Source organism: Catalinimonas locisalis, assembly GCF_038039535.1.
Lineage (GTDB): Bacteria > Bacteroidota > Bacteroidia > Cytophagales > Cyclobacteriaceae > Catalinimonas.
The window spans coordinates 57,672-173,014 of the sequence record NZ_JBBPHP010000007.1 but is presented as its reverse complement, the minus strand read 5'-3'; the positions used below and the strand labels follow the sequence as shown (position 1 = coordinate 173,014).

The 115,343-nt window shown below is 42.7% G+C and carries 107 protein-coding genes (2 of these 107 cut by a window edge); 53 read left to right on the top strand and 54 right to left on the bottom strand.

Annotated elements, in window-relative coordinates; translation table 11 throughout:
* Nucleotides 1-596, top strand: partial view of a prolipoprotein diacylglyceryl transferase gene (locus WJR50_RS11885; RefSeq protein WP_341293496.1) — the 3' portion only. The gene continues 559 nt to the left of window position 1, outside the view; the window shows 596 of its 1,155 coding nt (coding positions 560-1,155); its start codon lies off the left edge, out of view; its stop codon occupies nucleotides 594-596.
* A gap of 3 nt (nucleotides 597-599) precedes the next feature.
* Here WJR50_RS11885 and WJR50_RS11880 read toward each other — a convergent pair whose 3' ends face one another.
* From WJR50_RS11880 to WJR50_RS11870, 3 genes are all read right to left on the bottom strand, one after another.
* The gene (locus tag WJR50_RS11880; protein ID WP_341293495.1) at nucleotides 600-1,991 is read right to left on the bottom strand and encodes a lytic transglycosylase domain-containing protein; all 1,392 of its coding nucleotides are present in this window, start codon (nucleotides 1,989-1,991) and stop codon (nucleotides 600-602) included.
* Nucleotides 1,992-2,090: 99 nt separating this feature from the next.
* The gene (locus WJR50_RS11875) at nucleotides 2,091-2,501 is read right to left on the bottom strand and encodes a hypothetical protein (protein WP_341293494.1); all 411 of its coding nucleotides are present in this window, start codon (nucleotides 2,499-2,501) and stop codon (nucleotides 2,091-2,093) included.
* An 11-nt stretch (nucleotides 2,502-2,512) separates the two neighbouring features.
* Nucleotides 2,513-3,832, bottom strand: a complete 1,320-nt coding sequence (locus tag WJR50_RS11870) for a sulfite oxidase (protein ID WP_341293493.1) — start codon at nucleotides 3,830-3,832, stop codon at nucleotides 2,513-2,515.
* A 120-nt stretch (nucleotides 3,833-3,952) separates the two neighbouring features.
* On the opposite strand from WJR50_RS11870, the gene WJR50_RS11865 reads away from it, so the two are divergent.
* From WJR50_RS11865 to WJR50_RS11840, 6 genes are all read left to right on the top strand, one after another.
* Complete coding sequence (locus WJR50_RS11865; protein ID WP_341293492.1) at nucleotides 3,953-4,939, top strand: carbohydrate-binding domain-containing protein; 987 nt, start codon at nucleotides 3,953-3,955, stop codon at nucleotides 4,937-4,939.
* 83 nt (nucleotides 4,940-5,022) lie between these two features.
* The gene (locus WJR50_RS11860) at nucleotides 5,023-5,724 is read left to right on the top strand and encodes an outer membrane beta-barrel protein (RefSeq protein WP_341293491.1); all 702 of its coding nucleotides are present in this window, start codon (nucleotides 5,023-5,025) and stop codon (nucleotides 5,722-5,724) included.
* A gap of 33 nt (nucleotides 5,725-5,757) precedes the next feature.
* Nucleotides 5,758-6,843 (top strand): N-acetylmuramoyl-L-alanine amidase, encoded by a 1,086-nt coding sequence (locus tag WJR50_RS11855; RefSeq protein ID WP_341293490.1) that lies wholly within the window; start codon nucleotides 5,758-5,760, stop codon nucleotides 6,841-6,843.
* A gap of 197 nt (nucleotides 6,844-7,040) precedes the next feature.
* Entirely contained in the window at nucleotides 7,041-7,583 is a 543-nt protein-coding gene (locus WJR50_RS11850) for an RNA polymerase sigma factor (RefSeq protein ID WP_341293489.1), read from the top strand.
* 1 nt (nucleotide 7,584) lies between these two features.
* Complete coding sequence (locus tag WJR50_RS11845) at nucleotides 7,585-9,093, top strand: hypothetical protein (RefSeq protein ID WP_341293488.1); 1,509 nt, start codon at nucleotides 7,585-7,587, stop codon at nucleotides 9,091-9,093.
* 219 nt (nucleotides 9,094-9,312) lie between these two features.
* Complete coding sequence (locus WJR50_RS11840; protein WP_341293487.1) at nucleotides 9,313-10,311, top strand: glycosyltransferase family 2 protein; 999 nt, start codon at nucleotides 9,313-9,315, stop codon at nucleotides 10,309-10,311.
* A gap of 2 nt (nucleotides 10,312-10,313) precedes the next feature.
* Here WJR50_RS11840 and WJR50_RS11835 read toward each other — a convergent pair whose 3' ends face one another.
* Complete coding sequence (locus WJR50_RS11835; protein WP_341293486.1) at nucleotides 10,314-11,144, bottom strand: ZIP family metal transporter; 831 nt, start codon at nucleotides 11,142-11,144, stop codon at nucleotides 10,314-10,316.
* 279 nt (nucleotides 11,145-11,423) lie between these two features.
* Here WJR50_RS11835 and WJR50_RS11830 point away from each other — a divergent pair, with 279 nt between their 5' ends.
* Nucleotides 11,424-11,891, top strand: a complete 468-nt coding sequence (locus WJR50_RS11830) for a LytR/AlgR family response regulator transcription factor (RefSeq protein WP_341293485.1) — start codon at nucleotides 11,424-11,426, stop codon at nucleotides 11,889-11,891.
* Nucleotides 11,892-11,951: 60 nt separating this feature from the next.
* Nucleotides 11,952-12,944 carry an aldo/keto reductase gene (locus tag WJR50_RS11825; protein ID WP_341293484.1) on the top strand — a complete coding sequence of 331 codons (993 nt, stop codon included), beginning with the start codon at nucleotides 11,952-11,954 and terminating at the stop codon, nucleotides 12,942-12,944.
* A gap of 81 nt (nucleotides 12,945-13,025) precedes the next feature.
* Here the strand turns inward: WJR50_RS11825 and hemG are convergent, their stop codons facing one another.
* Nucleotides 13,026-14,420 (bottom strand): protoporphyrinogen oxidase, encoded by a 1,395-nt coding sequence (gene hemG, locus WJR50_RS11820; protein WP_341293483.1) that lies wholly within the window; start codon nucleotides 14,418-14,420, stop codon nucleotides 13,026-13,028.
* Between the two features lie 286 nt (nucleotides 14,421-14,706).
* On the opposite strand from hemG, the gene WJR50_RS11815 reads away from it, so the two are divergent.
* From WJR50_RS11815 to WJR50_RS11795, 5 genes are all read left to right on the top strand, one after another.
* Complete coding sequence (locus WJR50_RS11815; RefSeq protein WP_341293482.1) at nucleotides 14,707-15,795, top strand: hypothetical protein; 1,089 nt, start codon at nucleotides 14,707-14,709, stop codon at nucleotides 15,793-15,795.
* 87 nt (nucleotides 15,796-15,882) lie between these two features.
* Complete coding sequence (locus tag WJR50_RS11810; RefSeq protein ID WP_341293481.1) at nucleotides 15,883-16,515, top strand: ABC transporter ATP-binding protein; 633 nt, start codon at nucleotides 15,883-15,885, stop codon at nucleotides 16,513-16,515.
* A gap of 1 nt (nucleotide 16,516) precedes the next feature.
* Complete coding sequence (locus WJR50_RS11805) at nucleotides 16,517-17,812, top strand: ABC transporter permease (RefSeq protein ID WP_341293480.1); 1,296 nt, start codon at nucleotides 16,517-16,519, stop codon at nucleotides 17,810-17,812.
* Nucleotides 17,813-18,138: 326 nt separating this feature from the next.
* Entirely contained in the window at nucleotides 18,139-18,477 is a 339-nt protein-coding gene (locus WJR50_RS11800) for a P-II family nitrogen regulator (RefSeq protein ID WP_341293479.1), read from the top strand.
* 33 nt (nucleotides 18,478-18,510) lie between these two features.
* Nucleotides 18,511-19,758, top strand: a complete 1,248-nt coding sequence (locus WJR50_RS11795; protein ID WP_341293580.1) for an ammonium transporter — start codon at nucleotides 18,511-18,513, stop codon at nucleotides 19,756-19,758.
* Nucleotides 19,759-19,813: 55 nt separating this feature from the next.
* Here WJR50_RS11795 and WJR50_RS11790 read toward each other — a convergent pair whose 3' ends face one another.
* Nucleotides 19,814-20,029, bottom strand: coding sequence for a hypothetical protein (locus tag WJR50_RS11790; RefSeq protein ID WP_341293478.1), 216 nt, complete (start codon nucleotides 20,027-20,029; stop codon nucleotides 19,814-19,816).
* A gap of 332 nt (nucleotides 20,030-20,361) precedes the next feature.
* On the opposite strand from WJR50_RS11790, the gene WJR50_RS11785 reads away from it, so the two are divergent.
* The 21 genes from WJR50_RS11785 (at nucleotide 20,362) to WJR50_RS11685 (ending at nucleotide 41,104) form a co-directional block, all read left to right on the top strand.
* A complete protein-coding gene (locus WJR50_RS11785) occupies nucleotides 20,362-20,733 on the top strand; it encodes a DUF3127 domain-containing protein (RefSeq protein ID WP_341293477.1) in 372 nt (123 codons plus the stop codon).
* 87 nt (nucleotides 20,734-20,820) lie between these two features.
* Nucleotides 20,821-21,165, top strand: coding sequence for a hypothetical protein (locus WJR50_RS11780; RefSeq protein WP_341293476.1), 345 nt, complete (start codon nucleotides 20,821-20,823; stop codon nucleotides 21,163-21,165).
* Between the two features lie 106 nt (nucleotides 21,166-21,271).
* Nucleotides 21,272-21,796, top strand: a complete 525-nt coding sequence (locus WJR50_RS11775; protein WP_341293475.1) for a ferritin — start codon at nucleotides 21,272-21,274, stop codon at nucleotides 21,794-21,796.
* A gap of 66 nt (nucleotides 21,797-21,862) precedes the next feature.
* Nucleotides 21,863-22,795 carry a M20/M25/M40 family metallo-hydrolase gene (locus WJR50_RS11770; RefSeq protein WP_341293474.1) on the top strand — a complete coding sequence of 311 codons (933 nt, stop codon included), beginning with the start codon at nucleotides 21,863-21,865 and terminating at the stop codon, nucleotides 22,793-22,795.
* Between the two features lies 1 nt (nucleotide 22,796).
* Nucleotides 22,797-23,324, top strand: a complete 528-nt coding sequence (hpt, locus tag WJR50_RS11765) for a hypoxanthine phosphoribosyltransferase (RefSeq protein WP_341293473.1) — start codon at nucleotides 22,797-22,799, stop codon at nucleotides 23,322-23,324.
* Between the two features lie 107 nt (nucleotides 23,325-23,431).
* Entirely contained in the window at nucleotides 23,432-24,010 is a 579-nt protein-coding gene (locus WJR50_RS11760; RefSeq protein WP_341293472.1) for an adenylate kinase, read from the top strand.
* Between the two features lie 77 nt (nucleotides 24,011-24,087).
* Nucleotides 24,088-25,077: a GTPase ObgE gene (gene obgE / locus WJR50_RS11755; RefSeq protein ID WP_341293471.1), complete on the top strand. Its 990-nt coding sequence runs from the start codon at nucleotides 24,088-24,090 to the stop codon at nucleotides 25,075-25,077.
* 93 nt (nucleotides 25,078-25,170) lie between these two features.
* Entirely contained in the window at nucleotides 25,171-25,791 is a 621-nt protein-coding gene (locus WJR50_RS11750; protein ID WP_341293470.1) for a nucleotide exchange factor GrpE, read from the top strand.
* A gap of 6 nt (nucleotides 25,792-25,797) precedes the next feature.
* Nucleotides 25,798-26,943: a molecular chaperone DnaJ gene (dnaJ, locus tag WJR50_RS11745; protein WP_341293469.1), complete on the top strand. Its 1,146-nt coding sequence runs from the start codon at nucleotides 25,798-25,800 to the stop codon at nucleotides 26,941-26,943.
* 111 nt (nucleotides 26,944-27,054) lie between these two features.
* Nucleotides 27,055-27,945 (top strand): toast rack family protein, encoded by an 891-nt coding sequence (locus tag WJR50_RS11740; RefSeq protein WP_341293468.1) that lies wholly within the window; start codon nucleotides 27,055-27,057, stop codon nucleotides 27,943-27,945.
* 121 nt (nucleotides 27,946-28,066) lie between these two features.
* Nucleotides 28,067-28,972, top strand: coding sequence for an ABC transporter ATP-binding protein (locus WJR50_RS11735; protein WP_341293467.1), 906 nt, complete (start codon nucleotides 28,067-28,069; stop codon nucleotides 28,970-28,972).
* 1 nt (nucleotide 28,973) lies between these two features.
* The gene (locus WJR50_RS11730) at nucleotides 28,974-30,293 is read left to right on the top strand and encodes an ABC transporter permease (protein WP_341293466.1); all 1,320 of its coding nucleotides are present in this window, start codon (nucleotides 28,974-28,976) and stop codon (nucleotides 30,291-30,293) included.
* Between the two features lie 129 nt (nucleotides 30,294-30,422).
* Nucleotides 30,423-31,697: a sensor histidine kinase gene (locus WJR50_RS11725; protein ID WP_341293465.1), complete on the top strand. Its 1,275-nt coding sequence runs from the start codon at nucleotides 30,423-30,425 to the stop codon at nucleotides 31,695-31,697.
* A gap of 171 nt (nucleotides 31,698-31,868) precedes the next feature.
* A complete protein-coding gene (locus WJR50_RS11720; RefSeq protein ID WP_341293464.1) occupies nucleotides 31,869-32,507 on the top strand; it encodes a hypothetical protein in 639 nt (212 codons plus the stop codon).
* Entirely contained in the window at nucleotides 32,507-33,568 is a 1,062-nt protein-coding gene (locus WJR50_RS11715) for a sensor histidine kinase (RefSeq protein WP_341293463.1), read from the top strand. The genes WJR50_RS11720 and WJR50_RS11715 overlap by 1 nt, the downstream gene beginning before the upstream one ends.
* A gap of 1 nt (nucleotide 33,569) precedes the next feature.
* Entirely contained in the window at nucleotides 33,570-34,340 is a 771-nt protein-coding gene (locus WJR50_RS11710) for a LytR/AlgR family response regulator transcription factor (protein WP_341293462.1), read from the top strand.
* 29 nt (nucleotides 34,341-34,369) lie between these two features.
* Entirely contained in the window at nucleotides 34,370-34,675 is a 306-nt protein-coding gene (gene nuoK / locus WJR50_RS11705; protein ID WP_341293461.1) for an NADH-quinone oxidoreductase subunit NuoK, read from the top strand.
* Nucleotides 34,676-34,735: 60 nt separating this feature from the next.
* Nucleotides 34,736-35,185, top strand: coding sequence for a MarR family winged helix-turn-helix transcriptional regulator (locus WJR50_RS11700; RefSeq protein ID WP_341293460.1), 450 nt, complete (start codon nucleotides 34,736-34,738; stop codon nucleotides 35,183-35,185).
* 436 nt (nucleotides 35,186-35,621) lie between these two features.
* Nucleotides 35,622-38,894, top strand: a complete 3,273-nt coding sequence (locus tag WJR50_RS11695; protein ID WP_341293459.1) for a SusC/RagA family TonB-linked outer membrane protein — start codon at nucleotides 35,622-35,624, stop codon at nucleotides 38,892-38,894.
* Between the two features lie 13 nt (nucleotides 38,895-38,907).
* Nucleotides 38,908-40,518 carry a SusD/RagB family nutrient-binding outer membrane lipoprotein gene (locus WJR50_RS11690; RefSeq protein ID WP_341293458.1) on the top strand — a complete coding sequence of 537 codons (1,611 nt, stop codon included), beginning with the start codon at nucleotides 38,908-38,910 and terminating at the stop codon, nucleotides 40,516-40,518.
* Between the two features lie 19 nt (nucleotides 40,519-40,537).
* The gene (locus tag WJR50_RS11685; RefSeq protein WP_341293457.1) at nucleotides 40,538-41,104 is read left to right on the top strand and encodes a hypothetical protein; all 567 of its coding nucleotides are present in this window, start codon (nucleotides 40,538-40,540) and stop codon (nucleotides 41,102-41,104) included.
* 111 nt (nucleotides 41,105-41,215) lie between these two features.
* On the opposite strand, the gene WJR50_RS11680 is transcribed toward WJR50_RS11685, so the two are convergent.
* Complete coding sequence (locus WJR50_RS11680) at nucleotides 41,216-41,929, bottom strand: MarC family protein (RefSeq protein ID WP_341293456.1); 714 nt, start codon at nucleotides 41,927-41,929, stop codon at nucleotides 41,216-41,218.
* 161 nt (nucleotides 41,930-42,090) lie between these two features.
* Between WJR50_RS11680 and WJR50_RS11675 the strand changes: the two genes are divergently transcribed.
* A complete protein-coding gene (locus tag WJR50_RS11675; RefSeq protein ID WP_341293455.1) occupies nucleotides 42,091-42,975 on the top strand; it encodes a sugar phosphate isomerase/epimerase family protein in 885 nt (294 codons plus the stop codon).
* Nucleotides 42,976-43,011: 36 nt separating this feature from the next.
* Here WJR50_RS11675 and WJR50_RS11670 read toward each other — a convergent pair whose 3' ends face one another.
* The 9 genes from WJR50_RS11670 to ggt all read right to left on the bottom strand — a co-directional run bounded on the left by WJR50_RS11670 (nucleotide 43,012) and on the right by ggt (nucleotide 52,505).
* Entirely contained in the window at nucleotides 43,012-44,289 is a 1,278-nt protein-coding gene (locus tag WJR50_RS11670; protein ID WP_341293454.1) for a 3-keto-disaccharide hydrolase, read from the bottom strand.
* A gap of 106 nt (nucleotides 44,290-44,395) precedes the next feature.
* Entirely contained in the window at nucleotides 44,396-44,947 is a 552-nt protein-coding gene (locus WJR50_RS11665) for a glycosyl-4,4'-diaponeurosporenoate acyltransferase CrtO family protein (protein WP_341293453.1), read from the bottom strand.
* A 97-nt stretch (nucleotides 44,948-45,044) separates the two neighbouring features.
* Nucleotides 45,045-45,629, bottom strand: coding sequence for a DUF7010 family protein (locus tag WJR50_RS11660; RefSeq protein WP_341293452.1), 585 nt, complete (start codon nucleotides 45,627-45,629; stop codon nucleotides 45,045-45,047).
* Between the two features lie 35 nt (nucleotides 45,630-45,664).
* Nucleotides 45,665-46,111, bottom strand: a complete 447-nt coding sequence (locus WJR50_RS11655) for a YybH family protein (protein ID WP_341293451.1) — start codon at nucleotides 46,109-46,111, stop codon at nucleotides 45,665-45,667.
* 281 nt (nucleotides 46,112-46,392) lie between these two features.
* Nucleotides 46,393-47,373: a hypothetical protein gene (locus WJR50_RS11650; RefSeq protein WP_341293450.1), complete on the bottom strand. Its 981-nt coding sequence runs from the start codon at nucleotides 47,371-47,373 to the stop codon at nucleotides 46,393-46,395.
* Between the two features lie 958 nt (nucleotides 47,374-48,331).
* The gene (locus tag WJR50_RS11645) at nucleotides 48,332-48,481 is read right to left on the bottom strand and encodes a glycine zipper domain-containing protein (RefSeq protein WP_341293449.1); all 150 of its coding nucleotides are present in this window, start codon (nucleotides 48,479-48,481) and stop codon (nucleotides 48,332-48,334) included.
* A 35-nt stretch (nucleotides 48,482-48,516) separates the two neighbouring features.
* Complete coding sequence (locus WJR50_RS11640; protein ID WP_341293448.1) at nucleotides 48,517-49,605, bottom strand: endonuclease/exonuclease/phosphatase family protein; 1,089 nt, start codon at nucleotides 49,603-49,605, stop codon at nucleotides 48,517-48,519.
* A gap of 181 nt (nucleotides 49,606-49,786) precedes the next feature.
* A complete protein-coding gene (locus WJR50_RS11635) occupies nucleotides 49,787-50,785 on the bottom strand; it encodes a nucleoside hydrolase (protein ID WP_341293447.1) in 999 nt (332 codons plus the stop codon).
* A gap of 31 nt (nucleotides 50,786-50,816) precedes the next feature.
* A complete protein-coding gene (gene ggt / locus WJR50_RS11630) occupies nucleotides 50,817-52,505 on the bottom strand; it encodes a gamma-glutamyltransferase (RefSeq protein ID WP_341293446.1) in 1,689 nt (562 codons plus the stop codon).
* 440 nt (nucleotides 52,506-52,945) lie between these two features.
* Between ggt and WJR50_RS11625 the strand changes: the two genes are divergently transcribed.
* The 6 genes from WJR50_RS11625 to WJR50_RS11600 all read left to right on the top strand — a co-directional run bounded on the left by WJR50_RS11625 (nucleotide 52,946) and on the right by WJR50_RS11600 (nucleotide 60,948).
* Nucleotides 52,946-54,058: a nickel-binding protein gene (locus tag WJR50_RS11625; protein ID WP_341293445.1), complete on the top strand. Its 1,113-nt coding sequence runs from the start codon at nucleotides 52,946-52,948 to the stop codon at nucleotides 54,056-54,058.
* A gap of 290 nt (nucleotides 54,059-54,348) precedes the next feature.
* On the top strand, nucleotides 54,349-55,788 hold the full coding sequence (locus tag WJR50_RS11620) for an FAD-binding oxidoreductase (protein ID WP_341293444.1): 1,440 nt from the start codon (nucleotides 54,349-54,351) through the stop codon (nucleotides 55,786-55,788).
* A gap of 104 nt (nucleotides 55,789-55,892) precedes the next feature.
* Nucleotides 55,893-58,313 (top strand): TonB-dependent receptor, encoded by a 2,421-nt coding sequence (locus tag WJR50_RS11615; protein WP_341293443.1) that lies wholly within the window; start codon nucleotides 55,893-55,895, stop codon nucleotides 58,311-58,313.
* Between the two features lie 90 nt (nucleotides 58,314-58,403).
* On the top strand, nucleotides 58,404-59,147 hold the full coding sequence (locus WJR50_RS11610; RefSeq protein ID WP_341293442.1) for a DUF1326 domain-containing protein: 744 nt from the start codon (nucleotides 58,404-58,406) through the stop codon (nucleotides 59,145-59,147).
* Between the two features lie 187 nt (nucleotides 59,148-59,334).
* Nucleotides 59,335-59,958 carry a DinB family protein gene (locus WJR50_RS11605; protein WP_341293441.1) on the top strand — a complete coding sequence of 208 codons (624 nt, stop codon included), beginning with the start codon at nucleotides 59,335-59,337 and terminating at the stop codon, nucleotides 59,956-59,958.
* 78 nt (nucleotides 59,959-60,036) lie between these two features.
* Nucleotides 60,037-60,948: an SMP-30/gluconolactonase/LRE family protein gene (locus WJR50_RS11600; RefSeq protein WP_341293440.1), complete on the top strand. Its 912-nt coding sequence runs from the start codon at nucleotides 60,037-60,039 to the stop codon at nucleotides 60,946-60,948.
* Nucleotides 60,949-60,991: 43 nt separating this feature from the next.
* Here the strand turns inward: WJR50_RS11600 and WJR50_RS11595 are convergent, their stop codons facing one another.
* From WJR50_RS11595 to WJR50_RS11570, 6 genes are all read right to left on the bottom strand, one after another.
* Nucleotides 60,992-62,407 (bottom strand): amidohydrolase family protein, encoded by a 1,416-nt coding sequence (locus tag WJR50_RS11595; protein WP_341293439.1) that lies wholly within the window; start codon nucleotides 62,405-62,407, stop codon nucleotides 60,992-60,994.
* A gap of 93 nt (nucleotides 62,408-62,500) precedes the next feature.
* Nucleotides 62,501-63,370 carry a carboxypeptidase-like regulatory domain-containing protein gene (locus WJR50_RS11590; RefSeq protein WP_341293438.1) on the bottom strand — a complete coding sequence of 290 codons (870 nt, stop codon included), beginning with the start codon at nucleotides 63,368-63,370 and terminating at the stop codon, nucleotides 62,501-62,503.
* A 129-nt stretch (nucleotides 63,371-63,499) separates the two neighbouring features.
* Nucleotides 63,500-64,969: a sulfatase gene (locus WJR50_RS11585; RefSeq protein ID WP_341293437.1), complete on the bottom strand. Its 1,470-nt coding sequence runs from the start codon at nucleotides 64,967-64,969 to the stop codon at nucleotides 63,500-63,502.
* Nucleotides 64,970-65,011: 42 nt separating this feature from the next.
* Nucleotides 65,012-65,464 (bottom strand): DinB family protein, encoded by a 453-nt coding sequence (locus WJR50_RS11580; RefSeq protein ID WP_341293436.1) that lies wholly within the window; start codon nucleotides 65,462-65,464, stop codon nucleotides 65,012-65,014.
* A 78-nt stretch (nucleotides 65,465-65,542) separates the two neighbouring features.
* A complete protein-coding gene (locus WJR50_RS11575; protein ID WP_341293435.1) occupies nucleotides 65,543-66,181 on the bottom strand; it encodes a CPBP family intramembrane glutamic endopeptidase in 639 nt (212 codons plus the stop codon).
* 194 nt (nucleotides 66,182-66,375) lie between these two features.
* Nucleotides 66,376-67,155, bottom strand: coding sequence for a phytanoyl-CoA dioxygenase family protein (locus WJR50_RS11570; protein ID WP_341293434.1), 780 nt, complete (start codon nucleotides 67,153-67,155; stop codon nucleotides 66,376-66,378).
* A gap of 125 nt (nucleotides 67,156-67,280) precedes the next feature.
* Here WJR50_RS11570 and WJR50_RS11565 point away from each other — a divergent pair, with 125 nt between their 5' ends.
* Complete coding sequence (locus tag WJR50_RS11565; protein WP_341293433.1) at nucleotides 67,281-68,528, top strand: M14-type cytosolic carboxypeptidase; 1,248 nt, start codon at nucleotides 67,281-67,283, stop codon at nucleotides 68,526-68,528.
* A gap of 51 nt (nucleotides 68,529-68,579) precedes the next feature.
* Here the strand turns inward: WJR50_RS11565 and WJR50_RS11560 are convergent, their stop codons facing one another.
* The 3 genes from WJR50_RS11560 to WJR50_RS11550 all read right to left on the bottom strand — a co-directional run bounded on the left by WJR50_RS11560 (nucleotide 68,580) and on the right by WJR50_RS11550 (nucleotide 71,342).
* Nucleotides 68,580-70,001, bottom strand: a complete 1,422-nt coding sequence (locus tag WJR50_RS11560) for a Gfo/Idh/MocA family protein (protein ID WP_341293432.1) — start codon at nucleotides 69,999-70,001, stop codon at nucleotides 68,580-68,582.
* Nucleotides 70,002-70,130: 129 nt separating this feature from the next.
* The gene (locus WJR50_RS11555) at nucleotides 70,131-71,159 is read right to left on the bottom strand and encodes a synaptic vesicle VAT-1 family membrane protein (RefSeq protein WP_341293431.1); all 1,029 of its coding nucleotides are present in this window, start codon (nucleotides 71,157-71,159) and stop codon (nucleotides 70,131-70,133) included.
* A 60-nt stretch (nucleotides 71,160-71,219) separates the two neighbouring features.
* Entirely contained in the window at nucleotides 71,220-71,342 is a 123-nt protein-coding gene (locus WJR50_RS11550; protein ID WP_341293430.1) for a hypothetical protein, read from the bottom strand.
* A 429-nt stretch (nucleotides 71,343-71,771) separates the two neighbouring features.
* Between WJR50_RS11550 and WJR50_RS11545 the strand changes: the two genes are divergently transcribed.
* The 3 genes from WJR50_RS11545 (at nucleotide 71,772) to WJR50_RS11535 (ending at nucleotide 79,908) form a co-directional block, all read left to right on the top strand.
* Complete coding sequence (locus WJR50_RS11545) at nucleotides 71,772-72,188, top strand: hypothetical protein (RefSeq protein WP_341293429.1); 417 nt, start codon at nucleotides 71,772-71,774, stop codon at nucleotides 72,186-72,188.
* Nucleotides 72,189-72,479: 291 nt separating this feature from the next.
* Nucleotides 72,480-75,884, top strand: coding sequence for a leucine-rich repeat domain-containing protein (locus tag WJR50_RS11540; protein WP_341293428.1), 3,405 nt, complete (start codon nucleotides 72,480-72,482; stop codon nucleotides 75,882-75,884).
* Between the two features lie 598 nt (nucleotides 75,885-76,482).
* Nucleotides 76,483-79,908: a ThuA domain-containing protein gene (locus WJR50_RS11535; protein ID WP_341293427.1), complete on the top strand. Its 3,426-nt coding sequence runs from the start codon at nucleotides 76,483-76,485 to the stop codon at nucleotides 79,906-79,908.
* A 206-nt stretch (nucleotides 79,909-80,114) separates the two neighbouring features.
* Here WJR50_RS11535 and WJR50_RS11530 read toward each other — a convergent pair whose 3' ends face one another.
* From WJR50_RS11530 to WJR50_RS11520, 3 genes are all read right to left on the bottom strand, one after another.
* A complete protein-coding gene (locus WJR50_RS11530; protein ID WP_341293426.1) occupies nucleotides 80,115-82,343 on the bottom strand; it encodes a xanthine dehydrogenase family protein molybdopterin-binding subunit in 2,229 nt (742 codons plus the stop codon).
* A gap of 81 nt (nucleotides 82,344-82,424) precedes the next feature.
* A complete protein-coding gene (locus WJR50_RS11525) occupies nucleotides 82,425-83,420 on the bottom strand; it encodes an FAD binding domain-containing protein (RefSeq protein ID WP_341293425.1) in 996 nt (331 codons plus the stop codon).
* On the bottom strand, nucleotides 83,417-83,932 hold the full coding sequence (locus tag WJR50_RS11520) for a (2Fe-2S)-binding protein (protein WP_341293424.1): 516 nt from the start codon (nucleotides 83,930-83,932) through the stop codon (nucleotides 83,417-83,419). Before WJR50_RS11520 ends, WJR50_RS11525 begins: the two co-directional genes overlap by 4 nt.
* A gap of 14 nt (nucleotides 83,933-83,946) precedes the next feature.
* On the opposite strand from WJR50_RS11520, the gene WJR50_RS11515 reads away from it, so the two are divergent.
* Complete coding sequence (locus WJR50_RS11515; protein WP_341293423.1) at nucleotides 83,947-84,075, top strand: hypothetical protein; 129 nt, start codon at nucleotides 83,947-83,949, stop codon at nucleotides 84,073-84,075.
* Nucleotides 84,076-84,221: 146 nt separating this feature from the next.
* Here WJR50_RS11515 and WJR50_RS11510 read toward each other — a convergent pair whose 3' ends face one another.
* The 19 genes from WJR50_RS11510 to WJR50_RS11420 all read right to left on the bottom strand — a co-directional run bounded on the left by WJR50_RS11510 (nucleotide 84,222) and on the right by WJR50_RS11420 (nucleotide 100,289).
* Nucleotides 84,222-85,532, bottom strand: coding sequence for a paraquat-inducible protein A (locus tag WJR50_RS11510; protein ID WP_341293422.1), 1,311 nt, complete (start codon nucleotides 85,530-85,532; stop codon nucleotides 84,222-84,224).
* A gap of 101 nt (nucleotides 85,533-85,633) precedes the next feature.
* Nucleotides 85,634-86,104: a discoidin domain-containing protein gene (locus WJR50_RS11505; protein WP_341293421.1), complete on the bottom strand. Its 471-nt coding sequence runs from the start codon at nucleotides 86,102-86,104 to the stop codon at nucleotides 85,634-85,636.
* 562 nt (nucleotides 86,105-86,666) lie between these two features.
* Entirely contained in the window at nucleotides 86,667-88,466 is a 1,800-nt protein-coding gene (locus WJR50_RS11500) for a lysozyme family protein (protein WP_341293420.1), read from the bottom strand.
* Nucleotides 88,467-88,569: 103 nt separating this feature from the next.
* Entirely contained in the window at nucleotides 88,570-89,793 is a 1,224-nt protein-coding gene (locus WJR50_RS11495) for a phage portal protein (RefSeq protein ID WP_341293419.1), read from the bottom strand.
* 79 nt (nucleotides 89,794-89,872) lie between these two features.
* On the bottom strand, nucleotides 89,873-91,126 hold the full coding sequence (locus WJR50_RS11490; protein WP_341293418.1) for a phage major capsid protein: 1,254 nt from the start codon (nucleotides 91,124-91,126) through the stop codon (nucleotides 89,873-89,875).
* 1 nt (nucleotide 91,127) lies between these two features.
* Nucleotides 91,128-91,625: a hypothetical protein gene (locus tag WJR50_RS11485; RefSeq protein ID WP_341293417.1), complete on the bottom strand. Its 498-nt coding sequence runs from the start codon at nucleotides 91,623-91,625 to the stop codon at nucleotides 91,128-91,130.
* A 51-nt stretch (nucleotides 91,626-91,676) separates the two neighbouring features.
* A complete protein-coding gene (locus tag WJR50_RS11480) occupies nucleotides 91,677-91,904 on the bottom strand; it encodes a hypothetical protein (RefSeq protein ID WP_341293416.1) in 228 nt (75 codons plus the stop codon).
* Nucleotides 91,905-92,092: 188 nt separating this feature from the next.
* Nucleotides 92,093-92,392, bottom strand: coding sequence for a hypothetical protein (locus tag WJR50_RS11475; RefSeq protein ID WP_341293415.1), 300 nt, complete (start codon nucleotides 92,390-92,392; stop codon nucleotides 92,093-92,095).
* Nucleotides 92,393-92,427: 35 nt separating this feature from the next.
* A complete protein-coding gene (locus WJR50_RS11470; protein WP_341293414.1) occupies nucleotides 92,428-92,835 on the bottom strand; it encodes a hypothetical protein in 408 nt (135 codons plus the stop codon).
* A 114-nt stretch (nucleotides 92,836-92,949) separates the two neighbouring features.
* Nucleotides 92,950-93,999, bottom strand: a complete 1,050-nt coding sequence (locus WJR50_RS11465; RefSeq protein WP_341293413.1) for an AAA family ATPase — start codon at nucleotides 93,997-93,999, stop codon at nucleotides 92,950-92,952.
* Between the two features lie 2 nt (nucleotides 94,000-94,001).
* On the bottom strand, nucleotides 94,002-94,337 hold the full coding sequence (locus WJR50_RS11460) for a hypothetical protein (protein WP_341293412.1): 336 nt from the start codon (nucleotides 94,335-94,337) through the stop codon (nucleotides 94,002-94,004).
* Nucleotides 94,338-94,392: 55 nt separating this feature from the next.
* Entirely contained in the window at nucleotides 94,393-94,689 is a 297-nt protein-coding gene (locus tag WJR50_RS11455; RefSeq protein ID WP_341293411.1) for a helix-turn-helix domain-containing protein, read from the bottom strand.
* 122 nt (nucleotides 94,690-94,811) lie between these two features.
* Nucleotides 94,812-95,390 (bottom strand): hypothetical protein, encoded by a 579-nt coding sequence (locus WJR50_RS11450; RefSeq protein ID WP_341293410.1) that lies wholly within the window; start codon nucleotides 95,388-95,390, stop codon nucleotides 94,812-94,814.
* Nucleotides 95,391-95,415: 25 nt separating this feature from the next.
* Nucleotides 95,416-96,543, bottom strand: coding sequence for a tyrosine-type recombinase/integrase (locus WJR50_RS11445; protein ID WP_341293409.1), 1,128 nt, complete (start codon nucleotides 96,541-96,543; stop codon nucleotides 95,416-95,418).
* 145 nt (nucleotides 96,544-96,688) lie between these two features.
* Nucleotides 96,689-98,059 (bottom strand): tRNA uridine-5-carboxymethylaminomethyl(34) synthesis GTPase MnmE, encoded by a 1,371-nt coding sequence (gene mnmE, locus WJR50_RS11440; RefSeq protein WP_341293408.1) that lies wholly within the window; start codon nucleotides 98,057-98,059, stop codon nucleotides 96,689-96,691.
* Nucleotides 98,060-98,132: 73 nt separating this feature from the next.
* Entirely contained in the window at nucleotides 98,133-98,612 is a 480-nt protein-coding gene (locus WJR50_RS11435) for a thioredoxin family protein (protein WP_341293407.1), read from the bottom strand.
* A gap of 109 nt (nucleotides 98,613-98,721) precedes the next feature.
* Complete coding sequence (locus WJR50_RS11430; RefSeq protein WP_341293406.1) at nucleotides 98,722-99,153, bottom strand: nucleoside deaminase; 432 nt, start codon at nucleotides 99,151-99,153, stop codon at nucleotides 98,722-98,724.
* Nucleotides 99,154-99,201: 48 nt separating this feature from the next.
* Nucleotides 99,202-99,558: a gliding motility protein GldC gene (gene gldC / locus WJR50_RS11425; protein ID WP_341293405.1), complete on the bottom strand. Its 357-nt coding sequence runs from the start codon at nucleotides 99,556-99,558 to the stop codon at nucleotides 99,202-99,204.
* Nucleotides 99,559-99,662: 104 nt separating this feature from the next.
* Nucleotides 99,663-100,289, bottom strand: coding sequence for a helix-turn-helix domain-containing protein (locus tag WJR50_RS11420; RefSeq protein ID WP_341293404.1), 627 nt, complete (start codon nucleotides 100,287-100,289; stop codon nucleotides 99,663-99,665).
* 433 nt (nucleotides 100,290-100,722) lie between these two features.
* Between WJR50_RS11420 and WJR50_RS11415 the strand changes: the two genes are divergently transcribed.
* The 4 genes from WJR50_RS11415 to WJR50_RS11400 all read left to right on the top strand — a co-directional run bounded on the left by WJR50_RS11415 (nucleotide 100,723) and on the right by WJR50_RS11400 (nucleotide 107,865).
* On the top strand, nucleotides 100,723-103,944 hold the full coding sequence (locus tag WJR50_RS11415; protein WP_341293403.1) for a SusC/RagA family TonB-linked outer membrane protein: 3,222 nt from the start codon (nucleotides 100,723-100,725) through the stop codon (nucleotides 103,942-103,944).
* 32 nt (nucleotides 103,945-103,976) lie between these two features.
* A complete protein-coding gene (locus WJR50_RS11410; protein WP_341293402.1) occupies nucleotides 103,977-105,494 on the top strand; it encodes a SusD/RagB family nutrient-binding outer membrane lipoprotein in 1,518 nt (505 codons plus the stop codon).
* Between the two features lie 18 nt (nucleotides 105,495-105,512).
* Entirely contained in the window at nucleotides 105,513-105,884 is a 372-nt protein-coding gene (locus WJR50_RS11405) for a hypothetical protein (RefSeq protein WP_341293401.1), read from the top strand.
* Nucleotides 105,885-106,020: 136 nt separating this feature from the next.
* Complete coding sequence (locus WJR50_RS11400) at nucleotides 106,021-107,865, top strand: metallophosphoesterase (RefSeq protein WP_341293400.1); 1,845 nt, start codon at nucleotides 106,021-106,023, stop codon at nucleotides 107,863-107,865.
* A gap of 15 nt (nucleotides 107,866-107,880) precedes the next feature.
* On the opposite strand, the gene WJR50_RS11395 is transcribed toward WJR50_RS11400, so the two are convergent.
* The 3 genes from WJR50_RS11395 to WJR50_RS11385 all read right to left on the bottom strand — a co-directional run bounded on the left by WJR50_RS11395 (nucleotide 107,881) and on the right by WJR50_RS11385 (nucleotide 110,539).
* Nucleotides 107,881-108,699 (bottom strand): thioredoxin family protein, encoded by an 819-nt coding sequence (locus WJR50_RS11395; RefSeq protein WP_341293399.1) that lies wholly within the window; start codon nucleotides 108,697-108,699, stop codon nucleotides 107,881-107,883.
* Nucleotides 108,700-108,909: 210 nt separating this feature from the next.
* Complete coding sequence (locus WJR50_RS11390) at nucleotides 108,910-109,305, bottom strand: hypothetical protein (protein ID WP_341293398.1); 396 nt, start codon at nucleotides 109,303-109,305, stop codon at nucleotides 108,910-108,912.
* Nucleotides 109,306-109,576: 271 nt separating this feature from the next.
* Complete coding sequence (locus tag WJR50_RS11385; protein ID WP_341293397.1) at nucleotides 109,577-110,539, bottom strand: sugar phosphate isomerase/epimerase family protein; 963 nt, start codon at nucleotides 110,537-110,539, stop codon at nucleotides 109,577-109,579.
* Nucleotides 110,540-110,736: 197 nt separating this feature from the next.
* Between WJR50_RS11385 and WJR50_RS11380 the strand changes: the two genes are divergently transcribed.
* Nucleotides 110,737-111,336, top strand: coding sequence for a hypothetical protein (locus WJR50_RS11380; protein ID WP_341293396.1), 600 nt, complete (start codon nucleotides 110,737-110,739; stop codon nucleotides 111,334-111,336).
* 107 nt (nucleotides 111,337-111,443) lie between these two features.
* Here WJR50_RS11380 and WJR50_RS11375 read toward each other — a convergent pair whose 3' ends face one another.
* The 4 genes from WJR50_RS11375 to WJR50_RS11360 all read right to left on the bottom strand — a co-directional run bounded on the left by WJR50_RS11375 (nucleotide 111,444) and on the right by WJR50_RS11360 (nucleotide 114,854).
* The gene (locus WJR50_RS11375) at nucleotides 111,444-111,809 is read right to left on the bottom strand and encodes a hypothetical protein (protein WP_341293395.1); all 366 of its coding nucleotides are present in this window, start codon (nucleotides 111,807-111,809) and stop codon (nucleotides 111,444-111,446) included.
* A gap of 105 nt (nucleotides 111,810-111,914) precedes the next feature.
* Nucleotides 111,915-113,054, bottom strand: coding sequence for a carboxynorspermidine decarboxylase (nspC, locus tag WJR50_RS11370; RefSeq protein ID WP_341293394.1), 1,140 nt, complete (start codon nucleotides 113,052-113,054; stop codon nucleotides 111,915-111,917).
* Nucleotides 113,055-113,100: 46 nt separating this feature from the next.
* On the bottom strand, nucleotides 113,101-114,327 hold the full coding sequence (locus WJR50_RS11365; RefSeq protein ID WP_341293393.1) for a saccharopine dehydrogenase family protein: 1,227 nt from the start codon (nucleotides 114,325-114,327) through the stop codon (nucleotides 113,101-113,103).
* A gap of 170 nt (nucleotides 114,328-114,497) precedes the next feature.
* The gene (locus tag WJR50_RS11360) at nucleotides 114,498-114,854 is read right to left on the bottom strand and encodes a Dps family protein (RefSeq protein ID WP_341293579.1); all 357 of its coding nucleotides are present in this window, start codon (nucleotides 114,852-114,854) and stop codon (nucleotides 114,498-114,500) included.
* 211 nt (nucleotides 114,855-115,065) lie between these two features.
* On the opposite strand from WJR50_RS11360, the gene WJR50_RS11355 reads away from it, so the two are divergent.
* Nucleotides 115,066-115,343: the 5' portion of a hydrogen peroxide-inducible genes activator gene (locus WJR50_RS11355; protein ID WP_341293392.1), read on the top strand. The gene runs 667 nt beyond the window's last position; only the first 278 of its 945 coding nucleotides appear in the window; the start codon lies at nucleotides 115,066-115,068; the stop codon falls past the right edge of the window.

Sequence of the window (115,343 nt, the reverse complement as noted above, 5' to 3'; positions counted from 1 at the left end):
AGGATGCCATTCTCAGTAGCAGTCCGGCAGTAGATGAGGTAGAAGTTTCAGAAGATGAAGACAGGGTAATTGCAGAACCGGTTGGCGAGGAATATCGCCCGATCGTCTTTACCATTAAATTCAGAAACGCTGATTACCCTGAAGAGGAAATCCGTTCTTATCTGGATAGCAGAGTCAAAAGTCTTTTCACCAATTACCAAAGCATTCGTCGGCACATCTACGAACCGGCGGGCACCATGCTTCATTATACGCTCTCTCAGGATCGGGGAGCCTATGTAGCTGAAGTGCATACCTATGGCATACCTCGTCATCCCGCCCAGTTGTATGAGGCAGGCACATCGTTCTTACTGTTTTTATTTCTGCTCTTCCTGTGGAGTAGAATGAGAGAGAAAACCCCGGAAGGCTTACTACTGGGACTTTTTCTGGTAATACTGTTTGGTTTACGCTTCGTACATGAGTACTTCAAAGAGAACCAGGTAGATTTTGAAGATGCCATTCCCCTCAACATGGGGCAGTGGCTCAGCATACCTCTGATTCTGGCAGGTATTATCCTGCTGATCCGTGTGTATAGCCGATCAAAAAAACGGGTGCACTAGCTTCTAATTACGGGAAACTTGTGATTCAGGAAGATAAAGCTTAAGGGTTTGTCCGCTGCGAATGATATTGTCTTTCATAGCGTTCCACTCTCTGATCTCACTAAGACTCACGCCGTAGCGTTTAGATATGCCGTTCATGGTCTGTCCGCGGACCACTTTATGTTCATGCAGCTTTAAATCTGATGACTTGGGTACGACTTCCCTTAAAACCTGGGCTGTTCTTTTTACTTCATCCTCTACCGGATAGCTGGCAGTCAGGCTTTCGTTCTTCTCTTCAAAGATCGCCATCTTGTGCATGGGCAGCACCAGCGGCCACCCTTCCCGGGAAGAAGGAATTCTATTCTTGATAAGTGCGGGGTTCAGAAATTCAATCTCTTCCTCCTGCATTTCCAGGTCGTCGGCAAGCTCATCAAAACTAACTTCATGATACACTCTGACTGTATCCACAGCCTGGAAAGGAAGGTTGGGAAACACCGGCCTGATATTATGCTCCTGCGGATAACGGTTTAGATATACCAAAGCCATGAAAGCGGGTACATAACTACGCGTTTCTGCCGGAAGATATTTATTGATTCTCCAGAAATTACGGCTCCCTCCTGCCCTGACGATCGCTTTGTTTACATTACCAGGGCCACTATTGTAGGCGGCAAGCGCCATCGGCCAGCTTCCATAGATACCTTGCAGCCGATCAAGATAGTTGAGCGCGGCGCGGGTAGAGGCATAAGGGTCTCTCCTTTCGTCCAGATAATCGTTGATCTCTAACCCTAACCACTTACCGGTACGATAACGAATCTGCCATAAGCCTACCGCTTCCATATTAGAACGTGCGTCAGCGTGCAAGGCAGATTCTACCATCGTCAGATACTTCAACTCCTGGGGAAGGCCTTCTTCCATTAAAGCCTGTTCTATAAAGGGAAAGTAGAGCATGCTTTTTCCGATCATACGTTCCGTGAGATCTTTCTTTCGGATGCCGTAAAGATCTATGAAGTTTTCTACCTGCTCATTAAATACCAGATCAACTTCAGAAGTCATGTTTGCAAACCGCTGCCTGTATACGGAGTCTGGATAACTTACCAGCTCATCATCGGCAAAACCATAGGGGTTTTGGTGCAGCGTATCAATCTGGGCATAAAAAAGATTATTGGTAGCGCTATCCAGATAGCTTGCGGTAAGCTTGGGTAAGGGTTTCTGGTTACTTTCTACATCACCAAACATGGAGATGATGGTATCAAAAGTACTGAGTTCTTCTCCAGCGGATGCCGATCGTCTTTCCGGAGGCAATGTATCTTTGTTAATGTCTGCTGAAGAAATACTTTGATTTACTTCCGAACAGGCACTAAAAAAAATAAAAAACAGGCTTAAGCTAAAAAAATAACATGTTCCTTTCTTTTCCATATCATATATATAAAGAGGTACTCTTTAAAAATGTTATGGATGACTTGCAGTAATTCTGATTAAAACCCGGCTTAAGCTCATTTGCAAAATAATCTGCTGCTATTTCAGGTCATACCATTGAATATTTTGCAGGTTTTCACGACGTCCCTGCTGCTCGGGGGCATAGTGTTCAGCCAGGTAATCCAGAATTTCGTCTTCGTTTTCACCCAAATCCCATAGTTTCTGGGTCTCCTGCATCCATACTATCATGCTTTTCCAGCCTTCCCGGCTCGCTCTGTTTTGCGTGATAAGTTTAGCCGAATGACAGCCGGTACAGTTGCCCACCACCAGCGGCAGGGATTCATCCACTACCAGGCCGGTAGCCTGGTCAATACTATCTGCCTGATTGAGTTGTAGTGTGTCTGACTGGGGTACCTCTGCATTGCCCCGCTCCGGTGACTGGCAAAAGCTGAGCATTGCGGATAAAGCAAAGAAAATAAATGCGGAATATACGTTTAATACTTTAAGCATAACTTCTTTTTTTATACCACCATTACAGCAATGCGGTGGCATGCATTGTTCAGATACCCTTTAGGATTCCAGCCGGGCACCAGCATAGGCTGCATGTTTCCTTCACTATCCTTCGCTCTGGCCCATACCTCATAGTATCCTTTTTCGGGAAAATCAATATTTGCCTGCCAATGCTGCCAGGCCAGGCGGTTTTTAGGCGCCTGCAGATTACAGGACTGCCAGGTAGAACCAAAATCAATAGAATAGTCTACCGCTTCTACTGAAAGATCTCCTGCCCAGGCATGCCCCCGAATAGCTAGCTGCCGCCCTTCATTGATACGGGCACCTGACTTGGGATACGTAATCAGCGATTTGACCGGCATGGATTCAATAATACACATTTCTTCATCAGGCACTTTTGTACCCGGTGCTACCGGCTTGCAAGGTACTCTGTAGGAATCTCCTCCCATCTTGGGTCCATCATGCACCTGATTGCGGATCACAATCCTGCTGAGCCACTTACCCGAAGTAGAAGCAGGCCAGCCTCCGAAGACCAGACGTAGGGGATAGCCGTTCATGAGGGGTAAATCTTCACCGTTCAAAGCCCAGGAGATTAGAGACTCATCTTCCAGCGCTTTGTGCATGGGTACTCCCCGGGAGATCACTACTTTCTCAGGATCATTGCTGAGGTGGGTATCCTGCCCATAGTAGCCTATATATACTGCATCATCTTTGATTCCCACATCATTCAACACATCTTTGAGCCTTACCCCTGTCCATTCTGGGCAGCCCACTGCTCCGGTAGTCCACTGATTTCCTTTAGCGGAAGGGTTAAACTCACTGCGACCATTACCTCCACACTCAATGGTAAGTTGGTAAGTATAGTTTTTAAATTTGCTCTTTAACTCTTCTAAAGTATAGACCTTTTTCTGCTGGGCTGACTCTCCTTCAATGGTCAATGTCCATTGACTCAGATCAATGTTTTGGGGTGGAATACCATTGTTACGGATAAATAATGTTTCAGCGGTTGTAACAGCATCATCCAGCAGGTGCGGCGGGGTCTCTACATTCCAGGGGCGATCATTCAGGACCACCAGGTCAGGATGTTTTCCTTCTAAAGTAAAAGGGTCAGCACGATCTGCGAGTGCTGCCGGAATAAGGCCGGCTGGCATATGATGGGCATATACTACTTTCGCTCCCAACACAGCACTCATGGCTGCCAACGCACTTTTTTTCAGAAAACCTCTTCTACTCTGAGGGTCGCTCTCTCTCCCCCATAGCAATCTATCGGCCGCAAGTGGATCTTTACTGTATAGCGCATGCAAACCGATACGCTCTTTGTTATTTTTCATGTATATATCTTTCTAGACCCTTAATTTATTAATAATTGTTTTTTTTGCAGGAAAAGGCAGTAATTATCTTTAATACGAATTGCTCAGTCACTATAGTATGCTTTTTGATTTCAGATTCATATGGTAAAAAGAGTTTTTTTTATAAGCATTTTTCTACTCACTCTTATCTTTCTGGGCAGATTACTTGCTCCCTCCTGGTATCGTTTTTTGGCAGTAGATCAGCCGGTGCAGGATGCACAAGTATTGTTGGTAGAAGGGTGGGTATCGGAGTCGACACTGAAAAAAGCCGCGCAAACTTTTTTAGAAGGTAATTACTCAAAAGTAATCGTAGCCAGCATCCTGTTTCCCAATGAATATGGCCTGAATTCTACAGGTACCTTGGTATTTAACATCCATCAAAAGGCAAAGTATGATTCGCTGTTTATCAAGGCCCATAGCGAAAAAGTAGGAGGAGCGTATGCCCACATGATGGTTATGGTAAATGATGACACGGTGGGTGAAACTTCAACTACGGAACAAGTGCAAAAATATGCATTACCAATCCCTGGCCATTTGGATTCCATACAGCAAATCAAAATAACTTTTACCAATGACTTTTTTGACTTTGCACAGCATGCAGATCGCAACCTTACGCTTGACAGCTTGTTTTTGGATAACAACTTTATCCCTAACCGTACAGAAGAAGTCTATTTTGACAGAGGCAAAATTGATGGTATAAGTACCGAAAAAGCTTATAAAAGTCGTGCTGGATCATCTGCTGATTACCTGATTGAATTGGGAGTACCTACAGATGCTATTTATATCATCAATGCCCCCCGGGTAGAGTATAATAAAACCTACACTACAGCCAAAGCAGTAGCTGCCTGGATGCAAGAGAATAACTTCCAGGAAAGGCGCATGAACCTTATATCAGAAAATGTACACTCCCGGCGCAGTTGGATGCTTTTCAAAAAGGCTATGCCAGACAAAACTGAGCTTGGTATCATCTCTTCTTCCAGATTTAAAAATGACGACACAAATTGGTGGAAAAATCGGGGCAGAAGAGCCTACGTGATTAGTCAGACGATAAAGTTTTGGTATGCAGTTTTATCCTACTTATTTATATAAACATTATTTATCAATAAGCAGTAAGAGTTTTTTAAAAAAATGGTATCTTAAGGTATCTACTTTTTTACCTCAACTTTTCGTCTATGAAAAAACTTATACTGTTTGTTCTTATTTCATTTCTTAACATATCGGTCTGGGCGCAGGGGTTTAACTGGGGGCTCAATGTAGCTCCCGGCATCTCATATCGTATTGGGCAGACCCATGATATTACGGATTATGCCCAGTCTGTACAAATCGGTGAAGAACCTATGTACGTATTTGATTTTGGGATGGATATGCGAAAAAGCATCACAAAAAGGCTAAGCATAGGTACTGGTATTTTTTATTCTCAAAAAGGTTTTTCTAACACCCACGTGGCAGCTGCCTATGACGATCCACACCTGAGCAGAAGGTACATTCTGGATTTTGTTCAGAATTACCTGGAAGTGCCTTTTTACTTCACCTATAGTGTTTACCAGAATGAGCAGTTTGAGTTTTATCCCATGCTTGGAATAAATAATAGTATGCTTTTATCTGAAAAAAATAGTATTTCCACAACCAGTGGAGAGATAAGCGAGGAAACAATGAAAACACTTTCCAAACCCTACCTCAGCAGTGCCAAGCTTCATAACCTGGGTGTGCTGGGAGGCGTGGGCATTATGGGTGCGGTAGATAGTAAAACTGCAATTGGGTTAGAAGCTATTGGAAAAGTTATGCTTACCCCCCTGGAGGATCACTTTACTGCTACACGTCGGTACTTATATTCCTTCAACCTTAATTTCAAATTTGTCAGGAAAATTCGCTAATTGGTGATTCAAATTAGTTTAGCGAAACACATTATGCGTATCTCTCATTTTCTGGTAATTATTTTGTCTCTCTGGAGTTACTCCTGTGCCAGCAGTCAATCCTTAGAGATAGTAGACAAACCCATTATCTTTGACGAAGAGAGAAAAGACTTGTCGCTGGAATATATGAAATCCCACTACGGGATTGAGGCAGAAGAACCTACCATTGAGCCCAGCATGATCGTCGTTCACTGGACAGCCATACCAACTTTTGAAGGTTCTTACAATGCATTTTACAATACAAAACTTCCCTCTTCTCGTACAGGAATCAAGGGCGGAGGTGCTTTAAATGTCTCAGTACCCTACCTGATTGACAGAGATGGCACCATTTACCAACTCATGCCTGATACTGTATTTGCCCGACATGTGATTGGCCTTAATCATACTGCTATAGGTATTGAAAATGTGGGCGATGGCGATCAGCATCCTTTGACTGAAGCCCAGTATGAAGCTAACAAAAACCTTATCCGACATCTCGCAAAAAAATATGATATTGACTATGTGATTGGGCATCATGAATACCAGCGATTTAAAAACCATCCATTATGGCTGGAAAAAGATCCAGATTATCTAACTGAGAAAGATGATCCGGGAGATGAATTTATGAACCGACTGCGTAGTGATTTGAACAACCTCAACCTCAAGCCCTTGCCTGAGGTGAGTCCTAAAAACCAGCATACGCCTCAAAACCTCCAAGAGGGTATTCAAGGCCAAGTCATCTGGCTGGAAGGAAATTTAATGCCTACTATTCAGGAAGAAGCAACTGATTCCTCTAAACCTCAGGGCGAGGGCGTAGTAAGAACCGTCTATATTTATGAACTTACTCATCGTGATGAAGCTAAGTTTCAGGATGGCTTTTTTACTGAAGTGAATGAGGAGTTAATAAAAAAGGTAGAAAGCAATGAGCAGGGCTATTTTTCCGTATCTCTTGCTCCCGGAAAATACTCTGTACTGATACAGGAGGAAAAGGGCTTATACGCTAACTTATTTGATGGTGAGGGCAATATTCATCCGGTACAGGTGTATCCGGACAGTGTCAGTCACATTGAAGTAAAAGTTGACTACAAAGCTGTGTACTAATCTGCAAAGAATTCTAGCCATTTTACCTTTCTAAACTCAGCTTATCGCAATTTTGTCGCGGCAAAGAAGTTAATAGAATACCATATGCTCATAAAAATTTGAGCCTGCTTTCCAACCCTCTTTACACTTCTGGTGTCTAAAGAACAGATAAGCAACAAAGAATAAGTATCAACCTAAGCCTGGAACTATAGTTTAGCATGCATGATGAAAAAGCGCTTGTCTCCGGATGCATTAAAGGAGAACGGGCAATGCAGAAAGAATTGTATAATCAATTTTCCGGACGGATGCTCGCCGTATGCATGCGCTATTGCAAAAGCCGTGAAGATGCAGAAGATATTTTGCAGGAAGCTTTTGTTAAAGTTTTTAATAACATTGAGTCTTTCCGAAAAGAGTCTTCTCTGGGCTATTGGATCAAGCGCATCGTCATCAACACAGCTTTAAACTACCATCGTAAAAGCGTTTATCTTTATCCACATTTTGATATTGAAGATATGCATGATATCGGTGATGATGACTTAACAATATCTAACCATAATTATAAAGACTTATTAAAGATATTACAGTCATTACCTCAGGGCTGCCAGGTTATATTTAACCTATATGCTGTGGAGGGTTACAAACACAAGGAAATTGCTGATATGCTAAACATCAGTGAGGGCACATCCAAATCACAATATGCTCGTGCCAAGGCATTGATCAAAGACATGATTACGGAAACAGGGGAGGTGAAACATGGCTAATATGGAAAAGAGGTCAGACTTTGAAGATCAGTGGAAGGAAGCATTTGAAGATGCAGAAATTACACCTTCTGCTAACCTATGGAAGAATATAGATAACCAGCTTACCATGCAGGAAAATGGTAAGTATAGAAAGGGATTTATTTTTTATCGTGCGGTAGCTGCGGCCTGTACGCTCTGTCTACTCGCACTGGGATATTATGTGCTGCAAAATAATATGAACAGCAGCAATCGTGAGCTTGCCAATCAGCCCGCTGTACAAAAAACAGCGCCACAGCAGGAAACAAATGATAATCTTGCATTGGAAGACAGCAACGAACAGACTGAGCAAGACAAGCTTAATCAACAGCAGGAAGCTGCTCAGGAAATTATGCCCAAGGATGCTCAATCAAATAGCAATGATACCAATGCCGATAATGCTTCAAAAAGTACAGAAGAGGGTTTCAGCGCAACAACTTTGGCAGACAATGAACAAATCAAACGAAAAAGAACTTTAACAAGCACTTCTTCTGGTCAGTATAATGCCTATGGTGTGGCAGAAGGTGATGGGCTTGAAAACGCGCAGAACAATATCCAGTCGGAAAAGACAATCAGTTTAATAGCCCTGGACTATGTACCCTCCAAGGGACCTAAACTGACTGAGGCTATAATCAATGACTGGACCAAAGACATTGACCGGCTTTACAGAGTGCCTCAGGTAGTAGTTGATGATAAAGCATCTGAACAAAAACCGGAGTTCTTTGCTGGCGTAAATCTGGCTACTAATTACTTTGATCCTAATTTCAGCGCTGGAAGTAATAATACTTTTGCTAATGCCCTAAGACCCTCTGCTGATGAAAGCTCTCAGCCAAATAACCTGGACCAGAGTTTTAGCACATTGTCTTCTCGTAATTCTCCTGCCAACAGTGGCCTGGAAAACAAGCCACAACTTTCTCTATCCTACGGAGTAGATGTCGGGGTGATGCTTACCAAACATATAAGTCTGGAAAGCGGACTGGATTACGGACGTATGAATGCCAGCACACAAACCAGTTGGGTGGCTGAAGATTATGCACAGGGACAACGTATCCCTTTGCTTGCCAGTAATACCCGGGCTGGTGCTGAATTTAGTAACCAGACTCAGTTTACTCCGCAGGAGCTTCAGCTTACAAATTCCTTCGCTTTCTTAGCCATACCATTGAAGCTGGGCTATAACCTTGGGTTTGAACGTATAAATTTTAACCTAAGCTCAGGAGTAGCCGCCAATTTCTTTCTTAACAACCGGCTTTCCGATGAGAGCGGACAACTTAACACGGTAAATATCAGTGCCAGCAGTGATAGTCCTTACCGCCCTGTTTACTATAGTGGAGTGGTTAGTAGCGGGGTCAACTATCTGATTGCCAGCAACTATGCTGTTTCAGTGTCGCCCAACTACAACTTTTCCCTCAGTGCACTTACTGAAGATGGAAACAACTTCAGTAGTCAGCCCAACGCTTTTGGAGTAGACTTTGGAATACGCTATAATTTCCGATAACCACCAAGAAAGACCGAAGTGAAGTACTTCGGTCTCATTAAAAAGCTAAAACCTGTCAAGCTTCTTTTTTTCTTAGAAATTAAGACACTGCATTGTGGTAGAAAGTAGCTTCGTTTGGAAGTAAAAATAACAGGTAGTTCATCAATCTCATACCCAGTCAGTTACTTCTTTGGAAGTAGTATTCACGGAGCTTAATTTAGCCGGATACGCAAGCTTGTGATGAATTCAGTCTCCGTAATATTACCCTTCAGAAATGCTGAACAAACCTTAGCGGATGCTATCAAAAGTATCTTAGATCAATCATTGAATGACTTTGAATTACTACTGGTGGATAATGCTTCTACCGATGGCAGTTCAGCCATTGCCCGGTCATTTGCCCATACACATGATTGTATTCACATCATTGAGGAGGCTGAGTCAGGCCTGGTTAGAGCTTTAAATACCGGTCTGGCTCACGCAAAAGGTAAGTACATTGCTCGTATGGATGCTGACGATATTGCCTATCCAGACAGGCTCAGGCTTCAGTACCAGTACCTTGAACAAAACCTTTCGGTAGATGTGATAGCCTGCAAGGTGGTCTTTGATAAGGATAATTACTCCAAAGGAATACAAGCCTATGTACGATGGTCTAATGCTATCATAACGCACGAAGAAATATTGCTCAACCGCTTTGTGGATTCCCCCGTTATTCATCCCAGTATCATGTTCAGGAGGTCATTGCTCTTCCGCTTTGGGAGCTACCTTGAAGGTGATTTTCCTGAGGACTTTGAGTTGTGGCTTCGCTGGATGGATCAGGGCGTACGTTTTTATAAGCTTCCTGAGGTATTACTCTACTGGCGTGATAGCGAGGAAAGGCTCACGCGTAACAACCAACGCTACCGCTCAGAAGCATTTTATCGTACCAAAACAGAATACCTGTTCAAGTGGCTCCAAAAAAATAATCCATTTCATCCCCAAGTTGTGATTTGGGGTGGCGGACGAAAAAGCAGGCAAAGAGCCAGATTGTTGGAAGATAAAGGTATAGAAGTCTCCGCTTACATTGATATCGTCCCAAATAAAACCACTTCAAAACCTTGTATCCATTACCTGGATATAGAAAATCCCGGAAAATATTTCATCTTATCCTACGTGAGCAACCGCGGACAAAGAGAGAAAATCAGAAGTTACCTCCTCCAAAAAGATTATCAGGAAGGCATACATTTTTTACTTATCGGCTAGCCTTAGCCTAAGGCCACATCCAGCACCATCATAATGGTAAAGCCCAGCATGGCCCCAACCGTAGCAATGTCAGTATTTTTATTGTACTGTGACTCAGGAATCAGTTCTTCTATCACTACAAATATCATTGCCCCTGCGGCGAAAGAAAGAGCATAAGGTAATATCGGACGAAACACAAGTACAGCAGCAGCTCCTATTACACCAGCAATCGGTTCTACCAGCCCCGAAAGCTGACCGTACCAAAAGCTCTTTCTCCTGCTCAAACCCTCTCTTCGGAGTGGTACCGATACCGAAAGTCCTTCAGGAAAATTCTGGATGCCAATACCTAAAGCCAGTACCATAGCAGTAGCTAAAGTGGATGTGGAGGATACATCAGCAGCAATTGCTCCAAAGGCCACACCTACAGCTAGTCCTTCCGGTATATTATGTAAAGTGATGGCCAGTACCAACAAAATACTACGGTGCCATTGGGTATGTACGCCTTCAGCTTCTGAGGTAGGAAACCCAAGATGAAGGTGAGGCAATACTTTATCTATTCCGAAAAGGAATGCGCCTCCCAGCAAAAAACCTCCGGCAGCAGGTATCCAACTGGCTACTTCTCCCTGCTCTTCGGCCATTTCAATACCTGGAGCCAGCAAAGACCAATAGCTGGCGGCAATCATTACTCCCGCGGCAAAGCCCAGCATGCCGTCCATAAACTTCTGATTGATACGCTTAAAGAAAAAAACAAGGCTGGCTCCCAGGGCAGTCATAAACCAGGTAAAGTAGGTGGCTACCAAAGCCTGAGTAACCGGGTGGAGCGTGCGCATCCATGATTCAATAATTTCAAACATATGGGATAAACCAGAAGGCCTTTAAGATGTTGGCTAAACAGATAAGTCTTTGAGTAATCTGAAAACGCTGAGTATTGTTCATCCTTAAAACCAGCTAACTCACCGTAGATATAGCTGACTTCACATTTTCACCTTGTAAATAGAAACCAATTCAGGTATTTTTCTGTCATGAAAATTATTAGATATCTTTCGTTTCCTATTCTCGCCACAGGTTTAGTCTTAATAGCATGCACACTCTTTTTAGACTTAATTGGAGTAGATATAACATCTTTCTTTTTTATGGTTATTTCTTTCCTGAATAGAATCACTCCAATCTTAGTAGGCATATTCATCATTTATTTTGGCATGCGTTATTTGCAAACCCGGCCCTCCCAAAACAACCAGTTATCATTTGACCAGCAGACAAATCAGTCTATACTAAAAATTGCAGTACGATCAGGTGAGAAATTATTGCTACTTTCTCTGGATAAGATTGCGTCCATCTATGCGCGCCATAATTATGTATATGCATATACTGATGAAGGAAAAGAATATCTGGTGGAGCATACTTTGGCAGAATTAGAAAATAAACTCCCCAGTAATTTTGTGAGGGTACATCGTTCCACTATTATCAATGAAGACTATGTTGTAAGTATTGAAAAAGAAAAAGGAGGAAAACATATCATTACCCTGGATGACCAAAAAAACAAGAAAATACATGTGAGTCAGTCCTATGGACAGGTAGTGAGAAAGATGACAGCTTTGTAAAGCTGCCTAACATTGTTGTATCTTGAAAGCTCTTTTTTTAATCTTTAAAACTACTTTTTTATGGAATACAGAGCTTTTGGAAATACAGACTTAAAGGTAAGTGAGGTGGGTTTTGGAGCCTGGGGCATCGGTGGTCCGGCAATGGCAGGTGATATCCCTATCGGCTGGGGCGATGTGCAGGATGAAACTTCCATCAAAGCATTGCAAAAAGCTTTTGAGCTAGGCATGAACTTTTATGATACCGCTGACTTTTATGGCCTCGGGCATTCTGAGGAATTGATTGGAAATGTTTTTGGCAATCGCCAGGACATTATTGTTGCCAGCAAAGTAGGGCACCGACTGGCCAATGACCAATCCATCTTTGTAGACTATTCCAAACAATACATCCTGAAAGCCTGCGAAGACAGTCTGCGACGGCTTAAGCGAGATACGATTGACTATTACCAACTTCATACTGCCAAAAAAGCTGACCTTGAGAAAGGCGAATGTGTGGAAGCGCTGGAGCAATTGAAGCAGGAAGGAAAAATCCGCTACTGGGGCCTGAGCTTGAATACATATGCGCCTGAACCTGAGGCGGAATACATGTTCAAAAACCAAATAGGTAGTGGTTTTCAGTTGGTTTTTAATATAATAAATCAACAGGCACTTGGTGTTTTTGAAAGAGCAAAAGAGCAGGGCATGGGAATCATCGTTCGTATGCCGCTTCAATTCGGTCTGCTGACAGGAAAATTTTCCAAAGGAACTCGCTTTGAAACCAATGACCATCGTCACTTTCGCCTCACCCCTGAGATTCTTGCTACTTCACTGGATGCCTTGGAAGAGGTATGGCCGCTTTGTGAGAAGTATGGAATAAGCAAGACTGAGCTGAGCATGAGTTTCATTCTCAGTTTTGAGGAGGTGTCTACTGTAATTCCGGGAATTAAAACGCCGGAACAAGCTGAGAAAAATACGCAGGGAATCGTAAAGCTTTCCGCTGAAGATAGAAAGTTCATCTCTTCTCTTTTTGAAAGCAGGTTCAAAAAAGTTTTACAACAGATGCAGCAGCACGGTTAAGTATTTCTCTTCTGAGCGCTGTAAATCTTCCAGATATTCGTTGGGAGCAAAATTTGTTAGGGAGCAACAAGCCTGATTATTTCAGCCTTGCTTCCCGACAAATTCAATAATCTGCTTACTGAGTTTATCCGCACTTTTGATACAATCACTTACAGAAATGCCTCCGCGAAAGTTTCCTCCAATAAAGAAGCCAGGATGTGTTTCTTCAAACTGTTGAAAATACGCTTCATGCAGGGCATGACCAATGTTATATTGAGGAATAGCTTGGGGCCATACTTTACTTTCTACCAGTACAGGATCATCCGGCTCAGCAATCATCATTATCTGCTTAAACTCTCTGATTACCTCTTTTTTCTTGGCTTCCAGATCTTCCTGAAGCAAATCAGGCTTACGTGCTCCTCCCACAAAAAGCGTAAAAGTAGCATACTCATCTTCTGCCCTACCTTCAAATATGACAGAGCTCCAGATTGCACCCAAAAACGGCCTCCTCTCCTGCCCCGGTATCAGAAAGCCAAAGCCATCTAAAGACTGACGTATCGCTTTTCGGCGAAAAGCCAGGTAGAGCACCATGACCGGAGGATAATAGATTGCCTCCAGATGCTCGGTGAGTGTAGCATCCCAAAAACGAACAGCCGTAGATAAATGATAAGCAGGGATGGTAGAAAGTATGATAGCTGCCTCTGAAAGTTTTAATTCTCCATTCTTCCTAATGCTTAGCTGATACTTATTACTTTCGGTTGATTCTATTTTTTCAACTTCACTTCCGTACTGTATACTACTTCTCAGTTGATGGGCCAATGCATTGGGCAAGGTTTGCATACCTCCTTTGAAAGAAAACTGCTGAGCACTTTGCTTAGACTTTTCGCCACTTTTTTTTCTCTCCCTTGCCCCTGCAATCGCTCCTTTGATCAGGCTTCCATATTTTTCTTCCAGGGCATACAGCTTAGACATAGCCGATTTGACGCTAAGCTTCTCAGGATTACCCGCATAAATGCCGGAAATAAACGGATCCACCGCATTTGTCAAAAACTCTTCTCCCAACCTGTGCCTGACAAAATTGGCAATACTGATATCTTCTGTAGGATCTGTTTTTTTTACAAAAGGCTCTTTGAGCAAACGAAATTTAGCAGCAGTAGAAAAAAGGTCTGTGCCTAAAAATGAGAAAGGTCCGGTGGGTAATGCTATCAAACGATGATTTTTCAGAATATAGCGCTTCTTGGCTTCCTGATTAGCAAAAATCAACTGATCCCTCAAGCCCAGTTCTTCCACCAGTTGGCCTATAAGGGGGGTGGTATCCAGTCCGCTATTAGGGCCATAATCAATCAAAAAACCTTCTTTCTGTGCTGACTGCATAGAACCGCCCGGCTCAGTTCTGGCCTCTAAAATTTCCACTTCCAGACCGGCCTTCTTGAGCCAGTATGCAGTACTCAAGCCGCTAATTCCTGCTCCTAAAATGACTATCTTATTTTTTACCATAATCAGATTTTCTTTCCGGTAATACTATGAAAGTTATGTAATACATATCAATATTTGCGTTAGTCTTTTCATTATCTACGACAATTTCCTAACTCAACCATCAGTATAAAAATAATAATATGGAGCTATGTCTTGTTTAACTACAGATAGGACTAGATATAACAAAGCAAATTTTTTCTATCATTAGGAGGATAAATAGATATACTAATCCATAAAAATGCTTAATTTAAGCACACCTATACTTACTTTTTTGGGGTTAGATTTAGGTTATATGGGACTAAAAAAAATGGAAAAAGAACAAGCATTTTACAAATCAGAACTTGAACCGGTATCTCTTTGGGGAAAACTAAAGGGACAGAAAGTAGAAAAGAACGCCGTAATTGAGATTAACAATTTACTTTCTGAAAAAGCAGTAATGGACGTTACGGCAGAAGATATACAGGAGATCATGGATAAGTATGGACTCAACCTCTATAAGGACTTTGATGATGGCTCTATGCGGGAGCTTTATAAAAAGTACCTGCGTTTTTGCTTTGACGATAACCATCTGGATTCTGAAGAAATTACCCGCTTGAGGCACCTCAAAAAGTTGCTAGGGCTTACCGACAAAGCGGTTGAAATCGCTAACCATCAAATCTGCCAGGAAGTATACGAACGTGAACTTGAAGCAGCCCTGGAAGATAACCGACTGGACGAAAAAGAACTTCAATTTCTGAAGCAACTTCAGAATACCCTGCAGCTTCCGCAATCATGGGTAGATTCTATCTACCAACATAAGGCGCAAAGCATCATCATCAGGTTTGTCAAAGGCGCAATAGAGGATAAACGTTTGTCTCCTGACGAAGAGCAGGAACTTCAGGCGCTGATTGATAATCTGGATATAGACCCTCAGCTAGACACAGCCACACAAGCCGAGTTGGCCAAGTACCGTCTTTTTTGGCAAATAGAAAATGGGGAACTTCCCAGTATTTATGTTCCAATCAAACTTAAAGCTGAAGAACAAGCCTATTTTCTGACAGATGTGCATGCCATTGAAGGGCGAAAAAGTGAAAAAGAAGAGCCTGCTGCCCAATCGCTTCGTGTAAAGCTTTCAAAAAGTAACTATTGGCATCCTGAGTACTCAGCACCTTTCACTGCTGAAGAAAAACTTTGGAAAAGTATGACCCAGGGAAAAGCTTATATCACCAGCCAAAGAATTATTCTTAGAGAAAAAGAAAATGAGAAGTCAGTCAAACTTAGTGTAATTAAAGACTTCGCAGTATATCCTAATGGACTTATGCTGGTCCGTGAAAAGCAAAAGAAGATGTTTCTGCAAACCAACGCCAATACTGATGTTTTTTCTATGATTTTAGGCAGAGTACTAAGAAATTTATAGGTCTGATTAATAAAATGCGCTTCAATATTTGTAATGCCTCTGGTTCACACATAACTTGAGGCAGTTTTTTTGTAATCAGGCCGCACTATGATCAGTATTCAGCAGCTTACTTTTCAGTATAATGCTCATTCCACCCCAATTCATTTTCCCGACTGGCAGGTGGGCCAGGGAGAGCAGGCGTTAATTCTTGGCTCCTCGGGAAGCGGCAAAACTACGCTGCTTCACCTTCTGGCAGGGCTTTTGAAGCCTAGCGAGGGCAAAGTAAGGGTCGGGGAAGAAAATCTCGCCAGCTTGCCAAGTACCAAGCTTGATAAGTACAGAGGCAGAAATATTGGGCTGGTATTTCAAAAACCCCATCTGCTTAATTCGCTTACCCTGGAGCAGAATCTGCTGTTGGCTCAGTATATGGCTGGTTTAAAACAAGATCATCAACGTGTGCAAACCGTCATAGAAACATTAGGGTTGACTCACCGTAGAAAAGCGCTGGTACACACTTTAAGTCAGGGAGAGGCACAGAGAGCATCCATTGCCCGCTCCGTGCTCAATACCCCTAAGGTAATTCTGGCCGATGAGCCAACTTCCAGCCTTGACGATGAAAACTGTGAAAAAGTATTGGCGATACTAAGAGAACAGGCCCAGTCTTATCAGGCTACTCTTGTCATTGCCACTCACGACAAGCGTGTAAAAGATATTATAAACAAGCACTATATAATGCGCTGATATGAACTTATTGCTACTTAGCTGGAGCTACATCAAAACCAAACCGCTAAATACCATACTCAATATCCTGCTACTCAGTTTGGGTATAGCGATCATTACCGTATTATTGTTGCTCAGTCGCCAGATGGAAGAGTCTCTGACGCAAAATAGCAAGGGAATAGACCTGGTAGTAGGTGCCAAGGGCAGTCCTTTACAAATCATTCTTTCCAGCGTATTCCACATAGATTATCCCACCGGAAATATATCCCTTCAGGAAGCAAAAAACTTATCGCGCAACCGACTCATACGGAATACCATTCCTATGGCTCTGGGTGACAGTTACCAGGGCACCAGAATCGTAGGTACAACTTATGAATACCTGGAACTGTATAATGCAGAAATAGCAGAAGGTGAATTGTGGACTGAGGTAATGGAAGTTACATTAGGCGCACAAGCTGCCCAGGAGTTGGGCTTAAATGTAGGCGATACCTTTAATAGTAGTCATGGTCTGGCTGATGATGATATCAATGTCCATGATGAAAAACCTTATCAGGTAGCAGGCATATTGGCCCCTACACGTTCGGTAGTAGATAATTTGATTCTGACTGCAGTAGAAAGTGTCTGGGAAACCCATGCTACGCATGAAGCAGCCGCCAGTGACAGCAGTACCTATGCCGAAGAAGAACATGAACAATCACATTCAGAATCAGAAATACATCACACATATGTATACGATTCTATTGCCACTCAGGGATTGCCTCAGGGGGATGCGGATGATCAGATTACTTCTTTATTAGTTCAATACCGTTCTCCGATGGCGGCTGTGCAGCTGCCCCGCTACATCAATGAGCGTAGTAATATGCAGGCGGCTTCTCCTCCTTTTGAGACCGCACGCTTATTTTCTTTAGTAGGCGTTGGCGTTGATCTGTTACAAGCTTTTGCTTTCGTCATCATATTTATAGCTGGGCTTAGTATTTTCATTGCCCTGTATAACGCCCTGAAAGAAAGAAAATACGATCTGGCAATCATGCGGTCGCTGGGAGCCAGTAAGACTAAACTTTTTGTACACGTGATTCTGGAAGGCCTCATTATCACCTTGTTGGGTAGCGTATTGGGTTTGTTATTAGGGCATATCACTACGGCTGTATTAGGCACTTTTTTTTCTCAGTCCGATCAAATCGGGCTTTCACCTTTCAGACTTCTTCCCGAAGAATATTTGGTGCTAGCTGGAAGCTTACTCATTGGCGTAATTGCTTCGGTAATCCCTGCCATAAATGCTTATCGCACCAATATTTCCTCCGTACTTTCTCAAGGATAATTGTTAGTCATAGCAAACAAACTATAAAAGCAGAATAATATTTTGTTTTTATAGTTTAAGCTATTAGGCTACCAAAGCATATTTGGTCTAATTACGAATTTTTAAAAATTTTGACTTTATTTTTCATAAAGTTAACTTTTTAGTATTCTATTTTGAACAATTGTTTTCAATACGCTTATTTTTTTGCAATTCTTTTTATTTTCAAAATTAATCCTTTTATTAGCAACGAAAACCTGAATTTGACTCATTTTACAGTATTTAATACGGATTTTTAGTCATTTTTCCATTGTATATTTGTTTATCATGCCTATCAAAAACCATTATTTATGAAAAAAATTGAAGCCATCATTCGGACTTCCAAATTTGAAGAGGTTGTAGAAGCGCTGGCAGCGGTAGGAGTCACTTTTCTATCCTTTTATGATGTAAAAGGTCATGGCCTGGAAAAAGAATACCACACCTACCGTGGTGCTACTTACGATGTAGGATACATACCTCGTACTAAGCTTGAGATCATTGTTTCAGATGGATTTCTTCAAAAAGCAGTGGATACCATCCTTAATGTGGGTCGCACCGGAAAGGTGGGAGACGGTAAAATTTTCGTGACTCATGTAGAGGAAGTATACCGCATCCGCAACGGAGAGAAAGGGACTGAAGCACTGAACTAAAATATCACTTAAGCAAAGTTAAATTCTTAAAACATTATGGAAGCACTATTTACGACAAACAATCTATGGATGATGATGGCTACCATCCTGGTTTTTATTATGCACCTGGGATTTGCCACTCTCGAGACCGGCCTCACTCAATCTAAAAACACTGTCAATATCCTATTCAAAAATGCCACTATCCTGCCAATAGGCCTGCTCACCTACGCACTCTGGGGCTTTAACATCATGTATCCCGGTGGAGATTTTGCCGGTAGTTTCTTCGGCTTTGCCGGGTTTGGTCTTACTCTTCCTGAGGGTGCCAACAATGGCGGTTATAACGAAGCGTACACCTACTACACTGATTTTCTATTTCAGGCCATGTTTGCTGCTACTGCTGCTACCATCGTCTCGGGTGCAGTAGCTGAAAGAATTAAACTTAACAGCTTTTTAGTCTTCACGCTTATTTATGTCGGTTTCTGCTACCCTATCGTTGGTATGTGGAAATGGGGTGGTGGTTTTCTTGATGCCCTGGAAACTCCGTTTTATGATTTCGCAGGTTCTACCATCGTTCACTCCGTAGGGGGATGGGCAGCCTTGGCCGGTGTTATGCTGTTAGGTGCCCGTCGTGGAAAATACATTGACGGAAAAATTCGCCCTATTCCTGGTCATAGTATGCCTTTTGCTACTGTTGGGGTATTTCTTCTTTGGTTTGGATGGTATGGTTTTAACGGTGGATCTGTATTAAGTGCTGATCCCGGTCTGGTATCTTTAGTCTTTGTAACTACTACGCTGGCGGCTGCTGCCGGTGCTTTAGGTGCCCTCGTCACTTCAGTTATTGTTGTAAAGTCCAATGACCTTACTATGGTACTCAATGGTATACTTGGTGGGCTGGTAGGTATCACTGCGGGAGCGGACCAAATGGGGATTACTGACGCTATCATCATCGGGCTTGTTGCCGGTGCATTGGTCGTCTGTGCCGTGGTTTTGTTTGACCGTTTACGTTTAGATGATCCTGTAGGAGCAATTTCAGTTCACCTGATGTGTGGCGTGTGGGGTACTTTGGCAGTAGGCTTATTTGGAGAACTTGCCAGCGGTGCTCAACTCATCAGTCAGTTGATTGGCATTGTATCAGTAGGTGTATTCTGCTTTGCTACCTCACTGCTCATTTTTTACGTACTGAAAGCAACGATCGGCATAAGAGTATCCAAAGAAGAAGAAACAGAAGGACTGGATATAGGAGAGCACAAAATGAGAGCTTACCCCGATATGCACAAAAATGTAGAAGAAGTATACTCTTAATTGAAATAACATCATAAGAAACCCCTGCTCAATAATTTGAGCAGGGGTTTCTTTTTTAGTGAGCGCCTACTTTTTCACGCTCTTTCACGCTCGGTCCGTTTCCGGGAAGAGTTACTCCCGGCGGCAGATCCAGTTCCGGAAAGTCAAATTCAATCGGAAGCCCTCCATCGTTATTTGACTGGTTGGACTGACGATTTTTTAAAGCATTAATAATGACCAGTACGGTACCAAATGCCAATACAAAAGAAGCTATGATAAAGTCTATAGCCATGTTTACTGATGGATTTTGAAATAACACAAATGATTTACAGGCGAAATGAATCCGCGGCTTAAAGGTAGTAATGCCAGTACAAAAACTGAACCCGAATTGATTCCGAGTATCTACTATTTTTATCAGTCTGATACTAAATACTATTCATATTTTGCCAGCAGGCTTTAACCAATAAAAAAACACACTTCTTTCTATTTTATTGTAAAAAACTTACCAAGCTCCCCTCAACCTTCTCATCTGTTTTTTACCTTTGTACGAATAATCCCCAGATTGTCCTGTGCAATAGCATGAAGCTTGGGGAAAAATGTTACAATCATACCTAAAAGTAGAATATGGAAGTTAAAGGAAAGCTAATTGAGATTTTTGACACTACGCAGATCAATGATCGCTTTCAGAAAAGAGAGTTTGTAATTGAGTATGCCGATAACCCGCAATACCCTGAGTACGTCAAATTTGAAGCAATACAGGATCGCTGTGCTATGCTGGATGAATTTAAGGTAGGTGATGAAGTTACAGTTTCTTTCAATCTGAAAGGGCGTAAATGGACAGATCGGCAGGGAGAAACCAAGTATTTTAATTCATTACAGGCATGGCGAATGCAGAAAGGAGCAGAAACCTCTTCTTCTCCTACGCATGAGGCATCCTCTACCGATGATTTGCCCTTCGCTGATGACGGGGGTGATGAAGATGATTTGCCTTTTTGATGGAGTCTAGATTTCCTGATCATAATATTTGTTAGTAAAACATACGGCTTATTTGTATTTATTATAAATAAGCCTATTTTTGCAGACATGTCATCAGTCAGAGTAATATTTTGTAATGAGAGTGGCTGTCTGTATCAGGATGATCAGAAGGGTTGCTTTATATTGGAATATGGAGGGTACAGCTCTTCACTTTCTGTACCCTGCTTTTTTTGTGTAAAAAAGAGCCTGGATAAGATCAATATTCCTGCTATGATTGAGAACATCAGCATGGCTTCTGACATTGAAATTATTTCCCCTCATGGTTGTGACCGTTGTTTCGTTCTATCAGTAACTGAATTGTTAGGCCTTAAAGAGCTTTTTGCCGGTGCTCGCGCGATGCTGGAGCTCAACAGCATCATTCAAGAGCGAATCTACGCTCCGGTACTTACTTAACAGCCTGTTTAGAATTTTTCCGAATTAAGATTCTGGGTAGCATTTTCTGTAACTATCACCGATATTTAGTAGTATAATGTGTAATCCAGATATTAAAAATACATTCATGAAAGATTTATTAAGGTTAAAAACATCTCTTACTGAAGAAGTTGAGAGCTTACTTAACGAACAGATTAAAATGGAGGCCAAATCTTCTGCAACTTACCTTGCTATGGCTTCCTGGTGTGACAGGCATGGGTTTGATAATAGTGCAGGTTTCTTCTATAGCCAATCAGAGGAAGAAAGGGCTCACATGATGAAAATCTTCAAATATATTAATGATCTGGGCGGTGCAGCGGTTTCTCCCGAGATTACGAATATCTCTTCTGAGTTTGATTCTTTCAGGGGCATATTTGAAGAGGCACTACAGCAGGAAATTGCAGTAACTCAGTCGCTCAACCGCATTGCTGCCAAATGCCAGAAGTTACAGGACTTCACTACGTTCAACTTCCTGGCCTGGTTCCTAAATGAGCAGGTAGAAGAAGAATACATTGCTCGCCGTTGCCTGGAGCTCTTTGAAGTTATCGGCGAAGAAGGCGTAGGCCGTTATACAATTGACAAACAAATTGCACAAGTGAAGTACGAGGCTTAAATTTGCCTTCTCAACACTCAAAATTTAGCTTGCCCGGCTCTTACTTAGCCGGGCATTTTATTTATTATGCATACCAATCTGTTAAAGGAGCTTTGTGAAGTTTTTGCCCCTTCCGGAGATGAAGGGAAAATGAAAGAATTCATCATCAGCTATGTGGAGAGGGAGATGTCTGGCTGGAAGGTACAGCCTGAAATTATAGCAGGTGAAGCCCTACAAGATTGCCTGATTTTACGGTTTGGCAAGCCTCGCACTGCTGTTTTTGCCCATATGGATTCAATCGGGTTCACCGTACGTTACCAGGATCAGCTCATTCCCATAGGAAGCCCAGAGGTAAAAGATGGTTATAAGCTGTCCGGAGAAGATGCCCTGGGCCCGGTGATCTGCGAACTTAAAGTGCAGCAGCAAAAAAAAGATAAAAAGAAAAAACTCCACTATAAGTTTGGCCGGGGTATAGCAAGCGGTACCAACCTGGTATTTGACTGTTACTTTAAAGAAAAGAAAAAATACATCACATCTTCTTATCTGGACAACCGCCTGGGAGTTTATAACATGTTGAAACTGGCTGAAACCCTGGAGGATGGCCTGATAGTGTTTAGCTGCTGTGAGGAACAGGGCGGCGGATCCGTACCTTTTTTGCTGGACTATATCATGAAGCATTGCCCGGTGAAACAATGCCTAGTGGCAGACATCACCTGGGTCACAGAGGGCGTAAAACATGGAGAAGGTGCTGTAATATCCTTAAGAGACCGAAACATTCCTCGTCGTCCCTTTGTAAATAAAATCATAAAGCTGGCCGAAGAATCTGAAGTAGCTTTCCAGTTGGAAGTGGAGAGAGAAGGCTCCAGCGATGGTCGTGAAATTCATATGTCGCCCTATCCTCTGGACTGGTGCTTCGTAGGAGTTCCTATTGCCAACGCCCATACACCTCATGAGAAGGTGCATAAAAAAGATATTCAAAGTTATTTAGACATTTACCACCACCTGATGCTAAGTTTGTAATATGAAAATTAATGATAAATCCTTTGTTCCTTTTATAGAAGAAAACAAGATACAGGAAACCATTCGTAACATAGCTCAGGCAATTAATAAAGACTATGCCGGACGCAAACCTATACTGGTAGCTGTACTAAACGGAGCATTTATGTTTGCTTCTGACCTCGTAAAATGTCTGGAGATTGAGGTGGAGGTCAGTTTTGTAAAGGTAAAATCTTATCAGGGTACACAAAGCAGCGGAAAAGTAAAGCAGCTTTTTGGGCTGGATACTCCGCTGGAAGGTAAAGACATCATTCTTCTGGAAGATATTGTAGACACCGGATTCACTGTACAACATCTCATCAAGGTACTTGAGGAAAAACGACCCGCCAGCATCAGCATTGCCAGCCTGCTTTTCAAACCTGATGCACTACAAACTCCGGTAGACTTAAAATACAAAGGAATAGAAATACCAAATAAATTTGTGGTAGGCTACGGACTTGATTATGATGGATTCGGGCGTCAGTACAAAGAAATTTATCGTCTGGAAGAGTAGATCCTTTTGCTGTATTTTACAATAATATTATTATTAGTACCCTGTAGCGTTTATATTTGCCAGCTTAGCACAGCAGACATTGAATTTTTCATTAAAACAACATCGCCATGCTTAATATCGTACTTTTTGGCCCTCCCGGTGCTGGGAAAGGAACACAAAGCGAAAAACTGATCAAACATTATAATTTACTGCATATCTCTACGGGTGATCTTTTCAGAAAACATCTGGGTGAGGGCACTGCCCTAGGACAAAAAGCCAAAAGCTACATGGATGAGGGTAAGCTTGTACCCGACCAGCTCGTAGTGGACATGGTTGACGTTAAACTTCAGGAAAATCACGATGCCTCGGGTATTATCTTTGATGGTTTCCCCCGTACCATTCCACAGGCTGAAGCATTGGATAAACTTTTAGAGAGCAAAGATATGCCTATCGTGGCAACAATAATGCTGGAAGTTCCGGATGAAGAGCTGATCAATCGTCTGCTGGAAAGAGGCAAAACTTCGGGAAGAACAGACGATCAGGATCGCACGAAAATTGAAACCCGCCTGAATGTATACAAGGATGAGACACTCCCGGTAGCCAATTACTACAAAGAACAAAGCAAGCTTGCCAAAGTCAATGGTGTAGGAGCAATTGATGATATTTTCCAGCGTATTGCAAAAGAAATTGATGCTAAAAAAGCATAACCGAAGTACCTGGTTGAACTTTTGGGCTATGCTTGGCCTTTGAATGAATAGTATTTCACCCATTAATTTTTTCCAGCTTGGCCTCATCCAACTTCATTGATTATGTAAAATTCTGTGCCCGTTCAGGCAAAGGCGGGGCAGGCTCCGCCCACCTCAGGCGAGAAAAATTCGTTCCTAAAGGGGGGCCGGATGGAGGCGATGGTGGAAGAGGAGGCCATATTATCTTGCGTGGTAATGCGCAGCACTGGACACTACTGCACCTCAAATACCAGAAGCATGTCATCGCTGAGAAAGGAGAAAATGGAGGGGCAGGCAGGAAGACCGGTGCCCAGGGTGAAGATGTAATTCTGGATGTCCCGCTAGGCACTGTAGCTAAGCATGCCGAAAGTGGAGAAGTGGTCGGAGAAATCACCGAGGATGGACAGGAGTTTATCTTGCTGGAAGGCGGTCGTGGAGGCTTAGGCAATGATCACTTTAAAACATCAACCTTTCAGACCCCTCGCTTTGCTCAACCTGGGGAGCCAGGCAAAGAAGAATGGTTTATACTGGAACTGAAAGTGCTGGCTGATGTCGGGCTCATTGGTTTCCCAAATGCCGGTAAATCTACTTTGTTGTCGGTGATTTCTGCAGCCCGACCGGAAATTGCAGATTACCCTTTCACTACCCTCACCCCTAACCTGGGGGTAGTAGAATACAGGCAGTATAAGTCGTTTGTAGTAGCAGACATTCCGGGTATCATAGAAGGGGCAGCTGAAGGCAAAGGATTAGGAACCCGCTTTTTACGACATATTGAGCGAAACGCCATTCTTCTATTCATGATTCCTGCTGACAGCAAAGACATCAATCAGGAATATGAGACTCTTCTGAACGAATTGGAGCGCTATAATCCCGAAATGCTGGACAAAAAACGCATGTTAGCCATCACAAAATCCGATCTGTTGGATGAGGAGTTAGCTCAGGAGATGAAAGAAGAAATTACCATAGATATACCTTATATTTTTATTTCGGCAGTAGCAGAGAAGAATATCAGTCAGCTCAAAGATATGCTGTGGCAGGCCTTACAGTAGTAAGTGGCATGTCATCTTGTCACTACTTTCACCATTGGCAAAATAGTTGACCTTTTCATTCGGTAGTCAATTATTTAATAAATAATTATGGTTATGGCTCATAATGAATCTGAAGAAAACAAGCAACATACTGAAGTAACTGCTGAAGAGAGTATGAAAGAGCAATCCAATATGGAAAAAGAAAATACACATTCAATACACGAAGAGGCTGACAAAGCTTCTGATCAAAATATGGAGACTGACGATACGACAGAGCAGGATGATACTGTTCAAAAGCTAGAAGAGGAAGTATCAGCTGCTAAGGATAAGTATCTGCGCTTGTATGCCGAGTTTGAAAACTATCGCAAACGTACGTCTAAGGAAAGGTTAGATTTGGTCAAAACTGCCAATGAAGAATTGATTCTGGACTTACTTACGGTAGTGGATGACCTTGAACGTTCTCTCCAGATCTTTGAAAACAAAGAAGAAGTGGCGCCTATGTATGAAGGCATCAGCCTGGTCAGCCAAAAATTTCACAAAGTTCTGACACAAAAGGGCCTCAAACCTATGGAAGTAGGTCCTGGAAATGACTTTGACAGTGACTATCACGAAGCAGTAGCACAAACCCCTGCTCCCGAAGATAAGCTAAAGGGTAAGATTGTGGATGTAGTGGAGAAAGGATATTTTTTGGGAGAAAAGGTATTACGCTATGCTAAAGTTGTAATTGGACAATAAAGCTTTATGGCAAAAAGAGACTATTACGAAATATTAGGGCTCTCTCGGGATGCTTCCCAGGATGAAATAAAGAAGGCTTATCGGAAAACAGCCATTAAATTTCATCCGGATAAGAATCCTGATAATCCCGAAGCAGAAGACAAATTTAAGGAAGCAGCAGAAGCCTATGAGGTGCTGCGTGACCCTGACAAAAGAGCGCGTTACGACCGCTTTGGTCATCAGGGTGTAGGAAGTGGCGCCGGCGGAGGCTTCGGTGGCGGAGGGATGAGCATGGATGATATCTTCTCTCAGTTCGGAGATATCTTCGGAGGCTCAGCCTTTGAAAGTTTCTTTGGAGGCAGCGGCGGTCGTGGTCAGCGTCAACGTAAAGGTTCAAACCTGCGTATCAAGCTGAAATTAACGCTTCAGGAAGTAGCTCTGGGAGTTGAGAAGAAAATAAAAGTTAAGCGATACGTTGCCTGTGATGTCTGTAATGGTAACGGAGCCAAAAATGGCACTGCGGTTACTACCTGTCATACCTGTAACGGTACCGGTCAGGTAAGAAAAGTAGTCAATACGATGCTGGGCCAAATGGTTTCTGCCAACACCTGCCCTACCTGTGGTGGCGAAGGTAAAACCATTGACGAAAGATGTGGTAATTGTCATGGCGAAGGACGCGTGCTGCAGGAAGAGATAATTCCTGTAAAAATACCTGAAGGTGTAGGTGAAGGCATGCAGCTTTCTATGTCAGGCAAAGGAAACATGCCCAAACGCGGTGGGGTTCCCGGTGATCTGCTCATCGTAATTGAAGAGGCTGAAGATGAATTTCTGAAAAGAGATGGTTCTAATGTAATATATGACCTCCACCTCAGTTTTGTAGATGTTACACTAGGTACCTCTGTGGAAGTCCCCACTATTGATGGAAGCGTAAAAATTAAAATTGAACCGGGTACACAAAGTGGAAAAATCCTCAGACTCAGAGGCAAAGGTATTAAAGAAATTAATGGATACGGACAAGGAGACCAACTGATCCATGTAAATGTCTGGACGCCAAAATCTGTAAGTGATAATGAGAGAAAGATACTCAATGAGCTTAGAGACTCTCCTAACTTTAAACCTAATCCGGAAAAATCTGACAAAAGCTTCTTTGAGCGGATGAAAGAATTTTTCTAAAGACTTTAACTTTTCAGAATCATATAAAGAAAGCAATGTGTCAAGCATTGCTTTTTTTTATTAGTTATGTGCTAAGAGCAACCTGATTGTGATTGTTTCGTATTCAAGTACATGAAAGTTTTATTAGTATTGATCACAAGTACAATACTGACTGTAGCAGGAGGAAGAGCGCAAACTAAGCAGCATTATCACGTATTGCCAGTAGATGAACAGCAGGTAGTAAGATTAGTGATGAATGCGCCATCTGTTTCTTGCCGCATCAATTCAACGTATAATATGCGTGCGGTAAGCATATATGGTTATCCCGAAGATCAAGATTTCAACCCTATTGTCACCAATGAAGTAAGTAATAACGAACATCTGGTAAAGTTAAAGTTTGAAGACCCTACAGAAAATTTTACTTCAAGTATTTCCAGTAGGGTATTCGGACAACAAAATAATGGAGGGGATAAGCCCTGGCATGTTTATCTTTCGCGCGGCATCCCTTTTAATCTGGATTTGCACTATGGTATGGGTAACTCTTCAGTAGACTTATCCGGCTTATCGGTTGAGAGTTTTAAAATTAATACCGGAAGTGCTGATGTGAAGGTAGGCTATTTTGCCAATGTATCTAACCGTATTCCTATGGATACTTTTTATGCTAAAGTGGACATGGGCGTGCTGGAACTTGATCAACTTAACCTATCTCGTGCCAGGGAAGTTGTAGCTGATGTTGGCTTTGGTAAATTGTTGATGCATTTCAGTGAGCATGCTGCTGATAAAAGTAATATCAAAGCAAGTGTAGGCGCAGGAAGTATGGAAGTGATGCTGGATGACCCTGACATACCTTTGATTGTTTATGTGAACAATTCTCCGCTATGTCGTATTAAAATGCTCAAGCATTTCAAAGAGATTGAGCCCAATGTATATGTGAATGAAAGCTATGATGAGGAGGCAACAAATCTGATTAGCTTTGACATTGATGTAGCTATGGGTAATGTCACTTTTAAAATGAAAGAGTGATTAATTTTGTTGATTTAGTTTAAAATAAATAATAAGGCGTAATCAGTAATTACGCCTTTTTTTGTTGGCATCCCATTACGACTAAGATATATTTACAGTAAAATTTTTTTTAGAGTCAGATATGAACATTCTTGAGGCGGATCAAATAAGTAAGAAATATGCCAAACACGAGGCTCTTCGTGAGGTTAGCCTGCAAATACCCCAGCAGGCTATTTTTGGTTTATTAGGACCTAATGGAGCAGGCAAAACCACCTTAATCCGTATCATCAACCAGATCATCAATGCTGATAGCGGTGCTATTTATATTAAAGGAGAAAAACTAAGGCCTAAGCATATTGCTGATATTGGCTATCTGCCCGAGGAGCGGGGGCTCTATCCTAAAATGAAAGTTGGCGAACACCTTTTGTATCTTGCACAGTTAAAAGGCCTGAAGGCAGGCGAAGCCATCCACCGTATCAACGATTGGTTTGACAGGCTTAATATCAGCGGATGGAGCGAAAAAAAGATAGAGGACCTTTCCAAAGGCATGCAGCAAAAAATTCAGTTCATCGCTACGGTAGTGCACGAACCAGACCTGATTATTCTGGATGAACCCTTCACGGGTTTTGACCCGGTAAATGCCAACCTTATCAAAGATGAAATTCTTAAGCTGAGAGAAAACGGAAAAACAATTATTTTTTCTACCCACCGTATGGAATCAGTTGAAGAAATGTGCAGCCATGTGGCGCTTATCCATAAAGCAGAAAAAATATTGGATGGTACCAAAGCAGAGATCAAAAACCGCTATCGTACCAATACCTTTCTGGTGACCCACAGTGGTACGCTCAATGGCCTGAACATTGACTATGAACTCCTTGAGGAAAGAGCTTTGGAAAATGGAGACCTGTATTCTACATTACAGATTGACCCTTCCTACGCCCCCAACGATTTGCTAAGAGAACTAATTAACTGTGTAGAAGTACACTCCTTCCAGGAGAAGATTCCCAGCATGAACGAGATTTTTATCAGAGAAGTACAAGAAAACTAATATGAATAAGATAGGACTAATCATCAAGCGTGAGTACCTGACCAGAGTGCGTAAGAAGTCGTTTATCATCATGACCCTGATCGGACCATTGGTCTTTGCGGCTATTGTAATAGTACCGGTATGGTTAGCCTCCATGGATAGCTCTGATACTAAGATTATCGCTGTGGTGGATGAAAGTGGATTGCTGGCCGAAAGCTTTCTCAACTCAGTTGCAGGTGAAGACAATATCATTTACCAATATGTGACTGAGCCGGTAGAAAGCGCTAAAGAAGAAGTAAGCCGGGGGCAACAATTCGGTTTACTCTACATTCCTCAGATTGATGTAGAAAATCCGGACGGCATTACGCTTTTTTCTGAAAGTAGCCCAAGCCTGAGTATGATCAATGGCATAGAGCGCATGCTTCAGGACAAAATTAAAAATATCAAGCTGGAGCGCTCTAACATCAGTAGAGAAACGCTGGAACAGTTGGAAACAAATATCAACATACAAACCATAAGTCTGACTGAAGCGGGAGAGCAGCAAGGGGACGCCGGAGTGGCTTCCGTGGTGGGCTATGTGGGAGCATTTCTGATTTATACTTTTATTTTCCTGTATGGCGCGCAGGTGATGAGGGGTGTAATGGAGGAAAAGTCAAACCGTATTGTAGAAGTTGTCATGTCTTCTGTACGCCCCTTTCAACTGATGATGGGAAAAATCATTGGTGTAGCTTCGGTTGGCCTCACTCAATTCCTCCTCTGGATAGCTCTGACTTTTGGTTTGGCTACTGTATTTCTGCAGGGTTTTAGTCCTGAGGACCTGATACAGCAACGCAACGAGCAACTTAGTCAGGGAATGCCTGAGGCAAATCAGGCCCAATCTGAAATGGCTATGGGCTTACAGGAAGCGCTGGCATCTCTGGATGTTACAGGCTTTGTGCTTACTTTTCTTTTTTATTTCCTGGGAGGGTATTTGCTTTACGGAGCACTTTTCGCCGCTATTGGTTCAGCATCAGATTCCAATACTGATACGCAGCAGTTTATGCTTCCGATCTCTACCCCCCTTATTCTCTCTATCGTAACCTTGGGAGCAGTACTAAACGAACCCAACGGTACGCTGGCGATATGGCTTTCTATGATACCTTTTACTGCACCGGTAACGATGATGATGCGGGTACCTTTTGGCATACCAACCTGGCAACTGATACTGTCCATGGCGCTACTGGTAGGCGGATTCATTTTCACCACCTGGATTGCCGGAAGGATCTATCGTGTCGGCATACTTATGCATGGTGCTAAGGTCAATTACAAAGTGATGGCAAAATGGCTGTTATCCAATCAGTAATTTGGCAGAAGCAATTGCAAAGCACTAATATTCTTAAGGGTACGAATAATTTATTGCCTCATATTCGTTAATTTAGATGTGTATGGCTATACCCAAACCACATAGGCCAGTAGAAAACTGATTTCGTACATGAAGAATCGTGTTTATTCCAAAGAAAAGGTGGATAACATCTATCAGAAAAAGAATACCGTAAAGATTATAGTGCTGGTCTTTGCCACACTCATTGCTGGCGGTTCTGTTTATTACACCAATAGCCTGGTAGAAGAGTTAAAAGAAAGAGAAAGAAGTTTCATTAACCTTTATGCTGAAACACTGGAAATGGTAGCCAACTCTGAGGGTGATGATATTCCTTTTCTTTTTCAGCAGGTCATAGTACCCAATAACAGTATTCCGGTCATACTTACCGATAGCTATGGTAACTATATAGAGGGGCGAAATCTGGGCCTCAAAGACTCTTTTAGTGAAGAAAAGAAGGCTCGTATCATTGAAGAACAGCTTGAGGAAATGCGAGAGCTACATGATCATATAGAAATCGTGCTTACCAATCCAACTACCGGAATGGTTGATGGCTATCAGTTTGTGTACTACAAGAATTCTTTCCTCCTCACTCAGTTGCAGTACTACCCTTACGTGCAGCTTTCAGTTATCGCTGTTTTTATCTTGCTTACCTACACAGTATTCAGTTACTCAAGGCGCGCAGAACAAAACCGTGTGTGGATTGGTATGGCCAAAGAAACCGCTCACCAACTGGGCACTCCTCTCTCCTCTCTGATGGCCTGGCTGGAATTTTTCCGCTCCGACCCCGACCGTTATGACCCCGCCATCATCAAAGAACTGGATAAAGACATACAACGTCTGGAAATGATCACTTCCCGCTTTTCCAGCATTGGGTCCGTTCCTACCCTCAAGAATGAAAATATCAGTGCCACCATCAAGAGTACCCTCAACTATCTGGAGAAACGGATTTCTACCAAAGTCAAAATGCAGGTGCACAGTGCTTCAGATGACATAGAAGTGATGTTAAACCGTCCGCTTTTTGAGTGGGTGATTGAAAATATCTGTAAAAACGCAGTAGATGCAATGAGCGGAGTTGGTAACATCAACATCCACATCAACCAGGAGAAGAACAAGGTAATTATTGATATAGCAGACACTGGAAAAGGGATTCATAAATCTAAGATCAATCAGGTTTTCACTCCCGGTTATACCACCAAAAAGCGTGGCTGGGGATTAGGCTTGTCATTGGCACAACGAATCATTGAAAACTACCACCGGGGAAAAATCTTTGTCAAAGATTCTGAAATAGACGTAGGAACTACCTTCCGTATTATACTTCATACCGAGAAAAAGCAGATAAATGGGAAAAAAACTCAAAACAAACCGGAGCTGATGGAAGAGCATTAGCCTTTTCCCCTCGTTCATCTCAGTTTTTTTCCTGTTCGTCCACTATTTTTTTATAACCTATTATAGCTGGGCTATCTTCAGCATAAATTCTTTCATATCTCCCGACAAAATGATAACAATTGAAGGGCAGACTTGTATTGGTTTATATTATTAATCTGAATACAGACAACTATGTTAAAACGCCTTGCATTTTTTAAAAAACAAACGCTCGTATTTTTTTTACTTTTTGGCATTTCAATACCCCTAATTGCACAGGAGGACGCACCTCAGGAAACTTTATTTGGAGATTTTACCATCACCAACTCCGGAGGTTACGGAGGTCCGGCAGTACGGCTTTCAGCAATTAGTGGCGATTTTGCGGCATTTTTTGGGGGTTATGGAGGCTGGTTTGTCAACAAAAAATTCATGATTGGTGGTGGTGGCTTTGGCCTGGTCAATAACCTCCCTGTACCTGAAGATGTGAGAGTTGATCCTAATCTGGATTTGCATTATGATATGGGTTATGGCGGATTTATGTTTGAATATGTGTTGAGCTCAGACCGTATTTTACATCTGATGACCAATGTATTGGTAGGAGGAGGTAGTGTAGAACAAGACTTTGAAGGAGCAGGTGACTTTACTAACACAGAGAGTGCTTTCTTCGTTTTTGAACCGGGCGCTCATCTGGAAGTCAATGTCGCTCCTTTCTTCAGAGTGGCCGGAGGCATTACCTATCGCCTGGTGAGTGGCTCTGATACCATCGGTATACAGGATAGCGATCTGAGCAGTATGAGTGTTGGGCTTAGTTTGAAATTTGGTTATTTTGACTAATGATTCCCCAGCGATCCCGGCGTTTACAGGTCTATCAGTACGTACTAATTGCTATCGCAGCAATTAGCCTGCTGCTTCCCGGTATATTTATCCTCAAAGCGATTTTTACTGGCAGTGAGTGGACTATTGCCAGGGAAAGCCTTCTCATTTACGATATCATCTTCACTTTTACAGTATCGGCGGCTATTTTCGCAGCCAACATTACTACAGTCCGTGGTCTGGATAATTTCATGCCCTGGAATCGTTATGTTGGCAAACGAATCATCCTTGAGATTCTGATCACTTCATTCAATGCCATACTGATCATAACGCTGTGGACTTACCTCTATTTTTTTATTCTTTCTTTAGAAGATACACAGTTTGCGCCTTCCTTATTTGATAACATCATCATCGCACTTATTGTCAATATTATCGCTACATCTATCATGGAAGGCAGCGCTTTCTTCAGGGCATGGAAAACATCCCTTATTGAGTCAGAGCGTCTGCAAAAAGAGCACCTGAGAACACAATACGAAGCGTTGAAAAACCAGGTTAATCCGCATTTTCTATTCAACAGTCTGAATACTTTATCTTCACTGGTACACACTAACCCCGACCTGGCAGAAGAGTTTATTGATGAATTTGCCCGATTCTACCGTTATATTCTGGAAATAAAAGACAAAAGCCTGGTAAGTCTTGAGGAAGAATTAAGTATGATGGAATCATATGTTTATTTGCAAAAAATCCGCTTTGGCAACGCTCTAATAATAAAAAATTCTATTGAACCAGAGCATATGCACCATAAGCTTCCGCCACTAAGTCTGCAAATTTTGGTAGAAAACGCAATCAAACATAATGTGCTAAGTGCAGATCAACCTTTGATCATCCAACTAGAGGTAGCAAACCATTGCTTACGCATCATCAATAATTTGCAGAAAAGAGAAGAAAATATTTACTCTACTGGAATAGGGATTTATAATCTGAAGGAGAAATACCGCATTCTTACCACCGCTACGCCTGAATTTTATCCTGAAGAAGCACGGTACATAGCCAGTATTCCGCTGCTCCAAAATCACTTTTGACATGCAAGTACTCATTATTGAAGATGAAAAACCCGCTGCTGATAAGCTGATCCGCAGCCTCCAACATATTGATAGTAAAATTGAAGTTACGGCTACACTGGCTTCCATCAAACAGGCCGTAAGCTGGTTTCAGGAAAATCGTGCTGACCTCATATTTTTGGATATTCATCTATCCGATGGTGTTTCTTTCAAAATTTTTGAGCAATTGCAACAGTTAGGAATTGAGCATATTCAAACCCCCATCATCTTCACTACGGCTTATGACGAGTATGCAATAGAAGCATTCAAGCTGAATAGTATTGATTACCTTCTCAAGCCAGTGAGCCGAAGAGATTTGGAAGCAAGTTTACGAAAATACCAACGTTTACAGGGACAAAATCAGCCACCGCAGCAGGATTTAAAGTCACTGCTGGATAGCCTGCGCAAGCCTGCATATAAGAAAAGATTTATGGTGAGTTTTGGCCAAAGGATGAAAAGCATTGATACTGATCAGATCGCTTACTTCTATGCCCATGATAAACTGGTGCAGATGCTCACCTTAGATAAGCAGAAGTATGTTGTAGATCATACTATACAGCAGCTTGATGATATGCTTGACCCTGACTCTTTCTTTCGCATCAACCGCAAATTTATTGTCAATATAGAGGCCATTGTAGAAATGCACAGCTACTCTAAAAGTAGAGTAAAGCTTGATCTCCGACCAGAAAGCCCTATGGAGGCGGTAGTTAGTGTAGAGCGTTCGTCTGATTTTAAGTCGTGGCTAGATCGTTAAAAATTACTAGCTTTGTACAAACCATTTTTATGATTCCGTTAGAACATTATTTTATACTCAGTGCGCTCCTGCTTTGCATCGGTTTGGCAATCATTATTGTCAAGAAAAATGCGATCGTAGTACTAATGGGGATTGAACTTATCTTTAATGCCGCCAATATCAACCTGGTAGCTTTCAGCCAGTACGATGCAAACCTGTTACAGGGACAGACATTTGCACTTTTTGTCATTATCATAGCTGCAGCTGAAGCAGCAGTAGCCATGGCCATAGTGCTGAAGATTTATAATTTCTATAAGACTTCCAATCTGAACGAAGTCAACGAAATGAAAGAATGAATAAGCATGTTGTTATAAAAACAAAGATGGTTTTTGATAGAAAAAATTTATCTTTAGTAAATGAAACTAGAAGAAGAAATCAAGCAAAGAAAGTTTAGCAGTGAAAAACACAAAGTCATCATTAACCTGATGTACACTGGTAACTGGGTATATTCCATCAACAAATCCATTCTCAAGCAATACAATATCTCTCCTGAACAATATAATGTATTGCGCATCCTGAGAGGTCAGTACCCCAATCCTTCTTCTGTCATGCTCCTTAATGAACGTATGCTGGACAAGATGTCTAACGTATCGCGCATCGTAGAAAAGCTGCGAGTTAAAAATCTCTTGATACGCGAAGAGTGTCCGGCAGACCGTCGTCAGGTAGATATTACCATCACCGATGAAGGTTTATCTTTACTGAAACAAATAGATAAAAACAGCCCAATCTCAGAACATGCTGCTCAAAACCTTAGCCCTGAAGAAGCGGCTCAGCTCAATGAACTTCTGGATAAAGTAAGAGGATAACCAAATAATATTCTACATATTTCTATATACAGAAAATACAAGGGTTATTTTTGCAAAGTATGTAAAAATCAATTTTACTTTATTTAGATATATCCATCCTATTTTTTATTGAATACATTCAATATCGTCCTTCTAATTTCAAATAAAATCTTCCTACTTCATTTCTTACAATAATTAAAGCAAATCTCCTATTCTCTCAATATTAATGATTCAATATACAATATTGTTTAAATAACTTTTTTTAATATAAAAAATTGCATATTTATTATTTTTTAGCTTTATATTTGCAAAATATATAATAATACAGAATTAAAATTTATCTGTGTTAGATTCTTACTTTCTATAAGCCAATAACTTTCTTAGAAACTCTGCAGGAGTGGCACAAGTCTTTTTGCTCTATCAGCTACTTAGTTATTGACAAATAAATACCTACACTATGAGAAAAATTATACTCTTATGGGTATGCCTTTTTTTGGGTCTTACCCCCTTACTCGCTCAGGAACGTACAGTCTCCGGAACAGTAAGCTCTGAAGATGAGGGACCTTTGCCAGGAGTAAGTGTACTGGTAAAAGGCACCACCACGGGTACTGTGACAGATGTAAATGGTAAATACAGAATTACCTTACCTGGTGAAACAGGCACTTTGGTTTTTTCTTCAGTCAGCTACACTACAGAAGAAGTAATTGTTGGTAATCGCTCAACCATTGATTTGGTAATGGTTCAGGATATCAAGTCGTTGAGTGAAGTGATTGTGACAGCAGTAGGCATTGAACGTGAGAAAAAAGCATTAGGATATGCTGTTACTGAAATTGAAGGTAATGCCATCTCTCAAAAATCCGAGCCGGATATCGCACGTGCACTCAATGGAAAAGTTGCCGGAGTGACTGTACAGGGAGCAGGCGGCGCTATCGGAGGAAATACCAATATTATCATTCGTGGTAATTCATCACTTACAGGTAATAATCAACCTCTTTATGTGGTTGATGGTGTTCCTTTTGACAATTCTACGCTAGGCTTTGACCCTGCTTCAGGAAACACGGTTACCAACCGTGCATTTGATCTGGACCCCAACAATATTGAGTCCATGACAGTACTCAAAGGTGCTGCTGCAGCAGCATTGTATGGTTCAAGGGCTCAGAACGGGGCTATCATTATTACTACCAAAGCCAATAGTAGTGCAACTAAAAAAGGCCTTGAGGTAACTTACAATGCTTCCTTTGGTTTGGAAGAGGTAGCCTCTATTCCTGATTATCAGACTACCTATGGTCAGGGAGGTAATGGTAATGTGTATATTGAGCAGTACTTCGGCTCGTTTGGTGCACCTTACACCGCATACGACTCAGTACCTCACCCCTATACAAATCCTGGCCTGGGACCTTTACTCCAGAGCCCTTCCTACCAGGCAGTTGCTACCAGAGGTGATAATGTAGCTTATGAACCTCATACCGATAAATACCGAAATTATTTTCAAACCGGAAGTCTGTTAGAACAGGCTATTAACATTCGTTCCGGCGGAGCTACTACTAATCTCTCGGCAGGTATCTCCTGGACCAAGAATCAGGGTATCATTCCCAACTCTAAGATCAACCGCTACACCGCAAACTTTGGAGGAAACGCACAGTTGGAAAACGGCCTATTTCTTAGTGGAGCTATTAATTATGTAAAGACAGCTAAAGAAAACCCGGCTATGGGTAGTGCTAACTTCGGAGGCTCCAACCAATCTGCCAGTCAACTGGCCCTCTGGATGCCTACTAGCTTTAATGCTGAAGCCTATCCTTATCAGAGAGAAGAAGATGGTGGCGCTATGTACTACCGAACGGTGAATAGCCCCTACTGGGTTGCTGATAACTCCCAGGATGATAGTGAAGTAGATAGGGTATATGGTAACCTTAAGTTAGGTTATGATATTAAAGAGTGGCTTACCATAAGCTATCAGCTTGGATTCAATGCCTACACAGACAGACGCCAGTTTATTATTCAGCCGGGAGGCTTTGGTAGCGCCATTGAACAGTCCGGCATCATCCGTAATAGTAATTACTATCGCGCAGAACTTGACGGTAACTTACTGATTTCAACTGATAATGCTATTGGTACTGATTTTAACCTACGCACCATCACTGGCTGGAACTTTAATCAGCGTACGCAACAACAGGAAATCGTAGAAGGAAATGGAATTATTGAAAGAGGAATCAACACACTGAACAATACCTCTGCACAGTTTGTCGTAGATGATAGGTTTATTCAACGTAGGTTTACCGGTATTTTTACAGACATTTCTCTCTCTTTTCGCGACTATGCATTTCTAAATGTTACTGCCCGCAATGACTGGTCATCTACTCTTCCGGAAGACAATCGCAGTTACTTTTATCCTGGAGTAAGCACTTCTCTTATTTTTACAGATGCCTTTGACCTGAATGGTGGATTACTATCTTTCGGAAAAATACGTGCAGGTATTGCCCAGGTAGGTAATGATGCTGAACCTTACCTAACCAGCAGTAATTTTCTCGTAAATCAGGCTGTCAGTGGTAGTAGTACACAGTTTCCATTTACCAACCAGTTTGGTACTATCAATGGCTCTACACTGAATGATAACAGAGGCAACCCACTGCTTAAGCCTGAACTCACTACTGAATGGGAGATAGGTACCGACCTGCAGTTTTTAAACGGTCTTATTGGAGTTGACTTTACTTATTATAACCGTACTACCAGAAATGGAATTACCCAGATCAATGTACCGCCTTCCTCCGGATCTGCCACCCAGGTAGTCAATATCGGTAAGGTAAGAAACAGAGGTATAGAATTAGGCCTGGACATTACGCCAATTTCTACCGGGGCATTCAACTGGAATATGTATGCTGCTTTTACACGCAACCGCAACGAAGTGCTTGAACTGGCTCCCGGAGTTGACCAGATCGTTTTAACGCAAAGTGCAGGAAGTAGTGAGATTGTTCAGATTGCACATCGTAACGGTCAACCCTACGGTGTACTCATTGGCAGAGAAGCTATCCGCGATGCTGACGGAGACTTGTTAATAGATGGCTTACCCGGACAAACCTACGGTAAGTACCTGGATAATCCTGATCCCCAGGTTATCGGTGACCCTAATCCTGACTTCACTTTAGGTCTGACCAATACTATTTCTTATAAAGGAATTCAGTTTAGCTTTTTATTTGATTGGGTACAGGGTGGAGACCTGTATTCCAAGTCAAACCGTGAAATCGTGGGAAGAGGCCTGACCGATGACACTGGAGATCGTATGGTATCCCGCATTATGCCAGGCTATATCGCACAGCGAAATCCTGATGGCAGCCTCGCACGTGACGAAGCGGGCAATTACCTCGCTGCCACTGATGCTGAGGGTAATAAAATCCGTAACACGGTCAATATTTCAAATTTCAACTGGTGGTATAATAGAGGAGGTTTTGGTTGGAATGCTGCTGAGGAGTTTCACACTTTTGATGCAACTGTTATACGCCTTAGAGAAGTAGCATTAAATTATTCTCTACCCGCTACCATACTGGAAAGTACACCCTTTGGCTCAGCCACTATAGGCTTCAGTGGAAGAAACCTCTGGTTTGAAGCTCCCGGGTTCCACGATGGCCTTAACCTTGACCCTGAAACCAGCTCATTTGCTGGGCAGCGAGGCATTGATTTCATCGGAGTACCTTCTACCCGTCGCTACAGTGTAAATGTATCACTGACCTTCTAAAACTGACTACACTATGAAAGACATAAAAAAAATCATACTCTATGCATTCATTTTTTTCTCTACCTCTTGTGGAGAAAATCCTTTAGACATCAACCAGGACCCTAATGTGTCTACCAATCTGGTACTGTCTAATACTTTAGGCTTCGCAGAGGTTTCTCTGGTTTCCAGTCTTATGGAAGAGTTAAATACCAATGCCGGTACTTTTAGCCGTATGTGGTATACCACAGCCATCCGGGATTATGATCAGACGCAAGGGACTTACTCTTCTGTTTGGACAAATATATATGCCGGACCTTTGGCCGATTTACAAACCATTATTGACAATGCCGAGGAAACTGACTCTGGGTACATTGGGATTGCACGATTGCTCAAAGCTTACACCTTTAGTGTTTTAGTGGACCTTTTTGGTGACATACCTTATTCAGAAGCACTGAATGAAGAAATTCCGTTTCCGGCGCTGGACAATGGCGCAAACATCTATCAGGATTTACTTACCGAAATTGACCTTGCATTGACGGAACTGGACCAGCATGATGGACTTATTGAAGGTGATTTAATCTACGGAGGGGATTTAGCAAAGTGGGAAACCTTGGGAAATACCCTGAAATTAAAACTGTATGCTCAAACAAGGCTGGAAGGCTCTATTGACTCAGAAAGTGGTTTTAGCAGCCTCATTGATGGAAATATCATGAATGATATTGATGATGATTTCCAACTGGAATATGGGTCGCAGCAAACGCCTTTTCAAAACCGCCACCCTTTGCATGTAAACCATTACAACCAGGCTACTGCCTACTGGATGGATAATTGGACAATGGCTAACCTACTCAATAATGGAATCGTAAGCTCCACTACCGGCTTGCCAGTGTCATATCGCAGCTTAGAAGACCCAAGACTGCCTTATTATATCTTCCGGCAGGTGCCTGATGATGCGGGCGGTGCAGTCGCTACCTGCCAGGGAGGAGGCTGTCCAATTGGCTTGCTCGGCAACGGATACTTGGGAAGAGATGCCGGTGACCCCTCAGCATTCTCCAATGAAGGAGCCCTGATCGCTACTTTTGGCGTATATCCGGTAGGAGGCTTGGTAGATATGGGCAATCCTAAGACTGTAGATGCCTCTGATGGTACCGGGCAAGGGATTTTTCCTATGATCACTGCCTACATGGTGAAGTTTCTGCATGCTGAAATGGCGCTAACCACTTCTGTTAGTGGAGACCCTTTACTATTGCTGGAAGAGGGAATACGTATTTCTATGGAAAAAGTGAAGGATTATGGCGCGGAGCAATATCCTGCTGTGACAGGAACCGCACAGGAAATTACTGAAGCGGATATCAGCACTTATCTGAATGAAGTAAGATCAGCATATAATGCTGCCACTTCTGACGACGAACGGCTCAATATCATTATGACTGAGTATCAGCTGGCATTGTGGGGAAATGGTATAGAGGCATATAATAATTTCCGCCGTACAGGCTTCCCGAATTTTGATATTACCGCTCCTGTTATGGGTAATCCTCCTTATCCGCTGCGCTTCATCATACCCGTATCAGAACTGGAAACTAATCCTGAATTAGCCGATTACTCTCCTGATCCTTTTGAACCGATCTTCTGGGATGTTGACTAAACTATTAATATTTACGCTTATGAGACCTATAAATATTCTTTATATACTAAGTTTTTTGCTGTTCATCTCTGCTTGTTCTGAAGAAGATTCTATCCGTATGCCTGACTATGAAGTAGGGATTATCGCGCAAGCTGATATTGCTCCCGACAAATACTTTTTCAATGCTGATCAGTTGGAAACTACTGAAATTGAGTTTGACCTCAATTACGAAGGTTTTGATACGCATCAAGCTGAAAGCATTGAGCTGTTTATCAGCAATGGCCCTCAAACTGTTTCTCTGGGTAGTTTCAACAGCTTCCCTTCTACCCTTACCATAAGCGCTGAAGAAGCGTACAGTTATTTTGGTGAAAGTATTGAAGATTTTGATGACGATGGTAGCGGTAGAGATGAATTTCAGTTTACCTATAGCATCACTACTACTGATGGCACTGAATATTCAGAATACGGACAGTACTATACGTACAACCCTTCTCTTGATGGACGTTTTACCGGTAGATATGCTCAATTTTATACTAATCTACCTGGGTTTGGCGTACTGATTTTTGATGTCAGACCTCCCAATCCGGCATATCCGAATGAGAATTGATCCTTAACCAATAAATTAACTCAAACCGGCTATCAACATTGATAAGCCGGTTTTTTGTTAAGTAGTACGATTGACAATTCAGCACTTCTGGCCTGGCAACTCATCTTATTATCATGGATTCTGATTTGTATCAGGAGAGGCCCCCAGAGAGTCAGGATTATCAAATGTGGATTGACCTTCCAGCCAGTTAGGAAAAACTTCTCCTAAACCTTCCAGTACAAACTGCATGGCTACCGCAGCTACCAGTACTCCCAAAATTCTGGTAAATACTGTAAAAACCAGATCATCCGTACTTTTCTCTACCACATGAGAAAAGGTAAAGATTAAAAACAGCATCAGCATAGTGATCACCAACACCGCTGATAAACCCAAGCTATCCATGGGTCCATCGGCCCTTGAGCTAAACAGTATAACCGTAGTAATTGAGCCTGGACCAGCTAATAAAGGTACCACCAGAGGTACTATGATCTTACGAAAACGCTGCTTGGAAATCTGAAAGGAAGTGTTTCCTTCTTCTTGCCGTTCTTCCAGTTGAGTTGCCTGCCCTTTGATCATAGAGAGTGCGGTCTGGAAGAGTAATATCCCTCCGGCCACCTTGAAAACTGCCACATCTATACTAAAAAATCCAAGCACCGCCTGACTTACATTGAGAAAGATCAACAGCACCACCGTAGCAGTAATGGTGGTCAGAAGTGCTACCTGAAACTTGACACGACGGCTCGCATCATTCATCAGCTCGGACCAAAAGGGTACCAGGCCCACCGGATTAACAATAGCAAGCATTGCTGCCACAAAATTGAGTATAAGATTCCAATTTAAATTCATGCCCTTATGCCCGACAAGACTATGCCAATTCATTTTTCTGTGGCATAAGTAGTCATTTGAAACCATAAAAACATATGTGAAAAATGTATCCCTGTCTACTGTGGAATCAGTTGCGCATCCTTCGTATTTTTTTGTGTATATTTTACCAAACACCACAACCTATGCACCGAAGAAATTTTTTACAGCGATCCGGACTGGCAATTTTGGCCATTCCTTCATTTTTTAGTTTTTCACATCATAAAAGAGACTACCCCCCTCACCTCAAACTAGCACTTAATGCCTATTCATTTAATCAGGCACTACGTGAGGGTAGCATGAAACTTGACGATCTGCTGGACTTCTGTGCCAGCCTGGCTTTTGATGCCCTTGACCCTACCGCTTACTATTTTCCCGGTTATCCTGAAGTACCGGATGATCATTTTCTATACGATTTCAAACGTAAAGCCTATGAACGAGGACTGGCCATCAGCGGTACAGGTGTTAGAAATGACTTTACCCTCTCTGATAAAGAAAAGAGGGAAACGGATTTCCAGTTAATTGAAAACTGGGTAATAGCTGCTGCTAAAATTGGTGCGCCCTCCTTACGGGTGTTTGCCGGAAAAGAAATCAATGAGCGCGATGCATGGAAAAAAGCAAGAAAAAGACTGATTGAGGGGCTAAAGCGAAGTGCTGACCTGGGTGGCAAACATGGAATTATGATCAATCTGCAAAACCACTACGAGTTTCTGAAAACTGCCGACGAAGTGGAAGAAGTTTTGCAGGAAGTACAGCATCCCTGGCTGGGACTGATGCTGGATATTGGCAGTCTGAGAGACAATCCTTACGAAGAGGTACGCCAACTTGCGCCTTACGCCCGCAGCTGGCAGGTGAAGGAAGAAGTGTATGTCAATGGTAAGCCTGAGAAAACAGATATCAAGCGAATTGTTTCCATTGCCAGAGACTCCAATTACCGCGGTTACTTTCCTCTGGAAACATTAGGTGAAGGTGATCCTAAACAAAAAGTCAAAGCGCTATTGCAGGAAGCTCAGTTCGCGATTGAGGTATAGCATCTTGGCGGGCTAAGCTATCTTTTCCGGAGGCTACTAATATCCGATAAACGGAATCTCATCAAAGTCCTTGAGCATGATATCCTTGTATGAGACCTGTGATGGACCTCCGTCAGTAGCTACCCTGGGATATACCTGCAGGCAGATATTACCGGCATGTTGATAAGCTTCCGGCACCAGACTTTCTGCTGCTTTGATACCATTAACATAAACCGTTATCTGTTCATCAAAAGCAAAAATCTCCATCATGTTCCAGTCATTGTAGTCTACCAGACCGGCAAAAGCGCGAGCATGGGTGTTAATGGAGCCGGTAGGATGTGCCCAGGTAAGGCCGGGGGCATCGTACACATTAACCTCCAGCCCTACATCCAGGCTGACCTCCTCAGCATCAGGTTGCAGACGGATAAACACACCACTGTTATCTTCATAAGCGATTTTGAATTTCAGGCTCAGATAAAAGTTTTTGTAGGTACTGTCCGTACAAAGATACCCTCCCTCTGAGCCACGACTGTCTCCGGTGATCTGCTCATCCAGCACTGCCCAGCTGGCGTTATTGAGGGTATGCCAGCCTTCCAGGTTTTCCCCATTAAAAACAGGGACTTTATTCCGCTTGTAAGTAGAATGCATGTAATCATCTATCAGAGGCTGAGTAATTGAAGAAGGAGCCAGTTCCTTCAGCTCAATATTACGGAAGCTTACCTCTCCCTGTTCACCCCAGGGCGCCTGCAATGCGATAGCTCCCTGCATGCTACGACGACTAAAAGTTTCTGCTACCTCCTGATCATTCACTTTTACCTGTATATGATCTCCATCGGCAAGGATATGCAGTTGGTTCCAGCCCTCCGGCTCTATACTTTCAGTCCAGAAGGCTCGCGCCAGAAAGTCTATCGTTCCACTGGGGTTTTGTATGTCTGAACGGTTATCCAGATTGATCTCATACCCACTGCTGGTAGGGTCGCTGCTTCTTTGGGTAGGCACACGAACGGCTACGCCACTATTGGCTCCCGACTTAAGTTTATACTCGGCCCGTAATTCAAAGTTAGCAGGATGTGCCGTTGAAAATAACCAACCGGCAGCGTCAGCATTGCGCCTGATTGTTAGTACGCTGTTTTCAACACTTGCCTCAGCGCTCCCCACACTGCTCCAGCCTTCCAGGTTTTCTCCATTGAAAAGGGGCTGCCACTCCTGTGACTTTACCGCAATGGTTTCTGTTTCGTTTTGAGAAGGTGTGCATGCTCCAAAGTAAAGGAGGCAAACGAAAACTACTAGCTGAGTGGACTTAAACTGATAATGATTTTTCAGGTAATTCATCATGAGGTTGCTATAGAAAAGCAATTTAATAAAAAGCCGCATACATCCCAGATGAAGCAATAATTTCCAATATTCTCCTGCAAAAGCAAGCTGGTATTTTTGCTTCAACCTATCTAACAGTTCGCCTAAGTCTTAAGCGGATATACTGCTGCAGCCAGTTAGGATATACATTATAAATCAGGTTGCAAAGCATGATGATCAAAGCCCATCCGTAAAAGGCTTTTATCAAAGCATACACCATAAGGATGGTAAAGAACACAAACATCATGAAATGGAACTTCTCAAATATGTAGCTTTGCTGAATGAGCTTCTTCCATTGAACTTTAGACAATGACACAACTTTGTAAGAGGGATATTTTTTTCTGATCAATGCGTTGATGATAGTTCCGTTCTGGGTAAACCTGTTTACTTGATGTACGCCCAGCCTTTTGTATACTTTCAGCTTCTTAGACAGTTGGATACGATCAAAAAAAGACCAGGGCAGTAATATTGTCAACAGGCTTATTCCGATGAAGACGTACAACAGTTTTAGAGGCACATTTTCATAACAAAAAACTACAACAGGAAGCAGATTTAGCACTGACCAAAACAGGTTAGGAATCATGTTGTAGATTGCGACACTGCGCCTAGCTCCTGCGGCTGCCTTTCTGTTAGTATCCATGAGATAAATGGTGGATAAAGCTTCTCGCTGTAGAACTCTTGTTACGATATATGGATCGCACAAATGGGAATATCTTCTCTATCCTTTTATCCTAAATCTAAAGACTCCCCGAGGTAGATAATTGGGGCATGGATTTAAGCTTTTGCTTATAAGATAAATGGAGTAATCCTGCCAGTACGACCAGAGCCGCTGTCATAAATGCCGGAACCCAAAACATATTTTCTGCCGCTACATTCAGGCCGATCAGTAATGCGCCCAGCGAAATTACGCCTGCCATGATCGCAAAGGATTTTTCATTGTAGAACCACGCATAGGGAAAGAAGTGCGCTCCGGTAATGATAACGTATGTCATGACAAAGTACTGCGGAGATTTGATAAGCATGAGTATCAGAAAAGGAAAGTAAAATAGCTGGGCAAAATTAAGCCACAGGCCCAGGGACTGTAGTGGATTATTTTTGATGGTCCATGCTGTCTTCAAGAGTTTAGAAAGCCCCCAGGCCATCGGAAGCATCAGCCCTCCAATGATGAAAGTAATAACGCTCTTGTCGTAATCTGAATAAGACAATGTCCAGGCATAAGCAATCATGAGCCATGTGATGCTGGCTGCAAGGATGAAATTTATACCGTGCTTTGCCTTGAGGGAGAGTTCCAGTCTCAGTTGATTCAGTTCGTTTGCGTTCATAGGATGTTGCTTATTTTGATTAAGAATTATGTATGTTAGGCAGGCAGCATGTTTCTGATGGCAGCGATTCTCCACCGGTCTCCTCCGTGTACTACGATAAATGTGCTCCACATTTTCCTTACACTTCCATCACTATTGCTGATCTCATAGCGGGCGTCGGCGATGGCAGTTTCCAGACTGAGAAAGCGTATATGCTCAACGGTCAATGTTCTTTCGCCGGGATTATTGGTAGAACTGCGCATCATGCCCTGCCGCGCCTCTTCTTTTCCTCTCCGCCACTCTCCCGAAGAAACCAGTTGATCAATATCTTTGGTCAGGATCTCATTGAGCGAAGCGGTATCCTGTTTTTCTCTGGCCTGAGCGTATGCGTCAATCAATGTTCTGATGTTTTCTCTCTCTTCATCGTACATTTTATTCTCCTGGGCCAGGGTTGGGCTGAGCATCAGCACATTTAGTAAAAGGAGGATTGCGTATTTTTTCATGTGATTCATCATTTGGTCTGGTATAGTATATCTTCTGCTCAAGATACGCTTTTCAAAGATTGTATAAATAAATAAGTACAGCTTATTTCAATCCCTACTCACTTATTGCTATATGTGATACCAGCCAAATGATTTGTTCAGTGCTCACAAACAGTGGCGGGAAATTACCACAAGTTACGCTTCGCTAAACTTGCGGTAGAGAGGGGGTTGATCTGGCGCGTATTTGCAAGGCCCTGCATGGAAGGCGCGCCTATTTTCTGTCCAAAGAGTTGAAGAACATATTATAAATGCGCTCTAGTGGGGATAGAGGGGCTTATGTCCTTTTCATTCTTTTTTATTTTGTGTTTCATGCCCAACAAGTCCTGTACAGATTGGTGTTCACGATGCAATAGCCAACTTATAATCATTGCAAACACAAAATTGGACGTACCCACTTCAATCAGGTGGCTAAGACGAACACTGGCATCCGGCATGAGCGGGTTTTCTATGAGCAGTCCCAAACACTGAGGAATCGTAAAGAATAGACCCAAAAGTATTGTGGTGTAGCCTGGATGCATTTTAGATCCAAGAATAATGGGGAGGGCACAAAGCGTCCATAACAATGCGCGCAAAATCTGAAACGGAAATAAGCCAGGATCTATGGCTAAGGTATTTGCGGTATGTTCCCAAAAAGGGACTATATCGCCCGGACTTCCATAAAAAGCACGCAAATTCGGATTTTGCCAGGCAATGAAATAACCCGCACCCCAATAGAGTACTAGATATACTAAAGCAATGACCATCAACTTCCATATCCACTGTCCGGGAGGCAATCTTAATGAAGGTTCAGGCTTTATTTTATCCTTATCATTTGCCTTTCCTTTTCTCAAAATCCAAACGGCTAGGGGTATATAAACAAACGCAAGCGGTAAACCCATCATAAATAAACGCAATAACAATTGTTCATCAATGGTTGAGGGCAAAAGGAAATACCAGCTTTCAATCTGGGTTTGAAAAGTTACTGCACCATAGTAAGCAAAAGCCAGGCTTATGGCTAATTTCCATCCATACCATCGTGAGCTTAGAATTAACAGTATAATGAGCACCGTATTGGCAATGCCAATGATTAGTAAACCTATGTCATTGGGCAGTAATCCCGGCTCCGAGCTGACATCCGGGAGCAAGCCGGTGATCGCAAGTGTACCGCTTATGAAAAAAACATAATACAGGATGAGCAATACAACAAACCGAATGCTCCAGTTAAAGATTTGTCTGCCATTCATAGCTTTTGTTCTTTATTGATCATTTTAGCAAGTATAGAATAGTACAAATTAAGTATATCTTCTAAATATCCACTGTCAATGTGCTCAAGTAATTATATCACTCAAAATATACATTATTTCACAAAGTTTCTCACAATCATCAGATACAGTACTTCCCCCTCTCCTCTTTTTCTTCATTTCTTCTTTTTTCCTAATGTTTGCGGGGGATTGATTTTCCATTCATCTGCCGGGAAAAATGGTAAAACAGGGCTGCATGTCCATTGATCCTGCTGGAAAAATGCTATTGCATTGCTACATGTCCATTTTTCTTAAGGAAATATTACAGCGCAGCGCTGCGCAACCTCTTTTCCACAGGGAAAAATGCTTGTGCAAAAGTGTTTGTCCTGTTTTCCTGGTAGAAAAATGGTGTTGCAGCACTACATCAGCATTTTTCCAAGGGTTTCAGTGGACCTGCGGCAGTGTTTGACCATTAAATCAAGTATTTCATTGGACTTGCAGCAACGTTTGTACAATAAATCAATTGTTTCATTGGACTTGCAGCAATGTTTGTCCATTAAATCAAATGTTTCATTAGACTTGCAACAGTGTTTGTCCACTAAATCAAGTGTTTCATTAGACTTGCACCAGTATTTGTCCACTAAATCAAGTGTTTCATTGGACTTGCAACAGTATTTGTCCACTAAATCAAGTGTTTCATTGGACTTGCAACAGTGTTTGTCCACTAAATCAAGTGTTTCATTAAACTTGCAGCACTACATTACTATCAACTCTCCCGGATGAGTGCTCCTGCAGTGCTTCATGAAGGCTGATTTTCTGGGCAATGTAAGCTTTAGCAGTTATGACTGCTATTATCCCACTTGCGCATGCTATTGATGCGATGGTGAATCAACCATCCGTCATTCATAAAGGCCCTTCTCCTGCGCATAAATACCGAGAAGCATGATGGAGAGGCAGCAGCTCACTTATGGCTTTCTTTGCGGGATACCATAGCCCCAATGGCCAGGCCTATGGCTATTCCGCAGGCGAGTCCCACAGCAATGTTATCCATAGCCACCCCCACTGCTGTACTCACGCCTATCCCTATTACCAGGTATTTGTTCTTTTTCATATTAATAGAGTTTTGCACATCAGAATATACAAATTTCACAGCACTTCTATCCTTCCGGTGATGGGGAAGTGATCGCTGTAGCCTTTGGGAGGCTTAACTCCGTTCTTATCAAAGTCAAAGCGAACCGGCCGCTTCTTCTGGGCGCTGCTCATGATGTCGGGGCGGAAGATTTTTACCGACTCGCAGTCAAACTTTAAGCCCTGTTCACCATAATACAGGCCCCGGGAGACCATAAACTGGTCCAGCAGGTTCATCGTATTGGTAGCACCGCCGTAATACAGGGTTCCGATATCCGGCTGAGCGAGAAAGGGCCACATGCAGTTGAACAGATAGGCCTGCTCCTCAAAGTATGACTGCGGCATGGGCGTGTTCTCCCTGTCATTTCCCGAATAACGATCAGCCTTGATGGCTTCCTCCAGATGATCGGTGCCGCTACTGGCTTTGAGGTAGTCCAGTATGCTGCGGTCAAAGGGTTCGTCATTAAAATCGCCCATCACCAGCACATTACGGTTCCAGTAGCGGTTGAGCAGTTGCAGGGTTTCTTCCGTATCGGGCATGGACAAATAGGCCACACGATCTACCTTGAGCTTATCATCTATGAGTTTGCCCAGGTGATTGGCTACCGTCATGCGCAGCGGCTCACTTTCGTACCTGCCCATGCTGCGGCTGGGCCAGTGGTTCACGTAGACGATCAGTTCGGTATCCGAATCATTCAGACGAAGTGGCACTTCAAAGATATCCCGGGTAGGAAAACGGTTGGTAACCTTAACGGCTCGGGGCGGCATCTCAGGGTCCAGATGAAAAAGCTGCTTGTTGTACATGAGTGAAACGTCAATGCCACGGATATCTGGACTTTCCACATGCGCCACCGCATAGCGTTCAGCATCTAGCTTGCTGATCAGCCGTTCCATCAGCGGTTTGTTCTCTACTTCGCAAACGCCCAGCAGATCGGGCATACTTCCCTCATGCATCAGGCGAATGACCTGGGCCAGATGGTCCAGTTTGGCTTCCACTACCGCTTCGGTCCATCCATTTTCAGCAGTAAAGCCCAGATCGGCCGCTATAGGCGACAGTTGCGCATCAAACAGGTTCTGCAGGTTCCAAAAGGCTACTTTGAGTTCCATGGCTTTAAAGTTTTGATTAAAGGTACGAGGCTGCCAATGACATAGCAAATGTAAGAAGTAAGGAGTACATGAAGTTCCTGTTAAGTTTTTTGGGAAAGCAGGAAGTCGGGAGTTGGAAGAGGGAAGTTTGAAGTGTCGCTTGCTAATACCTTCCCACTTCCATCTTCCTACTTCCTGCTTCCTACTCAGCCTTGGCCCGTATAGCACTAATCATATAATCATCAAAAAGCTCAGCCACTTCATCGGGATCAATGCCTTCTTTGAGGTTATCAATATAATGATGGCGGGGATCATTGGGTTGCAGGCGCCACATATGCGTACCATCTTCAAAAATATGGTTGTATCCCTGGGAATTGAATTCAAAAAACTCTTCCCAGCCTTTTACCGCTACATAAACAGCAATCAAATCGGCACTGTGGTGATAGTTTCTGTTCCAACTCTCCAGAAATATAGTGTAGGCACGGGAAATAGGATTGGAATCCTGGGGATAGTCAAATGTCTTTTTGCCGGTTTGAAAAAGATCCGCAAAATCGCCTCCTCCGGTAAAGATAATGTCCGTAGGCCAGTCCTGCGCGACATGCACAATGGCTCCGGGGTCAGGTTTGAAGTTGCCCCAGCGTCCCGGATTCTGCTGAAAGGGATAACGCCCTCCCATGCAGACCAGATGCTTCACCTTTTTACGTACCAGTTCCACCCCATTGAGCGGACTGATGTCATCGGGAGCACTGTTGAGCAGGTAAGCAAGGTTGGTAAGATAACCTACGGTAACAATGACGACACTACTGTCTTCTTCTGCCGCTAACAACTGGCGATAAAGCTGGGTAGCGTCCTGCGCACTCTCACCCAGCCCTTCGTCCTGAGGAAACTCTTCGGAGAGGATACGGGCGTACTTGGAATTGCGATACACGCCCAAGGTTTTGACCGCTCCGATGGGAATATCCGGTCTGCCGCAATAGGTATTCACTACATCCACCGTAGGGACTGACCAGGGATTGAGGCTGCACACCATCGTGCCTAATATTTCCGCATCTCCGGCATCAGCCAGTCCGTGCAGCATCGCCAAAGCCCCTACATCATCCACATCCGATTCCATATCGGTGTCAAAGATGATCTTGGTGGGCTGGGCAAAAGCTGAAAAAGAGATAAAAACGCTAAACAGAATCAGATAAATAGTCTTCATAAAAAAGTTTATACAAAAAAACGATTGATAGCTAATATCCGGCCGCTTGTCCATCCTTGCGGGATTCGGAAGCGCCATAGTATACACCATCTTTGAACATAATGGCCTGATATCCGCCGAATATCCCTCTGCTCATGCGAATGTTATGGCCTTTCTTCATCAGTTCGCTCAGCACTTCATAATCAAAGCCTGATTCCAGATAAGTATCACCGACATTATCGGAATGACCGTCATACCATATACTGCCCCGATGGTAGATACGGGGTGCATCCCCCGCTTCCTGTAGGTTCATCCCAAAGTCCAGCACATTCATCAGGATTTGCACATGGCCCTGGGTCTGCATATCGCCTCCCATCACCCCAAAACTCATGAAAGGCTCACCATCTTTGGTCACAAAAGCAGGAATGATGGTATGGAAAGGCCGTTTGCCGGGTGCGTAAGTATTGATATGTCCTTCTTCCAGAATAAATCCTCCTCCCCTGTTCTGCAGCGGAAAGCCCAAGCCTTCCACTACCTCCTTTGAGCCAAAAAGCGCAGAGTTACTTTGGATAAATGAGATCATGTTGCCATCCTTGTCCGCGGCGGTCAGATAAATCGTATGATCACCTGACTGTAAACCGGGATGATAGACACCAGCTTTGTCAGGATCAATCAATGCCCTGCGTTTCGCTGCGTATTCTTCAGAAAGTAATTCTTCTATGGGAATATCACCAAAGTCAGGGTCGCCATAGAAGTGTACCATATCTTCGTAGGCAAGTTTCTTGGCTTCCAAGAAGTGGTGGATATGCTCCACGCTACCATAACCGAAGCTGCCGATGTCAAAACCTTCCAGTATGGTCAGCATCTGCAGGGCACCCATACCCTGTCCATTGGGAGGAAGTTCGTACACATCATAACCACGATAGTTAACCGATACTGGCTCCACCCATTCGGCTTCGTGGGCCGCTAAATCCTTTTGGGTCAGGAAACCGCCCCTTTTCTTCATATGGGCTTCAATCTTTTCGGCAATTTCTCCTTTGTAGTAAGCATCTCTCCCCTGCTCACTGATCAGACTAAGGGTATTGGCCAGAGCAGGATTCTTAAAAATGTCTCCTTTGCGGGGAAAATGTCCGTCGGTGAAGAAGAGGGCTTTGAAATTCTCATGATCACTGTTGATTACTTCTTCTTCCACATCTTTCATATTGTCGGCTACTTCCTGTGTGATAGGAATCCCCTCTTTGGCATAAGCAATGGTAGGTTGTAGCAGCGTTGACATCGGAAGCTTGCCGAACCTTTCGTTGAGCGCAAACCAGGCATCCACACATCCGGGAGTAGTAACAGAAAGGATACCTGTATAATAAGGAATGCCTTTCTCCTGCTGAGCCAGCAGGTATTCTCTGCTCATGTTCTGCGCAGACCTTCCACTGCCATTGATTCCGTAAAGTTGTTGAGATTCCGCATCCCAGACAATGGCAAAAAGATCACCGCCTATGCCGTTCATGCCGGGATCGGCAAAGCCCAGGAAAGCATTGGCGGCAATGGCAGCATCTATGGCTGATCCTCCTTGTTTGAGAATGTCAATACCAATCTGGGTAGCCAGCGGATGATTGGTAGCTACCATACCATTACGTGCTAAGACTTCGGAACGGGTAGCAAAAGATTTACCGGAGGAGCGATCCTGAGCGTAAGTGGTGAATGTGATAAAGCATAATAGAAAAAGTAGAAGGCAATGTTTTTTCATAAGGCTGTAGGTTGTAGTAGGGTTGTAAGATAAAGGAAAATGTCTTTTTGCCTAAAGGAATACATAAATTTACAACGGTAAATCTATATAGAAGAACAGCTAAAAAAGTCCCCTAAAATGTAAAATTGAAGTATTATGAATCAAATAAGAGGGTAAATGAAACAAATTTACCAGTAAATGAATCATATGTACTAACAAGCATAGTTTATTATGATTAGCTTTATGTTAAGTCTAAAATGTCCTTGATAAAGAAGATCTAAATGTCAGGCAGAGAATAATTTTGTAGTACCACATCTGCTTTTCAGTTATTTCAAATGGACAATTGTTGTTTGTGGTTAATATCTCTTAACATCAGTTCTCTATCATGAGCATAGTCAATTAGCCTTTCCTCTTTCTGACAGGAGCTTTTACTTTATTGTTGACCATAACTTTAACCAGCCATGCCTATTTATATTGATTTTCACAAATTAGAAGGCAAGCCTACGGAAGAAGACATAAGGCTGGCCCACCAGGCTGATTTAGCCAGACAGGAAGAATTTGGTGTACGTTTTCATCAATATTGGTTCAATGAAGAAGCCTCTACCGTATTTTGTCTGATTGAAGGCCCGGATCCCGAAGCTGTAAAAACCTGTCATTGGTCAACTCACGGTAACACACCCTGTAATATACAGGAGGTAGAGCCTGTTTATCTAAAACTTTTTTTGGGAGAAGAAGCACCGCTAGACCGCCATATGACGCTCACCATGGAAGGAAAAACGGACGTTGCCAATCGTACGATCCTCCTCACCGACATAAGAAGAACTGATGCTACCGAGAATAAATACTATCTGGTCCCTATCAAACCTAAAAACCTGGTAGTAGATGCCATTGCCAAGTTCAATGGAAGATTTGTTGAGTATACGAATGAGGAAAAGATTGTAGGTGTATTTGATTCACCCATTAATGCCATCAGGTGCGCAAAAAACATACGAGAGACTATTGAGCGGCTGCGCAAAAAGCATGAAGAAAGTAGCGAGTGGAATATTACGTATAGAATCGCCCTAAACAACGGTCAGCCTTTAACTGAAAAAGACGGCTTTTTTGAAATTGCCATCAGGCAGGCCAACAGGCTTTGTTTGATTGCCCAGCCTGACCAGATCATCATAACTGCACAACTGAAAGAACTGCTAAAGATGGAAACTGAGGGATCATTGTATCCGGCAACCCTTTCTTCTGCAAGGGTATTGACGGGGCCTGAAGTAGTTTTTACTGATAAGCTGTTTACCATCATTGAGCAAAACCTTCAGGCAGAACCATTGAATGTTTCCAAGCTCTCCAAATTAATAGGTTTAAGCAGGCCTCAGTTATACCGTAAAGTAATTGCCCTGACCGGGAAGTCTCCTAACGATTTTATCAAAGAAGTACGCATGAGAAAAGCATGGTTTCTATTGCAATCTAAAAAGAAGAGTATTTCTGAAGTTGCCTATGAAGTCGGTTTTTCCAGTCCATCTTATTTCAGCAAAACATTTCATGAAAAATACGGGTACACGCCTTCAGAACTACAATCAGCATAATCGGACACCCTGAATCAATTTTACAAACATTTGAATCATTTGTATTAGCAATAGCTTCACTAAAATTCTAGTTTGACACTATTGGTATTGAAGCCCTTTTTCTTTCAGCATATATCTTCAATCTGACTATAGTTTTTCTCAAAGAAGCGAAACCTTGTTGGGCTGAAGACTTAAAGCCATTAACCCTGCTATATAGGAAGCAGCTTGTATAGAAAACAGTGGAGCGTGTCAAAGCAATTAATCACAGTACAGCAGAATATTTTGTAGGTACACTTAAATAATCTTCAACTATGAAAACTACACTTCACCAAATTCGGAATCAGTCAGGAGAATTACTTCAGGAAAACTCGCTGGATACCCTCAGTGCTACTTTTATGGGGGATATATTACTGAATGGCGACGAACAATATGATACTGCCCGATTAGTATGGAACAAGATGATTGACAAAAAGCCAGCTATCATTGCGCGCTGTACCGGGACGGCTGATGTAATACAAGCCGTTAATTTTGCCCGTGAAAATAAGCTGCAACTTGCTATTAGAGGGGGAGCACACAATGTAGCTGGAAATGCTGTTGGCGACAATGCGCTGGTAGTTGATCTGTCTAATATGAAAAGCGTTTTGGTAGACCCAAAGCGAAAAATTGCCAAAGTACAGGGAGGAGCTACCTGGAAGGATGTGGACCATGAAACTCAAATATTTGGTCTGGCCTGCCCCGGCGGGGTAGTCTCTGATACCGGAGTAGCAGGACTTACCCTGGGTGGAGGATTAAGCTGGATGCGCAGAAAAGCAGGCATGAGCATTGATAACCTCATCGGTGCTGATGTGGTTTTGGCCAACGGCGAAATGGTTTATGCCAGCGAAACTGAAAATCCTGACCTCTTCTGGGCACTGCGTGGTGGTGGTGGAAACTTTGGCGTGGTTACTTGTTTTGAGTTTAAACTCATGGACCTGGGGCCAGAAGTTTTCTTCACTGCCTGCATGTACCCGAGAGAAGAGGCTGAAAAAGTGATGCGCTTCTGGGTAGAGTATACCCGAACCGCACCCCATGAGATCACTTCTGATTGTATCCATTGGGCCATTCCTGATCACCCTAACTTTCCTGAAGAATTGCATGGCAAAGGGGTAACTGTCATTGCCGGAATGTACTCTGGAGCTCCGGAAGAGGGGCAAAAGTTAATGCAACCCCTAAGAGAAATCACAACACCAGTACTCGATCTCAGCAACATTTACCCTTATGTAGGCGTACAACAGATGTTTGATCCGTTTTTACAAAAGCAAACACTCTATGGATACTGGAAATGTATTTACCTGGATGATTTGAGCGAAGAGGTTCAGGATATTATCATCAACAAAGCCAAAGCATTACCCGCACCTGAAACACTCTTGTCCATACGCAATCTACAGGGTGCCATCAGTAAGGTCTCCTCTGAGGCTACTGCCTTTGGGGATCGCTCAGCGAGGTTTTTGTTGAGTATAGATACCATGTGGACTGACCCTCTGGATAATAAAAAAAATATTGAATGGACCCGTAATTTCTTCAATGAGATGCAAAAGCATTCTCAGGGAAAAGTATACTTCAACTTCAACGCTGATCTGGTTGGTCCTTCGGATATGTTGAAAGACTCTTTTGGAGAAAATTATGAGAAACTGGTGTCTGTCAAGACAAAGTATGATTCCCAGAATTTCTTCCGACTGAACACTAACATTAAACCAGCTTCTCATAAGTAAGTATTAGCTATAGCGGAAAAAGAGGGGCTTCCCCTCTGCTTCCGCATTCTTCTCCCTGCATACTATAGTGAGGTTACTTTCTCCACTGAAATTCATCTAATAGTATGAAACTATTTATTTATACCACAATAGCATTGCTATCCCTAAATCAATTAATGTATGCTCAAAGCAGCATTCAGGGTAGCATTCACGACAACCAGCATAAAGGCCTTGCCTATGCTAATGTATTACTGCGTAGCCAGTCAGATTCAGTACTGGTAAAAGGAGCTGTATCTGATGAAGAAGGACATTTCAGCTTGGCTGATGTACCCAATGGTAGTTACTTCATTGAGTATTACATGATAGGATACACCAAAACCTACTCCCCTCCTCTTGAGATTCAAAAAAAGGATCTGCTTTCTGTAGGCATAATTACACTCGCCGAAGACACGCAGGAACTGGATGAAGTAGTAATACAAGCCTCCAAGCCTCTCTACGAAATGAAGATGGGCAAGATGGTGATCAATGTGCAGAGCAGTATAACCTCAGCAGGTCTTTCTGCTATTGATGTACTGGAAAGGTCTCCGGGAGTATTTGTAAACCGGCAAAACAATGTTTTCTCCCTTAGTGGCAAAGAGGGAGTCATCGTACTGATGAATGGAAAGCGAAGCCGTATGCCTATGGAAGCCGTTTATCAAATGCTGGCGGGAATGAATGCCGGTGACATAGAGAAAATAGAGATTATGACAGTACCACCTTCTAAATATGATGCTGATGGAGATGCCGGCTTCATCAATATCATCACGAAAAAAGGAAATGGGGTGGTAGGCACACATGGTACTTTTACGGGTAGCCTGGGGCATGGTAGCGGAAAGTTGGCCAATACAAGTGTCAGCCTGAACCATCAGGGAAGAAGACTAAGTGTATATGTCAATTATTCCTTGAATTATACTGAACAACTACAACGCTGGAGGAACCAAAGGGAAAGTGAAAATGATGTTGAATCCGTATCTTCTTTAAATATTTCCAACCGAAACACAGACCGTACAACGCACAATTACCAGTTTGGATTTGATTATCTACTGGGTACAAATACTATTTTCAGCGGATTAATGAGTGGATATAATAATCGTTTTCAGATGGTGGCACCCACTTACTCTGTTTTCAATTATACACTATCCACTGATACACTCATTGATTTAAGGATGCTGGAAACAAACCGGTGGAAACATTTGATGGGCAATATTAACCTGCAGCATACATTTCCTCAGGGACAGGTACTCAATGCTAATCTGGATTATCTGACCTATAATAATGCCAACCCCTCGCACTATAGCAATAACTACTATGCCGGGGATGAATCTCTTGTACGAGAAGAAGAAAATAGAATTACCAAAGACACACCAATTGACATTTGGGTGGCCAAGCTTGATTATTCTATTAATATCGGCTCATCCATTACCCTTGAATCAGGTGTTAAGGGCACATTTTCCGACCTGATCAATGATGTAGCCTTTGAAGAAAATAAAGAAGGAAACTGGATCAAAGAACCTGCCTATAGTAGCAATGCTAATCTTACCGAAGATATACTGGCGGCTTTTTCTTCCTTAAAAATAGAGATAGATGATGCTACCACCCTACAGGCGGGATTAAGGTATGAGCATACCAATACTTACCTGGAATCCCAGGAAGAAGGTGAGTTGGTTGCTAGAAATTATGGTAATTTTTTCCCCTCCCTGTTCTTGTCCAGAAAACTAAGCAAAGATCATATCCTCCAGTTTTCTTATGGCCGGAGAATCACCCGACCCACATTCAATGAAATGGCTCCTTTTGTAGTGTTTCTGGACCCTTATACCTTTTTCTCAGGTAATGCTAATATTTTGCCCACTTTCACCCATAATATCAAAGGAGACTATGCTTACAAGAGCTTTATGTTTTCCTTACAATACAGCATGGACAAGAATGTGATCATGAGATTTCAGCCACAGATTGACCAGGAGACCAATATGCTTATTTTCGTATCTGATAATATTGACAGAAGGAATACCATTGCCGCCACCTTCACTTTACCCTTCCAAGTGACGCCCTGGTGGGAAATGCAAAATAACCTCACCGCTAACTGGCAGATGATTGATACCGACCTGAATGGGGAATATTATCAAAGAACCCAGAAAGGATTTCAGGCCAATAGCACACATACCTTTCGGCTGCCCCATAAGTTTACCCTGGAGTTGGCAGGCAACTATAGCTCACCTGTCATCAACGGCTATTTCAACTGGCTGGCAAGAGGCTTTGTAAATCTGGGAATCCAGAAAGAATTCAATAATAATGGTTCCTTGAGATTTTCCTGCAACGATATTTTTGAAACCACACAATTAAGATGGAAAACACATGAGAGTGCTTCTTTTTTACTAGATGGAAGATTGAAGTTTGAAAAACGTCAGTTCATCATCACCTATACCCAGAAATTTGGGAACAACAAAGTTAAAGGAGCAAGACAGCGATCAGGTGCATCGGCAGCGGAACAAAACCGGGTCACCAACTGAGGATTAAGTTGAGACTTTAACTAATGCTTTGGTTGGGTACACCCATTAAAAAAATACCCACATACACACATTACTTAAACTCTAAAAACTATGAAAAGCTTAATTTCAAAAATTTCGCTCTGCTTAGCTATCGGAACGATGATTTACGCACCTCAGCTTTGGGCACAGACAGAAGCCAACCCACAATGGGACTTTAATGCTACAGTCATTGAGGCATGCAGCTGTACTATGTTCTGCCAATGTTTTTTCAGTGGACAATCCGCTCCCCGTCATAGTGGCCAACATGCTGATCATCATGGAGAAGAAGCAGTGCATTTTTGCCGTTTTAATATGGCACATAAAGTCAATAAAGGCAGCTACAATGGGGTAGCCTTAGATGCCGCTAAATATTGGCTGGCCGGTGATCTGGGAGAAGACTTTTCCCAAGGCAATGCCGACTGGGCAGTACTGACCTTTGATACCTCCGTGAGCCCTGAGCAAAGAGAAGGCATTAAAGCTATCCTTAGTCATATTTACCCTCTGCAGTGGAATTCTTTTGAAATAGAAGAAGATGCCGATATGCAGTGGATGGCAGACAATGATAAAGCTGAAGCCCGACTTAATGACGGCAAGACTGCCGAAATGGTACTCCAGCGTCAGCAAGGCATGACTGATGATCCGGTAGTGGTTCAGAATATCGGATACGTGATGGCTCCCCGCAATGATGGCATCATTTTAATGCCCAACCTGGTAGAAGCCTATCATGCAGGTGACAAAGCATTTGAATTTAAAGGTACCACTGGATTTATGGTTACCATAGACATGACCTCCGAGGATGTGATGGCAGGCCGGTAAAGGCACAGTTCAAATCCAGGTATCCTGTCTCAGTGCAGGATACTTGTTTTAGGAAAATGGGAATTAGCTTGACTTTATTCAGGCAAATGGGGGCCCTTCCGGGAAATAATTCCTCTTTTTCACCTCAAACAATCGTAAGAATGAAAAAAACAACTGTTAGCTTTTCTCATAAAAAATTATTGTAAAGATGAAACGTAGATCAATACTCAGTTTAATTGGAGTAAGTCCTTTTGCGCTTATACCTTCACGGGATGCTGAAAAAAATGTATTAATCAACGATTTGAAAGTCAGGTGGGCAAAGTCAAAAGAATATACGCTAGCCGTTTTTGATGCTATGCCCGCTGAGCATATTGAATTTAGCCCTACTGAAAATCAATTGACCTTTGCTCAGCACTTCATCCATCTCAGCTTTTTTAATGTTCTCTTTATGGGCCTCATGACGGATAAAGAAGAGTTCACAGATTTTGAGAGCTTAATGCAAAAAGATTATCTGATACCACCTCCCGATGACATTGACATATTCAAGGTTGGTCATTTGAAAAAACAATCCGACGATCTTAATAAAAAGAGGGTAACCGATTATATCACTGAAACATTTGACGATGTAATCGCTACACTGTCACAGATTGATGATGAGGTGCTTTACCAGGGAAAAGAAAAGCCAAAACCTGGATTTCTGGCAGGACATACAAACCTGGATTTAATACTCCGGGGAGAAAATCACACAGCACATCATCGGGCTCAGGCGATAGTCTATTTAAGGTTGATGAATGTGGAGCCTCCAGGTTATGGCCAGTACAATATTTTATGACGAACGCTTTTAAGAATCCAAAACGTTCTTTAGTACCTCAACATCAAATCGTACTACTTAAATTGAAAATAGACAAGCATGCGTACAGAAATCCTAACCTTTATTTTATCATTAGCCCTAGCTATTCCGGCTATTTCCCAGGATACCCCTGAACCTGTAGAGGTGGCTAAGTTGGCTACCTATACGGAAAACCCTGTCTTTGACAAAAAGGGTAACCTCTATGTCTCCGAACCCCATCAAGGCCCGATTACACGAATTACTTCATCCGGTGAGATATCTGTGTGGACTGAGTTAGGAAACCCCACGGGGCATAAGATTCTTGAAGATGGTACGCACTTAGTTTGTGATGTAAATCGCAAAGTTATATTAAAGTTTGATCCTTATGGAAATGAAATTGGAGAAGTGATAACTGAATGTAGCGGTAGGCTTTTAGGAATTCCTAACGATTTGGCATTGGATGAATATGGTGGGTTCTATTTCACTGATTCAAAGGTACTAAATGATTCTATTGGTATAGTAGGCTATGTGGATGGCAATGGTCAGTCGCTCTTGGTAGCTGAGCTAGATGGATTTCCAAATGGGATAGCACTGAGTGCCGATGGTAAAGTCTTACACGTAGCCCTTAGTGGTAAAAACCAAATACTGAGCTACCTTGTCATTTCACCAGGCAAGGTTGGTAAACAGGAAGTTTTTGCCAAATTGCCGGAAAGGGAGGATGGTGAATGGTCAGGTCCTGATGGCATCGCCTTTGATAAAGCTGGAAATCTCTATGTTGCCCATTATGAAATGGGTCAGATACAAGTTTTGAGCCCAAAGGGAAAATTAATAAAATCCTTGCCTGCCGGACAGAGACGTGTCACTAACATTACTTTTGGTGGTCCGGAAGGTGATCAATTGTACATCACAGGCTGTCCCAATGAGCTTCAGAAATCTGGATATGTGTATAAACTGGATCTGAGTAAGCTAAACTATGAGACTTCTAGAAAATAGCTAAAGCCGATATGCTGCTAAAAGAGATATAAACGTTAACAATTTACCAACCGCTTTGCTCCAACAAATATTCAAGAGAAGCTCTCGCTTCACTGATGATTTTCTCTTTGTTGATGCCGACAAGCTGACCATTGCGTTTGCGGAATTTTCCATCTACCAGCACCGAATCCACATTGGCGGGTTGAGCGGAAAGCACCAGAAGATTCTCTGGATCGGTCAATACTCCCATATTGATATCTTTTACCGAAACCATAATTATATCTGCTCGCTTTCCCTGACTGATAGAGCCAACGCTATTGTCCATACCTAAGGAACGTGCGCCTTCTATGGTAGCGATCTCCAGCACTCTTCTGGGGGATACCTCAAACTGATCCTGGGCCATACCATTCGTCAGATTAAGAAACACCTTCATAAGTGCAAACATATCCGCGTTTCCGGAAAGAGGCGTAGTATCCACCGAAAGACCAATGGTCACGCCTGAGTTTAACATATCTACCGCTGGCGGAAGGCCGTAGCCAATTCTCATTTCGCTGAATGGAGATGAACTTACTGATGCGCCTGCCTCTGCCATAGTTTTAAATCCTTCAGGATTCATCTTCATCGCATGTATAATCTGAAAATCACCGTCCAGCAAACCCTCAAGCTGATCTAATGTATCAGCATGTACTGAAATAGGCAGCCCCATTTCACGGGCTGTAGCCACCTCTTTTTTTCGCCTGGCCTTATCCCCTTTCATTCCTTCCCAGGCCAGTCCAAGTTCCAGCAATCCATTATTGGAATATTCAGACCAGTGCTGATGAAGCTGCTGCAGTAGCTCCAAATCAATATCTGGTCCGGCTGTCGCGGTCTGCCCCTGAGAAAAACGTCCCCTTGTGCCCAACTCTTTCAATGCCCGTAAACTGGCTTGGGCATATTCCGGGCTACGCACATTGTGACTCCAGTCGTGTAGAGTGGTAATCCCGGAATGCAAAGCTTCTGCTACTGCAAAACGGGTAGCCGCATAAGTATCCTGCGGACGAAAGTGCGGTCCAATGATGTCTTTCATCTCAAAGTACCCTACCCCAGGCTTATTACCGATCAGGGAGCGCATCAGAGAATTCCAGATATGCCAGTGGGTTTCTACAAAACCTGGTAATACGATCATACCTTCGGCATTGATCTCTTCTGTTCCGTCAGGTGCATCAAGATTTTCTCCTACTGCCGCTATTTCACCTCCATGGATCAGAATATCTCCCTGCGGAAAGTCTCCGGTATCGGTATCCATGGTCAGGACATAGCCATTGCGGATGAGCAGATGATCAGCATCCTGAGTTGGGGACGAAGAAGCAAAGGACGAGAAAGGGCTAGTGATTCCGGCCGCACCAAGTGCAGCTACTCTTCCCATAAAACTGCGCCTGTTGAGGTTGTTTTGTTTTAATTCTGTATCGGTTATTTCCTGGTATGAAGATTTAGCTCGCATGGGTATTCGGGTTCATGAACATTATACTACTCTGTGTAATCAATAAATCTTTAATAGACACAAAGCCATAATGTTTACATGATCAGAATCAAGCTAAGGCTTAGGGGGATTGACAGGCTGTTTTCGGCTATTCTGCCCTTCAAAATTACCGTTTTCCAGTAGTCTTTCCAGAGGGTCTGGCTGAGGGCGGAATGTTCTGAGGTGCTTCACGATATCTTCCATGACTTCATAATCACTCATTTCCATCATGACAAAGGGGTGAGGCATGTACAAGTCTGTAAACCGCTGGATGTCGTACTGATTGAGATCGGCAGCTACCGATACCATCGCCTCGTATTTCTCTGTCATGGCTTCTTTGATGGACTGATTTCGCTTCTCTTCTTCCTCAATTTTCAGGATTTCTTCAAGTTTCTTTTTCTGCTGAAACTCACTGTTGAAGAGATTGGCAAAAGCGGTCACCGCTCCTTCCAGCCGCGCACCATTTTCTCCACCGCCTACTCCCACGGCGTTTTTCTCTTTGGGTTCCCAGTTTTCCAGCATTGGTGTGCCCTGTGACCTTCTCAAATCTACCGTACTGTCATACTGGCGTGGAATATATTTGGTGATGTCTATGTACTCTTTAAACTTTACCTCATCCAGCACCGTAATCTGTGGCTCCATGCGGACGATCAGCTTGCTTAAACTCTGAGGGGTAGTATCTGCTGGCACGATAAGGTAAGGCTTGTAACCTACACTGGAGAAAACTATAGAGTCGGTGAGGTTCACCCTGATTCTGAATCGCCCATCAGTGTCGGTAACACCTCCCAGATTAGCGTTTTTGATGCTGACGTGTACCAAAGGTAATGCCTGTAGAGAGTCAGCATCCACCACCCTACCCTCTATGATTACTTCTTCCTGCCCATAGCTAAGTATGGGAAGAAACACAAGCAGCAATACAAAGTACCCAAAGTACTTCTTTTTCATAGGGTTGGATAATTGGTACAAGTCATTCTTTCAACGTAAACCGAAACCACTATTGTTATAGTTCACCCGATTATTTTCACTAAGCTGAGCAAATAAGATCAATACATCTGAAAAAGGTTTACGTTCAAGTTACTTATTGTAAAAATTATTATACTCTTTCTCCAGCAAGGGCATCAGCTCTTTAACGACTTTTGGATGGCTCTCCGCTACATTTTTAGATGCATAAGGATCGTTCTCATGATCATACAATTCAATCAGCGGTTCTTCTTCTCTGTAATACTTAGTAAGGCGGTAACGCGCATTGCGAAGTGAAACACCGTTTCTGAAGTAGCTGTACGCCAGCCAGTTGGATGCCTGCTCAGGAGCACGAAGCAGAGGCATGAGGCTCTCGCCATCCGTAGGGTAGGCAGGTTCAATATTACAGAGATCCATAAGCGTAGGATAAATATCTACAGTTTCTACTACCGTATTGATGGTTTCGTTACCTTCCATACCGGGTACTTTGATCATCAGTGTACTTTTGAGTGCCTGCTCAAAAATTGTATGCTTCCCCCACACCAGCTGATCTCCCAGATGCCAGCCATGATCTCCCCATACAACCACAATGGTATTGTCTGCCAGTCCCAGCCTCTCCAACTCGTCCAGCACTTTTCCAATCAATGCATCAGAATAGCTGATGCTGGCAAAATAAGCATGGCGGAGCTTGCGGGCGTATTCATCCGAGACCGCATTTTCCAGACCGGCTTCCTCATCTGTAAGATGATAGCCATTAAACTCTCCGCTTTGATGTAAGCTCTTACGACTCACATTTTCAGGAATGTGTGGCACCGGAGAAAGGGGGATTTCATCCCGCTCATACAAATCCCAATATTCTTGCGGAGCAGTAAAAGGCAGATGAGGCTTGAAGAAGCCCAATCCCATGAAGAAAGGCTGATCCTGGTCTTTGAGCTCTCTCAGTTTATCCATCGCTAAAGCCGCGGTGAGCCCATCAGGATAACCTTCATCGCCTACTTCTCCTTTTTCATAAGGCTTCACCTGCCGGTTCATGCCCTGACGATTGCTACCATCGGCATAGCCAAAAAAGGCGTTCCAGCCGGTACCCCACTTACCATAGTCAAAATGCAGCTCATCCCAGCTGTGGGGCATTTCCTGCTGCTCTGATACCGGCTCGGTATAGCCGTACCAGTAACCATCAGCAGAATGGCTGATTTTACCAAGTCCTACGGTATAGTAATCATTTCTCCGCAGATGATGCACAAAACTTTCCGGCCGTTCTCCTTCCGCCTTTCCGATCATATTGTCAGCAATGGCACTGTTGGAAAGATGGCCCTGGGTAGAAGGCCGCATACCGGTAAGCAGGGCAAAGCGAGAAGCCCCGCAGGTGGGCACCTGCACGTAGTGCTGATTGAAGGTATAAGCCCCAGTAGCCAAACGGTCCAGGTTAGGTGTTTGGATGAAAGACTTTACTTCAGGATTGATTTCTGAACGAAAGTCATCCACGGCAATAAAGAGAATATTGGGTCTATCCGTTTGGGCTTGAATAGGAGGAAGCCGGGAATAAAAAAACAGGGTCAGGAAGAGTATTAGTATATTTCTCATGAAAACAGATTCAAAACGAATTCAATTTTCAATATAAAAAATTTACTGTGCTTTCTTCAATGCGGCTTCAATATGTCTGAGGTGATGCTGATTATGGCTGGCTACTTTATCAAATTCTTCTTTTAAGGTTCGCACTCCGGTATCACTGTGCACAAACTCTTTTGTACCGAGTTTCTCATAATGCTGTGTTGCCAGGTAGATCATATTATCTCTGACAGCAGTGAATAGATTTTTACTCAGCGCCAGAGGATAAGCTTTATAGTTTAAGTTTTCTGCCCAGGCATCCTGGTCAAAGTTCCAGAGCACCTGCCGCGGTTCAGCGATAATCCTTCTGATTCTCTCGTATAATACACTTTCTGCATCAGCGAGATGCACCAGTATCTGATGTATATTCCACTTCCCTTCACCATAAGTTGTGCGCAAATCTGACTCAGATAGTTCAAAGTGTTCCAGAGTCTTGTGTTTAGTATCTTCCAGAAGTTTTATAATCTCCATATTAATATTTATTTAATGAATATATACTTGTCTTTGCCTGAAAGGGAGACGCCTTTATCCATACTGTTATACCAATATCTATTTAAAAAACTTGCCAAGACCAATGGTGAAAAGCGCTACGCCGTAGAAGTAATGCTCAATGCAAACGTTGACCAGACTTTTGGTTTTCAGGTAGTTGTAAATAAAAATCCAGCTAAAGGTAAATGCCGCGATGGGTGCAAACCAGTTGTTGTAGATCACATGCAAAAAACCGAACAGAAAAGCATTGCTAAACAGGAAGATCCATTGCTGGGAAAACAAATCCCTGTAGCGATGAAAGAAATAACTTCTATACACTACTTCCTGCGGAATAACCGAGAGGAAAGGATATAATCCTAACGTAAGCAGATAATTGTGTGTATTTTTTAAAGGATACTGAAAAAACAGATCCGGATAAAAATACCAGGTAAAGCCAACTGCAAATGCTGCAAGCAACAGAAAGCGCAAAGCTGCTTTCTTCCAGGGATACTTGTTAAGGGTGTAGAGTATTTTGTTATCAAAAGTGGGATCATGCCACAGGAAAACAAAAAACAACACTGCCGTAGTGAGTAGAGGAATGATGATATACATTCCTGAGATATACCATTTCGTCAGCAGGGGAAGTACTAAATAAAAAAATAAGAGCTCTGTGACTCTGAAAAACGTTGAATAATACCACTTTCCAAAAAATGAGGACATATGCATTTTATTAAAACAGTAAAATACATAGCATCCCTCCCACCTGAAAATATTATACCTTATTTTATTATTAAATCTCAAATTTCTTATCTCAACATCATGGGAGGTAATAGCAAAAGGCTTTACTGCTGGCTTTTACATTACATTCCACAAAGCACTGGCTTTCTTATGACCAAAAAGTGTAAGCTGTTTTTTTATATCATTACAATGCCCCTACGAATCGCTATTTCAACGGGTGAATACGCTCCTTCTTTTCGTTCAAGCTGAAGGTCCGCCACTGAAAGCAAAGGTGGCTGCGCCATAAAGCGTGGCTGCTTACCATGATGAGGCTGGGCGGCATGCACCAAAAAAGGATGACAAAGGTAAACCGTCCCTGCCTTCCCTGTTGCCAGCACTTCCTGACAGTGGGCAGTTACATCAAGCTTTTCTGCCAGTTCCATAAATGACAGACCGGCATCACCATAAGGTTCCAGCAGTCTGGCTACCTCCAGATGAGAGCCTGCACGAATACGGGTGGGCGCGTCTTTTTCCCCTACATCGGAGAAGAGAAATAGCATCAGCAAAGCTCTCCCCCGGGAGTGTACATTGATTCTCCATGACAGATAATCCTGTGGATTATCACCCGCAAAGCTGGCATCCACATGCCAGCCGGTATCAGCAGGTGCATCGGCACTGGGAAAGCGTACAGGAAAGCTTCCCAGATCGTTACGTGGCAGCCAGCGGCCCTTACCTACCAACTGATCAAAAGCAGTATGTAACACAGGCGTATTAACCGCCTTACGAAAGGCTTCCTGACTATAATTCCCTAACCTGACTACCGGCTGAGTCCAGGTGGAAGGATCATCAGCCTCTGCGCCTATGTCCTGCCACAAAATCTTACGGCCTTCTTCAGCTAATCGCTGAGAAAAAGCATGGTCCAGCCGTACAAAGCCTTCATGTATAAATTGTTGTATCTGTATTTCGCTCAGCTTCATACGAAGTACTTTCTTTATACTCTAATGTAACAATTTCAGCACATTATAACTTCCTTAGGCTCCAAACACTGGAAATAGTCAGCCAAGATACTATATTGCCATATGCGTACTAAGACCAGTCAGCCATGATGAAAATACACGTACATTCCTGTTTGTTTTGGCTTTTCTTTCTGGCTTTCACTTCCTGCCAGCAGCCATCCCAACAAAATGAAGGAACCAGTAACGACATATCCATTCACACCAATTTTGAGGGAGGTAATCTGGGTGAGGTACGGCAAATTGAGGCCAACCACTGGGAGTGTGCCGTAGCCGGTGAGTCCGACTCAGAAGACCGTAACCGGCAGGCCAGCTGGTACTACTTCCGCATTGATGGTGCCCAGGGCGAAAAGCTTACCATTGACCTCACCAAGCTATTGGGAGAATACAATTACAAACCCGGTGCGCATGCCATCACTGCCGAGACGCGTCCGGTCATCAGCTACGACCAGAAGGAGTGGCGACATCTGAATGATAATGAGGTGGAGTGGAATGAAGAAAAGGTAGAACTAAGACTGAAAATCAGACCCGAAGAAAACAAAATGTGGGTGGCGCATCAGCCGCCCTATACTACTGCCCGTCTTGATCAGCTACTGAACTCATTCCAGGGCGATCCTTTTGTGCAGATGAATCAGATTGGAGAAAGTGCCGAAGGCCAAGCGCTGCACCTGCTTACCATCACCAATCCTGAAGCTCCCCAGGAAAATAAAAAAGTAATCTGGCTGATGGCCCGTCAGCACTCCTGGGAGTCGGGCACTTCCTGGGTGATGGAGGGTGCGCTCAAATACCTGCTGGAAGCTGAAGAAGGAAAGGAACTGCTGGACCAAAATATATTTAAACTTATGCCCATGGCTGACCCGGATGGAGTAGCTCGTGGGGGTGTACGTTTCAATACGTTTGGGCACGACCTCAACCGCAACTGGGACCTGGTAATACCGGAGGAGATGCCGGAAATCTACGCACAGAAAACCGCTATTGTCAATTGGCTGCTGCAGGGCAAAAAGATAGATATCTTCCTCACCCTGCACAATACTGAAGCCGCGGATTACATACAGGGGCCGGATTTGCCGGTAGGTCAGAGACTCTTTGACTATATGTCGGAACATAGCTCTTTTAAGGATGAGCGGGGATTAAGAGAGATGCCTGCCACCACTACCGAAAGCCAGCGAGGACGCATGACGGTCAACCAGGCACTATGGGCGGAGCAGAAAGTACCGGCTTATCTGATGGAGCTTAAGGTGGAGGAAGTAGAAAAGCTAAACGCCAGAAGATCGGTAGACGACTGGCTGGCACTAGGCCCGGAAATAGTAAAGGGATTGGTTGCGGCAGTAGAATAAAGATAGATCTGCCGCCCTGAAATCTGTTCAGGGTGGCAGATCTCCTCATGATTACGCCATTTCCCAGCCCTGACGAACAGGCTCACGGATAAAGTCATCCGCTTCGGGTAAGCCTTTGGCTTTCATGTTCTCATAATCCCACTCAATTCTCTTGCCACCCATCCGTAAGGAAAGTACACCCAGCAAGGTAATCTCGGTAAGGCGAGCGCCGTACTCAAAATTAGCACTAGACGGGTCTCCTCCCTTAATCGCATCCACCCAATCTCTGAAGTGGCCGTTGGAACGAGGAATCGTCTGCTTGGGAGGCTTGATAGAGTCACGCAGGCTTTCCGGATAAATCTCAGGGGCACGGTTACCTCCATCATTCATGATAACACCTTTCTCTCCTACAAACATAGAAGCACGGCGTCCGTACTCATAGCCTTCAGGTAAAGCCTCATGCAGGTCGGGGCGCAGGCCACCGGAATACCAGTGCAGCTTAAGCGCCGCCTGATCTCCCTGCTCTTTGAAATCATAATATCCGATCTCACCATAAGGCGCTATGTTTTCATCGCTATAGCCAGCCGGAAAAATCTGCACACTCTCAGGAGCTTTGAGGTTAAAAGCCCAGGTAGCGGCGTCCATATCGTGGCAACCAAAATCACCCAGAGCACCACAGCCGTACATCCAGAAGTCCCTCCAGCTCACCGGCACATATTCTTCCTGAAAATCCTGTGCTTTACGAGGTCCCTGCCACAGTTTCCAGTCAAAGCCAATGGGCAGGTTGGGATTTCCCTGGGGAAGCCCTTGCAGACCGGGATTCCATCGGCCCGCCGGTACCCAGGCATGGGCTTCTTTCACTTTGCCGATGACTCCGGCTCGCAGATATTCTACGGTCTGACGGATACCATCCGCACTATGTCCACTATTGCCCATCTGCGTAGCCAGACCAGTCTTTCTGGCTAGTTCCAGCACCTGACGAGCTTCCCAGATGTTATGGGTAAGGGGCTTTTCGCAGTACACATGCTTACCCGCTTGCAGACCCTGCAAAGTAACGTAGGCATGCGAATGGTCAGGGGTAGAGCAGACAATCGCATCCAGGGCAGTTTCTTTTTCCAGCATCTCCCGGAAGTCCAGGTACTCAGCCACTTTGTAGTTGGGTGTTTTGGCGGAATAATGTTCTTCTACCATATCCATCACCGGACCTCTACCTGCTTCTGAGCGATAGTAGAAGTCGGCCAGGTTCCAGTAGTAAGCAGGGTCGGCAATGGCGGTGACCTGCACATCATCCAGCTTCAGGAATTCCTCGGTGTTTTTTCTACCTTTACCTCCTGCTCCTATGATGCCTATATTGACCTTATCGCTGGGCGGTACAAAGCCCTTACCTCCCAGCACGTGGCGGGGCATAATCATAAATCCCGCCGCTGAAAGGGCCGTACCTTTCACAAAATCACGACGGTTTACTGTTTTCTGCTGACTGCTGTCTTGATTCATCAGATATGAGTTAGTTGTTAGGTATAAAAATTAGCATGGCTAAGCCATTAGTAAACCACAAGATAAGCAGATTATTTTATTTTGGTAGGAGACAATAAGTTCTAAGTGAACAACAGGAGAAGCATTGCGCTATGCTTCCACTTTTACCACCACTTTACCAATGGACTTTCCTCTCTGGAAAAGCTGAATGGCCTCATGCATTGTTCCGAAGTCATAGACATGTCCTACGTGCTGGGGTTGGAGCTGTAGCGACTGTAATCCGCTGAGCATCTCATGCATCATATCAGTCTGCTCATAGAGGTAGATCAGGTTAAAACCCATGATGGATTTGTTCTGTGTAGGCAGGCTCATAGGGTCAATCTTAGGCCTCCTGAGGTACTTCCAGATGAGCCGGGGATAGTTGGGGCTGGAGCCATGACTGGTAAAACTGGCGGAGCCGTAGGAAACCATACGTCCCATAGGAGCCATCGCCTCCCACCCCTGTTTGAGGATTTTGCCCCCTATGCACTCCATGATCAGGTTCAACGGACGATCGCCCAGAGCAGCTTGCAGCTTTTCATAAAAAGCACCATCCCGCAGGATAATGTCATCATAAGCTTCCTGCTCTCGCAGAAAATCTACCTTATTTGTTTGGCTTACCGTGCCTATGGTGTAAGCATCGTATTTTTTACAAATGCGATTGGCCAGAATGCCCACTCCCCCCGCTGCGCTGTGAATAAGCACGGTCATGCCTTGCTGTAAATTTCCTAATTCCTTAAGCGCGTAATAAGCGGTCAACCCCTGCACCAGAAAGCCCGCCCCCTGCTCAAAGCTCCAGGCCTCCGGCAGGGGAATAACATACCGATGATGGATGTTGATATGCGAGACATAGCCCCCAAACTTGGTAGCCCCCATCACCTTATCCCCTACTTTCCACTCCTGTACCGTATCCCCTACCGCTATAATCTCACCGGAAAACTCCAGGCCAGGAATAAACTTCCCCTTGGGAGCCGCTTTGTACAGTCCCTGCATGGCGAACACATCAGCGAAGTTGAGGCCTATGGCCTTCACCTGCACGCTTACTTCATGGGGTTGAGGATCAGGAAGTTCTTCAGTTTGTAACTTCAGATTGTTGATAGAGCCTGGTTTCGGCATGCTGTACACCTGGCGCTGGAGCATAGGTAAAGGGTTAGTTGGGTGATTTTAGAATTATCTTTTTGGAAAACGAATGGCAGAAAGTTAATCCAGCCCCTCCAGTGAAACAAATATTTCTGATAAGCTTTCTACCAATACCAAAAAAACAGGAGGATCAATTACTTTGAGTAGCGCAAAGCATCGGAGTGGATAGCTGGTGTTTTGCATAAATAAAAAAAATAGTACTTCCACCGTATGCTCAGTATTTGACCAACATACATAACACCCAATACTGAATCTTTTCAATGTGTACGTTACAGTCCTCTCACGCATTTTACTACTCAGACAACAGCAACACCAATACTCACCACATAAATGCACAAAACGCACTGCTTACCCATGAAACATTACCAGAGTATAAATGCTCACATACCAAAAACTGGAATCAAATTAGTAAGAGAGTTTTTCATAAATTTCTGAAAATAAATGTTTAACAAATCTAAACGAAAGAATGGCAAAAGTTAAAAGTAACATTGTCAATGAAGGCCTGAGCGGTATGCTGGGCAACCGTATCGTTTTTCGCCAGAGGGCGGGAAAAACCGTAGTATCGGTGAAGCCCAGACTCCGGCAAAGCAGAGTGAAGCACAGCTTATGCAGGTGCAGAAGTTTAAGGAAGGGGCTCAGTACGCCAGCAAGGCTATTCTTGATCCCAACATCAAGGCGGCTTATGCGGAGCGTGCCAGGCCCGGACTAAGTGCCTACTCGGTGGCGCTGACGGATTTCCTCAAGGCTCCCGATATCAGTCTGGTGGATTTCAGCCAGTATGATGGTAAGAAGGGGAGCCAGCTCATCATCCGCGCTTCTGACGACCATATGGTCGCTGAGGTGAGCGTAGCCATTTATGATGTGAATGGCGTATTGCTGGAAGAAGGCAGCGCCATTCCTGAAGAAAACGGACTGGACTGGACCTATGCCACTCAGAAGGCGACCACTGAGGTGCAGGGCAACCGACTGGAGATCAGAGCTACTGACCTCCCTGGCAACCGCTCCCAGCGCTCCGAAGTGGTAGCCTAAAGCAAAAAAACACTACACAGCCTAACCTATATTTCTTAGCCCCTCCTATTTCACTCTACGTCTACCACTCTCTACTCTAGCTTAAGTTTGCAACTTAAGCTCCCATCCAAACACCTTAACCCCTTCTCAAAAGCTGGGGCGCTTTTGTAAAGCGTCCTGATTTACCTTGGTATTTGCAATACCATCAGCTCATTAACACCATCTTTTCTATAGAGCAATTACACGCAGCTTAAGCCTCATCCTACATACATTTTTTATATATTGTTAGCACAAGTGTACTACAATATCTCTATGAATAACGACCTCACCCAAGCCCGTAAGCTCATCAAAGCATGCCAGGAAACCCAAAACCCCTATTTAGACTTAGGCAACTGCGGTATTACCGATCTGGATGACATACCTGAGCTTTTTGAATGTAGGCATTTGGAGACGTTAATACTGAGTAAACAATGGCGTGAGTTTGAAGATGGTGAGATACTTATAAAAGAAAGTACGAACCAGGGACCGGAAAATAGCCTTACACACTTACCTTCTTCCCTTGCCCAATTAACCCGACTCAAAAAATTAGTCTGTAATGGATTTGCAAAAACTCCCAGTAAAATCACTGATATCAGTGTGATTGGACAGCTTACTCAATTACAACATTTAGATTTGACAGGAAATAAAATAACAGATATCTCACCTCTCTCAAACCTAAAGAAATTAAAGTTCTTAGATCTATATTTTTCAGAAGTAAAAGATATTTCCCCCCTAAAGGATTTAACTAATTTACAGTATTTAGACCTCCGTGAAGGTTGGAGCGATGATATTAGTTCACTCGCTAACTTAATTAACCTCATATATTTAGATTTATACTGGTGTAGAATTAGAGATATTTCTCCCTTAGTTAGACTCAAAAAATTAAGATACTTACTTCTTAGGGATAATCAGCTAGAAGACATTTCCCCACTATCTATTTTGGAGTCACTAGAAGTGTTAAACTTAAGCGAAAATAGTATAAAAGACATTTCACCTATATCAAAGCTTACTGAATTAAAATCTTTAAATCTAAATGCTAATTATTTAACCGATATTTCTCCTCTGGCTAACCTTACAAAACTAGAAACATTAGGACTCGTTGATAACCAGATCACGGACCTTAAGCCTTTAGCCAACCTCAGATCTTTACAAACACTAAATCTTAGATATAATCAGGCACCTGATATTTCCCCTTTAAAAAATCTCACCTCTTTGCGTAAACTGTTGTTAGACAGAATGCAAATTTCGGACATAACACCTCTAGCTGAACTCACTGAATTACAAGAATTATATCTCTCAGAGAATAAAATCTCGGATATAACCGCTTTATCCAAGCTTACCAAACTGGAATTATTGCACCTCTACAAAAATCAGATTATAGATATTGACTTTATATCTGTAATATCTGAATTAAAAAATTTAAAATCATTGAGTATAAGTGAAAACCCTTTTGAAAAAAGATATGACTTAATATTAAATACAAGGGAAAATCATTTAGATGTGCTTCAAAATTTCCTTACTCGGCAAAAAGAAGAAGAAAAGATCCAAATTACTTTACCTGCAAAGGTTATGCTATTAGGTAATCATGCTTCCGGTAAATCAAGTCTTCTGCATTATCTTAAAAAAAGAAAATTAGGATATAAAGGTAAGAGCACACACTTATTGAGCATTGAAAATTACTACGTAAATGGTAAAGTAGCTGATAATTTACCTGATGCTATATTTTATGATTTTGGAGGTCAGGATTATTATCATGGTATCTATAGAGTATTTATGAGTATTGATGCTATTTATTTATTGCTCTGGAACAAGGAAGGTAATCATAATCAAACCATAACTGACAGTAATGAATTGTTGTCTCGTAATTATCAGATTTCTTATTGGTTAGGTCAAAAAGACTATTTTGAAAAGCAAAAAATTCACTCGGATGACCCTACCTTACTTATTCAAACGTATGCCGATAAAGATAAAAGAATCGGACTAGCCACTAGTAATCATCCTCATAAAATAAACAACGAGTTTTATATCTCTCTTAAAACAGAATACAATGATAAAGTAAATTTAGCTGCTTTGGCTTATTTAAAGGCTTCTACTGATGTCCTGATAAAAGAAAAACAGGTAAAAAAAGAAGAGCCTATTTGGTATAAGGAGTTCATCAAATTCATACTTGAAGCAAAAAAAACAAACAATCACAAACCTACTGATATTGAGAAAGACCTTTTGCCAATGTATAAACTGCATAAAGCAAAAGACAATGATAAACGTTTAGATTCTTTAAAAACAGAATTGAGTCAGTTCCATAAAAAGGGAATGATACTGTACTACCCAGAACTATTCTCTGATTTAGCTTGGCTTAACCCTTCTGCATTTTCAGCTTATGTCCATAAGGACATTTTTAGTAAAAAAAGTATCAGTGCATCAAAAGGAATTATTCCAGCAGATAAACTTAAAAAACTGGATGATAAAATTCTTAAACTTCTAAAGCACCAGAAGGTGCTATTTGAACACAATAATTCAGGTGTAAAAGAATACATCATCCCAAATTACCTACCTCTGGCAGAAGAAAAGGAAAACTTTTTAGATTATGAGCTTCTTACTTTTGAGTTCGGCTACCCCTTATTTACCCTTAAATTCAATGACTTTCTGCCTATTGGATTGGTCAATCAATTGATCTGTTGGTTTGGGGAGTTTACAGATAAGAAAAAGTTCTGGCGTAATCAATTACTTTTTACATTTCAGGAAAGTAAAGTACTAATTCGCTTAGACTTTGAATATCTGGAAATCAAAGTATTTATAGTAAGTAAACATTCTACTCAAATAAGGTCTATTGCAAAGTATATTTTCTACTGTATCATAGGGCTATACTGGGACTTGGACCTCATGGATTATAATTCATTTGATCAACCAACTAGCAATGACCTTGAATCTGAAGTTTCTGGAACTTCTTCAAAAAGTAGACAAGAAGTACTCGGTACATGTGATTATCAATCCATAGGCTTATATATTTCTTTAGATGATCAATATTTTGTGAATTTTAAGGAGTTATGCAAAATTAAAGATGAAGGAAGAATTGGAGCATTTACTATCAATGAGCAAAGGGAATTTAAAGATACGCAAAGAGAGATTCCTGTTTACCCCTTCCATATCTTTACTACACAACAATTGACCAAAATGAAGAAAGTATTTGTTTCTTACTCCCATGATGATATTGATTACAGAAGAGAACTCCAAAAATATCTTGTCAATCTAGAGCGAGAAAACATCATTGAAATATGGCAAGATGGGCTCATAGAACCCGGTGAAAAGTGGGATATTAAAATCAAGGATTCCTTAGAAAAAGCTGATATTATTATCCTTCTAGTCAGCCAGAGCTTCATAGCATCTAATTATGTACACGAAGTAGAAATGCGTAAATCTTTACTTAAAGTTGAGGAAGGAACTGCTAAAATTCTCCCTGTTCTTTTAAAAAATTGTGACTGGCAGCAATGGAAAGTATTACCACAAGGAGTGAATGAGGATGAGATAAAGAATAATGATGGAAATATAGGAAGCTATCAATTTTTTCCAATGGATGAAAACCAAAGGCTAAAAGCAGTCAATCGTTGGGAGTATCAGGAAGATGTATGGACTGAACTTACAAACTACATCCGAAAAATGAGTTACCCACCCTCTAGCTGAAGTTTGCAACTTCAGCTTCAACACCCCCTTGCATATCTGTGGTCGGTGTCTCCACCGACCACAGCATCCCTGCTTTACTACAGCAAAAAGAAGCCCTACCCCCAAAAAGTACAAAAACTCTAGCATAGTCCTAACATGGAGGATACATGGACGATACATGGAGAATCACTGGACGCAAGCTACACCCCCTTTCTTCACAAAATACAATTTCTTCCCTCAAGCACTCGCTTCATACTGCCTGAGGATTACCGTAAAAATTCTGGAGCAATCACTGGACAGAGCTAATAGGAAATTAAGTAGATATTTGCGGAAAGGTATTCCCTGTAACTTTTAACCTCTAACCTGCAACCTTCTACGCTCCTTCCCCCATCTCATGCTTCATCAGACCAGGGTTATCTGCTGTGCTGAAGTCTGACGAAAAGCCCTTTTTTCATATTCTACACCGGCTCATCTACTTCCCAAGCACGAGAAAATTCACCAACTGGGTTAAATTTTTACAAAAAAGTGCTTCAAATGCTAATCTTTTTCCAATAGAGTTGTTAAATAGCAGTTATTATTAGTATTGTGTTCAATTCAATTTCATGAGTTTTATCATACAATGAGGCCCTACAAAACTTCAACATTCAGCAAAAAATTATTAGTAACGCTTCTGGCTTTAACGCCTATACTGTATTTCTCCTGTAGTAATCAGAGGGAGGGAGCGCCCAAGGTACTGGTCTTTTCTAAGACCGCGGCATTTCAACATGCCTCTATTCCCGCAGGTGTAGCCGCCATTCAAAAACTGGGAGCAGAAAATGGCTTTGAAGTAGATACCACTACCAACTCCGCCATGTTTCAGGAAGATACACTGACAAAGTATGCTGCTGTTATCTTTCTCAATACTACCGGAAATGTACTGGATTACCAACAGGAAGCTGCTTTTGAGCGCTACATACAGGCCGGGGGTGGCTATGTAGGCATACATGCCGCCAGTGATACCGAATACGACTGGGGCTGGTACGGACGCCTGGTAGGTGGCTACTTCAACGGTCACCCGGCACCCCAGGAAGCCAGGTTTATCATCAAAGACAAGAACTTTCCGGCAACGGAGTTTTTTCAGGATACCGTATGGACTCGTACCGATGAGCTGTATAATTTTAAAAAGCTTAACCCGAACGTTAACGTATTGATCACCATAGACGAGTCGTCTTATGAAGGGGGTACCAATGGAGATTATCACCCCATGAGCTGGTATCACGACTATGATGGTGGACGCGCTTTCTTTACAGAACTGGGTCATACCGATGAAAGCTATCAGGAAGAAAATTATCTGAAGCACTTACTGGGAGGCATTCAATATGCTATTGGCGACAATAATAAGCTGGATTACGCTCTGGCCAAAACACAGTTGCCTCCCAATCAGGACCGTTTTACTAAGGTACAACTTGCTCAGGGTGAGTTCTATGAACCTACCGAGATGACCATTCTGCCTAATAAGGACATTCTCATTACCCAGCGTCGGGGAGAGATCCTGAGGTATAAGCATGACACTCAGGAGGTCAAACAGGTAGGCTTTCTGGATGTGTACTATAAAACTTCCGTACCCAGAGTGAATGCGGAAGAAGGGGTACTGGGTATTACTAAAGACCCGGACTTTGAAAATAATCACTGGATCTACATTTACTACAGCCCAAGCGATACCTCGGTCAACCGCCTGTCTCGCTTCACTTATGAAAACGATACGATTGACAAAGCTACGGAGAAAGTGATACTGGATGTAAAATCGCAGCGGGAGATATGCTGCCATACGGGAGGCTCACTGGCCTTTGGCCCTGACGGGCTTCTGTTTCTTTCTACCGGGGATAACTCCACTCCTTTCAACGAGCCGGATGAACCATATGTCAACAATGGTTACGCTCCTTTGAATGATGCACCCGGACACGAGCAATACGATGCCCGCCGCTCTTCAGGCAACACCAATGACCTACGGGGTAAAATATTAAGAATTAAGGTGAATGAGGATGGCAGCTACGATATACCGGAAGGAAACCTCTTCCCGGAAGGAAACGATAAGACCAGACCGGAAATCTATGTGATGGGTAACCGAAACCCCTATCGTATTGCTGTAGATCAAAAGAACGGCTACCTCTACTGGGGTGAAGTAGGTCCCGATGCCCGGCAGGATAGCCTGAAGACCCGTGGTCCCAAAGGTTATGATGAAGTCAATCAGGCACGTGAGGCCGGTTTCTTTGGGTGGCCGCTGTTTGTGGGTAACAACTACGCCTACCACGAGTACAATTACGAAAACGGAGAAGCCTCTCCCCAGGCATTTGACCCTAATAAACCTGTCAACAACTCAAGAAACAACACCGGTCTGACTGAGTTGCCCAAAGCGAATCCTGCTTTTATCTGGTATCCTTACGATGCTTCGGCTGATTTCCCTCAGGTAGGTACAGGAGGCCGTAATGCGATGGCCGGTCCAGTCTACTATACCGATATGTTCCCCGAAGATACCCGACTGCCAGACTACTATAATGGCAAACTCATTATCTACGACTGGATCAGAGGCTGGATCAAAGCCGTTACGCTCCAGGAAAATGGTGACTTTGATAAAATGGAACCTTTCTTTGAGGATATTGACGTCAACTCTCTGATAGATATGGAAGTAGGACCGGATGGCCAACTGTACTTATTAGAGTACGGCAGCGGTTGGTTCAGCAAAAATGAAGATGCCGGACTGGCCCGGATTGACTTCAACGCTGGCAATCTTCCTCCCAAAATCAATGACTTTATCGTGAATGAGACTTCCGGTTCTCTGCCCTTTGAGATTACTGCTCAAGTGGAGGCTCAGGATCCCGAAAAACAGCGTATCACCTATGTCTGGGATTTAGGCAATGGAGAAACCAAGACTACTACTACTCCCGAACTTACTTATATTTATAGCAAGCCAGGGGATTATGATATTTCCGTAGAAGTAAAGGACGAGGGAGAAGCCTCTTCCAAAAGTACTCCAGTCTCACTCTATGCGGGTAATACCAAGCCCGATGTAGCCATTGAGGTTACGAAGGGAAATCGCTCCTTTTATATACCAGGAGTCCCTTTTGAATATGCGGTAAAAGTTGCTGATCCTGAAGATGGAGACGAGATCGTTACTGACAACCTGATGGTTTCCATGGATTATGTACAGGGATACGATAAGGCAGAAGATGATATGGGTCATCAGGAAGGTGCAGCACTGATTGAGGGTAAAAATCTGGTGTCTAACCTGGACTGTAAAAGCTGCCATAAGGAAAATGAAGCATCCATTGGTCCTTCGTATATGAAGGTATCAGAAAAATACCGGGATGACCCTGAAGCTACCAATTATCTGGTGCACAAGATTATTAATGGTGGCGGCGGTGTATGGGGTGAAACCCAGATGGCTGCTCACCCTGATCTTGCAGAGGCTGATGCTACCCAGATCGTTTCCTGGATACTTTCTTTGAGTGGAGAAGTAGAAAGAGCACCCTCTTTACCTGCCAACGGCACCATCACTCCTGAAGGTGGCAACCCTGAGGCAGCCCTGGTTATCATGGCCAGCTATACTGATCAGGGAGGACAAAATATCAAGTCGCTTACTCAAGGGGCCTCTTTGGCACTACCTAGCAACCGTATTTCTTTCTCAGGAAGTGAAATGGTTGAAGGGTTTAGCCCGATGACATTTAATAGCAATCACATTCTGGTTTATCCGGAAAATGCAGGGTGGTTTGCTCTAGAAAGCGTGGATCTGAGCAATGTTACTTCCATCAATGTGATGAGTGGCTGGCAGGAAGCGCCCAGCGCCGGACTTAGTTTTGAGCTTCGCCTGGATGGTCCAGAAGGCAAAGTTATTGGAACAGGTAAGATGGCAGCCCCTAAGCCAGGTCAGCAGGGTGGTGCAATTGTCATTAACATTGATCCTGTTACAGACAATAAATTCCACGATCTGTACTTTGTCTATCAGCCAGACGCTGCACAGGGTGCTATGCAGGCAGGTGTAATGGGCATACAGTTCAATGGTGATTAATATTTAGAAGTAGCAATACTACCAGAAATAAACTATCAGGATTATGGTTTGCAATAGATATGCAAACCGTAGTCCTGATTTTTTTTGTGATGGTTATAAGACATTCAGTAGCGCTAGGAAGAGCTATGTTTTGATTGGAATAGATACGCCAACAGGCATAATTATCTCGCTCTTCCTTATGAATTGAACATCTGATTACCTGTATTCTAACTCATCACTTTATCCAATGTCATAGGCAGGTCGCGGATACGCTTGCCGGTGGCATGGTAGATGGCGTTGCCAATGGCAGCGGCAACCCCTACCATACCAATTTCTCCTAATCCCTTCACCCCTATCGGACTTACCACCGTATCTTCTTCTTCCACAAATATAACGTCTATGTCCTGTATATCCGCATTGACTGCCAAATGGTACTCTGCCAGATTATGGTTCATAAATCGGCCAAAGTTGTGGTCCATAAAGGTATCTTCTTCCAGTGCCATAGAAATACCCCAGACTACCCCGCCCAGAATCTGGCTGTGGGCTGTTTTGGCATTCAGGATACGTCCACCAGCCACAGCACTCACTACCCGACTTACTTTGACAGTTCCCAGATCTTCGTCTACTTTTACTTCCACAAATACCGCTGAGTGTGCATTGCGGGCGTACTTATTCTGCTTGAGCATATTAGGCAATGCTGTAGTATCTTTTTTTATAGCACTAATCTCCCGCTGCCACATCACATTGGTAATAGGCACTGAAAGAGAAGGATTATCTTTCCTCCTAATATGACCGTCGGCAAAGACCACATCTTTCATTTTAGCATCTTTGAAGGGAGAGCCTTCCATCTTAGCGGCTTCTTTCAACAACTTCTTGGCGATCTTGTCACACACATACTTCACCGCGGTACCTACTGAGGCAGCAGTGGTGGAACCTCCCTCAATAAAAGCGGCGGGCATAGAAGAATCACCCAGCTTGAATTCCACCTTATCCAGCGGTAGCCCTAGTGTCTCCGCGGCAATCTGCGTCATGATGGTATAGGTTCCCGTACCAATATCGGCGGTAGCACTGCTAACAGTCAGTTTGCCATCGGCAGTAAAAATAGCATCAGCCCTAGCAGGCATCTGCATAGCATCCCACATCCCGGTAGCCATACCCCAGCCGATCAGGTTATGGCCTTGCTGCATAGAACGGGGTTCCGGATTACGTTTGGCCCAGCCAAAACGCTCGGCACCTTCCTCATAACACTGACGCAGGGCTTTGCTGGAAAAAGGCTTGCCCTGGCTCATGTCTTCATCGGTATAGTTTTTCAGGCGCAGCTGCATGGGGTCCATCTTCAGTTGATAGGCCAGTTCGTCCATCGCACTTTCCAGCGCGTATACGCCGGTAACCCCACCGGGAGCCCGCATATCCAAAGGAGTATACATATCAAGCCTTACCAGCCGGTATATTTCTTCTACATGATCACACTTATACAGCTTACCCGACCAGTTGACTACATTTTCCATGTATTTCTCAAACTGTGAAGTTTCGGCATAAGCAGCATGACTTATAGCATTAAGCGTTCCGTCAGGGGCAGCTCCTAAACGAAGCTTTTGCAGCGTCACCGGTCTGTGACCGAAGGAAAACATTTGTGGGCGTGTAAGTTCTACCTTTACCGAGCGTTTGAGTTGCAGAGCAGCCAGCACCGCCATAAAAAGCTGGTATTGTGGACGTAATGCTGAGCCAAAAGCTCCCCCAACAAAAGGTGAAAGCACTCTTACCTTCTTTTTGGAAAGCCCAAAGGCCCAGGTCACATAATGTCGGCTGTTGATCGCTCCCTGGGTTTTGTCGTAGATTGTCAGGCTGCCGTCTTTTTCATAGACTACCGTAGAGGCATGCATTTCCATAGGGTTATGATGCTCCGCCCCGTGAAAATACTCCACATCCAGCTTCACCTCGGATGTCTCATACGCTTTATCAAACTTACCTCTTGATGAAGGAGACTCATAGGCAGGCTTAATACCTTTGGCTTTGATGCTTTCATCCAGATGATCCATCAGTTTGGTATGATGCGGTTCTTCCTCATATTCTACCCTAACCAGCATAGCCGCATAGCGAGCCAGTTCCAGGGTATCAGCCACCACCAGCCCTATAGGTTGCATGCTGAACCGGATTTTATTATCGTGCAAAGGGCGGAAGGGAGAACCGGGTGGCGCATCCATGTCTTTATAGCTCAGGTCCAGCCAGGCCTGCTTAGGCGTGTTTTCGTGGGTAAACACCTGATGTACGCCTTGAAGTTTGAGCGCCTCGCTGGTATCTATGTGTATGATCTTTCCTTTGGCAATGGTGCTGGAAATCACCACGCCATGCAGTAATCCTGTGGTATTGAACTCTGCAGCGTATTTTGCTGTGCCGGTTACCTTCTTACGTCCGTCTACACGGTTCCTGGGTTTTCCGATATGATCTGTAGTCATGGGATAGTAATGTCAATTTGAAGATTGAAAATTCAAGATTGCAAATTAGAAACCTACAATTTGTAATATGCAATCTGTAATTTATAATGAGTCATCTATATGCCCGGCCTGCATCAGCGCACGCACTACTGAACGCCTGACAAGTTCAATTTTAAATTCATTATACTGATAACCTTTTGCTCCCTGCACAATGGCATCAGCCACCGGTCGGAAGTTTTCCCGGCTTGCTTTTTTTCCTTTCAGCAAAACTTCTGCTTCCTGATTGCGCCAGGGCTTATGCGCTACTCCTCCAAGGGCTATACGTGCCTCCTGTATTGTATCGCCTTCCATCTCCAATCCTGCCGCTACTGATACCAGGGCAAAGGCATAAGAGGCACGGTCACGGTTTTTCAGATAAGCGAAGTTTTCAGCAAACCCCTGGGGAGGCAGATCAATGGCAGTGATGATCTCGTCTTTTGCAAGATTAGAGTCTTGCTGCGGCTGATCGCCCGGCAGACGGTGAAAATCCGCAAAAGGAATCTCCCGCTCTCCATTTGGTCCGCTTACCTGCACCCTCGCTTCCAGGGCAGCCAGGGCCACACACATGTCGGAAGGATGAGTAGCAATACAATGTTCACTAGTCCCGAAGATAGCATGTATGCGATTAAAGCCATCAATAGCCGAACAGCCACTACCCGGCTCACGCTTGTTGCAGGGCGTAGCTTTGTCGTAAAAGTAGTAGCAGCGGGTGCGCTGGAGTAGATTACCCCCGTTGGTCGCTTTGTTGCGCAACTGTGGCGAAGCACCGGCAAGTATGGCATGGGAGAGCAATGGATAGCGCTTTTCTACCTCAGGATGATAAGCCGTATCGGCATTGCTAACGAGTGCACCGAGGCGCAACCCTCCTTCTTCGGTTTTATCTATGGTATTCAGTGCCAGGAGGGTGATGTCTACCAGATGTTGGGGATGCATGACATCTAATTTCATGAGGTCCAGCAGATTGGTACCTCCGGCAATGAACTTTGCTTCCTGCTGTTCTGCCACTTCTCCTAGCGCTTCGGAAACTTCGTGGGCTCTATGGTATGAAAATTTTCTCATGACGTCTGATTTTTTTCTACAGCTTCCTTCACTACTTTAAAAATATTGGAATAGGCACCACAACGGCAGATATTGCCACTCATCAGGTCACGTATATCATCGTCTGTCTTGGCCTTCCCTTCGTTGAGGAGTCCTACAGCAGAGCAAATCTGTCCGGGAGTACAGTAACCACACTGAAAAGCATCCTGCTCTATAAAGGCCTGCTGTACGGGATGCAGTTCATCGCCATTGGCCAGCCCTTCAATGGTAGTAATTTCCGCACCATCATGCATTACTGCCAGCGAGAGGCAGGAGTTAATGCGCTTACCATCCAGTAGGATTGTACAGGCACCGCACTGACCATGATCACAGCCTTTTTTGGTGCCGGTGAGTTGCAAATGTTGGCGCAGCAGATCCAGAAGTGTAGTCCAGGGTTCTACCATAAGTTCCCGTTCCGAACTATTGATGATTAATGTGATTTTTTCTTTTTGCAGGGGCTTTTTGGGTGCATAAGATACTGAAGTGTTTTCCATAGCCTGGGTGGTTAATGAAGAGTGCATTACAGCCCATAAAGCAGTTGTTGAGTGATAAAAAAATCGCTAAGCGGATAGCTGTATCCAAAAAATCAGCCTGGCCATTCAACTACTACACCAATCCTACCTTTGAGCTTGTATAACAAACACTCCTTTGGTTAAATAAAAGGTGAACCACCAACTTGAGATAAGGTTTATAAAAAATATATTGCGGCACCAACTTTATGACAAAAAAATAAGAGTACTGCTTATGATAGAAGAGAAAAAATAAGACTGCAAGGTTACCGCTTTATTGATTTCTCTCAATCGGTATTTTATTTTTTTGCAGCACTGTAATCCTTTGCAGTATGACTGAGAGCAGCAGACTAAACAGCACAAACGCAATAAAAAGAATGAAGCCGGGCTGAAGCGAGGTTTTATTAGTAGAGATGCTGACCAGCGCATCGGATTCCACGTTCAGAATCTCCAACTGATCTTCAAGTATACCCTGAAATCCGACATAAGCCATAAAAATAGCAATGACATAAACATCAGCCATGCTCCATTTTCCGGATTTGAAAGCAAAGAAATGGACAATTTTGTTGTGCTTCCACTTCTCTTTACCTGTCAGGTAGATCTGAGTGGCGAGTAGCTTTGTGATGGGAAAAACAATACTAAAAACAAGAATCAGCAGGCCTACCAGAATGGAATCATATTTTCCGGTTTCCAGAAGAATAAGTACCACATCTACGATACTTTTGCTTTGAAAGAAAAGAATCTGATCATTGAAAGAGATTTCTTCCCCTATCAGAAAAAAACTCACCTCTTTGAAGCGGGCATCAATTTCAATCATGGGGGTTGTCAGTCCGGCGCCCAGTACTACTAGTGCAAGCAATACTGATATGATGAAAAAAGGCTTATGTACAGCTTTCTGATGCCTCAGTATCCACCACATGAGTAAGTAAAGAAGAATGATCCCTATCACAATATAGGTGAAAAAGTAGGTTTCTTCCTTCAACTGTAGAAGAGTAGCTTCGCTCTTGCGGTTAAACGCTTCTAAATTTTCCACTTCATGTTTCTCTAAAATGGTATTGACCAACAAAGAATCATTAGCTTCGGCATAGGTACTATCTGTGTACTCCTGCACTTTTGTTCTCACCAGGTACTTGAGTGCTCTTTTGTTCTCAGGCTCCTGTATTTCATCCGTAAGAGTTTGGGAAAAGGTCGGCACCAAAGCCTCTATCTTGTCTTTGTTCACAAAAGTATTGACGGCAAATTTGGTTAGCTTACCTTTAAAAGTCGTCTGTTTCTGATTTACCAGACTATCCGCTTTGCTGACGACTGCATACAACATCTGGTCAATGGCATATTTCAGCGTATCTTCCTGAGCAGGACTGAGTTCAAAATCACTGATCCTGTTCATCGCAATATTGGTCAGATGCTCACTCCAGACATTGATGGAGAGCAAGCCATAACTTATGCTGTTGACTTCGCTGTAATCAAACTTGATTTCTGCCCTTTGGGAAGATAGGTTGTAAATCTGAAGCGTACACCAGCCGGCTGTGACGAGTAATGCTCCTGAAAAAAATATAAGGAGCGCACGTTGAAAAAATTTGTTCATACACAGAAATTAGACTCTACTACAATACACTTATCAGTCAAATTGTTTATAGAAGGTCTAACTACTGTACTTCTTAACGGCTAAAGGTTATCTATCCTGAATCAAGCGACCAAGAATCTGGAAAGAGAAGCATATTCATGTTCATTAACTACATCTGGAATAATACTTAACTCAAGTACTTTTACCTCTTCCAGATTTACGCTATAATTTTCATGTTCTTCTGTGGCGGAGTCAGGACTGAAATTGTACTGTTGCCTTACGATCTCCCGGTATAACTCCTTGTCAGGAGACCAGCGTAATACAAACTCCTGAGTTCGTTCCTTTTGCTTTTCCTCAAAAAGAAGGTCAATACTCTTTATGCTTTGCGGTTCATCAAAGATGAGGCGGATTGTCTGCCTACCTACTTCAGACGCCTTCCACATTGACTTACTATCATCGTCTAAGGCTCCTTCAATAGGATAAGCTGTATCCTCAGAAGAAATTTCCACTTGAGCCAGACGCTTCAGGTCCAGCCATTTACTATCAGCAGAATTTTCAGTATGTGGTTTTTGATCAATTATCTTTTTACGCATAGTATAATAATAGCTCAAGGTCCTTCTTGTTTAGGCTACACATACAAAAAACCAATCAAGCAGCGGGAAACTGATGCGTAATTTTATAGTTATTGTGCTTACTTTCCGATACAGAATGTAATTATATAATATAAATTACTGTATGTCAGATACTTGAATTGATATTTACAATTTTTAGTAACAAATGAGCAACGAAAAGCTTTTGCATTATTGGAATAATATACAAAGTGGTGAATTCACCGGTAATCTCCCCAAAAAAAATAAAGTTTTTTAGAGGGTCACTTTTATCACTTTCGTCACTTTTCCCCGAACTTTCCACCGAACCTTTCCCCGAACTAAAATTCTTATTTCATAAAATTATCAAACGAGAAAAGCCCGGGAGTGTAAGACCGGGCTTAACTATGTTTAACGTAACAGCAAAGTAAAACTATGCAGTGTAAAGTACGCTACTCCTGCGATAAAATGCCGCTTCAATTGCTGGACTTTATTACAGTGTAAGGAAAAGAAAAAAGCCCAAGGTAAAACTCCCCCGGGCCTTAATCAGCAATCTACTCCAACCTAATCAACTCAATCTCTTTCTACGATCTTCTATTCTTTTAATATGGAACAACACTTTATCCCAGTTCCACTCCTGCGTTACTGTAAATGAATCCCCGCCAGCTGTAGGCTTCATATATTGATTGATTCTATCCAACGGTATTACGGCCTCTTTTTTATTGCCTTCTCCCATCCTATACAAACCATCTTTTGAAACTATACCACCATTGGCAAGCTGTGGCACAGAAAATTTAAACAGGCTGCCAAATGCTCCTTTACTGCCTATAGCCCCCAGCGCCCCGGCAAGCTTAAACGCTCCGAATCCCGGTAGAATAGTAGTGACCAATGCACTAAGTATTGCCTGCTTTATTAAAGCTGCTGTGATCTCTGAAAGTGACGCTACTGCAGCACGCTTAAAACTCTCAAAAACCTTTTCCCCATTGGCTAAGCTATTGGCTAAGGTTGTGCTGAATATATCCAGCCCCCCAGCTGCATCTGTAAAAGCGTTTCCTGCCTCTCTTATTGAATCTGGAAGATCTGCCACTACTTCTCTGTACTTCTCTGCCTCTGCTATTGAATCACGCATCTGCTCAGTGAATTCATCACTGAAATACGGATTCCTGCCTATACCTAAAGCCTCGGTTGGTGTTAGTGTATAGTCTGGCAGCTTGGAAGATTGTATGTCGGTCTGTATGGCTATTTGCTCCATTACAGACAACCTTTGTTTTTCAAGGGTAAGCAATGCCTGTTTTCTCTTCTCTAGCTCCTTAGCTGCCACCTCTTCTGCTTTCTGCCTCTCTATTTGTTTTGCATTAAGCTTATCTCTCTCAATATCAATTTGAACCTGCTTACTGTATTCTTTTGATTGTTCTTCAATAAGCCTGAGTATTTCAGCCTCTTGCTCTCTTAACTTACTTCCTTCAAATGGAAGTAGCGGACCGCTTAGGTTTGTTCTTACTTGATTAAGCCTTTCTACTAAATCATCAATATTATTTAGCAGGCTTCCACCTACCTGATCACCACCGGCATTAATAGTGATTGGCTTAGATTCTAGCTGCCTGATAAGCTTTATAAAATCACTGGCAGCATAAATGCCATCAGTGAAGAAGCTAAGAAGTTTAGAACCTTCGTTACCTGCTAACTTCCCTATTTCATTTCTGAGCTCTGATACACTATTATTAAATCCATCTATGCCGGTTGAAGCTGCTTTGGCGGCCCCTGCCACCCCTTTTAGTTCTCCCAGGCTAAAAATGTAATCTTTAATGGCCTGCTCGTTCTTCTCTACTTCAGTGGTAATGCCTCTGAATGAAAATTTAACAGTATCACCGGCATCTTTGGCCCGGATTCCGAGTTCTTTCAATCGCTCGTTTTCTCCTACTACCGCATCAAGTACCGCCTCTGCTACCTGATCAAAACTTTTCCCTGTGGCCCCGGCCAAATCTAAAAGGCTTTTCAATTCCTTCTGAGAAGGCTGTAAGCCTCTATTGGTAAGGTTTACATATGATTGTGTAAGCTTAAGCGTTTCCTGATTGTTTTCTCGGGCAAATTGAGACAACCTTTGTAATTCTACAGCCGCAGCACTATCGCTCCCCAGGGTATTGGCCAATACTTTTTCAAGCTTAGAATACTCTGTTCTGGTACCAATGATTTCCTTTGTCACTTGGGCAAACTCTCCCACCAAAAACCCACCGGCTGCCAAGCCTGCCACCTTATTTATTCCCCTGGTAAAACTAGCAAATTCACCTCTCGCCCTCTTCAGTTCACTATTGAACTGCTGAGCGTTAGCAAGTAGCTGAAACTGTATATTGCTGTTATAATTAGCCATTTTCTAAGATTTGTAAACATACCGGCCCAAAAGAACCGGTATGCTATTACAGGAATTTAATTTCCGGGAACACCCCGTACCCCGGCAACCCACCGGGGGTATTTTAATTACCGCTTTCCGGATCCGGCTTACTATTGGCGTCTACCATATTCAGCGGCACGTAATGTTTATCTAGTCCAGGCTTAGGGTTCAGATCTTCATAGCCTCTTACTTCATTCTGAGTATAGACTCCCCAGGAAAGCATAGAACTGTAATACTCTCCTTTGGCCTTCATATCTCCCCTCATCAGGCTGTTTACATCAAACTTCACAAAGTAGCGCCCTCTTTCATCTTCTCTGAATAGCTTGCGGTCCAGCTCCTGCTCGTAGCGCTCAATCCAGGATCTTAAGCAATACTTTACAAACTCAATAGATTGGTGTTCAATGTTATTGAAAGTGGCCCGGTCCAGGTGCCCCACCATATGAGGAGGAACTCGGAATAGTGAGCAAATATCTACAGCTGTAAGCTTTCTAGTCTCAATGAACTGGGCATCTTCCGGTGCAATGCTCATACGGCTGTATTTCAAACCTCCATCTAAAAGCATAATGCTATGAGCATTATCTAAGCCCGTATGCCTATTTTTCAATTGCTCGCGAAGAGCTTCACGCTGCTCTTTTTTTAGGCTTTGGTCAGTTTCTAAAACCCCACTCATATTGGCACCATTGCCGTAAAAGCTTGCCCCAAATTGTTCGGCTGCCATCCCCAGGCCAATAGTTTCTTTAGCGTATGATATAGGGCTTAATCCCTGCAAGCCGTTGAGGCTCATCCCCTTGAAATGGACTATATCATAAGGCATTACCTTTTTGCCGTTGACATTGTAATAAATATCATCCCGGTCCTTATTGTATACCAAGCTACATTCCCCAGGTATCAGAAGCTTTAAGCTTCGCGGCCTAAAAGAACGGTCTCGCTGTATAAGTGCATAGCCATTACCTCTAAGCAGCGTATTAACCATACTGCTGTGCTTAAAAGTAAATGGCGTCATCAGATCGTTAGGCTCGGTATTTACAAGACTATAAACCGGATGATCAAAAGCTAATTCTTTACCTGTCTGTGTTCGCCTGTAGACGTGCACCGGCAAGCTGGCTAAAGTCTCAGCTATCAGGTTCACGCAGGCATAGACAGTAGCTAATCGCATGGATTTATCAGGTGTAACTGATATTCCTGCTTTGCTATTTACTGCCGTGAATCCTAGTTCTTGAAATAGATTAGGGTCATTGAGTTTTACACCTTCTGAACTCCTTACCTCTACATCAAAAAAACTCTTTATATTTTGGAGTAACCCCATATTGATTATTTATAAAAAAAGGGTACCGGATTAATGGCACCCTTCCGGTGAGCAAAAGAAAACATTCACATCATTAATCTTAAGAAGGGATAACCCCATCAACCACGACAAACGCGCTTTCATGGTATGCCTGTACATCTGCTCGGAATGTAAGCAGGAAACCAGTTTCATTATAGTCTGCAAAGCGCTCATTAAGCACTCTGATAGTCACATCCTGACGTAAGCCCAGGAATAGCTGAGTAAAGTCTCCAATAATCATTTTTGAAGCATTATCAGCGGTCCCTTTTGTCAAATCTACCGGCATTGCAGTAGTCTGATACATTGGTAAATTCTGAATAGCCTGAGGCTTCATTAATGGCTGCCCATCACCAGCTGTCAAGCCTGCATAAGCCCTCCATTCTCTGGGAGACATGATTGAGGCTGTAGGCTCGTTTAGATCTACATCAAATAGCTTTTGGTAAGCGTCCAGTATTTCACTGTAATCAGCAATAGCACTACCATTGGTGCCCTGGTCAATGGTCTGGATCCCTGACATACCCACTATGCCGGTAAAGCCTTTAGCATCTGCTCCGGTAAGGATTGCAGCATCAATGAAGTTAGCCGCTCCCTTGGTAAGCTCCATATCAAGCGCCTGCTCAATATTTACACTATCTGCTAAAGTTTCATTGGATACTCTTACCAATGCTGCCAAATTCTTTACACTCCAATCTACAGAAGTAAATGAAGGCTCACTGGCACTGATTAGCTCAGACTCATTTCTCCATGAGAAAGTAACCCCACTGGCAAGCTTAGCCATTTTCAGGTTATTGCTATCCAGCATTACCGTATTCATACCGGCCCGGTTCATTACCATCTGGGCACGTAGTCTATCAATCATATTGGCAGATAGTACCGCCTCAATGGTATCAGAAGTACCGTTTTCATCACCTGAGTTCAAGGCTCTTTCCTCAGCATCACTCTGAGGTCCAAACTTTGCTATTCTGGCATATTTACCAAAGCTCATTCCATCATCCGCTTTACTTGCCCGGGACCGTGAAGAAATTACATTAATACTTCTGGTTTCACCGTTAGCATTACGCTGATTGAATACATATGAGCCGTTATCGGTTCTTAGCTCAGTATTAGAAGCTTCAGCGCGCTCTAACAAATCATCCTGAGCATTTTCTATAATACCATTAATTGACTTAACCTGTGCATCCAATTCGTTCCACCGCTTTTCATCTTCAGCAGTCATATTTCTTTTTTCCTCTAAAGCCTTATCGGTAATTGCCCTCATCATTTCAACCAGAGAGGCCCGCTGCTCCTTTAATGCCTTAATGTCTTTCGCTTTCATATCAATTTAATTGTTCATATGTTAAATTCCGTTCTTTGATAATTGCAGCGTAGAACTTTAAGTAATTCTTTGGTAACCCCGTGTAGAAATTTGCATTAGCTAAAAAGGCTCCAGGCTTTCTCTCATCTAAATAAACCGCGTCTATTCCATCACTAGCCTCTATATATGCCATTCCTCCAGTTTGAGAAAACATGATGATACGCAGACTATGAAAAGACTCATTTTTTAGAATCATAGTAAACATATCAATAAAGCTTTGTCCGTTGGGTAGCTTAATGTGTGTGACCTCTTCGGCTGCACGCTGTACACTGGCCTCCACATCTGTTCCAGGACTGGCAGCAAGGCAGTAAAGGTAAATAGCCGCCTCTCTGTATGTTAGCTCTCTACGTTTAGGGTATAAGCCCAAGTCACGCAAAACATGGGCGGTTACATAGCATTTGCTATGGCCGAATAAATCAGTTACAAGATTGTGCGTGTAAAGTCTTGGTGCATTTATCATGGTATTAAAGATATTATTAAGAAAATAGATATTAGCAGGACTAAATCCCCTTTATTTACTAAGATGTTTGCGGATCATCCGCCTAAAACTATCGTAATCACTGTACTTGCAGTGTCCGAATAGTCTAGCATACTGACCATTAGCTCTGTCAAAAGCCTCTTTATTGGTTTTAGCAGTGGCCAAATAGGTGCTAAATAGGTCATAAAACCCCTCAAAAGTGGTCAAATTCTGCACGTTTTTGGGGTATTCTGGCACGTTTTCAATGTCCTTGGTACTCATAATTACTCTTATTTGTGGCTTAAAGCCGGTTTTTGATACCCCCACCCTGACAGGGGGGTCGTGGGGACTCGTTCGGAGAATAAGAAAAGTCCACTCCGATTGATAGATCGTAAGGCCTCAACTAATGAACCCGCCCCTGGCTTATCGAATTAAAAAGGGGACGAATCCCCTTTAATCATTGATGTTCATTAAGCTACAGCTTTTTCTTTTGCGTTTTGAACAGCTTTGTTTATGTCATCAATGACATATTCTAAATGCTGAATGATCTCAATGTATCTCTTTGCATCTTCTATTTCTTCAAAGAGTGGCGAGCGTAGAGCTTCCTTAAACATATTCCTTAAGTCCTCCCTTAATGTGGGTGTATTAATCGAAGAAATATCATCCAAAATTGTGGTTAATAGTTGGCACTTCTCTTGAATGTCAAAAGTGTCATTGTGGAAAGCAGCTTCCAAAATTACTGGCTGTGTGTTTTCTTTTGCATTTTTCATGATGTGAAAATTTAATTGTGAATAAAAGATTGATTTTAGATTTGATCTGATTTGGAAAGTGCAAGCGCAGCAAGGTCATCTATGAATTCCCTAAGCTCCCGATTTACCACACTGAGAGATTCAGAATTTTTAACCTCTGGATGACTTGAAATGAATTTATCTGCTTCACTCAAGTACTTATCGTATGCGAATTTGAGTCTTAAACCTTGCTTCACTCTCTCAGCAATTTTGTGCTCTTGAAACTTGGTAAGCAGCTTGGTTCCAAAAAGAACTTCGTGTTCTTCCTGGCTTAATTTGGGCACTGACTCATCGAGGTTTTCAAATGAATCTAAACCACCACCTTCAAGTTCCTCTCTGGATACGTAGCAATACCCCTCTAAATTCTCAACATTAAATTTTGCGTTTCTAAACGCTTCATCTTGATTTTCTTTTTCGTTTGCCATGATTTGAAAAGTTAAATTGTTAAAGAAATTATTATTGATTAGAATCTAATCCTTAGTTGATTCATGCTGTCCCGTCCCACTGATTTACTAAGGGACATGGGACAATGGGACACCCTAAAACGGTGCCTTTTGATACGAATGTCCATTCATCTTTACCTGTCCCGTCCCACTGTTTTCCTTAGTGGATTCGTGGGACGGGACAACTCCCTTTGTCCACCTATCAATGGTTGACTTACCCTTTCCCAGTTCTTTTGCTATCTCACGAACGGACTTGTTTTGCTGGCGTAGCTCAATTGCCCTTTCCTTTAGCTCTTCTTTTTCAGCGTCACTCTCAGTTGGTTTAGCAAGATCTTCAAAAGGCACTCTTCTACCTGTATTATGAAAAAGCATATACTCATCAAATCTGAGCACATAGGATTCTGACTTGTACTCCTTAGGCAAGTAGTTACCCTTTACTATGCATAAATGCCTTAGGTCTGGATCATTCCAATCTTCTCTTAATTCAATCACTAAGCGCATTTTAGCCTCATAACCTTGGGAGCCAATTACACTATTCTTGCTAGGTTCTTTGTATTCTGAGTTCTTTCCACAATGATGTAAAAAAATTATTAGGCATTTATACTTTTTAGCCAACCTGTCAAATTTGGTTAAAAAGCTTCTAACTACATTATTTTGATTCATCTGACCAGTAAATACATCGCCAAAAGCGTCTATCACAACTGCATCATAATTATTAGCCTGAAGCTTATCTTCCAATGTATCTAGTAGTGAGAGGCCGTAATCAAATACAAACTCAATATTTTTAAGGATAGAAGCCTCTTTGCTTATTCCACGTAATTGCTTTTTGAGCAAATATGACATACTTTCTTCCCCATCTTCAGTTGAAAAATAAATCCCTTTCTTGTGTTCTGCTTTAACTTCAAAGCCTATGAAATAATCAAAATCAGCAACGAGATAAATAAGTAGCTGCCTAAGGAAAGCGCTTTTACCAGCATCAGACAGCCCGGCTACTGTTACTAGTCCTACTTTCGGGAATATTGGGTCAAAAAGTGTTGGTATGCAGTCAACATCTCTATTAGCTAGCTCTTCCCCTGAAAAGCTTACAACTTCATTTAACCCTTCTTCTTGCTCAAATCCTCCGGGAGTTTCATCAAATAAACTCATTCTTAGTTAGGGCTTTTTGAAGATAAAGAATTTATTATGTTGCGCTGCCTTACAACCTCCTTTACTAGGCTTGATATAGCATCAAAAGCAGCTTTTTCGGCAACATCCTGAGCATGGATTTCCTTTGCACCAAGGGCTATGTAATTTTTGCCTACCTTAGTGTTTTTCTCAAGCTTACTCTTAATGTAAAGTCCATTTTGTTGCAAACTGTGTTGAGCTTTAAGTGCTGTTTGCAACTCATAATTTTCAGGAAAGCCCCAAAACTCATTCCAAGCACTATTAAGCGCACGATCTTCTTGTAAAACTTTTTTGAAAAGTTCTTTTTCGTTATTTTGCATCGTTATTGAAATTATTATCCCTCTGAAATACCGGCCCCTCATGGACCGGTTTTTTTTATACGAATCGAGTATTATAAGTAGCTGCCTCAGATTCTATTTGAGCTTGTGATTTTATCTCGTTCTGAAGCATGTACTTGTGTAAATCTTCTTTCTTTACATAAATCAGCTTACCCCCAGGCTTAAAGTGTGGAAACTTTTTATCCATGGTCATTTTGTAAAAGTGGCTAAGCTTAACCCCTAAATAATTGGCCCCCTCTTCAGCTGATAGTATATCTTTCTGTTGTGACCTCAGCTTTTGAAGCTCCGACTTAATGTCGTTCAGAGTATCAAGTACATTCTTATCAGAACCCATATCATTTATGATTGTATTTTTAATGTCGTAATAATCAAATATAGAAGGCTCCGAACTATTCAAAAACTTCTAAATGGGGAATGTTTTGCTATTAAAAAATACAATCCTATCCCCAATGATTATCAAGATTTTACATCAAGACCAACCCTTTTTATCAAGTCTCTTTTTTCTTTTGAAGAAAGATTTAAGAAAGGATTTAGGGCTTTTTTTTCATAAGTATCTATGTAATAGATCCCTTGAGCGAAAAATATTTTTGCAATTACAAAATATATCTGGGTAGCAACCTGAATTTGGTATTCCTTCTGAATCAGTTCAAAAAGAATTTTTGCCTGCTTCTTTCGGTACCTTGACGTTATCTTTACTACTGGAAGTCTTTTTGTATCATATTGAGGATAAATGTTAGCTGCATGATTAATTGCCTCTTCCCCTACTATTTCAATCTCTTTTCTGAGCATATTCATAATATCTTCAATTGCAAAACCATTGGTTAAAGTGACTGATTCATTATCATCAGCATGCAATGTTATCTTTACAACATTCTTTTCTCTGATTAAAAAGTCTGTTAAATCATATAACTCATGCATTTGAGCAGGAACTGACACTTCTTCAATAGTCATAGCCTCTATTCCTAATTGCATACAAATCCTAGTTAACCTTCTTGATGGCTTTTGGCCTAATGATTTAATCAATATCCTTTCCATCTGGCTAAGTTTGGATACAGCTTCTCTAAACTTCATCCTCACCAAAATTCAAATTAGGCATCTTGTTTACCGCTTCCTCTTTTTGCTTATCCATTACCTTAGCGTAAATCTGAGTAGTCTTTAACTCCCGGTGCCCTAAAAGCTTTGATACTGTATAAATATCTACCCCCTGGCTAAGCATCAAAGTAGCAAAGCTATGCCTAGCTGAATGAAAAGTAATTTCCTTTAGGATACCGGCCCTCATAAACCATTCTTTTAGCCTCAGATTGTGCCAAGCTGAATATTTCAGGTGTTCAAACACTTTGCTATCATTTTCACCGGCAGCCCCTAATATATCCCTGGCCTGCTGAGTGATGGGTAATACTTCTTGTGCTGCTGTTTTCTTTTGCTCAAATACTATATAATGCTTCTCTCTGTCTTTCCGGATCTCGGACCAAGTCAGCTTCTCAATATCAGACCATCTTAGGCCGGTCAACGCAGAGAAAAGAAAAGCCTTTTTAAGCTCAGGTACTTTACACTCAGTATGCACCAACTTTTGAAGCTCATCCAAAGTAAGAAATTCTCTTTTAGTCTCAGGCTGCTTTATAGACTCTACTTTATCAGCTGGGTTCTCTTGTATTAACCCATCTAATTGAGACTGATTGAGAAATGCCTTGAACTTACCATAATATGCATAAGCAGAATTCTTTGATAGTTTGGCACCCCCTCTACCTATTGGAGAATTCAATAAGTAATCTCTAAATCCTTTTACCCATTCTGAAGTAACATCATTAAAAGTAAGGTTATCACTGGCATAGTTTTTCAAGTGCTTATAAGTGCTAAGCCAATTCTGATAATTGCTTTCCTTTCTTTCCTCTGTCAGTTTCAAAAAGTATGGCAACACTTCAGTTTTACCCTTGCCCCTATTGATGAAACCAAATTTATTATTTTGAAGCTCCAATATTTTCTGGCTCTTGATTGAGTTGGCCAACTGCAAGACCTCTTTATTCTGTTGCTTCTCAATAGCTGTTTTTGGCTTGCTCAGGACATACAGCTTTAAGAATTCATAGCTACGCTTACCATCGTGGTAAATGTCCAGGTATAAAGAGATGTTTCCATCCTTCATAGTTCTTTCTCGTAGCCGAACTGGCTCTTTGACTTTACGCCCTCTCATTTGTTACTTTATTTGTTGTTTTCTGTTACTGATACCAATGTAGTAACAAAAATAACATTAACAAAGGAATGAAAACGAAATAAAAACCCCTTAATTTAGCTTTAAAGAGACAAAAAGAACATAAAGGAAACTATTTAAAAACTAATTACTTTCCGATACAGAACTTACTGAAAATATTCCCCAGCAGATCATCGGTGGTAATTTCTCCGGTGATTTCGCCAAGATGTTGCAAAGCATGGCGGATGTCCTGGGCCAGAAAGTCATGGGTGATTTGATTGGCTAAGCCATTAAGCACATCTTGTAGCGACTCACGGGTTTGCAGCAGACTCTGATAGTGGCGCACATTGGTGACAATTGTGCCGCTGGTTTTGAGCTTATCCAGGTCTACAAAATCAGTAATCTTCTGCTTAAGCCCTTCCAGATTCTCTTTTTTCTCAGCGGAAATAAATACAACATCATCAATTTTTCTCACAGCTTCCAGTAGGTCCGGCTGCGCTTTGTCAATCTTGTTGCCTACTTTGATGAAAGGAATACCCTGGTTCTCCAACTGATTAATGGCCCGGTGTACATCCTGAATATTATCGTGTTCAAGATCAAAAAGATAAATGATGAGCGAAGCTTTCTGCATCTTTTCATAAGTACGCTTCACCCCAATAGCCTCCACCTTATCGGTGGTCTCGCGCAAACCTGCTGTGTCAATAAAACGAAAACTGATGCCTCCGATATTGATCTCATCTTCAATAAAGTCGCGGGTAGTGCCGGGTATTTCGGAAACGATAGCTTTTTCTTCATTCAGTAGAGCATTGAGCAAAGTAGACTTACCGGCATTGGGCTTACCGGCAATCACTGTAGGTACGCCATTTTTGATCACATTGCCTAGGTCAAAGCTGTCAATCAGCAGATTAATGACCTTTAAAATTTCGTTAATGAGGCTTTCCAACTGTTCACGGTCGGCAAACTCTACATCTTCCTCCACAAAATCCAGTTCCAGTTCAATCATAGAAGCAAAATGGACTAACTGCGCCCTGAGTTCTTTGATTTCTTCAGAAAAACCACCTCGCATCTGATTGATAGCCGCTTTGTGAGAGGCTTCTGAATCAGAGGAGATCAGGTCGGCTACCGCTTCGGCCTGGGCAAGATCAAACTGCCCGTTCATAAAAGCACGCTTGGTAAATTCACCGGCCTGAGCCAGGCGAGCACCCTGCTTCAGCAACAACTGAATGATCTTGCGAACAATGAAAGGAGAACCATGACAGGAAATTTCTACCACATTTTCTTTGGTGAAAGAATGAGGCGCTTTGAAAAGGGAAATGACTACCTCGTCCAGAATTTCTTTTCCATCTCGTATAGTACCAAAGTGAAGGGTGTGAGAAGGCTGAGCTTCCAGATCTTTGCCTTTAAAAACCTGATTGGTAATCTGAATAGCATCTTTACCGGAAAGACGGATGACAGCTATGGCTCCTATGCCTTCAGGAGTGGAAAGGGCTACAATGGTATCTTCTACGCTATACTGCATAAAAAAAGTCAGTTATCTGTTCTCTTTTGCAAAGGTAACGGATAACTGACAATCAAAAATTTTATAGCAGCGTTTATTTACCGGCTGGCTCTGCCTGATTAAATGATTCCAACATTTTCAGAAACTCATCGGCCTGACGATAACCGCTCACCGGCTGAAATTTTGAAAAATCTTCGGCAAAGAATACTACGGTAGGATAACCACTCACTCTCAGGGCTTTGGTAAACTGAGGATTGGTAAACTCCTGACCTTTGAATTCAAATGTTTTATTGGCTTCTGCGTCAAACTTAACCGCATAGAAATTTTCGTTCACATAATCCACCACCTTTTCATCGGCAAAAGTGGTTTTATCCATTTTCTTGCACCATCCACACCAGTCGGTGTATACGTCCATGATGACCTTTTTAGGATTTTCTTTAGAAAGCTCCTGTGCTTCCTCTATGGTGACCCAGTTAATTTCTTTAGTTGGTTTGTCTTTCTTAGGCGGCTCAGTAAAAGAAGAAACCAAGAATAGTAATCCTAAAGAAAGTACGCTAAGCATTAATTTATTCATAAGTGTGTTATTTTCTTTACTAGCAAACGCACTAATAATACAAAAGATTCTCTAAAATTCAGACAAAGATTAAGCCAGATGTCATAGAGATGACTTTGTTGCAACATTTCTAGGCATATTGCTGCAAAAGTTTTTCATAAGGCGCTACATTTTCTACCTCTCTTATCTTCACTTTCTGCTCTGAATGTTTGATCAGTTCAGAAGATCGCAGCATGATTTGTGGCAGATATTGACTGATTAGTGGTATGGAAGCACCATAGACTACTTCCTTTATTCCCGTATACAAAGCTGCAGCCGTACACATAGGACAGGGCTCACAGGTAGTATACAGTATCGCATCTTTTAGCTTTGTACTGGCAGACTTCTGACATGCTTCCCGGATGGCATTTACCTCGGCATGAGCCGTAGGATCTTTAGTTTGACTCACAGTATTAAACACTGCTGCCAGCACCTTATCCTCCTGTACGATGACAGCCCCAAAGGGAGTTTTTCCCTCATGAGCTTTGTCAATGGACAACTGTAAATAGTCTTCTTCCGGCATAAATTATAGTGTAGTAGTTACAATTATAACAAGCCAATAATGCTAAACTTAATTGTCAGGATTTTGGCTGGCATTCTTTTGCTCCTCTTCCACATGTTTTACCAGTTTGTCGCAGAGTTCGTTGATTTCATCAGACATATAGGTATCACCCGTAGCGGAGAGAATGGTCTGGGCAATACCGCCGATGGTGTCAATAGAAAAACGCTTCATCTCATCTACCGGCATTTGCTTCGTCCATAAGTCAATTCTGAGGGTGTTTTTTTGCAGATGATCCCAGATAGATAGGCTTATGGCATTGGCAGCGGAATCCGCTCCATCATCTTTGTCAGTAGCATCCCAAAAGATCTTCTCCGGCACATTTTCATCATCCAGATGTATGGTCAGGTTGATTTCTGACTTTTTCATAATTGCTTGGTTTACTTTACAAAATATACAGGCAAAGTTAGGCAAAGAAATGGGTATAGAGCAATTAGCCTCATGATACTTTTATCCAACTAAAAAGCTTTAGCCTAACTGTTTGCCTGCACATCTGGGGGTGTAAGCAGATAAACGACCAGCATAGAACAGTTTTTATCTGACTTATTTACGGGTACATGAGGAGTACGCCCATCAAAGAAAAGTGAATCTCCGGCTTCCATTTCTACCACATGTTCACCAATATGGTATTCCACCACACCGCTTAATACATATTTGAACTCAAAACCATCAGTAGTGACAAAGTCTCTTTTGGAACCCGGCTGCAAATCCAGAATTACTGCTTCCACGATTACACTAGAAGCATGTTTACTCAGAATATGTCGGTAGATAAACCCGATGGCACTTTCCTTTTCAGTAAAAACATAGTCCTCCTTTTTCTTATGGATGTAAGGAGCGTGACCGTTAGCTTCAATACCTTCAAAGAAAGCACTGAATTCCATATTGAGTACCTGGATGATGGAAACCAGCACTGGCAGCGATGGCACTGATCTTCCGTTTTCTATTTTGGATAAAAGACTTTTACTGATGTTGGCTTCTTTTGCAACTTCATGTAGTTTCAGGTTTTGTTGCTGCCGTATGCTTCTTACTTTCTTGCCGATGCCGGCAATGATCTGGTCATTCATTTCATTTTTTGGGTTAAAACTAAACAAATCCTCCATTTACATTTCACAGTTTACTTGCCACACTTTCTCACAAAAGCTGTGCTTAATATTTTGTTAACAAAAACATAAAACAGCCATCACGCATAATACTTTAATATAGGCATAAAAAAAGCGATTATTATAACTGCAAACATCTCGCCCATCTATTTCATATTCTTAAAAGTTTACATATATTAAACTGATGTTGTGTTTAATAGCCTAATTTTAACAATTACTTAAAGTACTGTTGAATTTAGCTCAATCCTATTTTTCTACTTTTGCACTGAATCCAATTACAAACTGACAGAAAGGAGGCAGTGCCCAAACAAACCTATTCTATAACAATTGGGATGGCTTGTACAGCCTTAAAAGCTGTGTTAGCATCCTCTCTTACCACTTAGCTTTTTGTAGTTCATATACTTTTAAAATTTAACTAAACTATCTGAATCTCATGATGAACCTTTTACAAACGCTAGTTAGTGTGAGGTACAAAGCAGGTTTTAGTTCAGGCTTGCTATTGTTATCTCTGCTACTAAGCTTTTCTGCATATGCTCAGGAAATGAGCATAAGTGGAAAGGTGACCGACCCTGATAATGGACCTATTCCCGGAGTAAACGTACTGGTGAAGGGCACTACTCAGGGAACCATTACGGACATTGAAGGAAACTACCGCCTGAATGTCTCAGAAAATGCTGAAACTTTGGTGTTCTCTTTCGTAGGTTACGAAACGCAGGAAGTTGCCATCAACGGTCGTTCTTCTGTAGATGTAAGTCTCGCCCTGGACGCCCGCGAACTGGGCGAAGTAGTAGTGACTGCTCTTGGAGTAGAGCGGGAAACCAAAGCGCTGGGCTACTCAGTACAGGAAATTCAGGGTGAGTCTATTACTCAGGCCAGAGAAACCAACCTGGTCAATTCGCTGGCTGGTAAAGTGGCTGGCGTTAACGTCACCGGATCTTCTACGACCATCGGAGGTTCTTCCCGTATCACCATCCGTGGCGAATCTTCACTGGATATCAATAAAAATCAGCCTCTGTTTATTGTGGACGGTGTGCCTATCAACAATAACATGATCGGCTCTTCCGGCTCAGGGAACCTGGAAGCGGACTATGGCAATGGCGCTGGTGAAGTTAATCCGGACGATGTTGAAAGCATAAGTGTGTTGAAAGGTCCTAACGCTGCGGCACTTTATGGCTCAAGGGCAGCTAATGGGGTAATCATTATTACCACCAAATCTGGCAAAGGAGCGAAGGGAATAGGAGTAAGTATTAACTCAACAACTTCTTTTGAAAACCCGCTTCGCCTTCCCAAATGGCAGGACCAATACGGACAAGGTAACCGTGGACAATTTGCTTTTGTAGACGGTTCCGGATCCGGTATAGCCGATGGCGTAGACGAAAGCTGGGGGCCACGTCTGGAAGGTCAGCTTATCCCACAGTTTGATTCTCCCCGCGATGTAGCTGGTTTCCGAGGTGGTGACATAGACGTTGCTCCTGAAGGAAGCACCATCACCCCTACTTCCTGGACAGCTAATCCCGACAACATCAATGACTTTTTTGAAACCGGAGTAACGCTCACCAATAATGTTGCCGTTTCCGGTGGGAATAAGGACGGTAACTTCAGATTGTCTTATACCAATCTTGACCAGACCGGTATGTTGCCCAACACAGACCTGAGAAGAAATACCATGATCTTCAGCGGAGGCTATAACCTAACAGATAAGCTGAAAGCTGATGCTATGGTAAACTATATCAGAACGAGAAGTGACAACCGCCCTTCTATCAGCTACGGTACGGAAAGCCTCATGTATCTGTGGGTATGGTATGGCAGACAAATCAATACCAATAATCTGCGCGACTATTGGCAGCCCGGCCTGGAAGGCAGACAGCAATTCAACTACAACTACAATTACCACGACAATCCTTACTTTACCATGTATGAAAATACTAATGGGCAGGCAAAGGACAGACTGCTGGGTAATGTCTCTTTAACCTATAAGTTTACCGATGAGCTAAGCCTGATGGTACGCTCGGGTACAGATTTTTACCGCGAACTACGTGACAGAAAAAGAGCTTTCAGCACCCAGCGTTTTCCTTTCGGTATGTACCGGGAAGACAATATTTTCTTTGAAGAAAGAAACACGGACTTCCTGCTGACCTACAACAAAAACTTTGATGATGTTTGGGATGTCAATGTCTCTTTTGGAGGTAACCGTATGGATCAGACCTATGAGTATAATGAGTTGGTTGCCCCTCAGCTTTCCATTCCCGGCATCTATAACTTTGGTAACTCAAGAGTAGCTTTACAGGCAGAAGAGTTTGTCAATTCCAAACGAATCAACAGCTTATATGGATTGGCTCGTTTTGGCTATCAGAATGTACTTTTCCTGGACTTAACCGCTCGTAACGACTGGTCCAGTACTTTACCCACTGACAATAATTCTTACTTCTACCCTTCTGTATCGGCCAGTGCGGTGATCAGTGATATGGTAGAACTGCCTTCAGCTATTTCTTTTGCCAAGCTGAGAGCCGGTTGGGCGCAGGTAGGTAACGATACAGATCCTTATCGCCTTACCAATGTTTATAATTACCTGGCTCCCTGGGAAACTACCCAAAGGGTAACTGAATCATCGGTTATCAGAAACCCTGAACTGAAGCCTGAGATTGTAACCTCATTTGAAGTAGGAACTGATATGCGCTTTTTTGGTGGTAGAATAGGACTGGACTTCACCTACTACAATATGAGCAGCCGTAACCAGATTCTTCAAATTGATGTAGACCGTACTTCCGGTTACAGCAGCAAGGTCATCAATGCCGGTGAAATCAAAAATAGAGGGGTTGAACTGATGTTGACAGGTACACCTATTGAACTGAATAACAGCCTGCGTTGGGATGTTTCGGTAAACTGGTCAAGAAACCGCTCCGAAGTGGTAGAGTTGGCTGATGATATTCCTTCTTACCGTATTGCAGGTAATCGGGGGGCAGAAATCCTTGCCGTTCCTGGTGAGCGTATGGGCGATATCTACGGCTCTGTTTTCCAGCGCTACAATGGCGAAATTGTGTACAACGAATCCGGCTTCCCGCTACGTACCTCTGATCTGGAAAAAGTAGGCAATTACAATCCTGACTGGATGATGGGACTCAATAACACTATCAGCTTCAAAGGCTTTAACCTGGGTGTGCTTTTAGACATTCGCCAGGGTGGAATCGTCGTGTCGCAAACTACCTGGATCGGTAGAAATGCCGGTCAACTGGAAGGTACTGTGGTAGGTAGAGAAAATGGAATGGTGGGCGAAGGAGTAATCGCTACGGCTTACGATGAAGCGGGTAACATCACTGCTGTCCGCCCCAATGATGTAGTAGTACCTGCCCGTGACTGGAACTACCAGTATTTCCGCAGAGAAAGCAATATTGAAGCCGGTTCATGGGATGCTTCTTACACCAAGCTGAGAGAAGTACGCTTCGGCTACACTTTCCCTAACGATATGTTTGGCTCGTTGCCTTTCCGTGATGTGAGCTTATCGGTAGTAGGACGTAATGTGGCACTGTGGACCCAAAATCCTCACATTGACCCGGAAAACATGTCGCTATCCGGCGGAACGCTGGTTCCCGGTGTGGAAAATATGGCTTACCCTACACCTCGTAGTATAGGTTTCAACCTGAATTTCAAACTGTAAGCGAAGTCTGTCCAACGAAAAATATTATAGCAATGAAATACATTAATACTAAAAGCATATTGGCCATCATGCTAGCGCTTTTTGTCACCAGTGCCTGCGATGATGACTTTGAAGAAATCAATACTAATCCCAACCAACCCGAAGAAGTAACTTCAGACCTTCTCCTCACCAACGTGATCATCAGATCGGTAGGTGAAATGGATGGGCAAGCCTGGGGAACAGGTAATGTGGTAGCCCAGCATGTAGCCAAAATTCAGTTTACCGGTCGTGATCGTTACGACTGGACGCCGGAAGGCTCTCCCTGGTTTGATTTTTACGATGTACTCCGTGATGTCAACAACATCATTGACAATGAGGAAACAGAAAACAGTTATGTAGCTGTATCGCTGATCATGAAATCCTGGATGTACCAGATCCTTACTGATCTTTACGGCGACATACCTTATTCTCAGGCCATTCAGGGAAAGTCAGATGCTAACTTTACTCCTGTTTTTGATGCTCAACAAGATGTTTACGCAGGAATATTGTCAGACCTGGAAAAAGCCAATACTATTCTGAATACCAATGCTACCCCAATCACCGGAGATATTTTATTTAATGGTGATTTGAGCCGCTGGCAGAAACTGGCTAATTCGCTAAGACTTCGCGTCTTGATGCGCCAATCTACTCAGGTAGATCCTTCTTCGGCCATGTCAGCCATTTTGAATGATGCCAATGCTCCTGTTTTTACTAGTAACGAAGACCATGCGGTATTAAATTATCTGAGCTCTGCTCCTAATCAGCAGCCACTTTATACCACTCGCTCTGGCTCTTTTGACGAATATCGTCTCAGTCAGTTTATGGAAAATATTCTGAAAGACCTGAACGATGATCGTCTTTATGCTTATGCACAGCCTACTACCAACTCGGGTGCCGGGCTGGTAGGTGAGTTGGATGATTATGTAGGGGTACCCAATGGGCTGGCCGACGAAAGTGCACTAATTTTTAATGGTGGTTCAAATTTCGTATCACGAGTTGGCCTGATGTATTCCTGCTTAGTCTGTGATGATATGGCTTCTCCTATAGCTCGTCAGGGGATGATCATGACTTACTCAGAACTACAATTCATTCTGGCCGAAGCTGCTGAGAAAGGCTATATAAGCGGAGAAGCAGAAACGTATTATCTAAATGGAATAGAAGCTTCGTTTGACTATTTTGTAGAAAGAACTGCCTTGATCTCACCGGAACTCAGTGAAGCAGTGATGCCTGAAGCCAGCTACTTTACACAGCCTGAAGTTACTTACACCGGAACTCAGGTAGAAAAGCTGGAAAAGATCGCTCTACAGAAATGGCTGGCCCTATTCTTTAACGGCAACGAAGCCTGGGCAGAATGGAGAAGAACCGGCTATCCGGCGATTGAACCCGGCCCGGATGCGCTGGTCAATCAGGTGCCTACACGCTTTATGTATCCCATTGAAGCCCAATCGCTGAATGGAGACAACTACGATGCAGCTATTTCTTCTCAGGGTCCCGATGTGATCACTACCAAAGTATGGTGGGACGTTCAATAATTTTAAATCAGATTTAGCATGAAAAATATAGTTAGAATTTTCACCCTTATAGTCATCAGCAGTACACTTTTGCTCAGCGGCTGCTATGATGAATTTGACAAAACTGAGGCTTTTGAACCCTTTACCAAGCTTGCTTTCACACCTGCTGACGGTAATTTTGAAGGAGCCACGGATGTCATCGTAGAGATTAGCGCTCCCAATCTGGAAAGCGCAACTGCCACTGCCCTGGGAGATGGAGTAAGTGTAGACTTAGGTACCCTTAGCTTTAGCAATGGTATAGCCACTTTGAGCGTACCTTTGTCAGAAATAGAGGGTGCGGATAGAATCAATTTTACAGCTTCTAATACTGATGGCAGACCATTTACCACGCGCTATCAGATTTCCTACTAAGATTATCAACCATATACAACGCTTTGTGATTATTCCTTAGCCAACCAAAAAGCGTGAGATTCCTGAAATTTCACGCTTTTTTCTTTCTTTACTAAAAAAGGGCTCTGTTAGTTTAACCTTACTTCTGCCTGCAATTATGAAAACATTACTTCTCTGCTTTGCTGCTTTACTTCTGTCGCCTCCCGTCCTCAGCCAGATTCCTGATCGGCACCTTATTGGGGAATGGTATTTTGCTCCACAGTACACGCTTCCAGGGAATGCATATAATGTTCCTGGCCCTTTCATTCCTCCGCCAGCAACTCCTTATAAAAAAGTGGATACGCAGGCTTATCCGTTCATTTTTCATGGAGAAGAACCTACTGAGCGTATCAGTAATTTTTTACCTACAGACAGCTTGCCTCAGGGTCCATTCTCTATAGAAATGTGGGTAGAGGATCATGTGAACCAGCCGGTGGGTGTGCTGGCTACCGTCAAAGGAAAAGACATCAATACCGAGCCAGACTGGTTACTGGGTTACTATGATAACGACGTCATTTTTACTTTGGTCACAGAAGATTCACCTGCGGGTACCATCTTACATGCCAAAGCGGATAAACCCTGGAAGCGTTACTGGCATCACATACTGGCTACTTATGATGGCAATCGCATCAGCCTGTATCTGAATGGTGAAGAAGTCAGCAGTACTACCATAGAAATGCGCCTTCAGGATAGGTTACCCTCTCCCGAAATTGAAATTGCCGCCTATATGAAAAATGAACCTTATATGGATATGGGCAACCTGCTGAAGAGCATGCGCATTTACGATTGTGCTTTGAATGGAGAGCAGGTACAAAGTCGTCTTACAAGTCTGCAGTCAATGGTAGAGAAAGGTTGGTTTTATGAGGATAAGTTTCATTTCAATACCGGTCCCTACCTTCACTTTGCCACACAAAACAGTATCAATCTGGTCTGGGAAACCGATCGCCCGGCTAATGCAATCATCCGGTACGGCCAAGAACTTCCTTTGCAGGAAGAGATTGAAAATGCTGACTTTACAACCATTCAGGAAATCACTTTAGCAAATCTGGAACCTGCTACTCCTTACTTCTATAACATCATTTCTACCGATGAGACAGGCAATCAGATAGAGTCGGGGGTGCTTACTTTTCAGACAGCCGTGCAGGATGAAGATGCCTACGCCTTTGCGCTGATCGGAGATACGGAAGCCCGACCTCATATCAATGACCGTATTACCAAAATGGTATGGGATGAGCGTCCTAATTTTGTACTGAACCTGGGCGACCTTACCGATGGTGGTTTTGAACCACATAAGTTTGAGTGGAACTACGAATACTTTGCTGGTACGCGACAATTGCACAGCCGTGTTCCGGCTTTCCCGGTTCCTGGAAATGGAGAGGCAGATCTTTACTGGTATAAAAAATATCATAAGCTGCCTGGCAATGAAGCTTACTACTCTTTTCGTTATGGCAATGCTGAATTTTTTATGCTCAACAGCAATGAGAGCAAAGACCAATTTAAGCCGGATGGAGAGCAGTATATATGGCTGGAGGATGCGCTAAAAAACTCAAAGGCTCGTTGGAAATTTGTGGCTCATCATCATGCACCCTACTCCGCAGATGAAGATGATTACGGAAATTCCTGGGGAGGCACATCAAATTACGGAGATCCGGCTGTACGCCCTATTGTACCGCTATACGAAAAATATGGGGTAGATATGGTTTTCTTTGGTCACCTGCATACCTATCAGCGCAGCCTGCCAGTGTTAGATAACCTGGTCAAAGAAGAGGGAGGAGTGATTTATGTTCAGTGTGGAGGGGGTGGCGGTAACCTGGAAGATTTTGCTCCGGCAAGAGCCTGGTTTAGTGCCAAAACCTATCGTGGTCACCATTATGCCACCGTAAGCATTCACCACAATACATTGCGCTACCAGGTATTTGACTCAGAAGGCAGGATGAAAGACTTTCTGGATATAGAAAAGTAAGCTGATCAGCGAAGCTTATTCATTTTCATCCAGCTGCTTCAGATAAGCCTGATTTGAGATTTGCTTTTTCTCTTCGGCTAGCTTTGCGTCATTTCCAATACATTTATAACAATAAGCGGTAATAAACCGCTTTAGCTCAAGCACTTCATCATGCTGGCTTTCTTCTTCCAGTCTGGTCAGCTTTTTCATTGCTCTTTCAGGCTTGTTCCTGTAAGCTTCATTCAGAATAGAGTGCAAATTTGCTGCTTCCACCAAGGACTCATTTTCACTTTTCCTGACTACTTTTTTCAGAGACTGGTCACTCATATCCAGAAAAGCATATTTTAGAAGATCATTGCTGGTTTGTCTGGCTAGCTTTTGGTACTCCTGACCTAAGTGCAGATAATCTTCACCCACAGCCTTTTTATTCAAAAGCGGCAGCAAGGCTTCATTGAGTGTACTCACATTTTCCGGCATGGCCTGCAGTAGAGAAAGATAAGGCTCAGGACCACCATAGCCTACTTGTTCATATATTACCTCACCTGCTGCATTGGCAATCACCACTTTTGGAATACTCCTCGCCTGATATTGCTGGGCGGTGGCTCTATCTTGATCTACATCAATTTTCAAGGATACAAATTTTTCTGACAGTCGCTCCATCTCAGGCAAACTCCACATTTGACTGTCCATTGCTTTACAGGGACCGCACCATATCGCCCAAAAATCCATAACAATTAATTGATTTTTGGATAATGCAACAGCCTGAGCTGATCTCAAATCATTGTACCATGTCACCTGCGCAGAAGCACTCAGCACTGTGATGGCAAAAAATAGAATAAAAAAACACTTAAGCATAACGTATTGATTTCAGATAAAAACTGTGTATATATCACTTTTTAATTAAAAGAAACACTCAAATTTCTCTCTAATAATTTAACTGAAAAAAATTGAAAGTTATGAGTAGGCTATAAAAAACTTTTTTGATTTACTCAACAGATTTTATCAGACATAAAAAAAACCATCCCAATGGCTTGAGATGGCTTCTGTTGGATATGAAACGAAAATCTATCTTTCCAATTTCATTAATTCCGCGTCAATGTTATACTCTCTAACAAGTTCTGTAGTATATTTTTTTCTTCCGTAGGGTACTAACAGGTAAAACTGTCCATTTTTGATCTTTGCCAGATTTGAGAACAGTTTCCACTTACTTACTACATCCTGAATATTTTTCTTGTCACCTTCTACTACCTGAAAATAATCTTTCCCCAGGTCTTTCTCACCCGTAAGGTCAGGAGTGTATGACTTGTCAGAAGTCTTTTCGGTAAAGCTGGTAGGCGACTCATACTCAGGCAATTCCGCCTTAATGTCGCTATACCCTCTTTTTTCCAAAAGGCGAACAGCTTGCTGCAAGTACTTCATTTGTTTGCTGTCCTTTTTTGTAATCACTGTATCTGTATCCATAGTAAACAAGTAAAATTTTCAATTAACCAAAATGTCATCGGCCATGTACCTATAAAGGCACTCAGATTGTAATAAAACACAAGAATTTTGCTCCGGAATGGAACCGAATGTGTTATATTAAAAAATTTGTATAACTACCAATGACTCTATTAAAACAGCTGCTAAGTTAATAAAGTTCGGTTAAACTTTGAATAAGTATTAGCATTAATTTGCCTTTTAGTAAGATTTAGGTTAACCTAAAAGTGTATATATCGGTTTAATAACAAACTAATTATGCCACCAAATCAAAGGCTTCTTTCATTGCAGCAGCAGTTTTTTTCACTGCCGCCTCGTCTTCCATATCACGTAGCGCCTGGTTAAAAGGCTCTGCCCTAATCGGCCCGTCAAATCCAATTTGGATAAGTGCGTTTAAAAAACCTTTGATGTCTATTACCCCGCTGGTCATAGGCAACTCTCTTTTACCATCAATTTGTTCTAACCTGTCCAGCCCTGAACGTGCATCATTAAGGTCACAGGCCACTACATCGCTATTATTCAAAGTCAAAATGTCATTTACATCTTCACCGGCAGTATACCAGTGGAAGCTATCCAGCACAAATCCAACGTTAGGCTCACCAATGGCAGTAATCAGTTCTTTGGTTTCCGCCATGGTACGCATAAAGGGATACTCCTTGGCATTCTGAAGGGTTTTAGGTCCTACATATTCTAGTCCAAATCGGATATTATGATCATTCAAAATTTTGGCTACTTCACGTAGGCGTATTGCATGTTCTCGGAAATTCTGTAAATAATTCAGAGTAGGATGATTAGGCATAATCCAGGTGGTAATGCGGGTGACACCTGCCTTCTGCAAGCCCTCGGCATGCTTAGGAAGCTCTATTAGGTCAGTCTCAAAAGTAGAACGATCGTTACGAAACTGTACAGGTAGCCCTGCGTTACCCCATACCAGATTTTTCTGCTTCATATCTTCCAGCAAGCTTTCTCTTTCTGAAGAAGAAATATCAGCCAGATAAGCAGAGTGGGCGCTCACCGACTCAAAACCATATTTACTTGCTAACTCAATTAACTCCTTCTGACCGGCACTCACTCCAATAGATCCCCCATCAAGCTGCATGGTAAACTTACGAGTAGCCAAAAGCTGGTCAGGCTGGCTCATTACATGAGAAAGGGGTACAGAAAAGGCTGCTGCGGTGATTAAAGATGATTTTTGGATGAACTGGCGTCGGTTGTGCATGTTTGATTGTGTTTTTTCAAGTATAGCACTTTTTAGAAAAACTTAAAAACAGTAGTGAAGTTGCCTTCACAGAAATATGTTAAATCCTTTTTTTTTGAGGAGTTTATTCAGGCTACACTCAAAACATTTCGGGGTAAATTTTCTTTATTAGTTGTTAGCTATAACAGGCTATTTTTTTAACTAAAACATATTCAGATATGAAACTGATAAAATATAAATTCATTTTTTTAGCGTTTGCAGTTTTTGCTGCTTCAGATGTATTTGCTCAGGCCCAAAATCCTGCTATGCCCGACAGCAGTAATATTTATCTGGGAGAAGCCATTGGAAGATCTCAGATTGATGTAAATGAACTGCCCGAAGAAGTTATAGGAAGCATAGAAGCCAGTGAATATAGAGGCATGAATATGGTAGCTATTTATAAAGTAGATATCGTACCGGGCCAGGAAACCACCACCGACAGCATTATCAACAAATCTATAAATGAAAACGAAAGCAGTCGTCCATACCGCATGAGAAATGATAATTTGAGCCTCAACGAGACTTATTATCAGGACACTTATAACGACCTTCAAAAAGAAGAACTGGATGAGAGCACTGCCCAGGAAAATGTTACCGATGCTGACAAGACTGAGGGGCTAGATACCAGCACTAATGATCAGATAAGCCAGAGTCAAATACCAGACAATGTGGAGGTGTATTATGAGGTAGAAGTAAATGGTAAAGACAAAACAGAGGGCTATGTGCTATTGTTTGATGCAAAGGGGCAACTTACACATACTATTCCCCAAGATATGTAGAGGCCAACATTATCATATTAGTATTTAAGAAACGGGTTTCAGCCCGTTTCTTTATAAAAAAGGTAATAGTAAATTAAATGCTTGTAGTAAGCTTGTCTTTTCCATTCTCAGTGTGCAGAGGGTGTAAATTCCGGCTTGATCTCCTGGCTAAAAAGTACCCAAAGTCCATACACTCCTAATGCCGTCCCTATGGGAAATGCAGGTATACTCAAAATACTTAAGATGATAATGAGGATACGGGCCCACTCTTGTCGTTTCAATAGCCCCCAGCCTCCCAGAATATTTACTGCACCCATAGCAGCTATAAAAAAACCAAGTCCGCCTCCTACCAGGGAAGTTACCCACATAGCAGTATCATCTCCTGAGATCATACCACTACCTGCAATGACCAAAGCTAAGATCAAACCGCTTAGCACTGCTAGAGCACCAAAAATGATGTTTAAATAAGCCAGAATTTCAATGTGTTTGCGCATAAGTGTGTATTGGTTAATTGGTTGATTAATCCAATATAACCATATTATGTAAATATTTACGCATTTTGCACACCGGCTTAGTCAGCAATTCAGTTATACTTTCTCCTACGAAAGCTTATGCTTATAAGACTCATATCCAAAGGTTTTTACTAATTCAAAAGTATCATCTTCGTGCCAGATTCCGATTGAGGGATGCCGCACTCCGTTGAAAGTAGTGGTTTTGACCATGGTGTAATGCATCATATCATTAAATACCAGCATATCTCCCGGTTTTAGAGGCTGTTCAAAATGATAGTCGCCTACATAGTCTCCTGCCAGGCAGGTAGTCCCTCCGATACGGTAAGCCGGTTGTCCGGGCCTGGCATCTTCTGCGCCTAATATTTTAGGTTTATAGGGCATCTCAATACAATCAGGCATATGGGCTGCTACACTTACATCCAGTATTACCGCATGTACGCCTTTGCTATCAATCACATCCTGCACGGTAGAAGTAAGATAACCGGTATCCCAGGCTACGGCTGAGCCCGGCTCCATGATGATATCCAGATCGTACTTTTCACGCATTTTCCTGATCAGACCAATCAGGTGGTCAATGTCGTAACCTTCTCTGGTCATCAGGTGACCGCCCCCCATATTGAGCCATTTGGCCTGATGGAGCAGATGACTGAACTTGGCCTCCACTTCTTTAAGTGTTCTTTCCAGTGCATATGAATCGCTTTCGCAAAGGGTATGGAAATGTAGCCCTTCAATGCCTTCGGGTAAGGTATCGCCGATCTGGTCAGCTGTTACGCCCAGGCGGGTACCAATGGCGCAGGGATTATATAAGTCAGTCTCTACCTCAGAGTATTCAGGATTAATGCGTAAGGCGCAAGAAATACTTTTTGGATGAGCCTGTACTTTACCTTTAAAACGTTCCCACTGATGAGGAGAATTAAAGGTAATATGATTGCAATAACTCATCAGTTCATCAAACTCATCCTCAAAATAAGCAGGACTGTAAGCATGTACTTCATCACCAAATTCTTCAAACCCTAATCTTGCTTCGTGTAAAGAAGATGCAGTAGTACCGTGCAGATACTGTCTGATCAGACCAAAAGTACTGAACATCGCGAAACCTTTGAGGGCCAATATGATATTGACACCAGACTCATCCTGCACACGCTTCATAATCTCCAGATTGCGACGCAACTTGCTCTCTTCCAGTACAAAACAGGCTGAGGGAACTTCCTTAAAATTGATAGGCATAGTATTTATTCATTGAAAAGGGAGGTCTGTGCCTCCCTGTCAGTCATTAATTGATATTATAATCGTCAAAAGCCAGAGGTTCATCCACCCTTTCATGCCAGGGTAATCCATATTGGTTTAGTGCTTCCATAAAAGGATCAGGATCAAATTCTTCCACATTATATACACCTGCCTTTTTCCATTCTCCTTTCAGCATCATCATGGCACCGATCATGGCTGGAACTCCGGTAGTATAAGAAACCGCCTGGGCACTTACTTCTTTATAGGTTTCTGCATGATCGCAGTTATTGTAGATATAATACGTTTTCTCCTGTCCATCCTGAATACCCTTAATCTGGCAACCGATAGAGGTTTGTCCTTTGTAATTCTCACCCAATGTACCAGGCTCAGGAAGTACCGCCTTCAAGAACTCCAGTGGCACGATATCCATACCATTAAATTTCACCGGGTCAATACGCGTCATGCCCACATTTTGCAGCACAGTGAGGTGTTTGATGTATTCCTGTCCGAAAGTCATCCAGAAGCGGGCACGCTTGAGATGCTTGATATTTTTGGTAAGCGACTCCAACTCCTCATGATAGAGCAGGTAAGACTCTTTAGGGCCAATTTCCGGATAGTCAATCGGCTGGTGGATTTCCAAAGGCTTCGTTTCTTTCCACTCTCCTTTTTCCCAGTAACGGCCATTTTGCGTAATCTCCCGGATATTGATCTCAGGATTGAAATTAGTAGCAAATGCTTTTCCGTGATCTCCGGCATTACAATCTATGATGTCCAGATAATGGATCTCATCAAAATGATGCTTCTGCGCGTAAGCGGTAAATACGCCGGTTACACCAGGATCAAAGCCGCAGCCAAGTAAAGCCATTAAGCCAGCTTCCTTAAAGCGGTCCTGATATTCCCACTGCCATTTATATTCAAATTTAGCCACATCTTTGGGTTCATAGTTGGCAGTATCCAGGTAATGTACCCTGGTTTCCAGACAGGCATCCATGATAGTGAGATCCTGATAAGGCAGGGCTACATTGATCACCATTTCAGGCTGAAACTTTTTGATCAAAGCTACCAGCTCTGGCACCTGATCAGCATCCACCTGAGCGGTTTGGATAGGTTTGACATCAGGATATTTTTCTGCCACCATACGGGCAATCTGATCACATTTAGATTGTGTACGGCTGGCCAGCATTATTTCTGAAAAAACTTCTGGAACTGAGGCGCACTTATGGGCAACTACATTCCCAACACCACCGGCTCCAATGATTAACACTTTACTCATAGGTCTAAAAAGTTTTTTAATGGCATGATGTGTCGCAAAGGTACAAATTCAACCCATAAAGCAAACAGCTGTTTGGCGAAGGCTAAATAAAATGTACTACAAAAAAAAGATTGTCCCGCCACAAGCGAAACAATCTCCAATTGATTGAAATCACAAAAATCAAATAATCATTAACCCAAAAATGCTTTCAACATCCAGATACGCTTTTCTGTAGCAGTAATCAGATCGCTGATCAGAGTAATGGTAGCTTCGTCTTTATAATCTTCTGCCTGGTGAAGTACTTCTTTAAGGTCATATAATAATACCTGATTGTTTTTCATGGTGAAGTGAACCGCCTCCTCACCATTACTGATATTTTTGGCTGATGTAAGCTGGGCCTGCTGAAAATAATCCTCCAGAGTATGCAGCGGTGTAGCCCCTAGCGCACGAATACGCTCAGCGATGTCATCAACGGTTTCACTTGCTTCTCGGTATAATGATTCAAATTTATCGTGTAGATGGAAAAATGGTGCCCTTGAACGTTCCAGTGAAAACCCCTCAGGTTTTGGTAATACAACTGATAATCAGCAAGAAGTTGATTCAGTTGCTTTACAAGTTTTTCGTTTCTCACCTCTGTGTGAGACTTGGCGACTGCTGTATTCATCATCGTATATTAAAGTATTGATAAGCAAATATACGCAATACATTACCATCAGAATAATTGATAATTATTATATTTACATAAACAAAAGTTATACTATGACTCTAGAGCAACTTCAATACGCTTTGGCTGTATATCAGCGCCTTAGTATCATGAAAGCCGCGGAAGCCTCGCACGTGAGCCAGCCTGCGCTGAGTATGCAGCTCAAAAAGCTGGAAGATGAGATTGGTTTCGTATTATTTGACCGCACACACAAACCTATACGGGTTACAGAATCCGGAAAAATATTTTTGGAGAAAGTAAAAGAGCTTGCCTTGTCTTTCAAAGGATTGCAAGGGCTTGCCGAAGAATTACAAAGCAGAGAAAGTGGCCTGCT

Bases quoted from the DNA above. Each gene is read 5' to 3' on its own strand.
- gldC (WP_341293405.1), bottom strand. From the start codon at position 99,558: ATGAAAAAGTCAGAAATCAACCTGACCATACATCTGGATGATGAAAAT.
- WJR50_RS11390 (WP_341293398.1), bottom strand. From the start codon at position 109,305: ATGGATACAGATACAGTGATTACAAAAAAGGACAGCAAACAAATGAAG.
- WJR50_RS11830 (WP_341293485.1), top strand. From the start codon at position 11,424: ATGGTTATTTCTTTCCTGAATAGAATCACTCCAATCTTAGTAGGCATA.
- WJR50_RS11375 (WP_341293395.1), bottom strand. From the start codon at position 111,809: ATGCGCAAACACATTGAAATTCTGGCTTATTTAAACATCATTTTTGGT.
- WJR50_RS11610 (WP_341293442.1), top strand. From the start codon at position 58,404: ATGAAAAGCTTAATTTCAAAAATTTCGCTCTGCTTAGCTATCGGAACG.
- WJR50_RS11450 (WP_341293410.1), bottom strand. From the start codon at position 95,390: ATGGAAAGGATATTGATTAAATCATTAGGCCAAAAGCCATCAAGAAGG.
- WJR50_RS11595 (WP_341293439.1), bottom strand. From the start codon at position 62,407: ATGCGAGCTAAATCTTCATACCAGGAAATAACCGATACAGAATTAAAA.
- WJR50_RS11815 (WP_341293482.1), top strand. From the start codon at position 14,707: ATGGAAAAAGAACAAGCATTTTACAAATCAGAACTTGAACCGGTATCT.
- WJR50_RS11400 (WP_341293400.1), top strand. From the start codon at position 106,021: ATGAAAACATTACTTCTCTGCTTTGCTGCTTTACTTCTGTCGCCTCCC.
- WJR50_RS11740 (WP_341293468.1), top strand. From the start codon at position 27,055: ATGAAAGTTTTATTAGTATTGATCACAAGTACAATACTGACTGTAGCA.
- WJR50_RS11685 (WP_341293457.1), top strand. From the start codon at position 40,538: ATGAGACCTATAAATATTCTTTATATACTAAGTTTTTTGCTGTTCATC.
- WJR50_RS11525 (WP_341293425.1), bottom strand. From the start codon at position 83,420: ATGAGAAAATTTTCATACCATAGAGCCCACGAAGTTTCCGAAGCGCTA.
- WJR50_RS11840 (WP_341293487.1), top strand. From the start codon at position 9,313: ATGAATTCAGTCTCCGTAATATTACCCTTCAGAAATGCTGAACAAACC.
- WJR50_RS11410 (WP_341293402.1), top strand. From the start codon at position 103,977: ATGAAATACATTAATACTAAAAGCATATTGGCCATCATGCTAGCGCTT.
- WJR50_RS11470 (WP_341293414.1), bottom strand. From the start codon at position 92,835: ATGGCAAACGAAAAAGAAAATCAAGATGAAGCGTTTAGAAACGCAAAA.
- WJR50_RS11670 (WP_341293454.1), bottom strand. From the start codon at position 44,289: ATGATGAATTACCTGAAAAATCATTATCAGTTTAAGTCCACTCAGCTA.
- WJR50_RS11660 (WP_341293452.1), bottom strand. From the start codon at position 45,629: ATGAACGCAAACGAACTGAATCAACTGAGACTGGAACTCTCCCTCAAG.
- WJR50_RS11720 (WP_341293464.1), top strand. From the start codon at position 31,869: ATGTTAAAACGCCTTGCATTTTTTAAAAAACAAACGCTCGTATTTTTT.
- WJR50_RS11695 (WP_341293459.1), top strand. From the start codon at position 35,622: ATGAGAAAAATTATACTCTTATGGGTATGCCTTTTTTTGGGTCTTACC.
- WJR50_RS11515 (WP_341293423.1), top strand. From the start codon at position 83,947: ATGAAGAGTGCATTACAGCCCATAAAGCAGTTGTTGAGTGATAAAAAA.
- WJR50_RS11735 (WP_341293467.1), top strand. From the start codon at position 28,067: ATGAACATTCTTGAGGCGGATCAAATAAGTAAGAAATATGCCAAACAC.
- nuoK (WP_341293461.1), top strand. From the start codon at position 34,370: ATGATTCCGTTAGAACATTATTTTATACTCAGTGCGCTCCTGCTTTGC.
- WJR50_RS11655 (WP_341293451.1), bottom strand. From the start codon at position 46,111: ATGAAAAAATACGCAATCCTCCTTTTACTAAATGTGCTGATGCTCAGC.
- WJR50_RS11395 (WP_341293399.1), bottom strand. From the start codon at position 108,699: ATGCTTAAGTGTTTTTTTATTCTATTTTTTGCCATCACAGTGCTGAGT.
- WJR50_RS11505 (WP_341293421.1), bottom strand. From the start codon at position 86,104: ATGCGTAAAAAGATAATTGATCAAAAACCACATACTGAAAATTCTGCT.
- WJR50_RS11430 (WP_341293406.1), bottom strand. From the start codon at position 99,153: ATGCCGGAAGAAGACTATTTACAGTTGTCCATTGACAAAGCTCATGAG.
- WJR50_RS11620 (WP_341293444.1), top strand. From the start codon at position 54,349: ATGAAAACTACACTTCACCAAATTCGGAATCAGTCAGGAGAATTACTT.
- WJR50_RS11605 (WP_341293441.1), top strand. From the start codon at position 59,335: ATGAAACGTAGATCAATACTCAGTTTAATTGGAGTAAGTCCTTTTGCG.
- WJR50_RS11665 (WP_341293453.1), bottom strand. From the start codon at position 44,947: ATGGATACTAACAGAAAGGCAGCCGCAGGAGCTAGGCGCAGTGTCGCA.
- WJR50_RS11825 (WP_341293484.1), top strand. From the start codon at position 11,952: ATGGAATACAGAGCTTTTGGAAATACAGACTTAAAGGTAAGTGAGGTG.
- WJR50_RS11385 (WP_341293397.1), bottom strand. From the start codon at position 110,539: ATGCACAACCGACGCCAGTTCATCCAAAAATCATCTTTAATCACCGCA.
- WJR50_RS11435 (WP_341293407.1), bottom strand. From the start codon at position 98,612: ATGAATAAATTAATGCTTAGCGTACTTTCTTTAGGATTACTATTCTTG.
- WJR50_RS11550 (WP_341293430.1), bottom strand. From the start codon at position 71,342: ATGCAAAACACCAGCTATCCACTCCGATGCTTTGCGCTACTCAAAGTA.
- WJR50_RS11785 (WP_341293477.1), top strand. From the start codon at position 20,362: ATGGAAGTTAAAGGAAAGCTAATTGAGATTTTTGACACTACGCAGATC.
- WJR50_RS11405 (WP_341293401.1), top strand. From the start codon at position 105,513: ATGAAAAATATAGTTAGAATTTTCACCCTTATAGTCATCAGCAGTACA.
- WJR50_RS11500 (WP_341293420.1), bottom strand. From the start codon at position 88,466: ATGGCTAATTATAACAGCAATATACAGTTTCAGCTACTTGCTAACGCT.
- WJR50_RS11875 (WP_341293494.1), bottom strand. From the start codon at position 2,501: ATGCTTAAAGTATTAAACGTATATTCCGCATTTATTTTCTTTGCTTTA.
- hemG (WP_341293483.1), bottom strand. From the start codon at position 14,420: ATGGTAAAAAATAAGATAGTCATTTTAGGAGCAGGAATTAGCGGCTTG.
- WJR50_RS11710 (WP_341293462.1), top strand. From the start codon at position 33,570: ATGCAAGTACTCATTATTGAAGATGAAAAACCCGCTGCTGATAAGCTG.
- WJR50_RS11855 (WP_341293490.1), top strand. From the start codon at position 5,758: ATGCGTATCTCTCATTTTCTGGTAATTATTTTGTCTCTCTGGAGTTAC.
- WJR50_RS11575 (WP_341293435.1), bottom strand. From the start codon at position 66,181: ATGTCCTCATTTTTTGGAAAGTGGTATTATTCAACGTTTTTCAGAGTC.
- WJR50_RS11800 (WP_341293479.1), top strand. From the start codon at position 18,139: ATGAAAAAAATTGAAGCCATCATTCGGACTTCCAAATTTGAAGAGGTT.
- WJR50_RS11625 (WP_341293445.1), top strand. From the start codon at position 52,946: ATGCCTATTTATATTGATTTTCACAAATTAGAAGGCAAGCCTACGGAA.
- WJR50_RS11560 (WP_341293432.1), bottom strand. From the start codon at position 70,001: ATGAATCAAGACAGCAGTCAGCAGAAAACAGTAAACCGTCGTGATTTT.
- WJR50_RS11530 (WP_341293426.1), bottom strand. From the start codon at position 82,343: ATGACTACAGATCATATCGGAAAACCCAGGAACCGTGTAGACGGACGT.
- WJR50_RS11750 (WP_341293470.1), top strand. From the start codon at position 25,171: ATGGCTCATAATGAATCTGAAGAAAACAAGCAACATACTGAAGTAACT.
- WJR50_RS11645 (WP_341293449.1), bottom strand. From the start codon at position 48,481: ATGAAAAAGAACAAATACCTGGTAATAGGGATAGGCGTGAGTACAGCA.
- WJR50_RS11725 (WP_341293465.1), top strand. From the start codon at position 30,423: ATGAAGAATCGTGTTTATTCCAAAGAAAAGGTGGATAACATCTATCAG.
- ggt (WP_341293446.1), bottom strand. From the start codon at position 52,505: ATGAAAAAACATTGCCTTCTACTTTTTCTATTATGCTTTATCACATTC.
- WJR50_RS11640 (WP_341293448.1), bottom strand. From the start codon at position 49,605: ATGGAACTCAAAGTAGCCTTTTGGAACCTGCAGAACCTGTTTGATGCG.
- WJR50_RS11380 (WP_341293396.1), top strand. From the start codon at position 110,737: ATGAAACTGATAAAATATAAATTCATTTTTTTAGCGTTTGCAGTTTTT.
- WJR50_RS11835 (WP_341293486.1), bottom strand. From the start codon at position 11,144: ATGTTTGAAATTATTGAATCATGGATGCGCACGCTCCACCCGGTTACT.
- WJR50_RS11600 (WP_341293440.1), top strand. From the start codon at position 60,037: ATGCGTACAGAAATCCTAACCTTTATTTTATCATTAGCCCTAGCTATT.
- WJR50_RS11580 (WP_341293436.1), bottom strand. From the start codon at position 65,464: ATGGAGATTATAAAACTTCTGGAAGATACTAAACACAAGACTCTGGAA.
- WJR50_RS11535 (WP_341293427.1), top strand. From the start codon at position 76,483: ATGAGGCCCTACAAAACTTCAACATTCAGCAAAAAATTATTAGTAACG.
- dnaJ (WP_341293469.1), top strand. From the start codon at position 25,798: ATGGCAAAAAGAGACTATTACGAAATATTAGGGCTCTCTCGGGATGCT.
- WJR50_RS11760 (WP_341293472.1), top strand. From the start codon at position 23,432: ATGCTTAATATCGTACTTTTTGGCCCTCCCGGTGCTGGGAAAGGAACA.
- WJR50_RS11565 (WP_341293433.1), top strand. From the start codon at position 67,281: ATGATGAAAATACACGTACATTCCTGTTTGTTTTGGCTTTTCTTTCTG.
- WJR50_RS11490 (WP_341293418.1), bottom strand. From the start codon at position 91,126: ATGAAAGCGAAAGACATTAAGGCATTAAAGGAGCAGCGGGCCTCTCTG.
- WJR50_RS11770 (WP_341293474.1), top strand. From the start codon at position 21,863: ATGCATACCAATCTGTTAAAGGAGCTTTGTGAAGTTTTTGCCCCTTCC.
- nspC (WP_341293394.1), bottom strand. From the start codon at position 113,054: ATGCCTATCAATTTTAAGGAAGTTCCCTCAGCCTGTTTTGTACTGGAA.
- WJR50_RS11730 (WP_341293466.1), top strand. From the start codon at position 28,974: ATGAATAAGATAGGACTAATCATCAAGCGTGAGTACCTGACCAGAGTG.
- WJR50_RS11480 (WP_341293416.1), bottom strand. From the start codon at position 91,904: ATGAGTACCAAGGACATTGAAAACGTGCCAGAATACCCCAAAAACGTG.
- WJR50_RS11780 (WP_341293476.1), top strand. From the start codon at position 20,821: ATGTCATCAGTCAGAGTAATATTTTGTAATGAGAGTGGCTGTCTGTAT.
- WJR50_RS11880 (WP_341293495.1), bottom strand. From the start codon at position 1,991: ATGGAAAAGAAAGGAACATGTTATTTTTTTAGCTTAAGCCTGTTTTTT.
- WJR50_RS11810 (WP_341293481.1), top strand. From the start codon at position 15,883: ATGATCAGTATTCAGCAGCTTACTTTTCAGTATAATGCTCATTCCACC.
- WJR50_RS11700 (WP_341293460.1), top strand. From the start codon at position 34,736: ATGAAACTAGAAGAAGAAATCAAGCAAAGAAAGTTTAGCAGTGAAAAA.
- mnmE (WP_341293408.1), bottom strand. From the start codon at position 98,059: ATGCAGTATAGCGTAGAAGATACCATTGTAGCCCTTTCCACTCCTGAA.
- WJR50_RS11465 (WP_341293413.1), bottom strand. From the start codon at position 93,999: ATGAGTTTATTTGATGAAACTCCCGGAGGATTTGAGCAAGAAGAAGGG.
- WJR50_RS11520 (WP_341293424.1), bottom strand. From the start codon at position 83,932: ATGGAAAACACTTCAGTATCTTATGCACCCAAAAAGCCCCTGCAAAAA.
- hpt (WP_341293473.1), top strand. From the start codon at position 22,797: ATGAAAATTAATGATAAATCCTTTGTTCCTTTTATAGAAGAAAACAAG.
- WJR50_RS11460 (WP_341293412.1), bottom strand. From the start codon at position 94,337: ATGCAAAATAACGAAAAAGAACTTTTCAAAAAAGTTTTACAAGAAGAT.
- WJR50_RS11510 (WP_341293422.1), bottom strand. From the start codon at position 85,532: ATGAACAAATTTTTTCAACGTGCGCTCCTTATATTTTTTTCAGGAGCA.
- WJR50_RS11865 (WP_341293492.1), top strand. From the start codon at position 3,953: ATGGTAAAAAGAGTTTTTTTTATAAGCATTTTTCTACTCACTCTTATC.
- WJR50_RS11860 (WP_341293491.1), top strand. From the start codon at position 5,023: ATGAAAAAACTTATACTGTTTGTTCTTATTTCATTTCTTAACATATCG.
- WJR50_RS11845 (WP_341293488.1), top strand. From the start codon at position 7,585: ATGGAAAAGAGGTCAGACTTTGAAGATCAGTGGAAGGAAGCATTTGAA.
- WJR50_RS11690 (WP_341293458.1), top strand. From the start codon at position 38,908: ATGAAAGACATAAAAAAAATCATACTCTATGCATTCATTTTTTTCTCT.
- WJR50_RS11715 (WP_341293463.1), top strand. From the start codon at position 32,507: ATGATTCCCCAGCGATCCCGGCGTTTACAGGTCTATCAGTACGTACTA.
- WJR50_RS11455 (WP_341293411.1), bottom strand. From the start codon at position 94,689: ATGGGTTCTGATAAGAATGTACTTGATACTCTGAACGACATTAAGTCG.
- WJR50_RS11570 (WP_341293434.1), bottom strand. From the start codon at position 67,155: ATGAAGCTGAGCGAAATACAGATACAACAATTTATACATGAAGGCTTT.
- WJR50_RS11365 (WP_341293393.1), bottom strand. From the start codon at position 114,327: ATGAGTAAAGTGTTAATCATTGGAGCCGGTGGTGTTGGGAATGTAGTT.
- WJR50_RS11790 (WP_341293478.1), bottom strand. From the start codon at position 20,029: ATGGCTATAGACTTTATCATAGCTTCTTTTGTATTGGCATTTGGTACC.
- WJR50_RS11635 (WP_341293447.1), bottom strand. From the start codon at position 50,785: ATGAAGACTATTTATCTGATTCTGTTTAGCGTTTTTATCTCTTTTTCA.
- WJR50_RS11680 (WP_341293456.1), bottom strand. From the start codon at position 41,929: ATGAATTTAAATTGGAATCTTATACTCAATTTTGTGGCAGCAATGCTT.
- WJR50_RS11590 (WP_341293438.1), bottom strand. From the start codon at position 63,370: ATGAAAAAGAAGTACTTTGGGTACTTTGTATTGCTGCTTGTGTTTCTT.
- WJR50_RS11475 (WP_341293415.1), bottom strand. From the start codon at position 92,392: ATGAAAAATGCAAAAGAAAACACACAGCCAGTAATTTTGGAAGCTGCT.
- WJR50_RS11675 (WP_341293455.1), top strand. From the start codon at position 42,091: ATGCACCGAAGAAATTTTTTACAGCGATCCGGACTGGCAATTTTGGCC.
- WJR50_RS11420 (WP_341293404.1), bottom strand. From the start codon at position 100,289: ATGGAGGATTTGTTTAGTTTTAACCCAAAAAATGAAATGAATGACCAG.
- WJR50_RS11415 (WP_341293403.1), top strand. From the start codon at position 100,723: ATGATGAACCTTTTACAAACGCTAGTTAGTGTGAGGTACAAAGCAGGT.
- WJR50_RS11615 (WP_341293443.1), top strand. From the start codon at position 55,893: ATGAAACTATTTATTTATACCACAATAGCATTGCTATCCCTAAATCAA.
- WJR50_RS11870 (WP_341293493.1), bottom strand. From the start codon at position 3,832: ATGAAAAATAACAAAGAGCGTATCGGTTTGCATGCGCTATACAGTAAA.
- WJR50_RS11540 (WP_341293428.1), top strand. From the start codon at position 72,480: ATGAATAACGACCTCACCCAAGCCCGTAAGCTCATCAAAGCATGCCAG.
- WJR50_RS11585 (WP_341293437.1), bottom strand. From the start codon at position 64,969: ATGAGAAATATACTAATACTCTTCCTGACCCTGTTTTTTTATTCCCGG.
- WJR50_RS11485 (WP_341293417.1), bottom strand. From the start codon at position 91,625: ATGATAAATGCACCAAGACTTTACACGCACAATCTTGTAACTGATTTA.
- WJR50_RS11805 (WP_341293480.1), top strand. From the start codon at position 16,517: ATGAACTTATTGCTACTTAGCTGGAGCTACATCAAAACCAAACCGCTA.
- WJR50_RS11555 (WP_341293431.1), bottom strand. From the start codon at position 71,159: ATGCTCCAGCGCCAGGTGTACAGCATGCCGAAACCAGGCTCTATCAAC.
- WJR50_RS11495 (WP_341293419.1), bottom strand. From the start codon at position 89,793: ATGGGGTTACTCCAAAATATAAAGAGTTTTTTTGATGTAGAGGTAAGG.
- WJR50_RS11850 (WP_341293489.1), top strand. From the start codon at position 7,041: ATGCATGATGAAAAAGCGCTTGTCTCCGGATGCATTAAAGGAGAACGG.
- WJR50_RS11650 (WP_341293450.1), bottom strand. From the start codon at position 47,373: ATGAATGGCAGACAAATCTTTAACTGGAGCATTCGGTTTGTTGTATTG.
- WJR50_RS11445 (WP_341293409.1), bottom strand. From the start codon at position 96,543: ATGAGAGGGCGTAAAGTCAAAGAGCCAGTTCGGCTACGAGAAAGAACT.
- WJR50_RS11775 (WP_341293475.1), top strand. From the start codon at position 21,272: ATGAAAGATTTATTAAGGTTAAAAACATCTCTTACTGAAGAAGTTGAG.